Origin of the sequence: Nitrosospira lacus, from assembly GCF_000355765.4 — a bacterium.
GTDB classification, from domain to species: domain Bacteria; phylum Pseudomonadota; class Gammaproteobacteria; order Burkholderiales; family Nitrosomonadaceae; genus Nitrosospira; species Nitrosospira lacus.
On record NZ_CP021106.3, the window covers coordinates 1,152,740 to 1,268,082 of the forward strand.

Annotated in this window: 94 protein-coding genes, 1 other RNA gene and 1 riboswitch (1 of these 96 cut by a window edge); of the genes, 57 read left to right on the top strand and 38 right to left on the bottom strand. The window is 53.8% G+C overall.

From position 1 onward, the window contains the following. Positions 1–176 precede the first annotated feature (176 nt). On the top strand, positions 177–1,268 hold the full coding sequence (gene ychF, locus EBAPG3_RS05125) for a redox-regulated ATPase YchF (RefSeq protein ID WP_085921921.1): 1,092 nt from the start codon (positions 177–179) through the stop codon (positions 1,266–1,268). Positions 1,269–1,470: 202 nt separating this feature from the next. On the opposite strand, the gene EBAPG3_RS05130 is transcribed toward ychF, so the two are convergent. The 5 genes from EBAPG3_RS05130 to EBAPG3_RS05150 form a co-directional block, all read right to left on the bottom strand. Beyond that, the gene (locus EBAPG3_RS05130) at positions 1,471–1,935 is read right to left on the bottom strand and encodes a hypothetical protein (protein WP_085921922.1); all 465 of its coding nucleotides are present in this window, start codon (positions 1,933–1,935) and stop codon (positions 1,471–1,473) included. A 93-nt stretch (positions 1,936–2,028) separates the two neighbouring features. Further along, positions 2,029–5,223: a type I restriction endonuclease subunit R gene (locus tag EBAPG3_RS05135; protein ID WP_085921923.1), complete on the bottom strand. Its 3,195-nt coding sequence runs from the start codon at positions 5,221–5,223 to the stop codon at positions 2,029–2,031. 3 nt (positions 5,224–5,226) lie between these two features. Beyond that, positions 5,227–6,480: a restriction endonuclease subunit S gene (locus EBAPG3_RS05140; RefSeq protein ID WP_085921924.1), complete on the bottom strand. Its 1,254-nt coding sequence runs from the start codon at positions 6,478–6,480 to the stop codon at positions 5,227–5,229. Beyond that, complete coding sequence (locus tag EBAPG3_RS05145; RefSeq protein ID WP_085921925.1) at positions 6,477–8,096, bottom strand: class I SAM-dependent DNA methyltransferase; 1,620 nt, start codon at positions 8,094–8,096, stop codon at positions 6,477–6,479. The genes EBAPG3_RS05140 and EBAPG3_RS05145 overlap by 4 nt, the downstream gene beginning before the upstream one ends. 2 nt (positions 8,097–8,098) lie before the next feature. After that, entirely contained in the window at positions 8,099–10,051 is a 1,953-nt protein-coding gene (locus EBAPG3_RS05150; protein ID WP_004176306.1) for a GmrSD restriction endonuclease domain-containing protein, read from the bottom strand. 582 nt (positions 10,052–10,633) lie between these two features. On the opposite strand from EBAPG3_RS05150, the gene EBAPG3_RS05155 reads away from it, so the two are divergent. The 6 genes from EBAPG3_RS05155 (at position 10,634) to nadA (ending at position 18,180) form a co-directional block, all read left to right on the top strand. Further along, positions 10,634–12,814: a helix-turn-helix domain-containing protein gene (locus EBAPG3_RS05155; RefSeq protein ID WP_004176312.1), complete on the top strand. Its 2,181-nt coding sequence runs from the start codon at positions 10,634–10,636 to the stop codon at positions 12,812–12,814. Between the two features lie 810 nt (positions 12,815–13,624). Next, positions 13,625–13,918, top strand: a complete 294-nt coding sequence (locus tag EBAPG3_RS05160; RefSeq protein ID WP_004176316.1) for an FmdB family zinc ribbon protein — start codon at positions 13,625–13,627, stop codon at positions 13,916–13,918. Positions 13,919–13,944: 26 nt separating this feature from the next. Beyond that, complete coding sequence (locus EBAPG3_RS05165) at positions 13,945–14,625, top strand: DUF502 domain-containing protein (RefSeq protein WP_004176318.1); 681 nt, start codon at positions 13,945–13,947, stop codon at positions 14,623–14,625. Positions 14,626–14,656: 31 nt separating this feature from the next. Next, the gene (aspS, locus tag EBAPG3_RS05170; protein WP_004176319.1) at positions 14,657–16,438 is read left to right on the top strand and encodes an aspartate--tRNA ligase; all 1,782 of its coding nucleotides are present in this window, start codon (positions 14,657–14,659) and stop codon (positions 16,436–16,438) included. 88 nt (positions 16,439–16,526) lie between these two features. Continuing rightward, positions 16,527–16,982, top strand: a complete 456-nt coding sequence (nudB, locus tag EBAPG3_RS05175) for a dihydroneopterin triphosphate diphosphatase (protein WP_004176322.1) — start codon at positions 16,527–16,529, stop codon at positions 16,980–16,982. A 100-nt stretch (positions 16,983–17,082) separates the two neighbouring features. Continuing rightward, a complete protein-coding gene (gene nadA / locus EBAPG3_RS05180; RefSeq protein WP_004176323.1) occupies positions 17,083–18,180 on the top strand; it encodes a quinolinate synthase NadA in 1,098 nt (365 codons plus the stop codon). On the opposite strand, the gene EBAPG3_RS15140 is transcribed toward nadA, so the two are convergent. Then, positions 18,181–18,318, bottom strand: coding sequence for a hypothetical protein (locus EBAPG3_RS15140; protein WP_004176324.1), 138 nt, complete (start codon positions 18,316–18,318; stop codon positions 18,181–18,183). Positions 18,319–18,449: 131 nt separating this feature from the next. Here EBAPG3_RS15140 and EBAPG3_RS05190 point away from each other — a divergent pair, with 131 nt between their 5' ends. Genes EBAPG3_RS05190 through EBAPG3_RS05220 form a run of 7 tightly spaced genes read left to right on the top strand, consistent with a single transcriptional unit; the run spans position 18,450 to position 24,143 of the window. Next, positions 18,450–19,202: an endonuclease/exonuclease/phosphatase family protein gene (locus EBAPG3_RS05190; protein ID WP_004176327.1), complete on the top strand. Its 753-nt coding sequence runs from the start codon at positions 18,450–18,452 to the stop codon at positions 19,200–19,202. After that, positions 19,199–20,257, top strand: a complete 1,059-nt coding sequence (locus EBAPG3_RS05195; RefSeq protein WP_004176328.1) for an L-threonylcarbamoyladenylate synthase — start codon at positions 19,199–19,201, stop codon at positions 20,255–20,257. The genes EBAPG3_RS05190 and EBAPG3_RS05195 overlap by 4 nt, the downstream gene beginning before the upstream one ends. Further along, entirely contained in the window at positions 20,244–21,038 is a 795-nt protein-coding gene (locus tag EBAPG3_RS05200) for an HAD family hydrolase (protein ID WP_004176330.1), read from the top strand. Before EBAPG3_RS05195 ends, EBAPG3_RS05200 begins: the two co-directional genes overlap by 14 nt. Before the next feature lie 48 nt (positions 21,039–21,086). Next, complete coding sequence (locus EBAPG3_RS05205) at positions 21,087–21,584, top strand: phosphate-starvation-inducible protein PsiE (protein WP_004176331.1); 498 nt, start codon at positions 21,087–21,089, stop codon at positions 21,582–21,584. Between the two features lie 17 nt (positions 21,585–21,601). Continuing rightward, on the top strand, positions 21,602–22,093 hold the full coding sequence (gene purE, locus EBAPG3_RS05210; protein ID WP_004176333.1) for a 5-(carboxyamino)imidazole ribonucleotide mutase: 492 nt from the start codon (positions 21,602–21,604) through the stop codon (positions 22,091–22,093). Further along, positions 22,090–23,256 carry a 5-(carboxyamino)imidazole ribonucleotide synthase gene (locus EBAPG3_RS05215; protein ID WP_040851789.1) on the top strand — a complete coding sequence of 389 codons (1,167 nt, stop codon included), beginning with the start codon at positions 22,090–22,092 and terminating at the stop codon, positions 23,254–23,256. Before purE ends, EBAPG3_RS05215 begins: the two co-directional genes overlap by 4 nt. Then, complete coding sequence (locus EBAPG3_RS05220; RefSeq protein WP_004176336.1) at positions 23,253–24,143, top strand: phosphoribosylaminoimidazolesuccinocarboxamide synthase; 891 nt, start codon at positions 23,253–23,255, stop codon at positions 24,141–24,143. The genes EBAPG3_RS05215 and EBAPG3_RS05220 overlap by 4 nt, the downstream gene beginning before the upstream one ends. A 32-nt stretch (positions 24,144–24,175) precedes the next feature. On the opposite strand, the gene EBAPG3_RS05225 is transcribed toward EBAPG3_RS05220, so the two are convergent. The 3 genes from EBAPG3_RS05225 to EBAPG3_RS15550 all read right to left on the bottom strand — a co-directional run bounded on the left by EBAPG3_RS05225 (position 24,176) and on the right by EBAPG3_RS15550 (position 26,171). Beyond that, positions 24,176–24,976, bottom strand: coding sequence for a sulfite exporter TauE/SafE family protein (locus tag EBAPG3_RS05225; RefSeq protein ID WP_040851792.1), 801 nt, complete (start codon positions 24,974–24,976; stop codon positions 24,176–24,178). 42 nt (positions 24,977–25,018) lie between these two features. Next, entirely contained in the window at positions 25,019–25,474 is a 456-nt protein-coding gene (locus tag EBAPG3_RS05230) for an EVE domain-containing protein (protein ID WP_004176340.1), read from the bottom strand. 268 nt (positions 25,475–25,742) lie between these two features. Next, on the bottom strand, positions 25,743–26,171 hold the full coding sequence (locus EBAPG3_RS15550; RefSeq protein ID WP_004176343.1) for a pyrimidine dimer DNA glycosylase/endonuclease V: 429 nt from the start codon (positions 26,169–26,171) through the stop codon (positions 25,743–25,745). Positions 26,172–26,369: 198 nt separating this feature from the next. Between EBAPG3_RS15550 and EBAPG3_RS05240 the strand changes: the two genes are divergently transcribed. Beyond that, complete coding sequence (locus EBAPG3_RS05240) at positions 26,370–27,584, top strand: CapA family protein (RefSeq protein WP_004176345.1); 1,215 nt, start codon at positions 26,370–26,372, stop codon at positions 27,582–27,584. 185 nt (positions 27,585–27,769) lie between these two features. Here EBAPG3_RS05240 and EBAPG3_RS05245 read toward each other — a convergent pair whose 3' ends face one another. The 4 genes from EBAPG3_RS05245 to EBAPG3_RS05260 form a co-directional block, all read right to left on the bottom strand. After that, positions 27,770–29,257, bottom strand: coding sequence for an amidohydrolase family protein (locus tag EBAPG3_RS05245; RefSeq protein ID WP_004176346.1), 1,488 nt, complete (start codon positions 29,255–29,257; stop codon positions 27,770–27,772). Between the two features lie 157 nt (positions 29,258–29,414). Beyond that, positions 29,415–29,595, bottom strand: a non-coding RNA gene (gene ssrS, locus EBAPG3_RS05250) — 6S RNA. A gap of 107 nt (positions 29,596–29,702) precedes the next feature. Continuing rightward, positions 29,703–30,011, bottom strand: coding sequence for a cell division protein ZapA (locus EBAPG3_RS05255; RefSeq protein WP_004176347.1), 309 nt, complete (start codon positions 30,009–30,011; stop codon positions 29,703–29,705). Continuing rightward, entirely contained in the window at positions 30,008–30,292 is a 285-nt protein-coding gene (locus tag EBAPG3_RS05260; protein ID WP_004176348.1) for a hypothetical protein, read from the bottom strand. Before EBAPG3_RS05260 ends, EBAPG3_RS05255 begins: the two co-directional genes overlap by 4 nt. Before the next feature lie 135 nt (positions 30,293–30,427). Further along, positions 30,428–30,724, top strand: a riboswitch (cobalamin riboswitch). A 288-nt stretch (positions 30,725–31,012) separates the two neighbouring features. Between EBAPG3_RS05260 and EBAPG3_RS05265 the strand changes: the two genes are divergently transcribed. Both EBAPG3_RS05265 and EBAPG3_RS05270 read left to right on the top strand, forming a co-directional pair. Continuing rightward, the gene (locus EBAPG3_RS05265) at positions 31,013–32,809 is read left to right on the top strand and encodes a TonB-dependent receptor domain-containing protein (protein ID WP_004176350.1); all 1,797 of its coding nucleotides are present in this window, start codon (positions 31,013–31,015) and stop codon (positions 32,807–32,809) included. Between the two features lie 150 nt (positions 32,810–32,959). Then, positions 32,960–34,732, top strand: a complete 1,773-nt coding sequence (locus EBAPG3_RS05270) for an ABC transporter transmembrane domain-containing protein (RefSeq protein WP_004176355.1) — start codon at positions 32,960–32,962, stop codon at positions 34,730–34,732. 9 nt (positions 34,733–34,741) lie between these two features. On the opposite strand, the gene EBAPG3_RS05275 is transcribed toward EBAPG3_RS05270, so the two are convergent. Both EBAPG3_RS05275 and EBAPG3_RS05280 read right to left on the bottom strand, forming a co-directional pair. Next, a complete protein-coding gene (locus EBAPG3_RS05275; protein WP_004176356.1) occupies positions 34,742–36,697 on the bottom strand; it encodes a polysaccharide biosynthesis protein in 1,956 nt (651 codons plus the stop codon). Positions 36,698–36,701: 4 nt separating this feature from the next. Beyond that, positions 36,702–37,691: an MraY family glycosyltransferase gene (locus EBAPG3_RS05280; protein WP_004176359.1), complete on the bottom strand. Its 990-nt coding sequence runs from the start codon at positions 37,689–37,691 to the stop codon at positions 36,702–36,704. A 347-nt stretch (positions 37,692–38,038) separates the two neighbouring features. Here EBAPG3_RS05280 and EBAPG3_RS05285 point away from each other — a divergent pair, with 347 nt between their 5' ends. From EBAPG3_RS05285 to EBAPG3_RS05300, 4 genes are all read left to right on the top strand, one after another. Beyond that, complete coding sequence (locus EBAPG3_RS05285; RefSeq protein ID WP_004176361.1) at positions 38,039–39,295, top strand: dicarboxylate/amino acid:cation symporter; 1,257 nt, start codon at positions 38,039–38,041, stop codon at positions 39,293–39,295. 460 nt (positions 39,296–39,755) lie between these two features. Next, complete coding sequence (locus EBAPG3_RS05290) at positions 39,756–40,607, top strand: PA4780 family RIO1-like protein kinase (protein ID WP_085921927.1); 852 nt, start codon at positions 39,756–39,758, stop codon at positions 40,605–40,607. A 168-nt stretch (positions 40,608–40,775) separates the two neighbouring features. Then, complete coding sequence (locus EBAPG3_RS05295; protein ID WP_004177322.1) at positions 40,776–42,038, top strand: sialidase family protein; 1,263 nt, start codon at positions 40,776–40,778, stop codon at positions 42,036–42,038. Between the two features lie 364 nt (positions 42,039–42,402). Continuing rightward, a complete protein-coding gene (locus EBAPG3_RS05300; RefSeq protein WP_004177320.1) occupies positions 42,403–45,090 on the top strand; it encodes a TonB-dependent receptor in 2,688 nt (895 codons plus the stop codon). Positions 45,091–45,223: 133 nt separating this feature from the next. Here the strand turns inward: EBAPG3_RS05300 and serB are convergent, their stop codons facing one another. Further along, positions 45,224–46,054 (bottom strand): phosphoserine phosphatase SerB, encoded by an 831-nt coding sequence (serB, locus tag EBAPG3_RS05305; RefSeq protein WP_004177319.1) that lies wholly within the window; start codon positions 46,052–46,054, stop codon positions 45,224–45,226. A 404-nt stretch (positions 46,055–46,458) separates the two neighbouring features. Between serB and purT the strand changes: the two genes are divergently transcribed. Both purT and EBAPG3_RS05315 read left to right on the top strand, forming a co-directional pair. Continuing rightward, entirely contained in the window at positions 46,459–47,676 is a 1,218-nt protein-coding gene (gene purT, locus EBAPG3_RS05310) for a formate-dependent phosphoribosylglycinamide formyltransferase (protein ID WP_004177318.1), read from the top strand. Positions 47,677–47,831: 155 nt separating this feature from the next. Further along, entirely contained in the window at positions 47,832–48,686 is an 855-nt protein-coding gene (locus EBAPG3_RS05315) for an SH3 domain-containing protein (protein WP_227869274.1), read from the top strand. A gap of 78 nt (positions 48,687–48,764) precedes the next feature. On the opposite strand, the gene EBAPG3_RS05320 is transcribed toward EBAPG3_RS05315, so the two are convergent. Together EBAPG3_RS05320 and mfd are read right to left on the bottom strand one after the other, a co-directional pair. Next, the gene (locus tag EBAPG3_RS05320) at positions 48,765–50,381 is read right to left on the bottom strand and encodes a sensor domain-containing diguanylate cyclase (protein ID WP_004177315.1); all 1,617 of its coding nucleotides are present in this window, start codon (positions 50,379–50,381) and stop codon (positions 48,765–48,767) included. A gap of 227 nt (positions 50,382–50,608) precedes the next feature. Then, entirely contained in the window at positions 50,609–54,070 is a 3,462-nt protein-coding gene (gene mfd / locus EBAPG3_RS05325) for a transcription-repair coupling factor (protein WP_004177313.1), read from the bottom strand. Here mfd and EBAPG3_RS05330 point away from each other — a divergent pair. Then, positions 54,064–54,243: a hypothetical protein gene (locus EBAPG3_RS05330; protein WP_004177312.1), complete on the top strand. Its 180-nt coding sequence runs from the start codon at positions 54,064–54,066 to the stop codon at positions 54,241–54,243. The two genes, mfd and EBAPG3_RS05330, sit on opposite strands and share 7 nt — an antisense overlap. 33 nt (positions 54,244–54,276) lie before the next feature. On the opposite strand, the gene recJ is transcribed toward EBAPG3_RS05330, so the two are convergent. Both recJ and EBAPG3_RS05340 read right to left on the bottom strand, forming a co-directional pair. Then, on the bottom strand, positions 54,277–56,097 hold the full coding sequence (recJ, locus tag EBAPG3_RS05335) for a single-stranded-DNA-specific exonuclease RecJ (protein ID WP_004177310.1): 1,821 nt from the start codon (positions 56,095–56,097) through the stop codon (positions 54,277–54,279). 124 nt (positions 56,098–56,221) lie between these two features. Next, positions 56,222–57,463 carry a DUF1207 domain-containing protein gene (locus EBAPG3_RS05340; RefSeq protein ID WP_004177309.1) on the bottom strand — a complete coding sequence of 414 codons (1,242 nt, stop codon included), beginning with the start codon at positions 57,461–57,463 and terminating at the stop codon, positions 56,222–56,224. 452 nt (positions 57,464–57,915) lie between these two features. Here EBAPG3_RS05340 and EBAPG3_RS05345 point away from each other — a divergent pair, with 452 nt between their 5' ends. Then, entirely contained in the window at positions 57,916–58,248 is a 333-nt protein-coding gene (locus EBAPG3_RS05345) for a DMT family transporter (RefSeq protein WP_004177308.1), read from the top strand. 528 nt (positions 58,249–58,776) lie between these two features. On the opposite strand, the gene EBAPG3_RS15260 is transcribed toward EBAPG3_RS05345, so the two are convergent. Then, positions 58,777–59,052: a hypothetical protein gene (locus tag EBAPG3_RS15260; protein WP_162494971.1), complete on the bottom strand. Its 276-nt coding sequence runs from the start codon at positions 59,050–59,052 to the stop codon at positions 58,777–58,779. A gap of 34 nt (positions 59,053–59,086) precedes the next feature. Between EBAPG3_RS15260 and EBAPG3_RS15265 the strand changes: the two genes are divergently transcribed. Then, positions 59,087–59,569, top strand: a complete 483-nt coding sequence (locus EBAPG3_RS15265) for a PEP-CTERM sorting domain-containing protein (RefSeq protein ID WP_162494972.1) — start codon at positions 59,087–59,089, stop codon at positions 59,567–59,569. A gap of 92 nt (positions 59,570–59,661) precedes the next feature. Here the strand turns inward: EBAPG3_RS15265 and EBAPG3_RS05360 are convergent, their stop codons facing one another. Further along, a complete protein-coding gene (locus EBAPG3_RS05360) occupies positions 59,662–61,140 on the bottom strand; it encodes a transglycosylase SLT domain-containing protein (RefSeq protein ID WP_004174141.1) in 1,479 nt (492 codons plus the stop codon). 129 nt (positions 61,141–61,269) lie between these two features. After that, positions 61,270–61,689 (bottom strand): preQ(1) synthase, encoded by a 420-nt coding sequence (gene queF, locus EBAPG3_RS05365; RefSeq protein WP_004174139.1) that lies wholly within the window; start codon positions 61,687–61,689, stop codon positions 61,270–61,272. A 114-nt stretch (positions 61,690–61,803) separates the two neighbouring features. On the opposite strand from queF, the gene smc reads away from it, so the two are divergent. The 7 genes from smc (at position 61,804) to def (ending at position 71,539) form a co-directional block, all read left to right on the top strand. Further along, on the top strand, positions 61,804–65,346 hold the full coding sequence (gene smc / locus EBAPG3_RS05370; RefSeq protein WP_004174137.1) for a chromosome segregation protein SMC: 3,543 nt from the start codon (positions 61,804–61,806) through the stop codon (positions 65,344–65,346). Between the two features lie 14 nt (positions 65,347–65,360). Then, positions 65,361–66,548 (top strand): cell division protein ZipA C-terminal FtsZ-binding domain-containing protein, encoded by a 1,188-nt coding sequence (locus EBAPG3_RS05375; RefSeq protein WP_227869275.1) that lies wholly within the window; start codon positions 65,361–65,363, stop codon positions 66,546–66,548. Next, positions 66,549–68,636 (top strand): NAD-dependent DNA ligase LigA, encoded by a 2,088-nt coding sequence (ligA, locus tag EBAPG3_RS05380; protein ID WP_004174132.1) that lies wholly within the window; start codon positions 66,549–66,551, stop codon positions 68,634–68,636. A 12-nt stretch (positions 68,637–68,648) separates the two neighbouring features. Then, positions 68,649–69,533: a UTP--glucose-1-phosphate uridylyltransferase GalU gene (galU, locus tag EBAPG3_RS05385; protein ID WP_004174127.1), complete on the top strand. Its 885-nt coding sequence runs from the start codon at positions 68,649–68,651 to the stop codon at positions 69,531–69,533. Positions 69,534–69,572: 39 nt separating this feature from the next. Then, on the top strand, positions 69,573–70,124 hold the full coding sequence (locus EBAPG3_RS05390) for a hypoxanthine-guanine phosphoribosyltransferase (RefSeq protein ID WP_040851061.1): 552 nt from the start codon (positions 69,573–69,575) through the stop codon (positions 70,122–70,124). Between the two features lie 145 nt (positions 70,125–70,269). Then, positions 70,270–71,016: an S-methyl-5'-thioinosine phosphorylase gene (locus tag EBAPG3_RS05395; RefSeq protein ID WP_004174124.1), complete on the top strand. Its 747-nt coding sequence runs from the start codon at positions 70,270–70,272 to the stop codon at positions 71,014–71,016. Further along, positions 71,006–71,539: a peptide deformylase gene (def, locus tag EBAPG3_RS05400; RefSeq protein WP_004174123.1), complete on the top strand. Its 534-nt coding sequence runs from the start codon at positions 71,006–71,008 to the stop codon at positions 71,537–71,539. The genes EBAPG3_RS05395 and def overlap by 11 nt, the downstream gene beginning before the upstream one ends. Positions 71,540–71,575: 36 nt before the next feature. Here the strand turns inward: def and EBAPG3_RS05405 are convergent, their stop codons facing one another. From EBAPG3_RS05405 to EBAPG3_RS05425, 4 genes are all read right to left on the bottom strand, one after another. Beyond that, entirely contained in the window at positions 71,576–72,172 is a 597-nt protein-coding gene (locus EBAPG3_RS05405; protein ID WP_004174122.1) for a shikimate kinase, read from the bottom strand. A 710-nt stretch (positions 72,173–72,882) separates the two neighbouring features. Next, entirely contained in the window at positions 72,883–73,239 is a 357-nt protein-coding gene (locus EBAPG3_RS05415; protein ID WP_004174119.1) for a hypothetical protein, read from the bottom strand. Then, a complete protein-coding gene (locus EBAPG3_RS05420; protein WP_004174118.1) occupies positions 73,236–73,604 on the bottom strand; it encodes a phage holin family protein in 369 nt (122 codons plus the stop codon). Before EBAPG3_RS05420 ends, EBAPG3_RS05415 begins: the two co-directional genes overlap by 4 nt. A 32-nt stretch (positions 73,605–73,636) precedes the next feature. Further along, positions 73,637–74,029 carry an ElaB/YgaM/YqjD family protein gene (locus tag EBAPG3_RS05425; protein WP_004174117.1) on the bottom strand — a complete coding sequence of 131 codons (393 nt, stop codon included), beginning with the start codon at positions 74,027–74,029 and terminating at the stop codon, positions 73,637–73,639. Positions 74,030–74,429: 400 nt separating this feature from the next. Between EBAPG3_RS05425 and rpsB the strand changes: the two genes are divergently transcribed. The 13 genes from rpsB (at position 74,430) to EBAPG3_RS05490 (ending at position 86,976) form a co-directional block, all read left to right on the top strand. Continuing rightward, positions 74,430–75,167, top strand: coding sequence for a 30S ribosomal protein S2 (gene rpsB / locus EBAPG3_RS05430; protein ID WP_004174115.1), 738 nt, complete (start codon positions 74,430–74,432; stop codon positions 75,165–75,167). A gap of 115 nt (positions 75,168–75,282) precedes the next feature. Beyond that, complete coding sequence (gene tsf, locus EBAPG3_RS05435) at positions 75,283–76,191, top strand: translation elongation factor Ts (RefSeq protein ID WP_004174114.1); 909 nt, start codon at positions 75,283–75,285, stop codon at positions 76,189–76,191. Positions 76,192–76,199: 8 nt separating this feature from the next. Then, positions 76,200–76,916 (top strand): UMP kinase, encoded by a 717-nt coding sequence (gene pyrH / locus EBAPG3_RS05440; RefSeq protein WP_040851059.1) that lies wholly within the window; start codon positions 76,200–76,202, stop codon positions 76,914–76,916. Positions 76,917–76,982: 66 nt separating this feature from the next. Further along, the gene (gene frr / locus EBAPG3_RS05445; RefSeq protein ID WP_004174112.1) at positions 76,983–77,540 is read left to right on the top strand and encodes a ribosome recycling factor; all 558 of its coding nucleotides are present in this window, start codon (positions 76,983–76,985) and stop codon (positions 77,538–77,540) included. A 102-nt stretch (positions 77,541–77,642) separates the two neighbouring features. Beyond that, positions 77,643–78,449 (top strand): polyprenyl diphosphate synthase, encoded by an 807-nt coding sequence (uppS, locus tag EBAPG3_RS05450; RefSeq protein ID WP_040851052.1) that lies wholly within the window; start codon positions 77,643–77,645, stop codon positions 78,447–78,449. Between the two features lie 36 nt (positions 78,450–78,485). Further along, positions 78,486–79,307, top strand: a complete 822-nt coding sequence (locus EBAPG3_RS05455; protein WP_004174107.1) for a phosphatidate cytidylyltransferase — start codon at positions 78,486–78,488, stop codon at positions 79,305–79,307. Next, a complete protein-coding gene (ispC, locus tag EBAPG3_RS05460) occupies positions 79,304–80,491 on the top strand; it encodes a 1-deoxy-D-xylulose-5-phosphate reductoisomerase (protein ID WP_004174105.1) in 1,188 nt (395 codons plus the stop codon). The genes EBAPG3_RS05455 and ispC overlap by 4 nt, the downstream gene beginning before the upstream one ends. A gap of 288 nt (positions 80,492–80,779) precedes the next feature. Further along, a complete protein-coding gene (gene rseP, locus EBAPG3_RS05465) occupies positions 80,780–82,147 on the top strand; it encodes an RIP metalloprotease RseP (RefSeq protein WP_004174102.1) in 1,368 nt (455 codons plus the stop codon). 16 nt (positions 82,148–82,163) lie between these two features. Further along, positions 82,164–84,446 carry an outer membrane protein assembly factor BamA gene (bamA, locus tag EBAPG3_RS05470; RefSeq protein ID WP_004174101.1) on the top strand — a complete coding sequence of 761 codons (2,283 nt, stop codon included), beginning with the start codon at positions 82,164–82,166 and terminating at the stop codon, positions 84,444–84,446. A 23-nt stretch (positions 84,447–84,469) separates the two neighbouring features. After that, a complete protein-coding gene (locus EBAPG3_RS05475; protein ID WP_004174100.1) occupies positions 84,470–84,997 on the top strand; it encodes an OmpH/Skp family outer membrane protein in 528 nt (175 codons plus the stop codon). 153 nt (positions 84,998–85,150) lie between these two features. Next, positions 85,151–85,591 (top strand): 3-hydroxyacyl-ACP dehydratase FabZ, encoded by a 441-nt coding sequence (gene fabZ / locus EBAPG3_RS05480; protein WP_004174098.1) that lies wholly within the window; start codon positions 85,151–85,153, stop codon positions 85,589–85,591. Between the two features lie 117 nt (positions 85,592–85,708). Further along, positions 85,709–86,323, top strand: a complete 615-nt coding sequence (rnhB, locus tag EBAPG3_RS05485) for a ribonuclease HII (protein ID WP_004174097.1) — start codon at positions 85,709–85,711, stop codon at positions 86,321–86,323. A 173-nt stretch (positions 86,324–86,496) separates the two neighbouring features. After that, complete coding sequence (locus EBAPG3_RS05490; RefSeq protein WP_004174095.1) at positions 86,497–86,976, top strand: FKBP-type peptidyl-prolyl cis-trans isomerase; 480 nt, start codon at positions 86,497–86,499, stop codon at positions 86,974–86,976. An 11-nt stretch (positions 86,977–86,987) separates the two neighbouring features. Here the strand turns inward: EBAPG3_RS05490 and mutS are convergent, their stop codons facing one another. The 3 genes from mutS to EBAPG3_RS05505 all read right to left on the bottom strand — a co-directional run bounded on the left by mutS (position 86,988) and on the right by EBAPG3_RS05505 (position 93,294). Next, positions 86,988–89,582, bottom strand: coding sequence for a DNA mismatch repair protein MutS (gene mutS, locus EBAPG3_RS05495; RefSeq protein WP_004174093.1), 2,595 nt, complete (start codon positions 89,580–89,582; stop codon positions 86,988–86,990). A gap of 156 nt (positions 89,583–89,738) precedes the next feature. Further along, positions 89,739–92,438, bottom strand: a complete 2,700-nt coding sequence (locus EBAPG3_RS05500; protein WP_004174090.1) for an MGH1-like glycoside hydrolase domain-containing protein — start codon at positions 92,436–92,438, stop codon at positions 89,739–89,741. 40 nt (positions 92,439–92,478) lie between these two features. Further along, positions 92,479–93,294, bottom strand: a complete 816-nt coding sequence (locus EBAPG3_RS05505) for an inositol monophosphatase family protein (RefSeq protein ID WP_004174088.1) — start codon at positions 93,292–93,294, stop codon at positions 92,479–92,481. A 216-nt stretch (positions 93,295–93,510) separates the two neighbouring features. Between EBAPG3_RS05505 and EBAPG3_RS05510 the strand changes: the two genes are divergently transcribed. The 8 genes from EBAPG3_RS05510 to EBAPG3_RS05545 all read left to right on the top strand — a co-directional run bounded on the left by EBAPG3_RS05510 (position 93,511) and on the right by EBAPG3_RS05545 (position 100,117). Further along, positions 93,511–94,260 carry an RNA methyltransferase gene (locus EBAPG3_RS05510; RefSeq protein ID WP_004174084.1) on the top strand — a complete coding sequence of 250 codons (750 nt, stop codon included), beginning with the start codon at positions 93,511–93,513 and terminating at the stop codon, positions 94,258–94,260. A gap of 254 nt (positions 94,261–94,514) precedes the next feature. Further along, positions 94,515–94,985, top strand: coding sequence for a Fe-S cluster assembly transcriptional regulator IscR (gene iscR / locus EBAPG3_RS05515; RefSeq protein WP_004174082.1), 471 nt, complete (start codon positions 94,515–94,517; stop codon positions 94,983–94,985). Positions 94,986–95,056: 71 nt separating this feature from the next. Next, entirely contained in the window at positions 95,057–96,211 is a 1,155-nt protein-coding gene (locus tag EBAPG3_RS05520; RefSeq protein ID WP_004174080.1) for a cysteine desulfurase family protein, read from the top strand. A 245-nt stretch (positions 96,212–96,456) separates the two neighbouring features. Further along, complete coding sequence (locus EBAPG3_RS05525) at positions 96,457–96,699, top strand: hypothetical protein (RefSeq protein WP_040851050.1); 243 nt, start codon at positions 96,457–96,459, stop codon at positions 96,697–96,699. Positions 96,700–96,730: 31 nt separating this feature from the next. Next, complete coding sequence (locus tag EBAPG3_RS05530) at positions 96,731–97,138, top strand: DUF4870 family protein (protein WP_004174077.1); 408 nt, start codon at positions 96,731–96,733, stop codon at positions 97,136–97,138. 318 nt (positions 97,139–97,456) lie between these two features. After that, positions 97,457–97,705, top strand: a complete 249-nt coding sequence (locus EBAPG3_RS05535) for a KGG domain-containing protein (RefSeq protein WP_004174076.1) — start codon at positions 97,457–97,459, stop codon at positions 97,703–97,705. 108 nt (positions 97,706–97,813) lie between these two features. Beyond that, positions 97,814–98,233, top strand: a complete 420-nt coding sequence (locus EBAPG3_RS05540) for a cyclic nucleotide-binding domain-containing protein (protein ID WP_051048875.1) — start codon at positions 97,814–97,816, stop codon at positions 98,231–98,233. Between the two features lie 333 nt (positions 98,234–98,566). Then, positions 98,567–100,117, top strand: a complete 1,551-nt coding sequence (locus EBAPG3_RS05545) for a hypothetical protein (RefSeq protein WP_004174072.1) — start codon at positions 98,567–98,569, stop codon at positions 100,115–100,117. Between the two features lie 221 nt (positions 100,118–100,338). Here EBAPG3_RS05545 and asd read toward each other — a convergent pair whose 3' ends face one another. Then, the gene (gene asd, locus EBAPG3_RS05550) at positions 100,339–101,196 is read right to left on the bottom strand and encodes an archaetidylserine decarboxylase (protein WP_004174071.1); all 858 of its coding nucleotides are present in this window, start codon (positions 101,194–101,196) and stop codon (positions 100,339–100,341) included. Positions 101,197–101,413: 217 nt separating this feature from the next. Here asd and EBAPG3_RS05555 point away from each other — a divergent pair, with 217 nt between their 5' ends. Next, a complete protein-coding gene (locus tag EBAPG3_RS05555; protein WP_040851048.1) occupies positions 101,414–105,502 on the top strand; it encodes a CheR family methyltransferase in 4,089 nt (1,362 codons plus the stop codon). A 3-nt stretch (positions 105,503–105,505) separates the two neighbouring features. On the opposite strand, the gene EBAPG3_RS05560 is transcribed toward EBAPG3_RS05555, so the two are convergent. Continuing rightward, a complete protein-coding gene (locus tag EBAPG3_RS05560) occupies positions 105,506–107,344 on the bottom strand; it encodes an ABCB family ABC transporter ATP-binding protein/permease (RefSeq protein WP_004174068.1) in 1,839 nt (612 codons plus the stop codon). Positions 107,345–107,848: 504 nt separating this feature from the next. Between EBAPG3_RS05560 and EBAPG3_RS05565 the strand changes: the two genes are divergently transcribed. Next, entirely contained in the window at positions 107,849–108,256 is a 408-nt protein-coding gene (locus tag EBAPG3_RS05565) for a hypothetical protein (RefSeq protein WP_004174067.1), read from the top strand. 150 nt (positions 108,257–108,406) lie between these two features. Here the strand turns inward: EBAPG3_RS05565 and EBAPG3_RS05570 are convergent, their stop codons facing one another. The 5 genes from EBAPG3_RS05570 to EBAPG3_RS05590 all read right to left on the bottom strand — a co-directional run bounded on the left by EBAPG3_RS05570 (position 108,407) and on the right by EBAPG3_RS05590 (position 113,932). Continuing rightward, on the bottom strand, positions 108,407–108,709 hold the full coding sequence (locus EBAPG3_RS05570; protein ID WP_004174066.1) for a hypothetical protein: 303 nt from the start codon (positions 108,707–108,709) through the stop codon (positions 108,407–108,409). Next, a complete protein-coding gene (locus tag EBAPG3_RS05575) occupies positions 108,706–111,033 on the bottom strand; it encodes a nitric oxide reductase activation protein NorD (protein WP_004174064.1) in 2,328 nt (775 codons plus the stop codon). Before EBAPG3_RS05575 ends, EBAPG3_RS05570 begins: the two co-directional genes overlap by 4 nt. Before the next feature lie 119 nt (positions 111,034–111,152). Next, on the bottom strand, positions 111,153–111,956 hold the full coding sequence (locus tag EBAPG3_RS05580; RefSeq protein ID WP_004174063.1) for a CbbQ/NirQ/NorQ/GpvN family protein: 804 nt from the start codon (positions 111,954–111,956) through the stop codon (positions 111,153–111,155). A 132-nt stretch (positions 111,957–112,088) separates the two neighbouring features. Continuing rightward, positions 112,089–112,445 carry a ribulose bisphosphate carboxylase small subunit gene (locus EBAPG3_RS05585; protein WP_004174062.1) on the bottom strand — a complete coding sequence of 119 codons (357 nt, stop codon included), beginning with the start codon at positions 112,443–112,445 and terminating at the stop codon, positions 112,089–112,091. A 65-nt stretch (positions 112,446–112,510) separates the two neighbouring features. Then, the gene (locus EBAPG3_RS05590) at positions 112,511–113,932 is read right to left on the bottom strand and encodes a form I ribulose bisphosphate carboxylase large subunit (RefSeq protein ID WP_004174059.1); all 1,422 of its coding nucleotides are present in this window, start codon (positions 113,930–113,932) and stop codon (positions 112,511–112,513) included. 183 nt (positions 113,933–114,115) lie between these two features. Here EBAPG3_RS05590 and EBAPG3_RS05595 point away from each other — a divergent pair, with 183 nt between their 5' ends. Next, on the top strand, positions 114,116–115,039 hold the full coding sequence (locus tag EBAPG3_RS05595; RefSeq protein ID WP_004174053.1) for a LysR family transcriptional regulator: 924 nt from the start codon (positions 114,116–114,118) through the stop codon (positions 115,037–115,039). 45 nt (positions 115,040–115,084) lie between these two features. Here the strand turns inward: EBAPG3_RS05595 and EBAPG3_RS05600 are convergent, their stop codons facing one another. Beyond that, positions 115,085–115,343: the 3' end of an efflux transporter outer membrane subunit gene (locus EBAPG3_RS05600; protein ID WP_004174052.1), read on the bottom strand. 1,139 nt of this gene lie beyond the right edge of the window; only the last 259 of its 1,398 coding nucleotides appear in the window; the start codon falls outside the window, past its right edge — the gene reads right to left on this strand; it ends in the stop codon at positions 115,085–115,087.

The window sequence follows — 115,343 nt, forward strand, 5'->3', positions numbered from 1 at the left end:
CTCAGAAGGTGAGAGCCAAATAATAGGAAATATTATTTTTTATCATAACACTGGTCTATTAAATGAGCGGTCAACTACCGGATTTAGGATGAAATGAAGGAAGGTGTCCATCTCATTTTTCATCTCGTGCCATTTGTGGCCCGGATCTGCTATTTATAATCCACTAAAATAATCTTATGAGCCTGAAATGCGGTATCGTGGGTCTGCCCAATGTAGGAAAATCCACACTGTTCAATGCGCTGACCAGGGCAGGCATCTCGGCAGAAAACTACCCCTTCTGCACCATCGAGCCGAATATCGGCATCGTTGAAGTGCCCGATCAGCGCTTGGCCAGACTCAGCGCGATCGTCAACCCGCAAAAGGTGCAGTCCGCCATCGTCGAGTTCGTGGATATCGCCGGTCTTGTCGCGGGTGCATCCAAGGGCGAAGGGCTGGGTAACAAATTTCTCGCCACCATCCGTGAAACCGATGGCATCGTCAACATGGTGCGCTGCTTCGTTAATGACAATGTCGTGCATGTCAGCGGCAATGTGGACCCGGTCTCTGATATCGAGACCATACAGACCGAGCTGGCCCTGGCCGATCTTGCGACGGTGGAAAAGGCGCTGCAACGCGAAACCAAGCTGGCCAAGTCCGGCAACAAGGACGCGATCAAGCTGGTGGCGCTGCTGGAAATGACAAGGGCTCATCTCGATCAGGGCAAGCCTGCTCGAAGCCTGGGGCTGGACAAGGAGCAACAGCAATTGCTCAAGCCGCTCTGCCTGCTCACCGCGAAACCCGCCATCTATGTCGCCAACGTTGACGAAAAGGGTTTCACCGGAAATCCTCTGCTGGCACGCGTGCAGGAATACGCCGCGAAAGAGGGTGCGCCGGTGGTGGCAATTTGCGCAGCCCTGGAAGCGGAAATCGCGGAAATGCCGGATGAGGATAAACAGGTCTTTCTGGCCGACATGAATCTGGAAGAGCCGGGGCTTAATCGGCTGGTTCGCGCTGCCTACCAGCTACTCGGACTGCAAACCTACTTCACCGCCGGCGTGAAGGAAGTGCGCGCCTGGACCATATCCAAGGGGGATACCGCTCCGCAGGCAGCCGCCGTGATTCATACCGATTTCGAAAAAGGTTTCATCCGCGCGGAAGTCATCGCTTATGATGATTTCATCGCCTGCAACGGTGAACAGGGTGCGAAGGAGGCGGGCAAGATGCGGCTGGAAGGCAAGGAGTATGTGGTCAAGGATGGGGATGTGATGCATTTTCGGTTTAATGTCTAAACAGGGTTTCGGATTCCGGTGCACCTATCAACGACTCAAAGCCGAGTATGCCGCTTTCGCCAACACCTCAGGGGCGGGCATGGCCGAACGGCTTACGGCTGGATAAGTTGGGCCTTGATCCGCTTGATGACCGGGGCGGGTATGGCTGAATCTGTTTCGCAAAAATGGAGTGTCGGCACGTCACCGACAAGCCTGGCGTGGATTAAGCCGACACCATCGGCGCAAGCGTTCCGTCTTCGTACTCCATCACGATGGTCGAAATGCATAGAGGTGCTTCCGGCAACTCCAGCCTGAATTTCTGGTACTCGCCGTTTACGCTGCGGGCCTGCTCGGGGATCGACTGCGCCAGCTTTTCGATCAGCGGGCCGAATAGGCGTTCGTGGTAATGCTGCTCGTTGATCATGGATGCGTGTGCCGCCCCCTTCATCTCACCAAAATCGGTGTGCTGGATCGTAAAGTTCGCCGGCACCTTGTGCCAGGAGGCGGAGAGAAAGTCGGTTGCAGCGAGACGGCGAAGTAGTGCCAACTTCTCGGCATCTGTTCCCTGCATAACGTAGGTCTTACCAGCTAGGCGCAGAATGGTGCCGTCTTCGCCTGAATAGGCCCAGAGATTGATGACCACTTCGGGATTTTCCAGCGGCTGTGCGGCGGCGTGGCGATATTTCATTTGATACTCCTGATTGCAATTCGATTCCTCGCCGCTGATTGCGGCCGACGATTGGTAATAGTCGGTACTGGCGGCACGGTGGATTGGCGCACATCATGCATACACCCCCGCGTTTCGCTCCGGGTAGCTCTCATACACATGCTCGAACACCGCCGAGCATTTCTGACTGTAAAGTTCAGGCGTGTAGGCACGCGGCAATCCAGCGTCGAGGGTGTCTTCGATGGTTAGCTTCAACTGTGATCGCGCCGCAGCCTTCTGCCGCCAATTCAGTACCAGCAGCGCCTTTAACCGCGCCAGCAATTCGCGGGCAGCCTTCTTTACCTCAGCCCGTTCCTCCGCCGACAACTCCGGCGCCGGCCGCGTGAGGATGTCAAAAATGACCAACTCCTCCTCGCTCATGTTCTCACGCACATGCCGTTCCTGTTCTTCGTTCATGCTGTTTGACAGCCTCATCAGTTCCTCGAACAGTTCTTCGATGCTGCGGCTGCCGGCGTTGTAGCTTTCGATCAGCGTCTCGAACTTCTCGGCGAAGTCGGCGCGGGTGCGGTTCAACTGGATCATCTTTCCCAGTTGGGCACGGATCGCCGCCTTGAGCACTTCGAGGTCGGTGTTCTTGTGCCTAGATTTCTCGAAGCGTTTGGCCAATGCCTCGAAGTTGATCTTCGACAGGTTGAGCGCTGGCGGTCCTGACTGGCGGATTTCGTGGCCGGTGATCGACTCGTCGAGCAGGCTGTTGATCTGCCCCATCACCTGGGAAATATCCGGCTGGTTCGGGTTCAGCTTGGCGCGAATGGTGTCAACGAGCGCGGAGAGGCAGGCGACTTTGCCCGCAAATTCCAGCGCTGAAGAATCGGGCTTCGCGGCCCGGTAGAGCGTGCTCACCAACCGCTCATGGGCAAAGAAGTCGCGACGCAACGGGTCCGGTGAGATCAGCGCGTTCATGCCGTCCTCGATGTGCGACAGACGCTCTATGCTGCCGGTCGCCGTAGCCTCGATCTCGGCCAGCATCACGCCGTGCGCGGTGCAGAAGGCCGTGGCATCCGCCACCGACTTGCGCAGTTCCTCCACCAGTTGCTGCTTGTCCTTGACCGGGCTTTTCCCGTCCTTTCCTGTCCCGTAGATCGCCAGCGCCTTTTCCAGTGAGGCGAAGACATTGGCGTAATCGACGATCACGCCGCTGTGCTTGCCGGGGAAGACGCGGTTGGCGCGGGCGATGGTCTGCATCAGCGTATGGTTGCGCATTGGCTTGTCGAGATACACCGTCGAGCAACTCGGTGCGTCGAAGCCGGTCAGCCACATGGCGCAGACAAAGACTAGGCACAGCTTGTCATCCGTGTCCTTGAACTTCTCGTCCAGCCCCGGTTGCGATTCGTTCATGCGCTTACGGTGCGGCTCGATATCGAGACCCAAGTTCTGCATCTGCTGGATTTCGTTCTGCCCCGGCGAGACAATCACCGCCATGTCGGTACTGGTCAGCACTTCCAGGCGGGCCTTCAGCTCCGCCATACGCAGATCGCGCCGTGCCTGCTCAGGCGTCATGCTGGATCCGCCTGGAGGGGGCCGGTAATGCAATTCGCCCAGTTCCTTCTGTACCCGCTCGGTTTCCGCCGCCCAATGCACCTTCACCTTGTCATGCATGCGCAATGCCGTGGCCTTGTCGATGGAAACCATCATCGCCTTGCCCAGGAAGCCACGCCCCAGGAAGTGCCGCACGATGTCCTGCGCCACCGTTTCCAGCCGGTCATCGCGGGTAATCAGGTGGTATTGCCGCCCCAGCACCTTCTCCAGCTTGGCTTCCTGCTCGGCGTCGAGTTCGGCATCCTCGATCAGACGGTAGATGTTTTCGTTCAGGTCGGGATTGACGAGCTGCAACTCCGGCGTGCGGTTCTCGTAGAACAGCGGCACGGTGGCGCCGTCTTCGATGGACTGCTGGAAGTCGTAGATCGAGACATAGTCGCCGAACACTTCCTTGGTGCGCTCTTCGCCTGCAATCAGCGGTGTGCCGGTAAAGGCGAGGAACATCGCCTTGGGCAGCGCGGCGCGCATGTTGAGCGCCAGGGTGTCGTACTGGCTGCGGTGTGCTTCGTCGGTCAGCACGATCACGTCGGAACGGTCACAAAGCAGCTCCGGCGTCTGGAACTTGTGTACCAGGGTAAAAACGTAGCGGTGATTGCCGCGCAGCAACTCCCGCAGGTGGGCGCCGCTGGCGGCATGGCATTCGTCGCCCTCGGCCTCCGACACCGCACCGGTGGTCTTGAAGGTCTTGGCGATCTGCTCGTCCAGTTCCACGCGGTCGGTGACGACCACAAACGTCCAGTTGCCGGCAAGCTTGCGCAGTACTTTTTGCGCGAAGAAGACCATAGAAAAACTCTTGCCGCTCCCCTGCGTCTGCCAGAACACGCCGCCGCGCCCGTGACCGAGCTTGCGCGCTTCGAGCATCGAGGCGATGGCATTATTGACGCCGAGGAACTGGTGGTTCTGGCCGAGAATCTTGACCAGCCCGGCCTTGTGCTCGGAAAACAGCGAGAAGTTCTCCACAAGATCGAGCAGGTGGGTGCGGTCGCAGGTGCCGCGCAGCATCACTTCCAGTGACACGCGGCGCACTTCGTCCTCGCGCTCGATGCGCTTCCACTCCACCCAACGGCCCCAGTCGGCGGTGAGCGAGCCGACGCGGCTGTCGGTGCCGTTGCTGGCGATTAGCAGGGCATTACTCCAGAACAGCGCCGGAACCTGCTGCTTGTAATGGGTCAGGTTTTCGTCGAAGGCGGCGCGTGCCGACACGCCGGGTTTCTTGAGTTCGATCACCACCCAAGGCAGGCCATTGACGAAGCCGACCAGATCGGGCCGGCAGGTATAGAGACTGCCGACAACGCTGAACTGGCTGACCAGCAGGAAGTTGTTATTCTCGGTGTGTTCCCAATCCACCACGCGCAGGCGTTCGGTCTTCTGGCCACCGTGCTCGCGGTCGGGCACTGATATCGTAATTCCTTCCTTCAGTAGCCGATAGACCTCGCGGTTGGCGGCCTCTGGGCTCATGGCCGAACGGTCGCGGGTCAGATCATCGACGGCATTGCTGATCGCATCTAGCGGCAGCGCTGGGTTGAATTTGCAAAGAGCGGCGCGCAGCCGTTCCACCAGTATCACCTCGCCGTTGGTCTCGCGCCCCAGCGTGCCACCCGCACCAAAGGTTTCTTCCTGCGCCGACACCGTTTGCCAGCCGAGCGTGGCAAACAGGCTGATGGCGGGCTGCTCGACGAGTTGCTCTTCGCTGTAGGCGTGGGTGCTCATGGATCAAGTGGCCTCGATCTCGATCTGGCCGGAAAGCAGGCGCAGCAGCAGTAGGTCGCGGGTGTGGCGGAGGTTTTCTATTCGTTCCAGAAGTGTTTCGATATGCCGATGCATCGGTGCAACATGCTTGACGAAGTCAGCCATCAAGTTCTTCGACGCAAGAGCAAAGGCGAAATTGAGCACACCCTCTTTCGGAAGCCCCAATACCGTTGTGCCAATCGCATACCCCTTTGCGAAGCCGCGGAAGTCATCTTCGAGGAGCAAGTGATAAATGAACGACGCCGGCAAACCTTCGGGAAGTCGCACGGCAAACAGGTGGTGAGAAATAAGTATCGGACGATCATCTGCAAAACGTGGAATCAGTGCCGCGCTGGCCACAACGTTGCCGGCCTGTGTGAGATCGGTATTCGCCAAGATGATGTCGCCAGGCTTCACAGTATGCCGAGGCTTGAAGTCACCGGAATAGGGCTTCGTGGCGTCTCGACGGAATCCTCCTCCAGTGAGAATGTTCTTGAGATTGACCATAGGATTGCCATCCTTGGTCAAGCCGGCACCGTTATATGAAACCCCTTTGTCTATGCTGATTAAGTCACCTAGCTTCTTCACCTCCCACCCCTGTGGAATATCGCCGAGGGGGGAAGCGACGCGAGGGTGGTCTTCGTGGCCGGGGAAACGGAAATGGACGAACCACTCGCGGTAGAGGGCGCGGGCCATCGACTCCAGAATCTTGATGCGCCGCTGGCTGTTCTCGATGAGTTCGTCATAGGCCGAGAGGATGCCGGCGATGCGTTGCTGGATGGGAAGCGGGGGAATATCAATTTCGACCTTTGCCAGCTTTTCTCCCGGCAAATGTTTGATGGTCGCGCCTGTAAAGTACTGATCGAAACCTTTCGAGTGGCCGATATGCAGGAAACTGTAGAAGAGGAAGCGGTAGTCCAGAAACTTCTTTGGCCTGATTCTGTGTAGAGCTTTCTGGATCATCATTCCAGGAATCTGAGCTTTCCATATCGCACAACGTCCAGGCTCACCACCCTCGCACATGACAATATCGCCGAACTTAAGCCCGTAGCGATCCATTTCTTTAGGCTCAAAGCGCATGGTTCGAAGGTTGTCCAGCGCAAATTCGCCCCAACGGACGTTTACGTTTGCAAGATAGGAAAGCGGTTCCCCACGATTCTTGTTCTGGTCAAGCATCTTGCCCAGACAGAGATTTGTCACTGCTCCCAAGGGCATACGCTCCCACTTAACCGTTTTCATTCGCTCAAAATCCTCGCTACATTCGCGGCGATGGTCTGCTCCAGTTCCCGCGCCTGGGCGTTGAGCGATTCCAGTTCTTCGTTCAGTGTTTCGAGCTGCTCCTTGAAGTCTTCGTCGCTGACGTCCTCGCCTGGCGCGACGCCGACGTAGCGGCCGGGGTTGAGCGACCAGCCCTGAGCTTCGATCTCGGCGAACGTCGCCGCCTTGCATAGGCCGGGCACGTCGGCATAGGCGGGCGTGTCACCAAAGACTTCCTTGAGCTTGGCCATCGTCTCGCCAGTGCCGACTCTTGTGTCGAGCGCCTCGCCGCGATAGAGGCGCACCAGGTTGGCGATGAACCCGATCTGCGTCGGCGTCCAGTCGCGGTGGGCGCGATCGACCTGCCGGTAAATGTGGCGGACGTCGATAAACAGCACGGTATCGGCACGCGGGGTCTTGGCCTTGCCCTTGTCGAAAAACCACAGGGTGCAGGGCAGGGTAACCGTGTAGAACATGTTGGGGCCAACGGCGACCATGACATCCACCGCCCGCGCTTCGATCAGCTTCTGCCGCAGTTCCTGCTCGGAGGAACGGGCGTCGGAGGCCGAGTTGGCCATGACAAAGCCGGCGCGGCCTTGGCTGTTCAACGCCGAGTAGAAGAGCTGAATCCACAGGTAGTTGGCGTTGTCGGTGCGCGGCAGGCCGAAGGGAAAACGGCGACCGGCGCCGACCATGTCCTTGAGCCGCTCCTTGTCCACCGCATTGACGTTGAAGGGCGGATTGGCGAGCACGAAGTCGAACGATCCGGTGGCAGTGTGCGGGTCGTCGTAGTAGCTGTTGATGTTGCCGCCGTGTTTGATGTCGCCTTCCAGCCCATGCACGGCTAGGTTGAGACGGCACAGGCGGCCGGTTTCGTCGGTCTTTTCGACGCCGCAGATGGCGAGTTCGGCGGCGGGGTTCTTCTGGTGCTCGGCGACGAAGCGCGCCGACTGCACGAACATGCCGCCGGAGCCGCAGGCGGGGTCGAGGATGCGGCCGTGGAAGGGTTCAATAATTTCGGCCAACAGCTTGACAATGCTGGAGGGCGTGTAGAACTCGCCGCCACCCTGGCCCTCGGTCATGGCGAAGGCGCCGAGGAAGTATTCGTAAATGCGGCCGAAGGCGTCGTAATCGAGCGTGGCCGGAATCTCGGATACCTTCTTTAGCAGTTCCTTGAGCAGAGTACTGGTGAAGAGGTTGTAAGTCTTGGGCAGCACGCCGGCGAGTTGCGGATTGTGCTTCTCGATCTCGCGCATCGCGGCATTGACCTTGGCGCCGATGTCGGCGACCTCGGCCAGCGTCAACAGGTAGTCGAAGCGCGCCTCTGGACTGAGATAGAGGATGCCTTCGGCGTGGTAGGCGGCGGGCTCATCGACCCGGCTGCCTCGGCGGGATGAGGCGCTGGCGCCTTCGAGCTTGCTGCGCTGGATGGCAAAGCGGACTTCGGCAAAGCGCAGGAAAATCAGGCCAAGGATAGGTCCGGAGTATTCCTGCGCCTTTAGGCCAGAATTGGCTCGGAACTGGTCGGCGGCATCCCACAGGCGCTTTTCGAGCGAGGTGGAAGCGGCGTTTTTTTCGGAAGGGGCTATCCAATGCATGGTTAATCTGGCTCAATGAGTTCGAGGCCACTGTCGTGGGCCATTGATGTGGGGATGTCATCGCCTTCTTCGGCGGCTTCAGCGGTTGTCGGCGCCGCATGACCGGTGATACGCGAGACTAGTTCCATGAGCAGCTTCTGGCGCGTTTTCATGAAACCGTCGAAGTCGTTGGCGTATAGCTCCGGCACCGGAATGCAGTGGGTTTGCAGATAGCTGGCGAGCGCGGCCTTGTCAATGGGTGGCTCGATGATCTGGCCGTTGGGGCCGGCTCTGCCCTCTTCCAGTTTCTTTAGATAGCTGGAGGGCGCGACACCGCCGATGATGCGGTTGGTCCGGTAGCCGAGCGGGGTCTTGTTAACCACGGAATCGAAGAGCGAGGCCGGCAGTTTCTGGTCTTCGCACCATTTCTTCGGGAAGATGTGGTGAATGTCGACGCCTTCGTCGAAGAACACGGTCTGGTCGAAGGCTTGGCCGCTGCGGAAGTCGATGGCTCCTTGCCGCAATAGCAGTGCCTGCAAGCCTTTGTAGGCGGCAGAGAGGCGCGAGCGCATGGTTAGCAGCCGGTCGGTGCGCAGCACGCCATCGGTGACGGTGGAGGGTTCCGAGCCGCCGTCGAGCCAAGCCGGCACTTCGAGGATGTCCTTGGCGAAGCGGCTTTCAACCGCCGAACCGTACAGCTCGCCAAATACGCCGCACCAGTACCAGCGGGCAATTTTGTCGTTGTTGGTGGCGTAGTCGGCCTTGTCACCGATTTCGGCAAAAATGGCGGCGAGCGGAACGAGTTGGGTCTGGTAGGGCAGATCGACCACACGGTGAATCTGCTGCTGGCGCAGGAATTTGGCGGCGCGCTCGAAGCCGGCCCGTACCGCGTTGCAATGTTTCTTGTAGGCGGGCAGCGGTAGATCGAGCAGCGATTGGCGGGTGGCCCGGACGGCGGGCCAGTCGCTTTCCTTTTTCGATGGATCAGCGATCGCTGTGAGGCGCAGCTCCTTGGTGTGTAGCAGGGCAATGGCTTGCAGAAAGTCGGTCGAGGCCACGTTGGCAAGTACGCCTTGAGCTTGGCCGGCGGCGCGCCCGAAGTTGGCGAGACGTTTCTGGATGCCGAGCTTGAGATCGGGGCTGTCGGACCTCTCGTCGCCCAGCCAATCGTCGCGCAGCTTGTGACCTTGGGCGGCATACATGGCGGTGAGCAACTCGAAGGCATCCAGCGCCTTGCCGCCGGTGTTGACTTTCTCGAAGACGAGGCAGACGGCTTCGTGGGAGGTGTCGGCACCGAGGGCGATGACTGGCACCTGGTATTCGGCGAAGTTCTTGAGCACGTCATTCTTGAACTGCTTGAAGACGTCGCGCATCTCGGGTTTGCCCTTGGTGATCCAGTAGTCGCCGAACTCCTCCTGCCAGCTGTCCCAGTTGAACGCCTGGTTGAGCGGGTACATCAGGTTCTCGTATTCGAGCTGTGGCGAGGACAGGTTGAGAACAATGTCCTTGTCGAAATTCTCCTTGATCTTGCGGTCTTCCGGCGCGGCAAAGATTGCTGAGTCGCGGTCGGCCTCGGAATTGAGCGCCTTGCGAATGTCGATGTAGAACCACCGCTTGACCAGCCGTTTCTTGGCGGTAATGGTGGAAACGACCTGGCGGCGCATGCAGCTCTGGTACAGCGAGGTCATTCGCTGTTGACCATCGAGCAGCAGTTGTTCGGGTTTCCTCTGCGCCTCAACCGGAACGCCCTCGATCGGGCGGTAGGCGAAGACCACACCCGTGTCGATCTTCGACTTGAGCGACATAAGCGCTCCCATTGGAAAACCCCGCGAGACTGAGGCGATGAGACTCATGATTCGCTCTTCCTCCCAAACCCAGCTCCGCTGGAAATCCGGCAGCTGCAGCTTGCCGTCCTCGCAGGTCTTGAGCAGCGTCTGGAGCAACACTGGATTGGTGTCGAAGGTGGTCTTGGCCATCAGTGAGGCACTCCCTTTGTATTCTTGTTGGGCAACTTGGCTATATTGGGGCGTTCGGAGCTGCCAACAAACAAACATCCGAGGAAAGCCGCTATTGTCCGACAATCTCCAGCCAAGAACAAACGAGTTATGCAAGTTCGATGATGGGGCGCGCAAACGGCTTTTCGGAGCGAATGGGTTGATGCAACTGTCGATCCCGATAGCGAAGCGCTAACGGAGTGCAGCAACACCCTTGCGCCATGCAGTGAAGGCGCGGACGCGCTGAATAGCAGGGCGAGCGGCGAAGGGACGCAAGACATAACACCTTGTGCAGCGCGCCATTGCCGCCATACGCACATAGTTGCGCGAGAACGTGCCGAGCCTGTTCCGGCACATGCGCAATTGGACCAACTTCCTAATACGGGGAAACTGGTCAGGAAACCGTTAACCGCCGGTTATCCGATTTTAAATATGAGTAGGGAGAGTAGGTGTGTGGTATATATCATATATGCAATTTATTTATTGTATTTTATTGCATATATGACGATTATTCCATATACTCCTTGAACGGCTACATTGAGCCGAGGAGACAGGAGTGAAGAGATGGAATTGATTAAATTAGTGCCGGTCACTGTTGGGCGGGACATCGCGCGGTTTCGTGCTGAATTCGGCGCCACCCAGAGCCAGCTAGCTGCGAAATCGGGCGTCGACCAAAGCCGGATTTCACGAATCGAGAATGGGGAAGCAGGTACTGATGATGAGCTAGAACGCATTCTCGTCGCGCTAAAATCCTTGGGATCGAAGGATGCTGATGACTACAGAGCCTTCCTTGTCAAAGACTGGCAGCATGTCGAGCGACCCGATTTCTCTAATCCCCAGCGAAACATCCTTGAACTTGCCGAGGAGGGGCTTCGGCAGATTGCAGAGTTCCTTGCCGAGGAAAGGCCCTGGCCGCTCAAACGGCAGCTCGAGCGGCAGCGGGCTGGCATCGAGGCCTCGGCTGCATACCTTGGTAAGGCAAGTCACCAGATCGCGTTTATTGGGGAAGTAGGTGTCGGCAAATCCACCGCAATCAGTTTCCTTTACGGACTGCTGGACCCAGTATCATCGGCGAGCGATCTCCGTGAGCGCGTTGTCCTTGAAACTGGTGGTGGCCATACCACGCTGTGCGAAGTTAATATCCGGCGCGGCCCTGGATTTGGGATCGTGGTCCAGGCTCAGTCAGACGAGGAAATGCGAAAACTCATCGGTGATTTCTGCGCGGCCACTTGGCTGCGCTGCACGGTCAGCGATGGACAGAAGAACGACAGCGTTAATGTAAGCGAGGAGGTCCAGCGCGCTCTGCGCAATATATCGGGCCTTACGGTCAAACGTGAACGTGATATGCAAGGAAAGACTACTTCACGCGATCAGGCACTCGAACTCGCCAGCCACTGTGCCACAGAGGAAGAGTTTCGAGCGCGAGTCATCGAGTCCATGAATCTCGAGCAGCGGACGCGTCGAGAAATATGGATTGAGGATGCTGGTGGAAAGACTGCCATGCAGCAGCTACGCAAGCTGTTTCGCGATATCAACAATGGCCGTCTCTCCGATGTACCACTCCCCGCATCGATCGACCTACTTATTCCTGGGTTCGGATTGGAATTGCCCGGAATGACGATTTCGGTTGTGGATACTAAGGGGCTTGACGAGGTTGCGGTACGCGCCGACCTCGACGCCCGGCTGAAGGACTCGCGGACCCATGTGGTCCTGTGCTCAACCTTTAATCAGGCCCCAAGTACCTCTGTTCAGCTCCTGCTCAACCATCTTCGCAATGCACATGGGATTCATGTGGGCGGCGGAAAGGTGTCGGTGCTAGCCCTCCCACGCGATAATGAGGCGATGGCAGTGAAGGACGACACTGGCGAGCCTCCGATTGATGATAAGGACGGCTATGATTTGAAGCGCGATCAGATCACTCGGACGCTAGTCGGCGCTGACGGGGCGTTGAGCGAAGTTCCAATCCTTTTTTTCAACGCGAAGAAGGACGACGCAGCCCGGGTTCGGGAACAGTTACTCGAACAGATCGTCTGGTTGCGCAAATCTTACGAAGAGCGGCTGCTCGACGAATGTGCGGCAGCCGACGAGGTGGTCCGTAACCATGAAACTCAAGCCTTCTCGGCAGCGGTGCAGGAGGTCGCCGCTCGCCTTGCCCACTTTCTAGATGCCCATACATCCTTACCGCCTCGTATCCGACAACCCTCCCAGGAGCTCATCGATGCCATGAGCAAAATCCGCTATGCTTCGACGATCTGGGCGATGACCCGTCGTAATGGTGAGTATTACAATTTCAGCGTTAGCCACCAGGTCGGTGCCGGGGGCGCCAGGGACGCGCTCCTCCGCAGCAAGACCTGGTTCGACAAACTGCAGGGCGTCCTCGACACTTTGAAGCAGGATTCCGACCTCATGCTGGCACAAAAGACGATCCAGCAAGTCGAGGCCAGCGCAGACGGTTGGCGGCGGACCTTTGCTGAGTCCGCGCGCACGGCGGCGGTTGAGATTTATCGTGGGCCGCTCGAGGCGGACGAGGAACTCTGGTCCAAATGCGCCAACCAGTGGGGTGGAGGACCTGGCTTCAAAGATCGCGTCGCACGCATCATCCGCGACTGGTTTGACGCGCGGATCGAACTGAACCAGAAGCTCGAAGGCGTTATGGCGGCCCTATGGGAGGAAGCCGTTGTTCGACCAGTTGGGCGGTTATCGGATGAAAGCGCAGGTGATCTACCCAAAAATAGTGGTGAGTGAACTTTTTGCGTTTCCTACCAGATTTGTCTCGTAGCGTGAAATACGGTCCTGCCATCTCACTGCATTCGACAAACTCGAATGCCGGTGGCGCAAACCATTCACCGATTCCCCAGCTGGCCTGATCATTGTCTGTAACCAACGTAACTCAAGCGTTGTGTTCTAGGTTGTGCCTAACTCCTAATTAGACGCGTAGCGACGTAAAAATCGTGGTAAGAAGCGTGGTAACAAAAGAAATTGGAGGGTAAGTTTGCTATACACAGAGCAGATATCAGGCTCAAATGCGAAGGACACCCTCGCAGGTTTAGCGAAAGCCAGATTATGGATATTGTAGGCAGTGGAAACAGGCCGAGGTGAAGGATCTTTGCTAGGCGCAAGGCACGCGGATACCACACACCACTAGTGGAAGTCAAAAACATCGGGTTAGGAAAGCCCGCACAGACGGCCATAAGGAATTTCAAAACCGGGTACGAAATAGAGGTGCAATTAATAAGTCCTAGTAAAGAAGCGGTTCCTGGCCAACTTTTCCGGTTTAATGTCTGTGTTTTCTATGCCTCTTCCTTAGCCGGGGAATATTCAAGCCCAGAACATCCGTTATACGGGAGTGCTGCAAGCGCACTCGCGTAAACGGTAGGGCGACAATAAGCGAAGCGCATTACGCCGGATGACGCCTTTCCCTCGTATCTATATTTTGATGGGCCATCGTAGCCATATTTCCCCTTGTAATCTCAATTGCAGTCCATATATCCGGTAAAACCAAGTGGTTGAGGTATAATCCTGTTTCTTTCAAATTCCGCTTTGCTGGAGGTTGTCATGCCGATTTATGAATATCGCTGTGGGTCTTGTGGGTTTGAAAAAGAATATCTGCAAAAAGTAAATGACGCGCCGGTTGCGGCTTGTCCCGCATGCGGCAGCAATGCTTACACGAAACTTATTTCCGCTGCAGGTTTTCAGTTGAAGGGCAGTGGCTGGTACGCGACCGATTTCAAGAATGGCGCGAAGCCGAAACCCAGTCCGGATACCGCAGCCGCGGCTACAAAGAGCGAGGCTGCCGGTACAGCGACACCCGCCGCCGACTCTGCGTGCCCGGCTTGCGCCGCTGACTGACTCCCCGGCGCGGTTATCTTCCAACAATGAAACGTTACTTCATCACCGGGCTTCTTATCTGGGTACCTCTCGGCATCACCGCGTGGGCATTGAAGTTTCTGATTGGAACCATGGACCAATCACTATTGCTATTGCCGGCCAGGCTTCATCCTGAAGCCTTGGTGGGTTTTCATGTCCCCGGTGTCGGCACCGTGCTGACATTGCTGGTGGTGTTCATCACCGGCTTGTTGACGACCAATATTATCGGCCAGCGGCTGGTGTTATTCTGGGAAGGCGTGTTATGGCGCATCCCGGTGGTAAAGTCGATTTATTACGGCGTCAAGCAAGTCAGCGATACGTTATTCTCCAGTCAGGGTGAGGCTTTCCGAAAGGCGCTGCTGGTGCAATATCCGCGCAAGGGTTCATGGACTATCGCGTTCATGACCGGATACCCCGGCGGGGATGTGGTTAACCATCTTCAGGGAGAGTATGTGAGCGTGTATGTGCCCACCACGCCCAACCCCACTTCCGGATTTTTCCTGATGATGCCGAAAAGCGATGTGATAGAACTCGATATGAGCGTGGATGCGGCGCTCAAGTACATTATTTCCATGGGTGTCGTAACACCCAGTAATGGAAAAAAGAATCCCGTTCAGTCACAAGCGGCATTGCTGCACGGCAACAGCTCCGCCAGTTCCGCCAGCTCTTCACCAAGCGACAAATCCTGATTCCTATTTTTCCCTGATTTTCCGACACGCCATGCGCACCAACTACTGCGGCCTCATTGATGCTAAATATCTGAACCAGACAGTCACTCTTTACGGCTGGGTGCATCGTCGCCGCGATCACGGCGGCGTTATTTTTATTGATATGCGCGACCGCGAGGGTCTGGTGCAAGTGGTGTGTGACCCGGACAATGTGACGGCTTTCCAAAGTGCGGAAAAGATTCGTAATGAGTTCGTGCTGGAAATTATGGGCACAGTGCGGCATCGTCCCGCCGGCACGGCTAATCCCAATCTCGTCAGCGGTGAAATTGAGGTGCTGGTACAGTCTATCGAGATCCTCAACGCCTCGCTGACGCCACCGTTTCTGATGGATGACGAAAACCTGAGTGAGGCCGTGCGTCTGGAACACCGCTATCTCGATTTACGGCGTCCGCAGATGCAGGCAAACTTGCGTTTGCGCTACAAGGTGGCAATGGCGGTTCGCGTATTTCTCGATCAGCACGGCTTTATCGATATCGAAACGCCGATGCTGACAAAATCGACACCGGAGGGCGCGCGCGACTATCTGGTACCCTCGCGCGTCAATATCGGGCATTTCTTTGCATTGCCGCAGTCGCCGCAGTTATTCAAACAATTACTGATGATTGCAGGGTTCGACCGCTATTATCAGATCACCAAATGTTTTCGTGACGAAGATTTGCGCGCGGACCGCCAGCCCGAATTCACCCAGATTGATATCGAGACGTCTTTCCTGAACGAAGCTCAGATCATGGCACTGATGGAAGAGATGATTTGCGGTTTGTTCAGAAGCGTAATGAATATCGATCTTCCGACCCCTTTCCCGCGCTTGACATACGCTGAAGCCATGTCCCGGTATGGTTCCGACAAGCCCGATTTGCGCGTGCCGCTGGTTTTGACGGAGCTTACCGACGTGATGAAGGAGGTGGAATTCAAGGTTTTCCGCGAGGCGGCACAGAAACCGGGCGGGCGTGTGGCGGCGCTGCGGGTTCCGGCGGGCGGGGAATTATCGCGCAAGGAGATCGACGACTACACCAGTTTTGTGGCGATATACGGCGCGAAAGGGCTTGCCTACATTAAAGTGAATGCGCTGGAAAAAGGTCTTGAGGGCTTGCAGTCGCCGATACTCAAATTCCTGCCGGAGGCGGTGGTAAACGTCATCCTGGCGCGTACCGGGGCAAAAGATGGCGATCTCATATTCTTTGGCGCGGACAAGGCACATGTGGTGAATGAGGCGCTGGGAGCGCTGCGTGCCAGGGCCGGACATGACCGGGGGCTTGCGGAATCCGGATGGAAGCCCTTGTGGGTGATCGATTTTCCCATGTTTGAGCATGATGATGAGGAAAATCGCTGGAAAGCCTTGCACCATCCCTTTACTTCGCCCGCCGATGGTCACGAAGACCTCCTGGAAACCGATCCCGGAAGAGCCTTATCCAAGGCGTACGACATGGTACTGAACGGATCGGAGATCGGCGGCGGTTCGGTGCGTATTCATCGCCAGGACGTGCAGTCAAAAGTATTCCGTGCCTTGAATATCGGGGCCGAAGAGGCACATGAAAAATTCGGTTTTCTGCTGGAAGCGCTGCAATATGGCGCACCGCCTCACGGCGGCATCGCGTTCGGTCTGGACCGCGTAGTTACCATGATGACGGGTGAAGAATCGATCCGTGATGTGATAGCCTTTCCCAAGACTCAACGCGCCCAATGTCTGTTGACTCACGCGCCCAGTGCGGTGGGTGAAAAGCAGTTGCGGGAACTGCATATCAAGTTGCGGCACGTGGAAGCGCTAAAAGGCTAGGAGTTAAGGGTTAAAGGTTGAACTGCTGGAATCCGGACGGTAGGAACCATTTGCCGGCTTAACTTGAATCTCTGCATCCGGGGTGAAAATGTATAAAATCCCGATTTCCGTTCTGGTAGTGATCCATACGTCCGATATGCAGGTGCTTCTGCTGGAGCGAACCGATCATCCCGGATATTGGCAGTCGGTGACGGGTAGCCAGAATCCGGGTGAAACACTTGTGCAAACGGCTGTGCGGGAAGTGGCCGAAGAAACGGGACTGGATGCAACCCGCTACCCGCTAAGCGATTGCAACATTCAGAACGAATATGAAATTTATAAGGAGTGGCGCTGGCGCTACGCGCCGGAAGTGACGCGCAATACCGAGCATGTTTTCACCTTGCTATTGCCCGAACCCGTTCCCGTCTCGGTGGCTGCACGAGAGCATTTGAATTTTGTGTGGCTGCCTTGGCGAGAAGCGGCGGAAAAGGTATTTTCTCCCAGTAATGCGGAGGCGATACGGAAGCTGGCGGCGGATGGATGGACGGGAGAGGGCAGGGGATGAATAAAGGGAAAACAGGAATCCGATAGAACCGATAGCCGGTGTGCCGGTCTTATAGGGTTCGATGTATTTTCCGATGGGCAAGGAATAAACGGGAGTAGCCATGCAAGCAGAAGCCATTGCTTTTGAACGTTATGACACTTTACAGGACGATGATTGCGAGCAACGCATCATTGAGGCCAAAGCCGCGCTGGGTAAGCGGTCAGTCATACTTGCGCATCACTATCAGCGGGCGGATGTGTACAAGCATGCCGATCTCACCGGTGATTCCCTGAAGCTCTCACGTCTCGCTGCCGCGACGGAAGCGGACTATCTTGTATTTTGCGGCGTGCATTTCATGGCTGAGGTAGCCGATATTCTATCCAAGCCGGAGCAGATCGCCATCCTGCCCGACCTGGCCGCCGGCTGCTCAATGGCTGACATGGCCAGCCTTTCCAAGGTGGAGCGAGCGTGGCGCGAACTGGCGGAAGTGCTTGAGCCCGACGAGACGATCACGCCCGTGACGTATATCAATTCCGCCGCCGACCTGAAAGCCTTTTGTGGTGAGCATGGCGGTATCGTTTGTACTTCCAGCAATGCGGTCAAGATCTTGCAGTGGTCTTTTTCCCGGCGTGAGAAGGTGTTATTTTTCCCCGACCAGCATCTGGGGCGCTGGAGCGGTCACAAGATGGGAATCCCGCTGGATGAAATGCTGGTATGGGATTTTGATGAGCCGATGGGTGGGCTGACGCCGGAACAAATCAGGAAAGCCAAAATTTTATTATGGAAGGGACATTGTTCCGTCCACCAGATGTTCCAGCCGCAGCATATCCTGCGCTTCCGCAACCAGTACCCCGATGGAAAGGTGATTTCACATCCGGAATGCAGTTTCGAGGTATGCAAGAATTCCGATTTCGTCGGCTCCACCGAATATATTATTAATACCATTCGTGATGCGGAAAAAGGAACCCGTTGGCTGGTGGGTACAGAATTGAATCTGGTTGGCCGCATCGCCGAGGAATTCAAGCCGGAAGGGAAAATAGTACAGTTCATGGCGCCGACGATATGCATGTGCTCCACCATGGCCCGCATCGATCCACAGCATCTGGCCTGGACGCTGGAAAATCTTGTGGCGGGAAAGGTGGTGAATCAGATCAAGGTGCCGGTGGCCGAGGCGGTGCTTGCGAAGCTTGCACTGGAACGGATGCTGGAGGCTTCATAGTCATGAACCCAGATAATCCATTCGACGGCTCTTCCATCCTACCCGAGCCCTGTCGGCCGGGTTGCGGCCATTCTCGCCGCTTGCCCTATGGATTTCTTCCCACCGCCAAAGCTGCCAGGCAACCTGCCTTGCCATCATCTCGCATCCTGATGGATTATCCGGGATGAAAAGGCACCATTCTTCGAGGATTGAATGGAAACAGGTGTTTCCGCGCGACATTGATACCAAACCTCCGGGCAATCTTCCTGGCCAAGCCCGACGCCCATCACATGCCCGATAAGCTGCATATTGCCACCTATAATATTCATAAAGGTTTTTCGCATTTCAAGCGGCACATGACGGTGCACCAGCTGCGCGAAAATTTGCGGGCCCTCGACGCCGATATCATCTTTCTGCAGGAAGTGGTCGGACAGCATACCGGGCATGCGGCCCGCTTCGAAAATTGGCCACGCGGTCCGCAGCATGAATTTCTGGCCGATTCGGTGTGGTCAGATTTTGCCTACGGAAAAAACGCGATATACGACGAAGGGCATCATGGCAATGCGATTCTAAGCCGTTACCCGATAATGCACTGGAATAACCTGGACGTTTCCGCGCATCGTTTCGAGAGCCGCGGTTTGCTTCATTGCGAAATTGGTATTCCGGGCTGGCCGGAGAATCTGCATTGCATATGTGTTCACCTGGGCTTATTCAAACGGGGGCAATCAAAACAATTGCAGGCCCTGGAACAGCATATCGAGCAACTGGTACCGCAGAATGCGCCGCTTGTCATCGCCGGGGACTTCAATGATTGGCGTGAGATGGCCAGCCGCATTCTGGTTAAGCGGCTACACCTGACCGAGGCATTCGAGTTGACGGGAGGGAGGGTTGCGCGCACCTTTCCCGCCGTTTTGCCGTTATTCCGCCTTGATCGCATTTATGTGCGCGGCTTCCACGTACAAAACGCGCAGGTGCACCAGGGCCGCCCCTGGTCCAAAATTTCCGATCACGCAGTCCTGTCGGCACGGATGATCCGCAGATGACGCCGAACGACGATGATCAGATTGTTGCCGCCGCTGCCCTGCTCAGGGCTGGCGGGATAGTGGCTTTCCCGACGGAAACGGTTTATGGGCTTGGAGCGGAGGTTTCCAATTTTTCCGCAGTCCGGCGGGTTTTTGAAATCAAAAAAAGGCCTGTGGATCATCCGCTAATTGTTCATTTTGCAGATTCATCCCGATTGCATCACTGGGCGCGAGAGATACCGGAGCAGGCTTGGCGGCTGGCTGAATCCTTCTGGCCAGGACCCCTGACTATGATATTGCCGCGTAGCCGCCATGTGCCTGAAAATGTAACAGGGGGCCAGGACACTGTCGGACTCCGGGTGCCGGATCATCCGGTTGCGCTTGCCCTGTTGAAAGCGCTGGGACCGGAGGGAGCCCTTGCCGCCCCTTCGGCCAACAGGTTCGGGCGGTTAAGTCCTACCACGGCAGCCCATGTGCGCGAGGAATTGGGCGACGCCGTAGACATGGTTCTGGATGGCGGGGCTTGCAAGGTTGGCCTGGAAAGTACAATTGTCGGCTTTAACGATCAAGCCGCTCTCGTATTACGGCCCGGCGGCATTCCCCTGGAAGCGCTGGCGGAGGTGCTGGGTGGCAAAGTCATCGTGCCCGGGAAGAAGAATCAAGCTGTGCGCGTGCCGGGCTCCCTTGCCTCCCACTACGCGCCGTTAACGCCGCTGGAGCTCTGGCCCACGGAGTCCTTGTGGCGGCGCGCGCTCGAGTTGGAGGCGGAAGGAATGCGCATGGGAATAATGACGTGGTCAGGTCAGAATCCCAACCTTCCGGAAAGGAAAAATTTGCTCCACTTTGCCATGCCTGCGGAACCCAAAATCTACGGCAGCCGGTTGTATGCAACCTTGCGCCGATTGGATCACGATCGCTTCGACCGCTTATTGATCGAAGCGCCTCCCGATGACCACGCCTGGATGGCAATAGCGGATCGCTTGCAGCGTGCGAGCTGCGCCCCGGGTTTCAAGGTTAAAATTGATGATTGCGACGCGTCGCAAGAGGATAGGAATATTACAAATGAAGTCGTATAGAGATAACTCCGTCCGCGCGGTACTGTTTGACGTTGATGGCACGCTGGCTGATACCGAGCGGGATGGCCATCGCCTCGCTTTCAATGCCGCGTTTAAGGAACTCGGTCTTGACTGGGAATGGGATGTCGAGCTTTATGGAGAGTTGTTGGCCATCACTGGCGGCAAAGAGCGTATCCGTCATTACATGGAAAAATATGCGCCAGCTGAATTGAACAGAGCTGAACTGGATAGCTGGATCGCCGGTTTGCACAAGGCCAAAACGAGACACTATGTGGCCCTGCTTGAACGCGGGGAAACACCATTGCGCCCAGGTGTCGCCCGTTTGATACACCAGTTGCGCGAAGCTAAAATAAAAATTGCCATTGCAACCACGACTACGCCGGAAAATGTAACGTCCTTGTTAAAATCCACCTTGGGTGAAGATTCACCTAGCTGGTTTGACGTCATCGGCGCGGGTGATATCGTTGCGGGGAAAAAACCCGAGCCGGATATTTACCACTGGGTGCTGGAACAACTGGGTTTGCCGGCGGAGCAATGCATCGCGGTGGAGGATTCGGAAAACGGACTGAGGGCATCACTTGCCGCGGGCCTCGATACCGTGATTACGGTCAACGAGTACACTCGCCCGCAGGATTTCACGGGTGCAGCGGTAGTGTTGTCGGATCTGGGCGAGCCAACGCAGCCATTTATAGTATTCGAGGGGGATACCGGTGGCGGCGGATGGGTGGATACGGAACTGCTGGCAAGGCTGAAAGCTCAGCGTGAAATATTCACGGACTAAATAAACTCAGACAATTCGTCAGCTTCAAGCCGAAATTGGAATTGTCATATGGAAAAGGTAGTATTGTCATTTTCTTATCCTGACAGTCTCCGCCAAGAAAATATGCTGCATCCTCGTACCGCTACCTATTCCCGCCGAACCCTGTACTTCTTTGAAGGCGCCGGGCTGGTCGTTATCGCGCTTGCCACGATATATGCGGGTTACCAGGAAACCATGTTGATGATCAACAACGCCAGAGTCAGTCTGGCGGATTTGTTGCTGATGTTTCTTTATCTGGAAATCCTGACCATGGTGGGCTTATATTTCGAGTCAGGCAAACTGCCGGTGCGATTTCCCCTTTATATTGCAATGGTGGCCATGGCGCGCTATGTGATTGTGGACATCAAGGAAATGGATAATATCCGGTTGCTGGGCGTATCCGGCTCGATAGTGCTTGTCGCGGTGGCGGTGCTGGTTATTCGCTATGGGCATGTGCGTTATCCCTACCTCGAGGATCTGGAGGATCTGGCGGACGCCGCCCCCAAAAAGAACAATCTGCGTGACTGATTACTGAAAGGTACTAAATGAAAAAACCCCTGGTTGGCGTTATCATGGGTAGCAATAGCGACTGGGAAGTGATGAAGCATGCGGCGGGTATATTAAAGGATTTTGATGTGCCTTACGAAGCCGAGGTGGTTTCCGCCCATCGCACACCGGACCGCATGTTCGAATATGCTGAAACCGCGGTCGAGCGCGGCCTGAAATGCATTATCGCCGGTGCGGGTGGCGCGGCGCATCTTCCCGGAATGATTGCCGCCAAAACTGTTCTGCCGGTGCTCGGCGTGCCGATTACGTCCAAACAGCTTCTGGGAATGGATTCGCTTCTTTCCATCGTGCAGATGCCTAGAGGCATTCCCGTTGCTACCTTCGCCATCGGTGAGGCGGGAGCATTCAACGCAGGCCTGTTCGCGGCGGCGCTGTTAGCGGTGGAGGATATAAGTCTCGCCACGCTTCTTGCGGAGTTCCGTAAAACCCAGGCAGAAAGGGTGGCGGCCATGACGTTGCCCAAGTTATGAGTATCATGCCTGGCGCGATGCTGGGGCTCCTGGGTGGCGGCCAGCTCGGGCGCATGTTCATCATGGCCGCGCACAGCATGGGTTACCGCGTCACTGTACTGGATCCTGCCAAAGACAGCCCGTCAAGCACCATAGCTGACCGGCATTTGCGTGCCGATTACCTCGACAGCGATACCCTCTATAAGCTGGGATCCACCTGCGCGGGTGTTACCACGGAATTCGAAAACGTTCCGGCCGAATCCATCAGGACCCTGGCTGAACATGGCGTGGTAAGTCCCGCCGCAAGCAGTATAGCCGTTGCCCAGAATCGCATTCTCGAAAAGAAATTTATCGTGAACAATGGCTTTGAGGCTGTGCCGTATGCGGTAATTCAGAATTCGCACAACTCGAACGAAGCGTTGTTGCAAGCGCATCCGGAATTGTTCCCCGGGCTTCTCAAAGTGAGCCGTTTCGGTTATGACGGTAAAGGCCAGATTCGAGTCAATAGCGCGGCGGAGCTTGATGGCGCATTCAACGGCTTTAACCGTGAGCCATGCGTGCTGGAACAATTGTTGCCATTAGAGAGTGAAGTGTCAGTCATTGTGGCGCGTGGATTCGATGGCGAGGTGGCTACGTTCCCCGTGTCCGAGAATCAGCACCGCAATGGTATCCTGGATGTCAGTATTGTTCCTGCCAGAATATCACCGGAGATTATTCATCGCGCGAAAGAGATCGCGGTCGATATAGCGGAGAAGCTTGATCATCGAGGTGTGTTGTGCGTGGAGTTTTTTGTGGTCGCCGATGGCTCCCATCGCAAATTGCTGGTCAATGAAATTGCGCCGCGACCCCATAACAGCGGCCACTACACCATTGATGCCTGTATCACCTCCCAATTCGAGCAACAATTGCGAATCCTTTGCGGCATACCGCTTGGGAGTACCGCCATGCACGGTGCGGCGGTGATGGTGAATCTATTGGGCGATCTATGGCAGCGGGGGGAGCCGAAATGGGAGGAGGTGCTGCGGCATCCCTCGGTCAAGCTTCATTTATACGGTAAGCTTGCCGCCCGGCCCGGGCGGAAAATGGGCCACTATACCGTGCTGGCCGATACCACCGAAGCGGCGTTGCAGCTTGCGCTGGAAATCAAGCAGGCGCTGGCTGGCATGGATCTCCAGAAATCATGACTGATCAAACCGCACTGTTTGAAACAAGCATACAAAGCCTGTCTCTGCTGCATCGGGGCAAGGTGCGCGATATTTATGCGGTGAATAACGACAAACTGTTGATTGTTCAGACAGACAGGCTTTCCGCGTTCGACGTCATTCTGCCAACCCCGGTACCAGGCAAGGGAAGGTTGCTGACCGCATTATCCAGTTTCTGGTTTGAAAAGCTCGGTCATATTATTCCCAATCACCTCACCGGTATCGTCTCCGAATCGGTGGTAACAGAGGCGGAACGCGAGCAGGTGGCCGGTCGTGCATTTGTGGTCAAGCGGCTGAAATCGTTGCCGATAGAAGCCATCGTACGCGGGTATGTCGCGGGTTCTGGGTGGAAAGATTATCAGAGAACCGGCGCAATCTGCGGTATCGCGCTTCCATCCGGCTTGCAGGAAGCCGCAAGATTGCCCTGCGGAGCGATTTTTACCCCATCCACCAAGGCTGCGGCGGGTGAGCATGACGAAAATATTTCCTTTTCAGAAATGGAGAAACTATTGGGCCGGGATCTGGCGGTGCAAGTGCGCGATAAAGCCATCGCCCTTTACACCGAGGCGGCGGATTATGCGATAACAAAAGGCATTATTATCGCGGATACCAAGTTCGAATTCGGCCAGGATGACGCAGGCAAGCTTTATCTCATAGACGAGGCGCTTACTCCCGATTCATCCCGTTTCTGGCCAGCGGATCAGTATGCACCGGGAAAAAACCCGCCCAGCTATGACAAGCAGTTCGTGCGCGATTGGCTGGAAACCCAGGACTGGAACAAAAGATCGCCCGCTCCCCCATTGCCCCCGGATATTCTCGCCAAGACCGCGGAGAAATATCAGGAAGCCCTTCGTCGACTGAGCGGTTGAGTGTCTGAGCGCTTGTCAAGCCGTGTGCACGCTCATTCAAACAATCCGATCAGCATTTTTGTTCCCAGCAGATAAAGCAGTACCACAAAAATTTTCTTGAGCGTGGCGGTCTGCACAACGTGAGTCGTTTTCGCACCCAACGGTGCGGTCAATGTACTGGCCAGTACTATCCACCCCAATGCCGGCAAATAAACATACCCCAGGCTGTATTCCGGCAGCGGCTGGGATTGCGCCATGCCATTGGCAATGTAGCCGATGGCTCCCGCCACCGCAATGGGAAAGCCTACCGCGGCGGCGGTGCCGATGGCATGCTGCAACCTGACGTTGCAGTATGAAAGAAATGGCACCGTCAGCAACCCTCCCCCGATCGCGACAAAGCTGGAAATCGCACCGATAATACTGCCGGCTCCGAACATTCCCAGCGTGCCGGGAAGCGTGCGGCTGGGCTTGGGAGTAATTCTCAGCAGCATCTGGGTAGCCGCGTAATAAATGAATGCGACAAAAATAATGCTCAGAAGCTGGCTGGAAAGCATGCTGACCAGTGTTGACCCCGCCAGTGTGCCGACAATGATTCCCGGCGTAATATATCTCACGACTTGCCAGTTTACGGCGCCGTGAGCATGATGAGTGCGCAAGCTGGAAACGGAAGTGAATACGATCGCTGCCATGGTAGTGCCGAGGGCAAGGTGCAGGATGCGATCAGGAGGAAAATGCTGGGCGCCGAAAATGAAAGTAAGCACCGGCACCATGATTAATCCGCCGCCGATGCCCAGCAATCCGGCGAAGAAGCCGACAATCGTGCCCAACAGCAAATACGCTGGCCACCACTCCACGTCAAATTGTGCTGTACGGTTTCAGTAGCTGAAAGCAGGTCATCACAAAATTCCCATAATGAATTTCCATTCTGCAGGGTCTACCGGCGTGATGGAAAGGCGGCTGCCTTTTTGCAGGATGCGCAGGCTGGCCAGTTCGGGGTAGCTCCGTAATTCCTTGATGCCGACCAGGCGGGTTTTTTTGACAAACTGCACATCCACATTGAACCAGCGTGGAGTTTCCGGCGTTGCCTTTGGATCGAAATATTTGCTGGCAGGATCGAACTGGGTGGCGTCGGGATACGCACGCTTGCAGACCTCGGCGATCCCCACGATTCCCGGTTGTTCGCAGCTAGAATGATAGAAGAAAACCTGATCGCCGACGCGCATCTGGTCGCGCATGAAGTTGCGTGCCTGATAATTGCGTACGCCATACCACGCGACGGTCTGCTTGGGCATCGACGCAAGGTCGTCGATGCTTACATCGGAAGGCTCCGATTTCATTAGCCAGTAACGCATAAATTATTCACCTAAGGTCACATCGCCACTCATTCCAGTGTCACGCCTGAGATAGTATAACGGAACCGCCACGGCACGGCGGCGCGACTTCGAGAACGTGAGTTCGCTAGAGCGCGGTGAGGAGGGTGCGTCGTCCATCAAAGCTGGATCATGTCATTCTCGGTGGGGTCGCATTGCATTTTCAACTAACACGTCAATAACACGCTGCCACAAATGATAGCTGTCGATTTAAAAAGGAAAATTTCTCGAAGAATCACGGATTATGAAGTTATCGTCTCTCCCACTCGCTGATTTCCCCTGGGTTGATTTGAAACAATGGATGAGGTTCCGGAATGATGATGCTGCGAAACTGCTGGTGGAGAATTGGTGCGCGCTTTTGCAACTTTTCTTTCAAGTGAATCCATTCGAAGAGTAGCTGCCCTTCCGTTTCTTCAATAGGGCTTGCAACCCCCGGTTTTAAAATCTTTGTGGTATCGAAATGGTAGCCGCGACGTTCGGCTTCCTCCCCGAGGCCCGACAAGAATGCTCCTGCTGCCTGGAGCGGGTGAGGATGCGAACGGAACCGGATAAGTTGCGGATGATGCCGGTAGCCGGTAGTTAATCCCGATAACACTTTTTGAGCCAGCAGCGCCTCTCTCCATGCGGCAACGAGGCCTTTGGCGTCAAGATAGCGGGGGTGGAGGGTCCAGAGGCGCATAGCAAGGAAGCATATCCCAATCAAAGGCCAAAGCCAAATCTTCGCGGATATCGAACTTGTTCTGGTTTATCGTCTAACATAAAGATCACAGTCATGCGATTGTTGATTACTGTCATGAGAACACCCAAAAAAGCTCCAACTGGCCGACGACTGGAGCGTCGCGAATTTCTCCTTTCTACACTTGTTACAGGATTCGCCATGATGGCTCGTCCGATTGAAGCCCAGACGATTATGATCCACAGCATGACCGCCAGCACCGGTGAAGCCGGAATCGACGCGGAGGATCGCGAGCATGATGCTGCAGGCATCATGCTATTTCTATGCGGCGACGTCATGACAGGCAGGGGGATTGACCAGATCCTGCCCCATCCCGGCAACCCTCTTCTTTACGAGCGGTACATGAAAAGCGCCAATGGCTACGTGGAGCTTGCAGAAGAGGTGAACGGCCCAATTCCCAAGCCGGTGGATTTTTCCTATATCTGGGGAGACGCCCTTGCCGAATTGGAGCGAAGGAAGCCCGACCTGCGCCTCATTAATCTCGAAACCGCGGTCACCCGCAGCGATGACGTGGAGAAAAAGGCAGTCAATTACCGGATGCATCCGGACAATATTCCTTGTATTACCGCGGCAGGTATCGATTGCTGCACGCTTGCAAACAATCATGTTCTGGATTGGGGATATTCGGGCCTTGCCGAGACACTGAAAACCTTAAAAATGGCTGGCATCAAAATGGCGGGAGCAGGCTTGAATGTTCAGGAGGCGCGGGCTCCCGTGGTGTCAGCCGTGTGTGGGAAGGGAAGGGTGCTTGTATTCTCGTTCGGTTCTGAAACCAGCGGCATACCCTGGAGCTGGGCCGCTTCGCCGGAAAGACCAGGAGTCAATTTGTTGCGCGACTTTTCTTCCAAAACGGTTCGGGGCATTCACGATAGCATCGGATCCGTGAAGCTCGCTGGCGACATTGTGGTTGCTTCGATTCACTGGGGCAACAACTGGGGTTACGAGGTTCCGCATGAGCAACAGGAATTTGCTTATCAATTGATTGATGAAGCCGGTGTGGATGTCGTTTACGGTCATTCATCCCATCACGTGAAAGGGATCGAAATTTATAAGAAAAAATTGATACTTTATGGTTGCGGCGACTTCTTGAATGACTATGAAGGGATTTCGGGGCATGAGGCATACCGGGGAGATTTGTCTCTGATGTATTTTGCAAGGACGGAGTCCTCGACCGGTAATCTGATCAGCTTGCATATGACGCCCATGCGGATTAAGAAGTTCAGGCTAAATCGCGCATCTGCGAATGATGCCGCCTGGCTGAGGGATATCCTCAACAGGGAAGGCAAAAAATTTGGAACCTCGGTGGAGCTTAACGCCGATAATTCTTTGATGCTGCGATGGGTGGCATCAAATTAACGCACATTGAGAGGGTTTCGAATAAATCTGCGCAGATGTGAGGGCGGTTTTAAGGGATGTACAGATGGCTAACATCACTTCTCCGTCATTCCCGCTTGCGCGGGAATGACGGTGGTAGAGAGGGTGGACGGATAGTTGATGGAGACCGGTACTCCATGGAGAACTCTGTGCAATTCATTGATGGATCAGGGTTGTCCGGCTCCGGGTAATCTAAGAAACTCCCGCCGCGTCTTGGGTCCATAGGTGAGAAAGTGCGGCTCGGGATGCTCAAGGTAGGCAAGCCGCTCGCGCGCGATTCGGTCGCGCTGGGTATACCGTTTCACTTCCTCCGGGCTGATCGAATATACCCTCGCTGCACTGAGTCCAAAGATCTTGGCGCGTAGCTGGGGCGTAATTTCAGGATAACCGTGCCTGGCTCGTAGTTCGGGCGCAATCTGGAATGCCCGGAACGCCTGGATCTGGTCCTGTGGGGAGCCATACCATATGGAGTCGGTGCCCCAGAGGACGTTATTCTCGCCGCAGTACTTCAGGAGCTTGCCCAGCGCATGCGCCGCAGCGTCCGGGTCGCGCATCAGGTAGCGCCAGGTGCTGCCGAGCTCGGCGTAAACATTGCTATTGGGTGCGACCCCGTTCTCGATGAGCGAGCGGATCAGGGTGTCGATGCCGTCATCCCCGCCCCTGCCCTCGAAGGCACGCTCGGGGACGCTGGTGACGAAACCCGAGTGGTAGATCAGGAAAGCAACGTCGGGGAAGCGTTTGGCGACAACGCCGACGTCGCCGCATTGACTGTGTTCGTAGGATTGCTGGCCGAAGGGCAGCCCCTTGTGGATACAGATGACCTTGACTCCGAGTTTGCGTGCCTTCTCGATGAACCGGGTGCCGATATCATCCGACAGGAAGTAGCCCTTGCCGGCCGGACCGAATTGGGTATAGGTTTTCCACGCGGACACACCCCAGCGCTCTTTCAGTTCATCCATTGCGTCGAGATCGCCCATCTGGTTGGGGTTGACGCGTCCATGGAGCAGCAGGCGATGCATGCCTTCCATCCGGTCGACGATCTTGCGCACCGCGTCTGCCGTCTGAATGGTGAGCGGTTCGGCATCGGGTTTCGAGGGGACGAAGGAGAGCACCATCATGTCGGTATCGGAATCGAGGAATACGTCCTTGATGAATTCCTCGGGCCCGAGGCAGCGCAGGTAGCTGCGCGAGCCGGGTTCCGCCGCGAGCGCACAGCCTGCCTTGGGCATCTGGCTTAACGGATTGCTGCCGGCGGGGAGTTTTCGCAGCCATGTGCCGCTCGGGTCCACGAAGTGGCCTTGCACGTCAAAGATGAATTCTTCCTTGCCGCCGCCGATAGACGCTTGCGCGAGCGCCGGCTCAAGCGCAGCTTCAGGCGGCAGATCGAAAAATCCGCCTGACTTGCCAGCCGCAGCGTTTGCCGCATTGAAGGCAAGAAGCGTGGAGGCCGCGCCGCACGCGGAGATGAGGAAATCTCTTCGTGAAACAGCCAAACGCTTCGCGTTGAAAGCCGCCGCTTCGTGGGCGAGGTGATTTGCGGCATTATTCACGGGCGATAACGGCACCGGTTCGAACTCTCCGTTCGAAGTCGTGTCGAGTTTGATAGGAAGACGGGTGCCGTCGGGATCAATGTGGGAGTCGGACGAATTCATCATATAGGCAGATCTTTTTCTATATGGAACAGGGCGAAGAGATTTCTCTTCACTTTACGGCCGGATCATGCATTTCGTCGCATATGGCTGCGTGGCTGGAGCAGCGAAGCAGATGGAAGACAAAAAAAGCGGCAAGGCCGCTTCTTTTGTTTTCCGAAATAAAGTCCCCGCAGATGCCGTCAGACCATTTATCTTGAACCTTAAGGTCCAAGGTGGTCACTAGCCGGACGCATCAGGCGCTTCCAATTAGGATGCGCACAACAGCGTCACTCTGGTTCGTAACCGATTCTTAAAAAAGTTGGTTCAAAGAATATAGGTCTAAACGAACACCGCAGGGAACAACTCTTACCCGTTCTCGCCTCAGACAGAATAATCCGTTAACCGCATTTCCGCCTTGAGCGCAAACTGGAAACCCAACCCGGCTGACTTGAGAGCCTCGCAATACGGATTAAAACAGCTTGTCTTGCTCCGGCATTACGGCATCAAGCGCCACCTGCATGTGAACGATTCTACGCTTAAATTCTTCCATGTCAAAGCCCCCTCTTTTTCTTGTGGCGAGCAATTCATGGGCGATGTTGAGTGCCGCCATGATGGCGACGCGCTCGGAACCCAGCACCTTCCCGCTATCCCTGATTTCGCGCATCTTTTTATCAAGATAAGCAACCGCCTGCAGCAGGTCCTCACGTTCCTCGTCAGGGCAGGTGACGCGGAATTCGCGCCCCATGATCGTGACGTCCATGGTAGTGGCGGTTTTCATTCTTCGTTTCCAGGAAGTTGCGTCAGGAGGGCTTCCAGACGGCCGGCTGCGGCGTTTATTTTTTCCGACAGGTGCTTATTTTCGCTGGCCGCGCTCGCCAGTTGCTGGCGTAACTGGATATTTTCAGATCGCAACTGCTGGCACAATCGCACAAATTGATTAATTTTCTCTTCCAGGGAATTGAGCTCGGATTCCATCGGCCCACTATAGTTCGGGAATCCTTGTTGAGTCAACTGGTAAGGGAGCTGTTCAAATGTTATTTCCAGGTTCGCCGCGTCCATCTCACTTGCCGGCCCTGCATGATGAAAATGCTATTCGAATGATTCAGCCTGGGCTTGGCAGTTATAGCGAGCTCAGTAAAATAAAGCGGTTAACTGATGGATTCAGGTTGAGTCGAGGCGGTCTGATTCTGGTAGAATTCCTGCCACGTTCAAGGTGCTTTGGCCGCTGTGCGGCCGAGTTAAACGGGAACCAGGTAAGGGAACCTTTGAATAAGTCCTTCACGATTTACGGATGACTTATTCAGAGATCCCTTGATGCCTGGGCTGCCCCCGCAACGGTAAGCAAGTGCGGGCGTATCAATCAGGGAACGTTTGAATAAGTCCTTCATTTATTCAGGGATCCCCTGGTGCCACTGTGAATTCTCCAGTTCATGGGAAGGCGATACGTCAAATCTTGCGAGCCCGGATACCGGCCTCGAACGTATACGGTATGGGGAACTATCGCGTGGGGCGGTATCCTGATCGATTTTTTCGCTCAAGACTTCTGCGCGGCAATTCCTCGTTTATCAAAACAGTGGACGGGGCGTCTGCTTAACACCAAATTATGTTTCATTTCAGATAAGCGGCTGCTTTTTGTCATCCGTACGTTCCGGTTGGGATTATGCATCGATAAACGCGAGCGTGCCAACGGTAAAGGCGCTCCCCGGACGATGCCCCATGTCGAAATACGCGTCCTGATTTGATGTAATAGGCATATTTAATATCCGCAAGGAGTGATGAATGAAATCAGGCCGCCTGCTGGTCCTGGGGTTGATATTGAATCAGGCTGGATTGGCTCTGGCAAACGACGTTCCCAAGACGGTCCTTCCGGAACTGACCATTTATGGCGGGAACCGGATTCCCATGACCCGGGAACTGACCAATCTGCGGATTAACACAGTGAAATTGAAGGTCGAAGATAACGACTGGAAAACCGTGCTGCAAGAACAGGTACAGGTAAATGAGAGCGGTCCGGGGGGGCCGGTGTCTCTTTTCATGCGGGGTTCCAACTCGAACCAGGCGTTGTTCCTGATAGACGGCGTCAAAATGTATTCCGCCACCGCCGGAATGGCAAATTTTGCCGCAATCGCGCCGGGCTTGTTGTCGTCCGTTGATGTCATTCAAGGCGGAACGTCAGCAGCGTTCGGATCGAACGCGGTCGGGGGTGTAATCAGGGGAAACATCGACATACCGAAAGGGGTGATGTTTTCGGCTGGCGGCGGGTCGAGATTCTCCGAGAGAGCCGCCAGCAGCCTCGGGATAAGGGGAGATTCGTACTACGCGGGCGTGCGCGTGGTGCAGGATATCATCCGTCAGGGCTCGGCAACGAACAGCAGCAACACGTTCGCCTTCAATCCGGATAACGACCCCCGGAAACGAGTGGGAATCGTGGCCAAGGCGGGCGGCTGGATAACACCGGATTTTCAGGTGGAAGCCACCGCCTTGGGCTCCGAAGTCAAGACCTCATTTGACGCTTCGCCGACAACTGCCGATATGAACATACAATCGATCGCCATGGCCAACGTCAGGGGTATCTATTCGCTTCCCCGTGATTTCAGCGTGATGGCCACATATGGCGGATCCGTCGACAGATCAACGGTGCGAGGCGCTTTTCCCGCCGTATTCAATAGCCATTCCCTGCAGGCGTCGGTGCAGTTGGAAAAGAAACTCAATATTGGCCGGATCTTTACGGGAATGGATCATGAGATTCAGGGCGTAGACAGCACAACGAAATTTACTTCCACAAGCAGGAGCAATGTAGCGGCATTTGTGGGAGCGCAACTGGATACTGGCCGGCATGTGGCGGAGGGCATGTTTCGCCATGACGAGAACAGCCAGTTCGGGCACTACAACACTTATTCAATTTCCCTGTCGCGGAAATTGGGTGATTCCTGGCGGGTGGGAGCGCTGACTTCGTCGTCATTCAAGGCGCCGACGTTCAACGATCTTTATTTTCCCACCCTATTCGGATTCGGCGGTAATCCTAATCTCAAGCCTGAACGCGGCCGGATGCATGAAGCGTTTGTGTCATATGACGGGAGTAGTGGTGCAAGCTATCGATTGGGCTATTTTATGAATACCATCAAGGATGCCATAGTGATTAACAGTATATTTTCGCAAGTCGAGAATATCTCCCAGGCCCGCATCGATGGATTTGAAGTGAGTGGAACCCAGCCTATTGACAAAAACTGGACGATACGGACAAACATGACTTTCCAGGATCCGCGTAATCAGCAGCTCAATACGATTCTTCCACGCAGATCCAGGATGTTCGGCACTGTGGCGATGAGATATGCAATGGGAAATTTCACGGTGGAGGGCATAGCGAGAGGCGAGGGTGCGAGATATGACGACAATGAAAATCTCCACAAACTGCCGGCGATGATCATCGTGGGTTTCAGCGCATCCTACAAGCTTCAGCAAGGCCCCACCCTGCGAGTCCAGATCGATAATTTTCTCGATAAGAAATACCAGCCGGCAGTCGGGTTTAACGGGATTCCGCGGACGGTCTGGGCAAGCATTTCTCATACATTCTGATAGCTGTATTTGCCATTGATGGGAGGCTCCAATTGAGGTGATAGCCGCGGTACCGCCTCGCCCAAATTGCCACATCCCGAAGCCCGCACATTGCCTAGTAACGCTCACGCTGCTAAAGTCCGCTGGTTTCCGTCTCTTGTCCTTCCATTCATGCAAGATCCCTACGCCATGAACAGCCGCCGGTTGTACGCGCGCCTGATGAAATATATCGTGCCCTATTGGGAGGTGCTCGCGTTTTCGCTGATGGGTATGATTGCGATGGCGGTAACCGCGCCGATGATCGCCGCATTGACAGTGCCGATGCTGGACGGCGCTTTTGTCAACAAGGACGTGGAATCGATGCAACTGGTTCTGCTGGCAATCGTTGTGTTGTTTGCGGCGCGCGGTGTGGCAGGCTATATCAGCATCTATGCCATCAATTGGGTAAGCAGCAAGCTGGCGGTGGATCTGCGCGCGGAGATGTTCGATAAATTATTGATCCTGCCTGATTGCTATTATTCCGGCCAGCCCGGCGGCGGCCTTGTTGCCATACTCACGTCCGATATAACCCAGCTCGCTCGCGCCGCCGTCGACGTAATCACCGTGATGGTGAGGGACACGTTGACGGTTACTGGATTGCTGGTATGGATGCTTTATCTCAACTGGAAGCTTTCAGTACCGGTCTTATTGATGGTGTCTGTGCTCATGCTGATCATACAGTCCGCGGGCGAGCGGCTGCAAGGCGCGGAGCGGGAAGCGCGGCAAACAGCGGATAACATCACTCAGGTATTAAAGGAATCCATTGAAAACCACAGAGTGGTCAGACTTTACGGGGGCCAGCAATATGAAACCCATCGTATGGGAGAGGAGGCAAGCCGCGTGCGCGACTTTACCCTGAAACAGGTGGCCATTGCGGCTTTAAGCGTTCCGCTGGTGCAACTCATGACCTCCGTTGTGATAGTAGTCACATTATATCTTGCAATGCAGCAGGCCTTCGCCAATGAGACCACGGTGGGCGGTTTTGTATCCATTGTCGTGGCCATGCTGATGCTGAGTGCGCCGCTGAAGCGTATTGCCAGTTTGAAAGAGTCTTGGCAGCAGGGGTCTACTGCCGCCGAAAGCGTATTCTCACTGCTGGACCAGGGGGTTGAACCGAATACGGGGGGGGGTACGGGAACAATTGCCATCGACCGGGCGCGCGGGGAACTGCGATTCGAGCAGGTCAGTTTCTGCCGCGACCCCGTAAATTCCGGGACAAGCCCCGGGGCAGGCGAGATAGTGGATATTACGCTGACCATACAACCAGGGGAGACCGTGGCGCTGGTAGGCCTCTCCGAGCGCGACAAGGCCACCCTTGTGAATCTGGTGCCGCGTTTCATTCGCCCCACAGCAGGAAGGGTTCTGCTTGATGGTCATGATCTGGCGAGCTTCAGGTTAACCAGTCTACGTGACAATATTGCGCTGGTTTCCGAAGGCATGACACTATTCAATGATACGGTGGCAGCCAACATCGCTTATGGCGCCATGGGTCGTGAAACAGAATCCAGGATCACCGCAGCGGCGCAGGCCGCTCATGCAATGGAATTCATTCGGGAAATGCCGCAGGGATTGCAAACCATAGTAGGGGAACGAGGCATTAGACTTTCCAGCGGACAACGGCTGCGTGTCGCCATTGCCCGGGCACTGCTGAGAAATTCACCTGTTCTGATCGTGGACGAGACATTTCAGACGCCGGACTTCGAAACCAGCCATCATGTGAAGGCAGCATTGGAAGCCCTGATGCAAGGACGTACCACACTCGTCATAGCGCATCGCCTATCCACCGTGGAAAGAGCAGATCGCATTGTGGTGCTGCAAAAGGGACGCATCACCGATATTGGCAATCACCAGGAATTACTTGCAAAGGAAGGCGCTTACGCCCGGCTTGTCCGGACTTTTGTTTGAACCCCATCATCATTGGTTGCTCAGCGGCGCGATTTCCTGTTTGTATTCCGGCACCCATCTTGTCAATCCTTCCTTGACTTCCTCGTCGCTCAGTACCGGATGCTCTTTCATCCATGCCACGAGATGTGCCAGCCATTGTGCGTCTACCTGGCGAGCCTGGGCTATGCGCAGCTTGGAGTGCGGTGTAGGCAAAGTATTTTCATCGTCCGCCAATAATTCTTCGTGGAGTTTTTCCCCTGGGCGCAGTCCATTGTAGACAATCTTGATATCCCCCTCGCTCAGGCCTGATAGGCGAATCATGTCTTTTGCGAGATCGGCAATTTTGATGGGCTCGCCCATATCCAGCACAAAAATCTCTCCCCCACCTTCCTTTCCTCCCATCAGGCCGGCTTGCAGCACCAGTTGTGCGGCTTCGGGTATGGACATGAAGTAGCGCGTAACCTCGGAATGGGTAACGGTAATCGGCCCCCCTTTTGCAATCTGTTCGCGGAACTTTGGAATCACGCTGCCCGTGCTGCCGAGCACGTTGCCAAAACGCACCATGACAAAACCTGTTTTCCGCACCGTATCACCCGGATTCTTTTTCTCCGGCCGGCAAACGGTTTGCTGCAATGCTTGACAAACCATCTCCGCCAGCCGTTTGCTGGCACCCATGACATTGGTCGGATTGACGGCCTTGTCGGTCGAGATCAGTACGAACTTTTCCACTCCGTGCTTGATTGCCATCCGCGCCAGGACGTAAGTTCCCCATACATTATTCAGGACGGCTTGCCAGGCATTCTCCTGCTCCATCAGCGGGACATGCTTGTAAGCCGCCGCATGAAAAACAACAGCGGGCCGGAATTGCGAAAATACCTGGGACAGCCGGGCCTGATCCTTGATATCGCCTATCATGAATACCATCGGCATTTCCGGAAAACTGATCCTGAGTTCCTGTTCAATGTTGTAAAGCGCGAATTCATTCAATTCGAACAGGACCAGGCGACGCGGTTCAAACTTGGCAATCTGCCGGCATAGTTCCGATCCGATTGAACCGCCTGCTCCGGTAACCAGCACGGTTTTTCCCGCCAGCAAGTCCTGCAGCCTGTCATTATCCAGCACTACCGGATCCCGTCCCAGCAAATCATCCAGTTCGACATTGCGGATTTGCGATACAGTGATTTTGCCGCTTATTAAATCGTCATAAGAAGGCACGATCAGAGCCTTCACGCCAGCGGTTGAACACATTTCCAGCGCACGCCTGCGGTCGCGGTGAAGGCGGTCGGGATGACGGCGGTCGAGTTGAGGACGGAGGGCATTTCGGCGATCGATAGCGGTGGGCGTCATGGCGATAATGGCATGAGCCACACCCAGTTTTTCCGCTACGACAGGAAGTTCATTGATTCGGCCCAGTACCTTGAAACCATGCAGCATCATTCCACGTTTTGCGGGATCGTCATCCAGCAATCCCACTACTCGCCATTGCGCGCTGCGAGCGAGTTCTTTCACCAGACCGATTGCACCGTCGCCCGCGCCCAATACCAGGACGAGATTACCCTCGATTTTACTCAGTCCATAGAGTCGATGCTCCTTCCATAAGCGGTAAGCCAGGCGGCTGCCTCCCATGATAAACAGAAGCAGAATGGGGGCCAGCAGCAGCACGGTGCGCGGTGTGCCGGCAAGTATCTGTAACATGAATAACACCAGCGGCACCGTCGCTGCCGCTGTCAACACTGCAAGCAGAATACGTCGCAAGTCGGGTAAGCTTGCGTAATGCCAGAGTCCGCGATACAGGCCAAACCATAAAAATGACGCCGCATGAATCGGAATGACCCAGGGCAGGATTTCTTTTAACGATTCCAGGTACAGGGAAGGTATTTCAAAATTGAAGCGGAAAGAATAAGCGAGTCCCCATGCCATGACCGTTGCGGCAATGTCATGAACAAAAGCGATTACCGTGCGTATGTTGAGTTTGGGTAAGGACATTCTGTCAGTCGCCGGGACAGCGCTCCAGGTATCGTTCGGACACGATCATCATACTCAAGTAGATTCCGCCCCAGACTATGCCGACTCCAAGCTGGACAGCAATATCCTCATGCGCTGCCCACATTGCGCTGACCCCGGCGCTCACCATTAGAATATAACCCAGCAGTGCCGTATTGCGATGACCCAGACCGCTACGCACCATACGCTGGTAATAGTGAGCCCGATGTGCCTGCCAGAATTTTTCGCCGCTCAGACAACGTTTTGCGAGCGTAACAGAAGCATCGGCGATAAATGGAGAAAAAACCAGCACCGGCAGCCACGGTGGCCACAAACCTTTCGTCCAGCCAATCATACCCAGTGACGCGGCCAGGAATCCCAGGGGAATCGCGCCGGCATCTCCCATGAAAATACGCGCGGGATAAAAGTTGAATATCAGAAAAGCCGCCGCGGCGGCGGCAATACAAAAGTTTATCACGGCAAATGACTCATTCCCCGCTAGCAATGCAGTCAGACCGTAGCAAGTGAAACCAATCAGTGTCATGCCGCCCGCCAATCCATCCGAGCCGTCCATGAAATTATAAAGATTGATCATCCAGACGACCGAAATGGTGATTATTGTAGCGACCATCCATCCACGTGCTTCGGATAACAGTGCGACCGAGAACCAGATAGCCACCGCGCCATGCATCAATAGCCGCCCGAGCACAGGCAGGCCGAAAATGTCGTCGGCAAAAGATACCAGCACCAGGAGCGCAACACCCAGTGATACAGAAATTGGCAGGGCCGCGGGGATAGATGCCCATGAAATCGCTACGCCCAGCATCATGCCGAGCCCGCCGGTGCGGCGAACGGCCCTGGTATGGAGGGAACGGGGGTTGGGATGATCCAGTACCTTAAGGACGTTGTTTTTTATCAACCATCCAGTCAGGATAAGCGTCACCGTAAACGCTATTAACGGTGGGGTGAGAAGGGAAAAAGAGAGACCGTCAATCATACTGAAATATAACTGTCCAGGACATTATGCGGCGGTTTCCGCAAGGACAATGTTAACAGCATGTGTTTGCTCATTGGAGACTATGCATGGCAAGCAATGAGCGGGCTGTCCTTTATAAAAAGAACCGTGGATTTGTCCCGGTTAATCAGATTCTCCGCCAGGGCAGGTATCCCTCTGCTTCTTTGGATCAGGAAATCTGGTATCGTTATCCTGCGGACCTGTAAGAACCTGTAAGGTACTTAGGTACTTCAAGCATTCCGTATCAAATATTCGTAGTTGATCCCGTTGCAAACAGTATTCTTTCGAGTAGTTCGCCAAAAATTGTATTTCATAAACAGAATCAGCTGGTGAAAAAAACATCGCTTAACACGCAGATTTTATTCGGTGTGCTGGCTGGAATCTTGCTGGGTTGGGGAATTTCCGGACTTGGACAAGAATCGGCCGTCGCGCAAACCGGGCTATATATCGCCGGACTGATCGGCACATTGTTTATTGACTTGTTGAAAATGGTGCTGATTCCGCTGGTATTCACCTCCATCGCGGTTGGGGTTGCCAACTTGCGTGCGCACCGCCAGATGCATAAGGTATGGAAAGCCACACTGGGTTTCTTTATATTTTCCATGGCGCTTGCGGTGATGCTGGGATTGACCGCTGCCAATCTTTTTCGGCCTGGCGAGGGACTTCAGCTTGCAATGTTTCAGGATGCCATGCGGGGTTTTGAGGCCAGACAGATGTCTCTGCCGGAGTTCTTTGCCCATTTTCTACATTCACTATTTCAAAATCCCATCACGGCGTTAGCTCAGGGTGATGTGCTCGCGGTAGTGGTTTTCGCACTTTTGCTGGGGATTGCGTTGGTGGTGGGTGGGGAGCGCTACGCCAATATTATTGTTTTGCTGCAGGAATTTCTGGAACTGATACTGATGCTGGTGGGCTGGATTATGCGGCTGGCACCGCTGGGCATCATGGCGCTGCTGGTGCAACTGGTCGCCACCCAGGATACTGCCCTGCTTGCGACGCTGATAAAATTTATCGTGGTGGTGGTGGGTACCACGCTACTGCATGGCGTGGTGGTGCTGCCGCTGATACTTTATCTGGTAACCGGCATGGCGCCGCTCAAATTCTGGCGCGGCGCGCGCGAGGCGCTGGTAACTGCTTTTGCCACCAGTTCCAGTTCGGCCACTTTGCCTGTCACCTTGCGTTGTGTGGAACAGCATCTCCATGTCAAACGCGATATTGCGGGCTTCGTCGTACCGCTCGGCGCCACGCTTAACATGGATGGGACCGCATTATACGAGGCCGCTGCAGCACTGTTTGTCGCCAATCTGGTGGGTATTGAACTTAATCTCATGCAGCAGATGATCGTGTTTTTCACCGCCATGGTCGGCGCAATGGGTGCGCCTGGCATTCCCAGCGCCGGCATGGTAACCATGGTGCTGGTGTTGCAATCGGTTGGTCTGCCCGCGGAGGCTATCGCTATTCTACTTCCGATTGATCGCTTGCTGGATGCATTCCGCACGGCTGTTAACGTTGAAGGGGATATGGTGGGCAGTCTGGTGGTGCAAGAGTGGGTCAAAAGTACGCATCATGATAAAAGTGGCGTTTAGCGATTATGCTCACGGATAAATGGATTGCGCCGTTGTGTTTAAAACGGATAAGCAGATCAGTTAAAGACCAGCTCTCGTGTTTTTTACGTGACGGGTGTTTTTTATCAACTCCATCACATCACTATTGATATAACTCACCTCACATACGTTCTTGTACTGGCCGCAACGAAAGTCTTGTCCTGAGGAATTGCCATCCGCCAGTGAAATACCGGTCAGATCCTTCCCTACGCCTTATCGGCAAGATTCTATGGCTGAAGAGCCGTTTTCTCCGAAGCATGTAAAGCGGTGTGACATATTGCCGCGCGGCAATATGTCACATTCCCAAGCTGATTTCTCCTCTCTACAATCCAACCTGAATCTGGAGTTATTGCCAGTAACAGCGCGGGAAAATTCCGTTTAATTCAATTTGACAAGGAGATGAGCAGCTAGTGGCAAGTATTGCGCGCTCGCAAAAGCATCCATGAAAATCCCGAAAAGAATTGAACCGCTCGTCGAGGAGGGTCTCGTCGATGAAGTCATCTGCCAGCTCATGAGCGGCAAGGAAGCCATGGTCTACGTGGTCCGCTGCGGAGAAGCGATACGTTGCGCGAAGGTATACAAGGAAGCCAACGCACGCAGCTTCCGCCAGAGCGTGGATTACACCGAAGGCCGCAGAGTGAAGAACAGCCGGCGCGCCCGCGCCATGGAGAAGGGCACCCGCTATGGACGCAAGGCGCAGGAAGATGCGTGGCGCAGCGTGGAAGTGGATTCCCTGTGCCGTCTTGCCGCCGCCGGCGTGCGTGTGCCGCAGCCCTATAATTTCTTCGAGGGTGTGCTGCTGATGGAACTGGTGACGGGCGTCAATGGCGCGGCCGCCCCCCGGCTCAATGATCTGGCGCTCACGGCGGAAGAGGCGCGCGCGCATCACCTCACCCTTGTCAGGGAGGTGGTGCGCATGCTTTGCGCCGGGATCGTCCATGGCGATTTGTCCGAATACAATGTGCTTGCCGGCAGCGACGGACTGGTCATCATCGACCTGCCCCAGGCCATTGACGCGGCGGCCAACAACAACGCCCGCAGCATGCTGGTCCGCGACATGGATAACCTTGCTGCCTACTTTGGCCGCTTTGCGCCCGAATTGCCCGCCACTGACTATGGCAGGGAAATATGGTCACTCTACCAAAGCGGCAAGCTGCATCCGGATATTGCGCTGACCGGACGGATTGAACACAGCAAGAAGCCCGTTGATATAGCCGGCGTCATGCGGGTGGTTAACATTGTGCTAAAGAAAGAAGCGGCATGGCAACGGCATAAACTGGAAATGAGAGGATAGGATGTTTTATTGTCGCCTGCTCGCAGTGGCCAGCAAAGATCAATAACCGCGTCCGCGCCAACCGAACTCAAGCAGATAAACATGGCATGAATGCGACAATTTGTCGCATTCTCATGCTTCCCGAAATGGATTATCCTCACAACCCGGTACAGTTTATGGGAGGAAGTCATGCGGCGGCAACAGATCTATCATATTGCAGCCATGCTCTTGCTGAGCACTTCAGCCGCCATACACGCGAGCCACCCGGATCCGGCCTCGGAAGATCAAGCGCATGCGAAACCCCGGCCTCCCAAGACGACATTGGGCGTGGGCGTAACATTGGATGAAAGCGGCCGGTTATGGTTGGCAAAAGTGGAGAATCAACAGCTGCTGGTTGCGCGCTCGGATGATGAAGGAAAAAGTTTTTCCAATCCGGTTGTTGTTACCTCTGAGCCGGAAAATATATCGGCTGACGGAGAGAATCGTCCCAAGATTGCCGTTGCACGCGATGGTACCGTCCTTTTGACCTGGATCCAGTCACTACCGCAGAAATATTCAGGCAATGTTCGTTTCGCACGCTCGACAGATTCAGGCCGGACCTTCTCGAAACCTGTCACCCTGAATGATGACGGCCGCATTACCAGCCATCGTTTTGATTCACTGGCTATTGATGGCGCGGGCAGGGTCGTTGTGGCATGGCTTGATGCACGTGACCGGGATGCGGCAAGGGAACAAGGCGGAGAGTTTGCCGGAGTGTCGGTTTATATCGCGCAATCCAATGATAATGGTGCCAGCTTCGGTGCGAATCGAAGATTCCAAGCGCATACTTGCGAGTGCTGCCGGATTGCGCTCGCCTGGACGCAGGAGGGTCCCGTAGTCTTCTGGCGGAATATTTTTGGTGTCAACACGCGTGATTTCGCCATTGCAAATCTGGATAAAGGCGGCATGCGGCGCGCCACGGATGATGAATGGCGCATTGATGCATGTCCCCATAATGGGGGCGGCATTGCGACCGATCGCCAAGGCCAGTTGCATCTGGTCTGGTTTACCAACGGCGCGGTCCGCCAGGGACTATTCTACAAACGTCTCGGTGGCGATTGGGAGTCACAACCACTGCCCATCGGCGATCCTGCAGCTCAGGCAAATCATGCATCGGTAGCTGCGGAGGGTAAAACGGTTCTCCTCACCTGGCGCGAATTTGATGGTAGTTCTTATTCCGCACAAATGATGTATTCGAATGATAGCGGTGTGTCCTGGAGTGGGCCGCAGCGTTTGATGGAATCCGCCGGAGCGACGGATTATCCCATACCATTGATTGATGGAAACAAAGTGCTGTTAGTGTGGAATACAGCAATGGAAGGCTTGCGTGTTCTGCCGTTTGACCGCCTCACCGCCGGGAAGCCTTCGGATAAATCCTCCGCGAAACATGCTGCGGACAAAACTGGGGGATGATATAAGCCGCGTCGCAAAGGCGGTAGACGTCATAACCCGGTAGGCAGCCAATTTTGCAATAACCCCTGAGGGAACGAACAGTGATTTACCGGAGCCTGCTTTGTCAGGCTCCGGCGAAGGTAAGCGATCATTCGTGCCATCGCCGCTATCAAAGTATCTTGTCCCGCAAGGCCGCTGGTGCCTCCCTGCGGGCAGATCTGGGAGCTTGCTCGGAGGTTTCCCAGATACAGTCTGATCCGATGCCATAAATTACTCCGTTGTAGGGGAAAAACTGAAAAGTTGATAAAGTAATATTTGAAATGCGTAATAGAAACAGCGGCTATAAGCTGGTTGTTATAAGAAAACAGGCGAAGAAAAAATCAATATGAAACCTATCTTTATCGCCTTGGCGAGTGTGCTTTTCGTCTCTTCCGTCTGGGCCGAAGATTCGGAGCAACTAAAAAATACTCTGTCGCAAAATACCGTAAGGGGTTCCCGTGAAAGCAGACCGTCCGCTGAAATATTTCAGTCGACTGGCGGCATCAATGGGCTAATCGTGCAGCCGAATAAAACGACCCCGCTGGTGCAAAATTTGGGCCAGGTTGCGCAGAGTGCGGTTCCGTTTCCTGGTGCTGCCGAAAAAGAGGCGGTAAGCGAAGCACCTGACAAGGACGAAGGGAAGAATAAGGGTAAGGATAAAGCCAACGAAAAAGGCAGGGACAAGCCGGCGCCCGATAACCAGAAGGAAACGGTATTCAAGGAGATGGTGGTGACGGGCGAGGTCGAACGTGATTCGCATTACACCTCGCCTTCCACCCGCGTCACACGAACGCAGATCGAGCGTCAGAACGCGCAAACAACGGAAGAAGTGCTCAAGTACCAACCCAGTTTACAGATACGCCAGCGTTATGTCGGCGATCCAAACGGTGTGCTGGGTATCCGTGGTGCGGATATGTTCTCGACAGCACGCAATATGGTTTATGCCGATGGCCTGCCGATACATAACTTTTTGCAGGCTTCTTTCAATGGTGCTCCGCGTTGGTCAATGGTGGGTCCTAATGAAATAGACGCCGTTGATATCGTGTATGGTCCTTTCTCGGCGGAATACAGTGGCAACTCGATTGGTGGCGTGGTGAATATTAGAACGCGCATGCCACGCAAGCAGGAGTTCTATGTCGAGACCAGTCTTTTTATTCAACCGTACAAGCTTTACGGCCCAGATAAAGGAACCTTCATTGGCGACCGGCAATACGTATCCTATGGCAACCGGTTTCAAGACAAACTGTCGGTATTCCTGGCCTACAATCGCCTGGAAGCCCAGAGTCACCCGCAATCCTATTTTATTGACAACACCGGATTGGGCCAAGCCCCCGCTTTTACTGCGCCTCAGCCTCCTTCCGGGACGCCTATTCCCCCACTCACGGACGTTACTGGCGGTATTCGTACACCTGACACGCGCGGCACGCCGAGTATCATCTATGGCGATACAGGGCCGGAGAAAGTGAATACTCAACTGTTCAAAGGCAAATTGGGTTATGACATTAATTCCGAACTTCAGGCTATTTTTACAGTCGCCTACGAGGATCGCACACGCAACCAGAACCATCCACGTAATTATTTGCAGGATACTTCAGGGCAAACATTCTTTGGCGGGCCTCAGAATGCGTCTCAACCCCTGATCCTGCCTAATGCCGCTCTGGATGGTACATCTTTCGATGTGTTAAACAGAGGGTTTGGGTTCAGTTCGGATAAGCGTGAGACGTTGAACCTCGGTCTGCAGCTTCGCGGCGCACTGACCGAGAATTGGCATATCGATACAACAATCAGCAATTTTGACGTTCTCAAGGATACGCGCGCCACCGCTTTCTTCAATCCGAACGATCCCAATGGGAATCCTACAGGCCAGATTCAGGATTTCAAGAAATTCAGCTGGCTGAATTACGATCTCAAGCTGAGCACTCCTGCGGTGCTCGGTAATCAGAAATTATCGTTCCTGACGGGATATCATTTTGATCAATATAATTTAAACTTCCGACAGTACTCGTTGACGGACTACGCGACCCTTACGCGTGGCCCCTTGCAAGCCGGCAGAAACAACGATGGGCAAACCTCAACCCATGCGATGTTTGCCCAATCCGCATATCGTTTCTTACCGGGTTGGGACGTTACAGTGGGGGCACGACAGGAATGGTGGGCGGCCAGCAAGGGCATTGTCGGAAGTACCCCGGTTCCCGATCGTACCGAGTCCGCGCTTTCACCCAAGGTTTCTCTGGGTTATGAGCCAGGACCGTGGAAACTTCGTTACTCATTCGGAAGGGCGCATCGGTTCCCGGTTATTGCAGAGCTTTATCAATCACTTAGCGACCCGCGTTTTATTGTTCAAGCCAATGCTCACCTCAGGCCCGAGAATGGGGTGCACCACAACTTCATGATTGAATATGGACTGCCGAGGGGCTATGTCCGCTTGAATGTTTTCCGCGACGACATCAAGGATGCCATCCAGCAAGTGCAAACGGTCTCCGGCATAGTCACAACAAGCGCATTTCAAAATATCGATCAGACCAGCACTACCGGCGTTGAACTGATCTTGGATCAACGTAGAATCATGGGGTCGAAGTTTGACTTCATGTTCAATGGCACGTGGATGAATGCGAAAGTAGACAAAGGCCCTTTCATCAACTTTACGGCGCCGAATCATCCATTACCACCCCAAGGTCAACCGGGACCAGACAGTTTTGATCTTACTGGCAAGCAGCGCATACGTTTACCCCATTGGCGGGCAAATTTCTTTACCACCTACAATGCCACCGAGGCTTGGGATATCTCACTCTCGGGCCGTTATACCAGTGATTCGTTCAATGATCTCGATAACCGGGATCATATAAACAACGTGTTCGGGGCCCAGAGTGATTTCTTCTTCATGGATTTCAAAACCAGCTACCGATTCAAATTACAGAATGGTTTGAAAAGCAGGGTTTCATTTGGTATTACCAACCTGAATGATGATAAGGCATTTGTTTTTCATCCCTACCCGCGACGCACCTATCTTGTCGAGGCCGCATTCAGCTATTAAGGAATCTCTGAATGAATCTGTTAGCATCTCTGCCGGCAAATGGTACTCCATTCAGAGGCCATCTGCCGCTGCCTGCTACGGGGATCTGGATGTGAATTCGGTTTGCATAAGAGTCGAGACCAAGCGGCGAAGATTAGCCAAACAAATTAACCACTCCGTCGAGGCCGACATGATTGATCGCATAAGTCGCCTTTTCCTGCACGATGGGCTTGGCATGATAAGCAATACTCACGCCAGCTTCCTCCAGCATCCTAAGATCGTTGGCGCCATCACCGATGGCGATCACTTGCTCCCGCTTCAATCCCAACTCCTCGCGCACGCGTTTGAGCACGTCGGCTTTTCCCTGCGAGCCAATAATCTCACCCAGTACCTTGCCAGTAAGTTTTCCATTCACAATTTCAAGTGTATTGGCGGCCGTATAATCGAATCCCAATTTTGTTTTTATTCTATCGGTAAAAAATGTGAATCCCCCGGAAATGACCATCGTTTTGAGGCCCGCCGACTTCATGTGTTGCAGCATCTTTTCCGCGCCGGGACTTAATTGCACGCGCTCGTCGTAAACTCGTTGCAACGCATCCTGGTCCAGTCCTTGCAGCAATGCGGTGCGTTGTCTCAAGCTCTCGGCAAAGACGATTTCGCCCCGCATGGTTCTCAGGGTAATTTCGGATACTTGTGGCTTCACACCATGCATATCGGCTACTTCGTCGATGGATTCGATCGCAAGCAACGTGGAGTCCATATCCATCGCCACCAGGCCAAAATCCCCGAGAGGCGCCGTTTGCTCAACGAAAGCGAAGTCCAGTTCGGCGCCAGCACAGTATTCGGCGATGTGCTCCCGTTGGCTCGCATTTTTTAGCCGGAATGCTTCGCCGGTGATGCGCTCGATCTGGTTAGCGCCAGCAAGCTTTGCCAATTCTCTTAAATCATGGTTAGCTATGTCAGAGCCCTGGATAATGAGGTTCATAGAAGATATCAATTATTATCAAAAAAGTTTTTTGTACGATGGATGGACTCAAACCCGTTGCTCAACGGCGGGCCTGTTTTGTTATTGTCATAAGGAGATCTCACTACTTACGAGCGGTATGGGTGTAAGCGGATTACCCATGCAGCAATCCTCCCCGAAATGTGGAGGGTGGTTTTGAACACTGATGTTTTTTAACAGCCCGTATTTTGCCAGCAATCGCAGCTTACTTCCATACCAGGTTTCCAGTAAGCTGAGAATGCCACGCGCGTCAATTGTTTAACCCAACTGTTGACGATGCCCCTAAGATACCCCTGTGCCATGAGATAGCCGTGCGCCATGAGAATGGTGATAGGGATATATTTATGTTCTACCCTTCATAACGAAAATGTTCAAACAGGTGAATCATGACTAAACCGCTTATTATCGGTACCCCGCTGAGTCCCGCTGCTACAAAGGTGATGTTGTTGGGCAGTGGTGAGCTCGGCAAGGAGGTCATTATTGCATTGCAACGCCTTGGCATAGAAACCATCGCCGTTGATCGCTATGTGAATGCGCCCGGCCATCAGGTGGCGCACCGCGCGCATGTAGTCAATATGGCGGATGGCGCCGGGCTGCGTAAACTGATAGAACAGGAGCAGCCGCAATTTATCGTACCCGAAATCGAGGCGATCGACACCGGCATGCTGGTAGAAATCGAACGGATGGGCATAGCACGCGTCATTCCGACAGCACGCGCCGCGCAACTCACCATGCATCGTGAAGGAATCCGCCGTCTTGCGGTTGAAACGCTGGGCTTGCCAGCGTCATCGTATGCCTTTGCCAGCAGCCTGAAAGAATTGCGCGCGGCGATTGAAAAAGGCATCGGTTATCCTTGCATAGTGAAACCGGTGATGTCTTCTTCCGGCAAGGGTCAATCGAAAATTGATAGTACAGAAGAAGTAGAGACCGCGTGGAACTACGCCGCCAGTGGCAGCAGAGTTGATCAGGGACGGGTAATTGTCGAGAGTTTCATCGATTTCGATTACGAAATAACACAGCTTACCGTACGTGCGATGAATGCGAATGGTGACATCGAGACACATTTTTGTGAGCCTATTGGTCATATTCAGATTCACGGCGATTATGTGGAAAGCTGGCAACCGCAGACAATGTCGCTGCTTGCGCTGCAACGTGCGCGTTACATTGCCGAAAAGATCACTGATAACCTCGGAGGTCTGGGTATTTTTGGTGTAGAACTATTTGTTAAAGGCGACGATGTCTGGTTCAGCGAGGTCAGCCCGCGCCCGCATGATACCGGCATGGTAACGATGTGCAGTCAGTTTCAGAACGAATTCGAGCTTCATGCCCGTGCCATACTTGGTCTTCCAGTGAATACCGATTTGCGCGCGCCGGGTGCGAGTGCCGTGATTTACGGGCAGTTGGATCAGAAGGCTATCGCGTTTAGTGGCGTGGACGAAGCATTGCGTGTACCGCAAAGTGACTTGCGTCTATTCGGTAAGCCGGAATCGTTCATCAATCGTCGCATGGGCGTGGCGCTGGCGAATGGTGTCGATACTGTCGAGGCAAGATTCCGTGCAAAACTTGCGGCCAGCCGGGTGATGGCGGTAAAAAATACCGCTTAAAAACGCGCGGTTAAGGTAAAGTCCGGGCATATTGTACCGTTATTGTAAATAGTCCATTAGCGTACTGATGCCTATCACATAAAGCTGAGCTGCGAAATGAGAACTGCGCGATAATACATTGTGTATTTTAGGTATTGGAACCGGGAGATAAGGAAGTGAAAGGATTTTCGATACAGATGGGCAGGCTATGCTGGTTGCCACAGATTGGAGCAAGGCGGGTGCTGGGCTGGATAATTCTGCTGGTGCTGGGTTTGAACATGATTGGATGCAGTATCCTTCTGAAATCGCAGCCGGAGCCGCCGCCTGTCGCCCCCCCGGAGTCCGGCTTGAAGGAACATCAGGAAATTGAACGCATGCAAAAGCTGCTGATGGAAAAGGAGGCAGAAAAAGAAGTGCAGCAACAGGAAATCGAACGCCTGCAAAAGATAGTGGCGGAGAAAGAGGCGCAGCTCCGCGTTCAACAAGCCCGGCAGCAGGATCAGGCCAAGACTTTGCAGGAGACAAGCAGTCAGGCTGTTCATGCCCAGGTGAAGCTTCGGCGGTTGGCCACACGGCCCGCCGCCGCCTCGACAATTGCGGAGGCCGAGGTCGCCATGGAAAACTTGAAGTCATCCCAATTCACAGAGTCCGAGCAGGTGGTGCAGAGCCAGGCACAGCGTCTCTTGAACACCGCCGCCGCGTCCTATGCGGAAGATAATTATGTCGTGGCCATGGAGTATGCCGCATATGCCCGCGGATTTATCGATATGATAAAGAATAATCGTGCTATCAAGATGTCGGATTCGCGCCGTGTGATAACGCCGTTTGAGGTACCCATCCCGTTGCGTGCCGCGACCAATAGCAATCTGCGTCAGAATCCGGCGCTCAGCGCGGCGGTGCTGGGTGTTGTGAAGAAAGATTCCCCGATAATCGCAGAGGCGTATCAGGGTGACTGGCTGCGAATTCAGACAGCCGATCGGCTGTCGGGATGGGTGCTGAATACATTGGTCGAGGCGCAAGTAGGCAAGTAATATGCTTCAAGGTCGTACCAAATCTTCGAACCGAGACACTACTTTCCGCTTCAATTTCCTGAGCCCGGCAGGAGGCCGTCAGGAGACACAGAAAGCTCGATTACGGCCAGCGTGCTTTGCCTCATAGAGCGCGCTATCGGCGCGAGCGAATACTGCTGTAGGTGTCATGTCGCCGGACTGGCACTGCACGACGCCGATACTTACCGTTACGGCAATTATCGAATCATTGGCACTATAACGCATGTTTTCCACCTGAGAGCGGATGCGCTCCGCTGTTTTCAGCGCCTGGTCCGTCGAGGTTTCCACCAGAATAATAATGAATTCATCGCCGCCATAGCGTGCCGCATAGTCGATACTGCGGATCGACTGAATGAGTATTCGGGCTACCGCTGTCAGGATCTCATCGCCAGTAATGTGGCCATATGTATCGTTGAGCGTTTTAAAGTAGTCGATATCCATCATTAATAACGTAAATTCTCGATGGGTGCGTTTGAAACGCGCGAGCTCATCGCTGAGGATCGCATCAAGTTTGCTGCGGTTGTACAAACCGGTAAGGCTATCCGTTATGGAGAGCGTTTCCAGCACCTGATTCTGCTGCTGCATGGCTTGATTGGCTGCCATAATCTCGGCGTGACTGTGGCGCAGCCTATCCGCCATTTGATTGAATACCTGCGTGAGATGCCCCAGCTCGTCGTTTCGCGTCGCAGTCAGCCGCACCTCAAGATCACCGCCGGCAATCCTGTCAGCCGCGCCGATCAGCCGTTGCAGTGGCCCAACAATCGAACGTCCCAATTGAAAGGCCACCGCTGCCACCACTATGACCAACGCGCCCACAAGCGCCAGAAACATATCGCGCAGCTCTACCCAGGTGCTATACACTTCTGCGCGATCACGTTCCGCAACTATGGTGACCGGCAGATTTTCGGGCACGTCGGCGAGTCCGATAACCTCCCGATGCGTCATTCCCTGGAAGACCAGGGACTCGCCGGGCTGCGCCTGCAAGCGTCGTAGCACCGGACCATCCAGTTGCTTCAGTTTATCCGCATCAATCTGGCTGCTGACAAGAATTCTTCCCTCCTGATCCAGCAGGAGCACCTCGCCGGGTGGCGATTTCATGGGGCTTTTCAGATGAGGCTGTAACGTGCGCAGGTCCAGCACAGCGACCAATGCACCCATTAGCAGATTGTCGTATGATAAAACCGGCACCGCGATGCTGAGCGTCGCGGTGGTGTATCGTTCATCCCAATGAGGAGGTATGATCACGAGGCCTTCCGTAAGGGAGTTTGGCGGCCACTCGTTTGGAAGCGTTACGGTGGCGGCCGTTACCCCACTGCTGGCGACAACCTGCCCGTTGGCATCCACTACCGTGAGTTCCCGCAGCGTGTCAAGCTTTGCCTGGACTGAACGCAGATAGTGCGCCAGGGCCTGCGGATTTTTAGTGGCCGAGTTCGCGCGGATTTTCGTTTGTGGGCGGGCAATCGCCGATAAGCCGTCGATGACCGCACTGGACGTGGACGATACGCGTACCTCATGGGCGCGTTTATCGATCCAGAGTTCTACTTCGCGGCTGGCATCGCTTGTCAGTGTACGGAGTTCACGAGTGACATTATCGCTGATTTGCGCCTCATTCTGCCGAAACGACAGCAATCCCAGTCCCAACGAGGGAATAAGCGTGGCGATGATGGCGAAGACCATTATTTTGCTTTTTATACTTTTAAACCACACCATGTGAATAAATATTTCTAAAATATCAAAATAGACGGGGGATGCCATACTCCGCAGGATAGTTTTTCCTGAAAGCGGCGATTGAGGGCTTGAAATTCTTCACTGAAAACAATCTTATAACGACTCTCAATGAAATATGCGCCGGTATTGAACGGGGAGGCGATGCGGGTTTTATGTATATTCATTTTACTGGATTTTCATTTACTTAATTCGACGATCAAGTTCTTTATTCGCCTTACCCGGTCCGCCACCCCCGCAATCTTTGCCTTTATTTTTAAGCGATCGGGGCCTGAAAGTTCATATTCGCGGCTGCGTTGAATAAGCGCGATGATTCTGGTGACGTCCACCGGTGGATCGGGGATAAACTGTACCTGGATATACTCAACGCCTGCCTCTATCCGGCTGATCCCCAATGGCTTGGCGGCGATGCGCAGGCGGTGGCAGTCCAGTAATGCTCTGACGGGATCCGGCAAAAGGCCGAAGCGGTCTATCAATTCACCCTGCATGTCATCCAGTTGTTCATCGTTTGCGCAATTGGCCAAGCGTTTGTACAGTACCAGGCGCTCATGCACATCGCTGCAATAGTCTTCCGGCAGCAGGGCGGGAACATGCAGGTTAATCTCGGTTGCGACCCCCAGCGGATGCTGGATATCGGGTTCTTTCCCTTCTTTCAATGATCGAACGGCGGCATCCAGCATGGTGGAGTAGAGGCTGAAGCCAATTTCCTGTATTTCGCCGCTTTGGGATTCGCCCAGTACTTCCCCGGCGCCCCGGATTTCCAGGTCGTGCATCGCGAGGTAAAAGCCCGCTCCCAATTCTTCCATTGTTTGAATGGCTTCAAGACGTTTTCTGGCTTGCGTGCCCAGCGCTTCGTCGTCCGGTACCAGAAGGTAGGCATAGGCCTGGTGATGTGAGCGGCCCACCCGCCCGCGCAACTGGTGCAATTGGGCGAGGCCAAATCTGTCCGCGCGATTGATGATGATGGTATTGGCAGTGGGGATGTCAATACCGGTTTCGATGATGGTCGTGCAAAGCAGCAGATTAAAACGCTGTTGATAGAAATCCTTCATTACGTGTTCCAGCTCGCGTTCACGCATTTGTCCATGAGCGATCTGTATGCGCGCTTCCGGTAACAATCGGGCAAGCTTGTCATGCATCGGCTGAATAGTGCCTATCTCGTTATGCAGAAAATATATCTGGCCGCCCCGTTTGAGTTCGCGCAGGCACGCTTCCCGGATGACCCCCTCGGAAAAACGGTTGACAAAAGTCTTGATTGCAAGCCGCCGCTGTGGCGCGGTGGCAATCACGGAAAAATCACGCAGGCCCTCCAGCGACATCGCAAGGGTGCGGGGAATAGGTGTCGCGGTAAGGGTGAGGACATCAACTTCAGCGCGCAGATTCTTCAGCTGTTCCTTCTGACGCACGCCAAAGCGATGTTCCTCGTCAATGATGACCAGACCCAGGTTTTTGAATTTTACCCCTTTCTGGATCAGTTTATGGGTGCCGATGACAATGTCCATTTGTCCGCTGGCCAGCCCGTTCAATGCCTGGGTTTGCTCCTTGACTGAACGGAAACGCGACAGTTCCGCGATTTTTATTGGCCACTCGTCCGCAATCAAACTGAAGCGATCGGAAAAATTCTGGAAATGTTGCTCGGCCAGTAGCGTGGTAGGCACCAGTACTGCCACCTGTTTGCCATCGGCAACAGCGACGAAGGCAGCGCGCAATGCCACTTCGGTCTTGCCAAAACCCACGTCGCCACAGATCAACCGGTCCATCGGTTGCCCTGAAGTCAGATCCTCGATCACTGCATTTATCGCAGCCGCCTGGTCGGGTGTTTCCTCGAAGCCGAAGCCTTCGACAAAGGCTTCATAGTCATGCCGCCTGAAGCCAAATGCATGACCCAGGCGAGCGTTACGCTGGGCATACAGATTGAGCAGTTCTGCGGCGGTATCGCGCACCTGCTGCATCGCCTTGCGCTTGGCTTTGTCCCATTGGCCGCTGCCGAGCTTATGCAGTGGTGCCGCTTCGGGCGCCGCCCCGCTGTATCGCCCGATAAGATGCAGTTGCGAAACCGGTACATAAAGCCGGTCTCCCCCCTCATATTCAAGCGATAAAAACTCTGTTGCGCCTTCTCCCACATCCATGCTTATCAGTCCAAGATAACGGCCGATACCATGTTGTTCATGTACCACTGGATCCCCGGACTTGATTTCGGAGAGATCACGCAGCATTGCATCACCCACCGCTGTGGTTTTGCGCGAATCACGTTCACGGCGGCCATGCAGATGCCTTGCGTAGAGTTCACTCTCGGTGATGAAGGCCATGCCTTCAGCGGAAAGTATAAATCCGTTATGCAGCGGCGCAACGCTGAGCATAAAAGGCTGGGTGCTCGTCAGAAATTGTGCATAGCTATCGCAAATATCGGGAGATAACCCATATTGCTTCAGATGATCGAGGATTAGCTCCCGTCTGCCAAGGCTTTCCGCCAGCAGCAATGTTCGCCCTGCGGGGAATTTGAAGCTGGCGGCGAATTCCGGAATAAATCCAGCAAGTCTTTCCGCGGGATTATCAGCGCGGCGGTCGATTTGCAGGGGCGGCAGCGAACGGGTCAAATTCTGGATATTGGGATTCGAGCCTTGAGTCTCGGATGGGATTTCAATACGAGGATAAGGTTTTAGCGCGCCGAAAAAAGCCTCCGTCGTGACAAACAGTTCTCCCGGTGGCAGGAGCGGCCGGTCATGGTCGCCGCGTAGCAGCTGATAACGGGATTGGGTGTCGTGCCAAAAATTCTCGACTGCGGGGTAGATATCATGGTGAAGACATAGCGGTGTCATGTGTGGCAAGTAGTCGAACAGTGTCGCAGTATGGGCGAAAAAGAGCGGCAGGTAATACTCGATACCCGCAGGCGCGGCACCTTTGCTTACATCCTTGTAAATGCGGCTTCTTGATGGATCGCCTTCAAATTTTTCGCGGAAATTGCTTCGAAAACAAGCGCGGCCCTCTTCGTCGAAAGGGAACTCACGCGCAGGCAATAATCGAATTTCGCTGACGGGATAGACGCTTCTCTGAGTATCCACGTCGAATGTGCGGATAGTTTCAATTTCGTTGTCCAGTAAATCAATGCGGTAAGGCAGCGGACTGCCCATCGGAAACAGATCGATCAGGCCACCACGCAAGCTATATTCCCCCGGTGAAAGCACTTGGGTGACATGCGTGTAGCCCGCCAGAGTCATCTGGCTGCGCAGCGCGCTTAAATTGAGCGTTTCTCCCCTCTTGAGAAAAAAGGTATGTGCGGCGAGATATTCTCGCGGCGGCATACGATATAGCGCAGTGGTGACGGGGACGATCAATATATCGCAAGCGCCGCTCATGAGCTGATAAAGCGTGGAGAGCCGTTCGGAAATCAGGTCATGGTGGGGTGAGAAAGTATCGTACGGCAGTGTTTCCCAATCCGGCAGCAGATGGATTCTTAGTTCGGGTGAAAAAAAAGGTATTTCTTCCAGCAATCTCTGTGCGGCCAGTGCGCTCGCCGTAATAATCGCTACCGGTTTTGCCTGCCGTGCCAGTTGGGCGAGAGCGAGCGCATCGCAAGAACCGTGAAAATGGGGATAGCGAATTGTTGATCTGGGCGCGGGAATCGTCAGCTTGAATGGCATCTGCGGATACTATTATCTATTGTCAACGGGCAGCGAATGATAAACGCCATCGCTCTACATTGAAAAGAAGTTTATACGTCAGTTATCAGCCTGGTTTCTTCATCACGATACACGGTGGCTGGCTGACCGTTGCAGGAAAAGGTGATCAACAGCTGATCAAGATCGAGGGGTGAATGTAAAATGGGCGCGCATCAAGGTTCTTGGCTTCAGGAAGCCAATGATAAGGCTTCAACTTTTGGATCGGATTCAGGGTGAAACCAATGATCCAGAATGAATTGCAGGGCGGAGACGCCGTTGAACTCATTCATTTCCAGCCTGTAAACAGCATCTATCGTTTCCGGAAGCGGGGAAGTATGGAAGAATAACATGGCGTCATAGAGAAGACCTGATTTGTTCAATCCCGGCTCTGCGGGTTGCGTTTCCTGTTTCCTCAGTTTTAGCTTCAGATGCTTCTCCCCCACTATGCGCTGCGTTTCCACCCGGAAGCGGGCAGTAAACGCGGGCTGGGTGAAGCCCTGTCCCCATACCTGTTCCGTAAGATGCCGCGCCAGCTCCGGACTCAATTCGGATTCACCCAGGCTGCCATCGGTTTCGATACTAAGCGTGAGATCAGCAGGGGTAAGCAACGCCTGTGCGATTTGCTCGAAAGCATCGCGAAATTTTTCAAAATCGCTGGCACGTACCGTCAGTCCCGCCGCCGCCGCGTGACCCCCAAACTTGAGCAGCAAGCCAGGATAACGCTTGGAGACCAGATCCAGTGAATCCCTCAGATGGAATCCCGTAATGGATCTTCCCGAACCTTTTATTTCACCATTGCTGCCAGGTGCAAATGCAATAACGGGGCGGTGAAATTTATCCTTCATGCGCGAAGCGAGTATACCGATCACGCCCTGGTGCCAACCGGGATCGAACAGGCTCAAGCTATGAGTTTTCGGAGTCTTGCCAGGAGCGATTTGCGCCGTATCAGGCGCATCCTGCGCGGAAAGCGCGGTCTCCAGCATGACCAGCGCGCTGTCCTGCATATTCGCTTCGATTTCCCGGCGTTGACGGTTAAGCGCGTCCAGTTGCAAAGCAATTTGCGAGGCGCGAGATTCGTCATCGGTGATGAGGCACTCAATACCCAGCGCCATATCGTCGAGCCGTCCCGCGGCATTCAATCTCGGCCCCAGCATGAAACCCAATTCGTAGGCGGAGGCCCGCCGGAAATCACGCCGCGCGACTTGCAGCAGGGCGTTGATACCCGCGCAGCCAAGTCCATTGCGGATGCGTTGCAGGCCTTGCCGCACCAGAATACGATTGTTCTCATCAAGTTTCACCACATCGGCCACGGTACCCAATGCGACAATATCAAGCAGGCTGGCCAGATTAGGTTCTTTTTGTGGAGGCGCAAATATTCCTCTGGCACGCAACGCCGCTCGCAGCGCCAGCATCAGATAAAATATCACTCCTACCCCGGCAAGGTGCTTACTGGGAAAATCGCAACCGCACTGATTGGGATTTACAATAACGGCGGCATCCGGCAGTTCATCCCCGGGCAGATGATGGTCGGTCACAAACACTTGCATGCCGAGGCGATTGGCTTCCGCTACACCTTCCACGCTGGCGATGCCATTATCTACCGTTATGAGGATGTCCGGGCGGGTCGCGGTGGCGGCGGCAAGCCGTACGATTTCCGGCGTGAGACCATAACCATATTCGAAACGATTGGGAACAAGATAATCCACCGTTGCGCCAAATTTCCTCAGCGCACGTATGCCAACAGCACAAGCAGTGGCGCCGTCCGAGTCATAATCGGCAACGATCAACAGGCGCTTCCGGGCAAGGATTGCGTCGGCCAGGCGTGCCGCCATGATGGAAACATTCTTGAGGCGCTCAAATGGAATCAGTCGCGACAGTGCTACGTCGAGTTGATCAGGCTCTTCGATGCCACGTGCGGCGTAGATGCGAGCCAATACCGGATGTAAGCCGTATCGGAGGAGCGCATCGAAGGCATGCGGCGGATAATTGCGAATGATGATGTTGGGCATGCGCTAGATGTTGAAACCTTTTTCCAGCATCTAGTATAACGCCTGCCGCTTTATACGTGCCTCTTGCCAGTAACCTGCGACGAGAAAGATTTCCTCGTCCTTCATTCATCCATATATATTGGACTTAAAAATGGTAGTGCGCTCCGATACCCAGATATTCGACCCTTTCCCTATAAAACTGGCCGGTTGGAGAATTGCCGTGAAAATATTCCACCAGGAACTGAAGCTTGCGCCCGAATGCCTGGAAATTATCGAACTGGAATCCGGCTCGGGCGGATACGTCGATGTTCCAATTGTTTTGTTCCCAGTTTTTCATATCGATCGCCAGAATCGGCCGCATTGCCGCAAAATCAATACGCCAAGGACTTCTGAATTCTATTCCATAGTGGATTACCCAAGGCTTGATTGTCGATGGCTGTTTATGAAAAATACCACCCCCTCCACCGTAAACCCGCACTCCATATGGAAGCTCGTACGAAAGCTTTAGATCAGCCCCCTCATAGCTAAGATTTATGCGCTCCAATCTGGTTCGCAGCAGGAACTCATCGCCAAGATGTGAGCTTTGATGGAAGATACGTCCAAAAGCAGAGAATTGACGCGCGCGAGCGCTCGCATAAACCGATGCAATAAAATCTGTATTGATGAGATCGGATGAGCGTGCATCCAGGTTAAAATCACTGAAGACGCCGGCCTGAAGACCTGTCTCCCATTGCACGGTGGACTTTCCCAGATTGGCCCGATAAAACGGTATCGTTTCACCGAAACTGACAGCCCCATTGTTATTTCCATCAATATTATTCCCGATATAGTTGCGATAGGCGGCTGAGAAGTGAGCCCACCGCGGATCAGCCAGTAATGGTTTAAACAAATGACCCGTGGGTAGAAAGCCTGTCGCAAAAACTGTTTCCGGTGAACCTTCGGGAGTGCTCCGGATACCAGGCGTTGAAGAATCGGCTATAACCTCCTGATTGGTGCTCGCCAGTCCTTTATCTGCTGCCTGCGTGATTTGGGGATTTGCGGTCATAACCTGCTTGTCGGTGCCTTCCAGCGCTGTCACACCGGTAACCCCAGGGATTTCCGATAATATCTGCAAAATTTGTACCCGGTCTTCAGGCGTTAAATCACCTACGGGTACAGTAATAACGCCATTTCGTACAACAAGGGAAGAGAAATCGAGTTTGAAATCCCGTTTGAGAATCCCTGCAGCATACCCCGCAATATAGGAATCATCAGGTATTGCGGCGCTGGCAATGGACGGATGAAATAGAACGATTGCAATGATGGGTAAAAACCATGAAGCATCCGCCATCTTTTTACCATAGGGCCTGAATAACCCGGAGAGTGCGAGCATTTTTTTTCTTGGCATTTTTCACCCCTTGACTTAAGTGATCTGGAAACGGTTTTTTTGGTTCAAGCGAACCGGTAACTAAAAAATGCTAATGAAAAGATGGGATTTGGTCGGTACGCTGCCACACATGGTTGTATTACCAATAATTAAAATTGCCGGCGCCAGGTTTCCTATTCGTGCCGGCCGATAATCCGATTTCGCAGCAGTCTATGATTTGTTTTGTTATGAATCGCGGGATGTTTCTACTCCGCTCAGCAGGAAGTGCGCAGCTTATGAAAAAGCATTCAGGTGAACAGCGGTCATCGTGTCGCCGAGGAAAGTGGCAGACTTCTTGCGAATTTTTGCTAAATCCAAGAAACTTGGTGACATGAATTCAATGTGACCTTTGTCCCCCGCTATTGCAAGTCTCTGTTTTGTTGGGGAGGTGATATCGGTTTTTTGGTCGGGGCCCGTCTGTCAGGAGCTCAGCAATGAAGCAGTGGCTTTTTCTCTCCGTCGCAATCGTCAGTGAGGTGGTGGCGACCTCCGCCTTGAAGGCGAGCAATGGTTTCACACGGTTATGGCCCTCGCTTTTGGTGGTGGCGGGTTACGGTATTGCCTTTTTCTTCCTGTCGTTGACCTTGCGCACTATTCCGGTGGGAGTCGCGTACGCCGTCTGGTCCGGTGCCGGCATCGTACTTATCACGCTCGTTGGCTGGCTGGTTTTTGGACAATCGCTCGATACCCCCGCTATCATTGGGCTGACGCTTATCATTGCCGGTGTAGTTGTTTTGCAGGCATTTTCCAAGTCGGCTATACATTAGCGACCTGACTCAAAGGAATTGGCGGACAAACCGTCTGGTCCCATATTTGCTGTTTTCCCGGCCATCAACTACCACTGACCTTCAAAGTCCTCAAAGTTTTCCTAACCCCTATCGCGTATTCGCCTGGATTCAAGTCCGGCGGGCTGCAAGGTGTACCAACGTCCAATTGTGTCCGCAGCTAAAGTTGCTACGATGCAAGCATGCTCAACGCTGGGTTTTAGCGTAAAAGCCTCTAGCATGCATCGGGATATTCATATCATGAACACCGCAAAATTCTTATTGTACTTAGCGGCCTCGCCGGTTGTTTTATTTTCGGCAAACGCCTACGCTGTGCCCATGTTGCGAGCCGATGTGGCGGGCGTCGCAGCTGAACATACTTTTTTCCCGAATTACAATGATGGCAGCATGGGTCGCACGGAGCCAGGTAACGTATTATTTCCTGTGAGTCCTTCCGTATGGAATGAGAATATCGACAGAAATAATCTGTTAGGTAATTTTATCGGACTCGATTTGCTTTATGGCCTCTACTCAGCCTTTGCAACGCCGTTGCTGAGCTCGCCCGCCGCCGGTTATACAACCTTCGATCTTCCCTTGGGCGAGATTGCCGCAAACGATGAAGATATTGGAGGGAGCGAGGATGAAAATACAATTGTTGGCTTTCTTGTCACCCTGAGCCTCGACCCGACGGACTGGAGACCCGTTGTAGAAATGCCGGGAGGCGCTGGCCAGCAGGCCCAATCGCATCACGCTGACAATCCCTCCCCGGTATTGCAACGGCAGAGAAACGAGTGCCTGCCACGGCATTATGGACGGTCGAAAAGGTTTGGTTTCCGGGAAGATGACCTTTGCGCCGGAGGGGGTGGTCTGGCTGGTGTGGGTGGCAGAAGGGGCGGCGGAGGGGCTGGCGGTGGTGGACTTGGGGGTGGGGTGCCTGGCGGCGGGGGCGGATCTGGAGGGGGAGGGTGGCCTGGGGGGTGGGGTGCCTGGCGGCGGGGGCGGATCTGGAGGGGGAGGGCCCGGAGCCGGCGGTGGACCCGGCGGTGGTGGACCGGGAGGGGGTGGCGGACCCGGCAATATTGAGCCCGGAGGAGGTAGCGGGCCTGGCGGTGGTGGACCTGGAGGAGAGGGTGATCCTGGCGGCGGTGATCCGGGTGTTGTCATTCCCGTCGAAGTGGGCGTAATTCCGGAGCCGGCGACGCTAATGCTTCTCTGCCTCGGCCTCGCGAGCATGTGCGCCGTGCGCAGCCGCAGGATAATTCACGTGCGCGAAAATCATTCTTCCGGGATTCGTGGCGGAATTGTCCGAGGAATTTCAAAATGAATCATTGCAGACAGCCACCCACAGTTCGTCTTTCTCGATCCAGCTATTATCTTACTTCGATTCTTCAAGCCCGGCGCGCAGTTAGCAGCACGTCACATACTTTTCTTTGCGGGGAGGGCACGTTTTTCTGATGAAGTGAATGGCATCGGGGTATGCTTGAGTAAGAGTTTCTGGCCGATGAGGAGTCGGTTGGTGCCATTATTCCATCCTTTTATTTGCGCCACGGTGACTCCGTAACGCTGGGCGATACCGAATAGCGCATCACCTTTTTTCACGGTATAGACGAGATCACGTTCGAATATTCTTGATGCAGCGGGTTTGTTGTTCATGATGGAAATATCCGCACCATCAGCGCGACCGTTAAACGGTACCAACAACGTCTGGCCCGGTATTATCCCGGCGTGTCCGTAAATATCGTTGATTTCTTTTAGCCGTTGCACGCTGATGCCGTACCGTGCCGAAATTTTTTCGGCGGTTTCTCCTTTTTTTGCCTGGTAAGCCTGCCACGATACCAGAGGCTTGTCATGATTCTTCAGATTCTGGGTAAAAGTGTCCACTTTATCCACCGGGAGCAACAGAATGCGGGATCCATTCACATTTATGACAGGCCGATTGTGGGCCGGATTAAGCGCGTTAAACTCATCCACGGAAATGTCCGCAAGCTTTGCCGCCAGTTTTACATCCATATGGCGAGTTGCGGCGACTTCCTCAAAGTAAGGCTGGTTGGGAACGGACTCGAGCTCAATACCAAAGATTGCGGGATTGGAGATGATATTTTTAATGGCGATCAATCGGGGAACATAGCTCTGGGTTTCGGGTGGCAGGCTGATATTTCGAAAATCCGTCGGCAACCCATTGTCGCGGTTTTTCATGAGTGAGCGCCCCACAGCCCCCTCACCCCAGTTGTATGAAGCCAGCGCGAGCTCCCAGTCGCCAAACATGCCGTAGAGGTTCTGTAAATAATCCAGTGCGGCGCGGGTCGCCGCGACAATGTCCCGTCTGTCATCATGCCACCAATTTTGTTTTAAGCCGTAGTTCTTGCCGGTGGATGGAATAAACTGCCAAATGCCGGAGGCATGGCTACGAGAATAAGCCTTGGGGTTGAAAGCGCTTTCGATAATGGGCAGCAACGCAATTTCGGCAGGCATGCGGCGGCGCTCTACTTCTTCAACAATATGAAATAGGTAGCGTTTGCTGCGTTCGATAATGCGCTTCACGTATTCCGGGTGGTTGACGTAGAAATCCTCCCCATTGCGCACCTCATCGCTATCCATTTCAGCCAGGGCGAAGCCGTTGCGTATACGTTCCCATAGATCGGCCGGAGCCGCGGATATCGCGGCGGCAGAATCATCCGCTTTGTTTGCGTTGTCGGAGGGTGCGTCGGTTTTGCTTTCCGCGACGGAAACATTCTCGGATTGTTCGCGTGCTTCCGCCGGCATCGATTGAGAGATTGGCCGTTCAGCGGGTTCCGTCGCATATGCCGTGAAATTTGCGGTTGACAGCGCCAGGCTGGTCAGCAGGAGTACTACAGATTGCTTTATTCGCGGGCTTCGGGCGAGTGATGTGGCCATCCCGTAAGACTTGTAACCTTGAATGTGGCGTAGGGTGATTTTCAAAATAGGGTACGGTAATGCGGTTTGCCGATGACATTAATATGTATGAATAAAACGCGGAATCTCCATTGCTGCTCCATGGCAAATTTATCCGCGTGTTGTAGACTGACCCTCAAACTTACCCAGGTCTACTGCCGGTAAAGGTTTCCATCCCGATTTGCGGTGTTCCGCGACGATGGTGGTGAAAATTCCGCCGCGCACAAAAAATTTGGCGGCAAGACGCAGGTATCTTGGCTTCAGCACAGCGGTCAGATCATCGACAATACGGTTCGTAACTGCTTCATGGAACGCGCCTTCGTTACGATAAGACCAGATATAAAGCTTAAGACTCTTGAGCTCGATGCACTTTTTGTCCGGAATGTAGTCGAGGATCAGAGTGGCGAAATCCGGTTGTCCAGTCTTCGGACAGAGGCAGGTAAACTCCGGAACTTCCATGTGGATATGGTAATCTCGCGCCGGTGTGGGGTTGGGGAAGATTTCCAGTTCTTTTGTGGGACGACTGGGCATTCTCTTATCTCGGTCAAATCGGTTAGAATGGTCTGCTCCCCGGTAGATCTTTCGGGAATAACGTTAAGATTGTACCTTGGGGCTGCACAATTATAACTGTTTGCGAACGATAAATTGCGTCTCTCTCATATCAAGCTCGCCGGTTTTAAATCCTTTGTTGATCCCACAGAAATTCCCGTTCCCGGGGATCTGGTCGGGGTTGTGGGCCCAAATGGATGCGGAAAATCCAATGTAATCGATGCAGTGCGCTGGGTTCTGGGCGAATCGCGGGCATCCGCATTACGCGGCGAATCCATGCAAGACGTTATTTTCAACGGTTCCGCCAGTCGTAAACCGGTCGGACGCGCAAGCGTGGAGCTGATGTTTGACAATAGTCTCGGCAAGGCGGCGGGGCAGTGGTCGAGCTATGCGGAGATTTGTATCAAGCGTGTGTTACAGCGGGATGGCGAGTCAACTTACCATATCAATAACATTCATGTACGCCGCCGTGACATTGCCGATATTTTTCTCGGTACCGGCTTAGGCGGGCGTGGCTACGCCATAATCGAGCAGGGCATGATCTCTCGCATTATTGAGGCAAAGCCCGAGGAGTTGCGTGTATTTCTTGAAGAGGCGGCAGGGATATCAAAATACCGCGAGCGTCGCCGCGAAACGGAATCGCGTCTGGCAGATACGCGCGAAAACCTTTTGCGGATGAGCGATATTTGCCAGGAACTGCAAAAGCAGTTGCTGCATCTGGAGGAGCAGGCAAGGGTTGCCTGCCAGTTCAAAGATATGACGGCCCGGCTGCACCTGGCGCAGAATCTATTGTGGCGGGCTCGCAAGCAGGAAGCCGCCATGCAGCGTACCGCCGCTGAAAAAGAGTCCCAGTCTCTGCAAACGGCCCTCGAATTCGAAACCGCGAACCTGCGCGACGCGGAAAAGCGCCTGGAAGACAAGCGTGCTCAGCATTATGCCATCGGTGACAACCTGCATGAGGCGCAGGGCGAGCTTTACGCTGCCAACGCAGAAGTTGCTCATATCGAACAGCAGATACGGCATTTGCGCGAGAATCATCAGCGAATGGAACAACAGATCGGTATGGTCAGGAGCCAGCTTGAGCATCATGAAAAGCAAGCGGAGGATGCGGGTGACAGCTTAAATCATTGGCATGGAGAGCTTGAACGCGCACGCCTGGCTCGCGAGGCCGGCAAGCAAAAAGCCGAGATGGAGAATGAGAAATTGCCGCGGGCGGATTCCGTTTTTCGCTTGTGCCGGGAAAAACTGGCAGAAACTCAGCGTAACCTGCTTCTGGTGGAACAGGCCGGGCAATTGGAAGGAAGCCATCGTGCTCATGCCGAAAAGACCTTCGAGCAGCTTGAAATGCGCCGCACGAAACTAATGGTGGAGCGAGGCGCCCTGCCCCAGCCAAATGCCGAAGAGTTATCTCATTTACACGGGGAGACGGAAAGTACCGCAACCGGCCTGAAACAGAAACAGGAAGTGCTCGCACAAACCGAAAACCTGTTGCTGGCCGCGAACGAGGTCCAGCGTGAATTGGCGCGGAAAGTACAGGCGTTGGAGCAACAGATTACTCAGGCGGAAGCCCGCTTCAACGCCTTGCAGCGCCTACAGCATCGGCTCGAGGGCAGCCAGGGATTAAATGCATGGCTTGTCAAGCATCAACTGGATTCGGTGCCGCGTTTATGGCAGGGCATCCAGATCGAGAAAGGGTGGGAAGACGCGCTCGAAGCGGTGCTGCGCGAGCGCCTTAACAGTGCATGGCTAGAACGATTGGAGGCGGCGCATGACTGGGTCGATGATTCGCCTCCCGGGAAGTGGGCGTTATTTGAGTGCCCGAGATTGCCGGTACGGAGCGAGCAGGCAATCGACATGGTGGAGGACAGGGAAGGCTGGATACCGCTACACCGATATCTGACTTGCGACAATGCGGGAATAAAACCTGTATTGGATGAATGGTTAAGCGGGATATTTGTGATAGAAGGGGTGCGGGACGGCCTTTCGCAACGAACGAAACTGTCTCCCGGTGAAACGCTGGTCACTCGCGAGGGTCATATTTTTACGCATCACAGCCTTACTTATTATGCGCCCGATTCCCAATTACATGGGGTGTTGGTGCGGCAGCGGGAGATGGCTCAGATTAAAATCGAAACAGACGCGCTGAGGGCCATCCTCTCCGACGAGGGATACGCCCTGGAGGCCGCGCAAGAAGATTGCCGGGAACTGGAATCATCTGTTTCGCGCCTACGTTATGATGCTGGGCAACTTCAGCAAGAGCATCATAATGCGCAAATACAGGCATTGAAGCTTACTGAGCTAGTCGAGCGTGCCAACCAGCGCCGGAGTCAAATCGATAGCGAACTGGCGGAAATCGATCACCAGGCGGTCGTGGAAACCGCCCGGGTGCGGGTTGCCGAAACAAAGCTGGCGGAATATCGAATCCAGATTGAAGTTCTGCGGGAGCAGGTGAAAAGCGAACAGCTGGCGGCGGAAGCGGCGGAGCAGCTTCTAAACGCCCAGCGCCAGCTCGCGCAGAATGCGGTGAAGGAAGTACAGGAAACCATCTTTCATGAAAAAACCTGCCAGAATAAAATTCACGAGGTAGAGAATTCTGTCCAACGCATCAACGAGAATACCGTTGAGCTCAGGGACAATCTGGAAAAATTGCAGAATGATCAAAGCGGTTTTGACGAAACCCCGCTGAATAATCGCCTCCAGGAATGGTTGTCATTGAGAGAACAGCGGGAGCGGAAACTGGCAGCGGTACGTAATATCCTGGAAGGCGCGTCCAATGATTTGCGCGGAATAGAGCAAGAGCGCCTGACTGCCGAACAAAAGTTGCATCCGTTGCGGGAATCCATTAACAATGCTCGCCTCAAGGAGCAGGAAGCCAGGATTACCGAGAATCAGTTTAGCGCGCAATTAAAAGAGGTTGGGGCAAACGAAGAGGAATTGATGCAAATGCTTGGGAAAATGCGGCCTTCCTCCTTGCAGGCTGATATTAACGGCCTCAACATCGAGCTCGCCGCCCTGGGTGCGGTCAATCTTGGCGCGTTGGAGGAGTTGCAATCTGCCCAGGCACGTAAAACCTATCTTGATTCCCAATCCCAGGATTTGAAAGAAGCGGTGGAGACTCTGGAAAATGCAATTCGACGGATAGATCGTGAAACCCGCGAACGTCTGCTGGAAACGGTTGATAAAGTCAACGGGCATCTGAACGAATTGTTTCCCACCATGTTCGGTGGTGGACAAGCAAAGCTGATATTGAAGGGTGAGGAGATTCTTGATTCGGGGGTACAGATCTTTGCGCAACCACCGGGTAAGAAGAACAGCTCCATTCATTTGCTGTCTGGCGGTGAAAAAGCCCTGTCAGCGCTGGCGCTGGTGTTCTCATTGTTCCAGTTGAATCCGGCTCCATTCTGTCTGCTAGATGAGGTGGATGCGCCGCTCGATGACAGCAATACCGAACGTTTCTGTAATCTTGTAAAGAAAATGTCGCGTCATACCCAGTTTGTATTTATCAGCCATAATAAGATCACGATGGAGATGGCGCAACAACTGATAGGTGTCACCATGCAGGAGCAGGGTGTCTCGCGCGTGGTTGCGGTAGAGATCGAAGAAGCCGTCAGACTGAGCGATGCAGCCATGGCGACCTGACCGGCATGGCGGACATGAGCGAATTGCAGATCAGCCTGATCGCCATTGGTTTCGTGGTGGTACTTGGTGTGGTTCTCTTTAACTGGATGCAGCAGCGCCGCTACCGGCGGGGCGCGGAAGAGGCATTTGCGCGCAAACACGAGGATGTGCTGTTAAAAGCGGATACTTCTGTCGCAGAAGATGAACGCGTCGAACCGCAACTCGGTAAGGAGTTATTGCGGGAATTGCAGGGAGAGCCGGAGGCGGAACCTCAGTTGATGGAAATTCCCCAGCCGGATCTGAGCATTATCTCCGCAGGGCCCGATGACTCGGTTACATCAGCCGGTTCGATCACATTAGCCGGTTCGGCCGCATCGCATGAAATACCTGTCGGTCATGTCGATGTCATGGACACGGTTGATTATATCGCTAATATCCGTGCCCAGACATCTATCGCAGATGCGGAGTTGGCAGAGGTATTGCAGCGGAAATTCGATTTCAGCAAACCGGTGCGATGGCTGGGGCAAAGGAATGCAGATACGGCTTGGGAAGAAATTACGATAGAGAAAATCGGCAAGGGTGGCTTTATTGGCTTGAAGGGTTGCCTGCAACTTGCAGATCGTGCCGGTCCCGTGAGCGAAGTAAGTTTGTCCGAGTTCCATGACATGGTGCAAAACTTCGCGACGCGCGTGAATGCGGTCGCGGACTGTCCCAATGTCCGCCAGGCATACGCGCTGGCGCTATCGCTGGATCAATTCTGCGCGGAGGTGGATGTCATGATAGGCATCAATATTATCAGCCGGGATAATAGTGTATTTACGGGTGCCAAGATCCAGGTTTTAGCGGAAGCATCGGGTTTCAAATTGGGAACGAATGGTATATTCAGTTACCGCGATGAAAATAATTCCTTATTGTTTTCCCTCAACAATCATGAATCATCTCCATTTCTTCCCGATAGCGTGCGAACGATCACTACTCATGGCATTACTTTTCTGCTTGATGTGCCTCGCGTCGCCAACGGCGAAAAAATCTTTGACGAGATGACGCATCTTGCCGAGATTTTTTCCGATGCCTTGGGGGGTATGATGGTTGATGATAATCATACGCCCCTGAGTGATAGCGGTATCGGCAAAATCAAACAGCAGTTGAGCGCCATTCAAGCCCTCATGCAGGCTCGCAAGATTCCGGCTGGCAGCGAGATTGCGCTGAGGCTGTTTGCGTGAATGAATATCCCGGATCGCCTCCGGCGCCAGGCCCGGAACCTGCGCAATGCCATCGAGCTGCACAACTACAATTATTTCGCGCTGGATGCACCCACCATTCCGGATGCGGAATACGATAAGCTGTTTCGTGAATTACAGGAACTTGAGCAACGCTATCCCCAGCTCATTACGCCGGATTCTCCCACCCGTCGCATGGGGGCCGCGCCGCTCAAGGAGTTTCCGAAAATTGTTCATCGCACCCCCATGCTCTCGCTCGGTAACGCATTCGAGGCGGCGGAGGTGGAGGCATTCGACCGCCGTGTGCGTCAGACTCTGCGGGTGGAAAGTGTGGAATACGCGGTGGAACCAAAATTTGATGGGCTTGCCGTTAGCCTTTGGTACGAGAATGGGATATTTACGACCGGCGCGACCCGTGGCGATGGATACATCGGCGAAGATGTTACTTTGAATTTGCGTACCGTCAAGTCTATTCCGCTGCATCTGCATGGCGGCTTGAGCAGCGATTCCCCGCCTGCCCTGCTCGAGGTGCGAGGCGAAGTGCTGATGCTGAAAGCGGATTTCGAGAAACTTAACCGGCAACAGCGTGAAAGAAATGAACGAGAATTCATCAATCCTCGCAATGCTGCGGCCGGTTCGCTGCGGCAACTCGATCCCGGTATTACCGTTACTCGCAGGCTTACTTTCTTTGCGTACGGCATTGGCGCGGGTACGGATGGAGATGTGCCGCGTGATAAACAAAGCCGCGTAATGGACTATCTTGAGTCGCTGCGTTTCCCGGTGGCGCGTGAGCGTAGCGTGGTGAATGGTGTGGCGGCATTGCTGGAATATCACCAGGAGATAGGAGGAAGGCGTGAATGCCTGCCTTACGACATAGATGGCACAGTATATAAAGTAAATGATCTGGCGCAGCAGGAACAGCTCGGATTTGTTTCCCGGGCTCCCCGATTCGCCGTGGCGCACAAATTTCCGGCACAGGAAGCAGTAACCGAAGTGCTGGGAATCAATGTGCAAGTGGGCAGAACCGGCACGTTGACCCCGGTCGCGCGATTGAAGCCGGTATTTGTGGGGGGTGTCACCGTAACTAACGCGACACTGCACAATGAGGATGAAATCAGGCGAAAGGATGTGATGATCGGCGATAGCGTGATTGTGCGGCGGGCGGGTGACGTGATTCCCGAAGTGGTGGCGGTGCAGAAGGAGAAACGATCGGCCCATGTCAAGTCCTTTATCATGCCCGATCACTGTCCTGTTTGCGGTGCGAAAGCAGTGCGCTTGCCTGGGGAAGCAGTGACGCGCTGTACCGGTGGTCTGTTTTGTCCGGCACAACGAAAGCAGGCGATTCTGCATTTTGCATCGCGCCGGGCCATGAATATCGATGGCCTGGGAGACAAGCTCGTAGAGCAACTGGTGGATAATGCCATTATCAGAACCCCCGCGGATCTATATAGACTGGGCATTACCGCGCTTGCGGCCCTGGAGCGTATGGCGGAAAAATCGGCGGGCAACATAATAAACGCTATCGAGAAAAGCAAGCACACCACGCTGGCCAGGTTCATTTATTCACTGGGTATCCGCAACGTTGGTGAGACTACCGCCAAAGACCTTGCCCGGTATTTTGGAAATCTCGATCGATTGATGGCGGCGGATAGGGAAGTCTTGCAGCAAGTCCCGGATATCGGCCCGGTGGTGGCCGAGAGCATTGCCGATTTTTTTGCCGAGCGGCACAATCTCGAAGTCATCGAGCAATTGCGTGCCGGGGGCGTACAGTGGGAAGAAGGCTCGGGCACGCAGCAGGCGGAGGCCGGCTCCGGTGTCAGCCTTGGCAAGCTCGGAGGCAAAACTTTCGTATTGACCGGAACCCTGCCTCATCTTTCCCGGGAAGATGCCAAGAAAAAGATCGAGGCTCTGGGGGGGAAGGTCTCGGGGAGCGTTTCGAAAAAAACCAACTATATAGTGGCCGGTGCCGATCCTGGCAGCAAATATGATAAGGCGGTCGAGCTGCGGATAATCATTCTCGATGAGGCGGGGCTGTTACAATTAATGGAGGATTCACAGACTGATGGACGTTCAATTTCCGAAAATCCTTAATCAAGTAAGCTTATGCCAAAAATAACCAAGGCCGTTTTCCCTGTAGCGGGTATGGGTACCCGTTTTCTGCCAGCCACCAAGGCCAGTCCCAAGGAAATGATGCCTATCGTGGATAAACCGCTGATTCAGTACGCGGTGGAGGAGGCCATTGCGGCGGGTATTACAGAAATGATTTTCATTACGGGACGTAACAAGCGCGCAATCGAAGATCACTTCGATAAGGCTTACGAAATGGAAACGGAACTGGAAGCACGGGGCAGGCACGAGACGCTGAGGGTACTCCGGAGCATTCTCCCGAAGAATATTTCCTGTATCTATATCCGGCAGTCGGAAGCCCTGGGTTTGGGTCATGCGGTATTATGCGCGCGTCCCGCGGTGGGTAACGAGCCATTCGCGGTGCTACTGGCGGACGACTTGCTGGCCGGTGATGAACCAATCATGCAGCAGATGGCCGGCGTATATGAACAAAATGGCTGTTCGATACTGGCTGTACAAAATGTCGAACCGGCCGACACGGTGAATTACGGTATTGTGAAATGCGGGCCGGGAATGAATCGACTTCATCCTATTACAGGTATTGTGGAAAAACCTCAGCCTGAGAAAGCACCCTCGACCCTGGGCGTGGTGGGTCGTTATATTCTTACGCCAAAAATTTTTAGTCATCTGGAACGAATTGAACCGGGCGCGGGTGGAGAAATTCAGTTGACTGACGGCATAGCATCGCTGTTACAGGAAGAACGGGCGCTGGCTTACGAATTCTCCGGAATCCGTTACGATTGCGGAACCAAGATAGGCTATCTCAAGGCGACTATTGCGCTGGGGCTTGCGCATCCTGAAGTAGGCAGGGAGTTTGCGGAATATCTGGATACGTACGGCCACCGGAACCCTTCTGCCTGATTGCAGGTTTCCTGTGATTTTGCCTGGTATTGTATATTGATATTATCTTCTACAGAAGCAACGAGAATACTCGGCGTGGCGGAGCAGATATATTCCGCTGCCGACGTATCACGGACTGTCAGGCGCATGGCGGCGGATATTAGTTTGGAGCTGTCGGGCAAGTATCCATTGGTATTAAGTGTAATGGGCGGGGCGGTGGTATTTACCGGACAACTGCTGCCGCTCCTGGAATTTCCGCTTACCTTCGATTATCTGCACGTCAGTCGCTATGATAATGAAATCCAGGGTGGCAAGATCAACTGGAAGGTGCCCCCCCATGAAAACGTGCGGGACAGGGTGGTCCTGGTTCTGGATGACGTTCTCGACGAAGGGATTACTCTTGCGGCGATCCGCGACTGGATCATGAGCCATGATGCTGCAGCATTTTACAGTGCAGTTTTTGCGGAAAAGGATCTCGACAGGCCCAAACCGATCAGGGCAGATTTTGTGGGTGTTGTATTGCCAAATCGCTACGCGTTTGGCTTTGGAATGGATATACATGGTGCATGGCGAAATTTGCCGGCGATTTATGCGTTGAAAGATGGAACCTGAATCCGGCGGCCGGTCGCTAAATAGATCAATATTATGATTAATAACAATATTTCGTATTATTCCGGGTTTGCCTCCGCAGGTCCGGTTTTTTGCGGTTTCCTGGTAACCGTATTTTCAGAATTTCTCATTATTGGCTCCTGAAAGTATGCTTGCAATCATCGGTGGCACCGGTATGGCCCAACTCGCCTGTCTTGAAATATCACATCGACAGATTATGAGAACTCCCTATGGTGAACCATCCGGTCCGCTGACTTTTGGTAAAATCAATAATCACGAGGTGGTATTTCTCGCGCGCCATGGCTATGGCCACACCATTCCTCCCCATGCGGTGAATTACCGCGCCAATCTGTGGGCGTTGCGGTCGTTGAGCCTTTCGCGAGTGATATCCGTGGCATCGGTGGGCGGGATTCGCGCTGATTTTACGCCGGGCATGGCCGCCATTCCTGATCAGATAATTGATTACACCCATAGCCGCAAGTATACTTATTACGATGGCACAGACAGGCCAATTACCCATATTGATTTTACCGAACCTTATTGCCCGATTACGCGGGAACGCCTGCTGGAAGCCGCAAAACGGGCAAACGAAAAAGTTATCGACGGCGGTGTCTATGGCGCCACCCAGGGGCCACGTCTGGAAACCGCGGCGGAAATCAACAGGTTGGAGCGGGACGGTGTCGACATGGTGGGTATGACCGGCATGCCGGAAGCCGCATTGGCAAAAGAATTAGGCCTCTGCTACGCGACTATCGCAGTCGTGGCAAACTATGCCGCAGGTCGTGCAACGAGTGCTCATGCCATCCGTCTGGAAGATGCTCATGCTGTTCTGGAAAAAGCAATGGTGGGTGTCAGAAATATTCTCGAATGGGTGGTAGAACTCGATGTCGATTAAACCAGTATTGAGAATGGGTGATCCTCGCCTGCTGGAAGTGGCCCGCAAAGTGAAGAAATTCGGCACCCCTGAACTCAACGACCTGATTCAGGATATGCACGATACGATGGAAGCGCTGAATGGTGCGGGGCTGGCCGCGCCGCAGATTGGAATCAGTCTTCAAGTCGTAATCTTCGGCGTGAGGCGCAATCCACGCTATCCCGATGCGGAAGAGGTGCCCTATACTGTGCTGATAAATCCCGAAGTGGCGCCCCTCACGCAAGAAATGGAACAGGATTGGGAAGGTTGCCTGAGTGTTCCTGGTATGCGTGGCATGGTGCCACGCTTTGCCAGAGTTCGCTATCAGGGCATGGATCAGTACGGCGGATCCATCAAGCGCGATGTCGACGGATTTCATGCCCGTGTCGTGCAACATGAATGCGACCACCTGGAGGGCATTCTCTATCCCATGCGAATCAGAGATTTTCGTACGTTCGGCTTTACCGACGTTTTGTTTCCGGATCAAGCGCCGATGGACGAGTAGGGAAAGACGCCTTCGGGAAATAGTCAGCCGCTCCGGCTAACCTGTTTTTTTATCCATTACCAAATCAGAACAGGCCAGTTGTTGTGCCAACAATTGGGCCAGATGACGGGCGCTTCGTTTTCCGCTCTCGACAATGATATGGGCTGTCTCCCGGTAAAGCGGGTCACGCTGAGCATAAAGTTCAGCCAGCTTCCTGCGAGGATCCGACGTTTGAAGCAATGGCCGGTTCTTGTCCTGCCGGGTGCGGCGCCACAAGTCATCCACCGTTGCCCTCAAATAGATTACCGTGCCGCCGCGCTTCAACATTTCACGATTTTTAACATTTAGCACTGCGCCACCACCTGTGGCAAGCACGATATTCTCGCTTTTCAGCAGTTGCGTTAACATCTCCGTTTCGCGCTTGCGAAAACCCGTTTCTCCTTCAATTTCAAAAATTACCGGGATGCTGACCCCGGTGCGTTTCTGGATCTCACGATCCGAATCATAAAAGGTTTTGTCCAGAAAGTGAGCCAACAATTTTCCGATGGTGGTTTTCCCCGCGCCCATCATACCCACCAGGAAGATGTTGCCGCTTGCTTCATTTGCGTCATCCGTGGTTTTTTCTGACGCCAGGGTTGCATAAGTGGAATTCATGCGCGCAATTGTAGCGGAAATATTCTGGATCGCGCACAGACAAAAACGTGTTTGAACTCGAGAACTCATGCTTTTTTTGTAAACAGGGCTGATATGAGAATGAGAGGTAAATCGTACAACGAGCCGATTATGATTTGACACGGAGAAAAATCAAGACCAGATGCCGGTTTATGGAACCGGTAACACGGCGGAGAAGAGGGGAAAGATTCCTTTGTTAGGCCGGCTGAATGAGTAGTACCGTACTGAATTCATCCTTGTTCAGTCTGCCATCCCGGTCGACGTCCAGACTTTTGAAAATCCAGGCCGGCATTTTTGTTCTTCGGCTTCTTTCGGGCTTATGTAGCCGTCCTTATCCGCATCGTATAATTCCCCATGAAGGGTTCATTTCTTTTTCGTTTGGTCCCGCAGGCATTTCCGCAAGAACCAGAGAAGAAATGCCGACAATTAATAACGCCGATAATGGTACCGTTTTATTTTGTAACGCCGGGAAGCGATCCACTGTATCTCCTGATTACCACCGGTGATGAGGATATGGATAAGGATGGCTCAATTCATTAAAAAATAAATTATTACTAAAACAAACGCAGGTACGCCTAAAATCCAGGCGAGAAAATATTTACCCATGGTAGTTCTCCCGAAAAGAGGCCTGAGACAATATTCCTGGACATTATATTTCAATAGCATGTTTAAATTGCATCCCACCGCTCGCATCATTCCCGCGAGCGTGGGTTATGCGAGCGCAACAGATGCACCATTGAGGGCAGAACCTGCCGTATCATCAATGTTCTGGCCTGGCTGCCCAGTAATCCTGCCGTAACGCCGGCGCCGCCTTTTGCCACCCTGCGCAACGATCCATGCGGCATTATCGCCAGCACGGCCATCAGTCCCACGGCAGCGGCATAGGGGTGGCGCGTTAAAAATTTGAACGTATGGCTGCGTGGGTATGCATGCAAGGTACCGGCGGAGATACTCTTGTCCGCGTGGCTGAACTTGGATCGATAGATGTCCCGGCTGGCATGCATCCGGTCCAGCAGCGCTTTTTTCTCATCTTCGAGGGAAACGCTCATACTACATCCTTCATCAGCTTCGCATCCTGCCGTAATTCATCCCGCAGGGCATCAAAAGTGGAAGCAGGGCGTGTCTTATCCTGACTCCCGATATAAGCCACGAAAGCGATCAAGGCATAACAAGCCGCTACTCCCCATGCAGCGGCCGTCCGATAAGGTGTATCCCAACAGGTAACGATGATGGCCAGACCGAAAAAAATCAGGCCTAGGACAGCGAAAAGCACTACTATCACAAAACTGATTATCCGTTTTTTTAAACTATGCCCTTGAATTTCCAAGGATATTCTTAACAATTCAAGATAATCGTCGACGCGCTCCAGCGCAATGGCGGCAAGGTGCCTGGCTTTTTTTATGGTCTCAAACATGACTTGACTAATGTGCCGGCGCCAGAATTCATTTAACGACGGGTAATCAACAGGCCAAGCAGAAAACCAGCGAGTGCCGCATAGCCGACCGATTGCATGGGATGCTCTTTTACGTAGTCCCTGGAACACTCAACGCCCTGGTCGAACTGTTCGCGGGCGTCATTCGCCATTTCGGTGGCTGCTGCCCTGGTGGAAGCAATTTTTTCCAGCAACTTTTCCTTGGCCTCTTCCACTTCGGTTTCGGATAAATTTGAGAGACGGGAGATGAGATCACTCAAATCGGCACGGAGATTGGCTAATTCCTCGCTGGCGATGGCGCTCGCCCGCTTGCCCGCCGAGCGGGCGGCGCTTCCCGCCCTGTATGCCGCTCGCTGGGCCCCAGTTTGTGCTTCGTCTGTTGTAGTCTCGGAAGTATTGGTTGCCATGATTAACTCCTTATTGTTAATGGAAAGTAAGTAAACATCAGTTTCCAGCAATTGGCAATCTGGGTATGTACGTTGACGCACATAATCAAGTGATTTGCAGATATTGGATTATCTGCCTATATTTTCGTTACTATACACTCGCAATCGTTGGAATCAATAAATCGGGTCAATTGGCACAAAAACACATGTTTCGAGAATGCGTGCTCTGATTTCCTCAGGTTCAAATTAAGCGGACCCCCGGCAACAATGCTATAATGCCGCGCTAATCTGGTTTTGCAAGGCTGATTCCATTCCCGGAACCAGTTAAATACCAGATTAAATTCACATATCCGCCTATTCCAAGGGTGCTCTTTTGTAGAGCGACTATGGCGGGTAGAGGCTCAACCCAAAGGAGAAATTCATGTCAGTAACCATGCGGCAAATGCTGGAAGCGGGGGTTCATTTTGGACATCAGACCCGTTTCTGGAATCCCAGAATGGCCCAGTATATTTTTGGCCATCGTAACAAGATACATATCATCAATCTGGAAAAAACCCTGGCGATGTATCAGGACGCGATGAAATACGTGCGTCAACTATCAGCCAACAAGGGAACCATTCTTTTCGTTGGCACCAAGCGTCAGGCGCGGGATATCGTACGAGAAGAAGCGCTCCGTTGCGGAGCCCCCTATGTCGATCAGCGCTGGCTCGGTGGAATGTTGACCAATTTCAAGACAATAAAGCAATCTGTCAAGCGCCTGCACGATATGGAAACAATGGTGGATGATGGCACCCTTGATAAGCTTTCCAAAAAAGAGGCGCTGGATATTCAGCGCGAACTGGAAAAATTCAATCGCAGCCTGGGCGGTATCAAGGATATGAAAGGAATTCCTGATGCAATGTTCGTGATTGACGTGGGCTATCAGAAAGGCGCAATAACCGAGGCCAAAAAACTCGGTATCCCGATAGTGGGTGTTGTTGATACCAACCATAGCCCTGAGGGGTTGGATTACGTAATTCCCGGCAACGACGATTCCAGCCAGGCTATACGCTTGTATGCACGGGGGGTAGCTGATGCGATTCTGGAGGGTCGTAACCAGATTGTTCAGGAAATCATAGCAAGCAATGCGGAGATGGATGAGACAACAACTGCAGAGTAGCAATCAGTCGAGGCTACGAATTGCGGACCGCTTACCGGCAGCGCTGATTTTATAATGACTGCCGGTAACACGAAAAGGTCGCGGTCTTAATTAATTCTGGATTTGGAGTGAGAGTATGGCGGATATTACCGCACAAATGGTAAAGGAACTACGCGACATGACTGGCCTGGGCATGATGGAATGCAAAAAGGCGCTGACTGAAACCGGGGGTGACGTGAAGGCAGCGGAAGATCTGCTGCGGATCAAGAGCGGTGCCAAGGCAAGCAAAGCCGCCGGGCGCATTGCGGCGGAAGGAATGGTGGCTGCATATATTGCGCCTGACGGCAAGAGCGGTGCGTTGGTGGAAATCAATTGCGAGACCGACTTTGTTGCCAGAAACGAAGATTTCATCAATTTCGCCCGCAGCCTGGCGCAACTGGTGGCTGGGATCAGTTTTGCGGATACAGCGGCGCTGGCAGCCGCCGCATTGCCGGGTGGCGAAAATGTGGATGAGTTCCGCAAGGCGCTGGTAATGAAGCTGGGTGAGAACATCAACGTACGCCGTTTTGTGCGGTATGTGGCGGATGGCCGTCTGGCTTCATATCTGCATGGCACGAAAATCGGAGTAATGATCGATTACACGGGCGGTGACGAAACATTGGGCAAGGACTTGGCCATGCATATTGCGGCCAGCAAACCTATTTGCGTTTCGCATGAGCAGGTTTCGCCTGAACTGCTGGCACGTGAACGGCAGATCTATACTGCGCAAGCAGCAGAAAGCGGCAAGCCCGCTGATATCGTCGTAAAAATGGTGGATGGACGTATCGCCAAATATCTTGCTGAAGTGACGTTGCTCGGTCAGCCCTTTGTCAAGGACGCGGATCAGACCGTGGAAAAGCTACTTGCGGCGAAATCAGCCACCGTTAATGGCTTTACCCTGTTTGTCGTGGGAGAAGGCATTGAAAAGAAATCCGGCGATTTCGCCGCCGAGGTGATGGCGCAGGTAAGTCAGATGAAAGAAGATCAGGCCTCACAGACAAACTAAAGATGTTCATGACGAGTACCGTCTATAAGCGTATTCTGCTGAAGCTCTCCGGTGAGGCCCTGATGGGTGAGGACAGCTATGGCATCAATCGCATCGTCATTGAGCGAATTGTCGCCGAAATTGCGGATGTGAATCAGCTGGGTGTCCAGATCGCAGTGGTTATCGGCGGTGGCAACATTTTCCGCGGGATGACATCCGCGGGGGACGGGATGGATCGCGCCAACGCGGATTATATGGGCATGCTGGCTACGGTCATGAATGGGCTGGCATTGCAGGATGCCATGCGCCGTGCCGGCCTGGTAAGCCGGGTGCAATCGGCATTGCGTATTGATCAAGTAGTGGAACCCTATATTCGCGGTAAGGCAATACGTTATCTGGAAGAAGGGAAAGTGGTAATTTTTGTGGCCGGTACCGGCAATCCCTTCTTCACCACTGATACCGCCGCGGCGTTACGTGGGATGGAAATGAATGTGGATATCGTGCTCAAAGCCACCAAGGTGGATGGCGTGTATACCAGCGATCCAAAAACAGACCCTGGCGCCATCCGCTACCATAACCTGTCGTTCGATGAAGCAATCTCTCAGAACCTGAAGGTGATGGATGCGACGGCACTGACTCTTTGCCGGGATCAAAAATTACCGCTCAATGTATTCAGCATCTTCAAGGCGGGAGCATTGAAACGGGTAGTGATGGGCAATGAGGAGGGAACGCTGGTGCGGGTTTGAATTTTATTCAAGGTTTTTATATTATAAAAGAAAGTATTTCTGTTCTCACCGTAATTGACAAATATCATGATTGCCGATATCAAGAAATCCACTGAGCAAAAAATGCTAAAAAGTCTTGAAGCATTGAAACTGGATCTGGGCAAAGTACGAACTGGCCGGGCTCATGCCGGCTTGCTCGATCACATCACGGTCGATTACTATGGCGCGCCCACGCTTCTTAGTCAGGTTGCCGGTGTCAATTTGGCGGATGCCCGTACTATCACTGTCTCCCCTTGGGAAAAGAAGATGTTGAGCGTGATTGAAAAAGCAATTCGGAATTCCGATCTGGGGTTAAACCCTGTAACCGTCGGTGAAATAATCCGTGTGCCCATGCCGCCACTTACCGAGGAGCGCCGCCGCGATCTCACCAAGATAGTGAAGCATGAGGCTGAAGCCGCAAGAGTAGCCATGCGCAATATCCGGCGTGATGCAAATGCCCACTTGAAGGATTTGCTCAAGGAAAAGAAGATCGCCGAGGATGACGAGCGCCGGGGGCAGGATGAGATTCAGAAACTTACGGATCGTCACATCGCAGAGATAGACAAGCTGCTACAGATCAAGGAAGCGGAGTTAATGGCAATCTGAGTACACGAAGTATTGCCACAACGCGGGGTAGGCAGGCGATCCGCGAAACCGAGTATTTGAAATTCGGGATTTTGAGATATCCCTAACTCATTGTGTTTCCCCATGCCCCTTACCACAAGTTCAACACGAGAAATACCTGAAACCGGCATGATTCCCCGGCATATTGCCATCATCATGGATGGTAACGGTCGTTGGGCGAAAAAGCGTTTTATGCCTCGCGTGGCGGGACATAAACGTGGAGTTGAGACGGTGCGGACCGCGATCAAGGCTTGTGTCGATCGCGGGGTGGAATATCTCACCTTGTTTGCCTTCAGCAGTGAGAACTGGCGCCGTCCGGCGGACGAAGTTACCTTCCTCATGCAACTTTTTATCACTGTGCTGGAACAAGAGGTTGTCAAACTGCATGAGAACGGTATCCGTTTTAAAGTAATCGGCGATCTGTCGAAATTCGAGCCTAAAATAGTCGAGTTTATTCGTAATGGGGAGACACTGACCGCGAATAACACACGTTTCACGCTCACCATCGCGGCCAACTATGGGGGGCGCTGGGACATCATGCAAGCTGTGCACAGGATGCTGGAGCAGCATCCTGAACTGGCGGCTTGTTTCGAAGAAAAAGATTTAATGCAATATTTTTCGTTGAACTATGCTCCGGAACCCGATCTGTTTATTCGCACTGGCGGTGAAAAACGCATTAGTAATTTCCTGCTCTGGCAACTCGCCTACACGGAGCTATATTTCACCGATACCCTGTGGCCGGATTTTGATACACGCGCACTGAATCTGGCCATTCAATCCTATCAACAACGCGAGCGCCGTTTTGGACGCACCAGCGAGCAGCTTCAGATAGCGCCCTCCGCCAATGAGCTAAGAGAAATTGCCACCGAAAGAATGGCTAAGTTTCAATAATTTGGTGGCCGGCGCTGTTTTTGTTTAACCCACTCCATGCTCAAGACCCGGATTTTTACCGCCGTCATCATGCTGTTCCTGTTTCTGGCGGCGCTGTTTTACCTGTCCGCTATTTTCTGGATGATATTGCTGCTTGCCCTGACAGTAGCCGGCACATGGGAATGGAGCAGGCTGGCAAAATACTCCCTCACTTATTCCATCACTTATCTGCTTCTTACCACGATAGTAGGTGGAGAGTTATTGTTTATATTGAGTGAAGCAGTTCTGGCCGACCCCTATACCCCGTTATTTCTCTGGTTTTACGTTGCCTCAGCGGTATTCTGGGCATTGGGCGCGACCTGTTTACTGAAATCCAATCGCCCCATCAGGAATCCAATTCTATTAGCATTGACGGGCTGGATATTGTTATTGCCTACTTGCCTTGCCCTGTTCCAGTTGCGTGCTATCGACCCGCTGCTTCTGCTGGGTTTCATGGCTACGGTATGGATTTCGGACACGGCGGCTTATTTTACGGGCCGTGCATGGGGAAAGCATAAGCTCGCGCCCCGCATCAGCCCTGGCAAGACCTGGGAAGGGGTGGCGGGGGCGTTGGTGGCGATCGCCTTTTATGCCGTGGCGTGGAGTTATATCGCCGGAGTAAAGGCTCATGGCGTATTTCTGGTTCCATTGCTGCTGGTGCTTGTTCTCATGGGCATTATTGGCGACTTGTTCGAATCACTGATGAAACGTCACGCTGGGGTTAAGGATAGTGGCACTATTTTACCCGGTCACGGTGGTATACTTGATCGCATTGATGCGCTTACGTCAACTCTGCCGATAGCTGCCTTGGCACTCTTATTTTTGCAATCCGAACTATGATAGCCATTCGTCATCTCACTATTCTCGGCTCTACCGGTACCATAGGCGTGAATACGCTGGATGTGGTCGCACGTCATCCCGGCCGGTTTCATGTTGTTGCGCTTACCGCTAATAACAATGCGAAAAAAATGCTGGAACAATGCCGTCACTTCCGGCCGCGTTATGCAGTGATGCTGGATGCGGCCAGCGCTGAAGGGCTGCGGTTGGAAATTCGTGCGGCCGGCCTTCCCACGGAGGTATTGTCCGGTGTCGAATCGCTGGAGAAGGTGGCATCACTGCCCGAAGTGGATACAGTGATGGCGGCGATCGTCGGTGCCGCTGGCATACGCCCCACATTTGCCGCCGCTGGCGCGGGAAAGCATGTTCTGCTTGCCAACAAGGAAACCATGGTGATGGCCGGGCGGATTTTCATGGATGTGGTTAAACAGAATCACGCCACGCTGCTGCCGATAGATAGCGAGCACAATGCCATCTTCCAGTCACTGCCGCAGAATTTCTCCGGAGATCTGGGCGCTGCCGGCGTGCGCCGTATTCTGCTGACTGCTTCTGGCGGGCCATTCAGGCAATTATCGCTCAGTTCACTGGGCGATGTAACGCCGGGGCAGGCTTGCGCTCATCCCAATTGGGTAATGGGACAGAAGATCTCGGTTGACTCCGCCACCATGATGAACAAGGGTCTTGAAGTCATTGAAGCGCACTGGCTGTTTGACGCGGCGCCTGAGCAGATTCAAGTGGTCATTCATCCGCAAAGCATCATTCACTCCATGGTTGAATATGTGGATGGTTCGGTCCTGGCACAACTTGGCAATCCCGACATGCGCACCCCGATTGCCCATGCGTTGGGTTTTCCTGAAAGAATCGAAACTGGCGTGACGCCTTTGGACATGTTCAAAGTAGCGCGGCTTGATTTCGAGGCCCCCGATTTTAAACGCTTTCCATGTTTAAGCCTCGCCTATCAAGCGTTGGCTGCCGGCGGCAGTACACCGGCAGTCCTTAACGCCGCCAACGAAGTGGCGGTCGAATCCTTTCTCAGGTGCCGGATGCCATTTACCGCGATTCCAGCCATGATTGAACATGTTATGGAGGCGGTCAGCCGCAAGGATATCGCCACTCTTGATGATGTGCTGACAGCGGATAGCGCAGCGCGCGAAGCCGCGCATGAATGGCTGGCTTGTCTAGTATAGAGTGTTTGGCTTATTGGCTTCCGAATGGATCAGGCAGCCGTTTTACGCGCCGGCTGAATGCCGGGGAAGCGGCCCGAGGAGAGAAATGAGGCGTTGCTGCACCTCCGGTAAATGGGCAGCTTCACCACTAACGAATCTACGCGTTCTTTTTCGCTTTCCACTTGCTACCCCTCTGACTTTTCTTTCCCGATTTCGCAGTTTCGCTCTCTTCTTTCATGGGACGACAATGCAGATCACCTCTTTACCTAAATTTCTTTTGCCTCGTGATTACTGGAGTTGTGCGCGGGTATGACATTCTTTTCCACACTCATTGCTTTTGTTGTCGCCCTGGGATTGCTGATCGTGTTTCACGAATTTGGCCATTACCTGGTGGCACGCTGGTGCGGGGTGAAAGTACTGCGTTTTTCCATCGGTTTTGGCCAGCCATTAATAAAGAAGCGCTGGGGAAATGATCAAACCGAATGGGTCGTGGCGGTCTTTCCACTTGGCGGTTACGTCAAGATGCTCGATGAGCGTGAAGGTGAGGTCGCGCCCGCGGATTTGACGCGGTCATTCAACCGCAAGCCTGTGGCACACCGGTTTGCAATCGTCGCAGCAGGACCGATAGCGAATTTTTTGCTGGCGATCATGCTGTACTGGCTGCTGTTCATGCTGGGTGTCAGCGGCATGAAACCCGTGGTAGGGCCGGTCGCTCCCGCGACGCCCGCGGCATTTGCGGCTTTCGAGATGGGGGAAACGATAGTAAATATCGGAGACGAACCTGTCGCTACCTGGCAGGATGCGCGCTGGGTACTGTTGTCGCATGCGGTCGAAAGATCACCGTCCGTGACCGTCGATGTGCTGGCCCAGAGCGGAGAGATCATTTCCCGGCGGCTGGATTTGAGCAGTATGCAGCCCAGCGATCTGGACGGGGATTTCTTGCGAAAGATCGGTTTGAGCAGTTATCAACCGGCAATCAAGCCGATTATTGCGAAAGTCACTTCGGACAGCGCAGGCAATCGCGCTGGTTTAATGCCCGGTGATGAGATTGTTGCCGTGAATGGCACGAAGACCGTACTCTGGGAAGAAGTGGTGCAAAGGATACGAGCCAGCCCGGGAGTCCCATTGGCATTGGAAATTCAACGTGGCAATACAATTACCGATATAGAGATTATTCCCGATACCGTCACTGAAAACGGGGAGAAAATCGGCAGAATTGGCATTGGACCGCAAATCGATCAGGATGAATTCGAAAAATTGCTGATAAAGGTCAGCTATCCAGCCGGAGCGGCCCTGGTCAAGGCTATGAATAAAACTTGGGAAATGTCGGTGTTTACGCTGCAGATGCTTTGGAAAATGGTGGCGGGAGAAGTATCGTGGAAGAATGTGAGCGGACCTATCACCATCGCGGACTATGCGGGAAAGTCGGCGCAAATGGGACTTGCGGCTTATCTTGGCTTTCTCGCGCTCATCAGTATCAGTCTGGGGGTATTGAATTTGTTACCTATTCCCATACTGGATGGAGGCCATTTAATGTATTATGTCGTCGAAATCGTCAAGGGCAGTCCGCTTTCTGTCAGAGCTACGGAGATTGGTCAGCAGGTCGGGATGGCGCTGTTATTTACCCTGATGGCTTTTGCCATATATAACGATGTCACCCGGCTCATCTCCAGTTAAAGCATGAATGTCAAGTATGAAAGTCAAATATCTCGTCGCGCTTGTTTCTGCATGTTGCGCTTCGGTTTCTTGGGCCCTTGAACCATTCGTAGTCAAGGACATACGGGTGGAAGGCATACAGCGCACCGAAGCGGGCACGGTGTTCAGTTATTTACCGGTCAAGGTTGGAGATACACTGGACGATGAAAAGGCCGCAACCGCCATCAAGACACTCTATGCTACCGGTTTCTTCAAAGATGTTCGACTGGAGTCGGACAATGGTGTTCTGCTAGTAGTGGTGGAAGAACGCCCGGCTATTGCTCAGATTACTATTGTCGGCGCCAAGGAGTTCGAGAAGGATAAGCTGAAAGAAGGCCTGAAACAGGCAGGTCTGGCGGAATCACGTATCTTTGACCGCTCGATGCTGGAGAAGGCCGAGCAGGAATTAAAGCAACAATACCTCAGCCGCGGGAAATATGGGGTCAAGATCACTACCACGACAACTCCGCTTGACCGCAACCGTGTAGGCATCAATTTTCAGGTGGATGAAGGGAAAACCGCCAAGATTCGCAAGATCAACATCGTCGGCAATAAAAATTTCAAGGAAAAGGAACTGCTGAATGCGATCGTCCTGCGAACGCCCGGCTTGCTGACCTGGTTCACCAAGGAAGATCAATATTCGAAACAGAAGCTGGGTGCCGATCTGGAGTCCCTGCGCTCTTTTTATCTTAATCGCGGCTATCTGGAATTCAACATCGAATCGACCCAGGTATCCATTACCGCGGACATGCAGGATATTTATATTACGATAAATATCGTCGAGGGTAACAAATACACCGTGTCCGAGATCAAGCTTGCCGGGGAAATGCTGCTGCCGGAAGCTGAATTGCGCAAGCTCATAAAATTGGCGCCAGGTGACGTGTTTGCACGGGAGAAACTGACTGAATCCATCAAGCTCATTACCGACCGGCTTGGTGACGATGGTTACGCGTTTGCAAATGTCAATGCTTCACCGCAACTGGAACAAGAAAAGCATGAGGTGGCATTTACATTCTTTATTGATCCGGGACGCCGGGTTTACGTGAGGCGTATTAATATAACCGGTAACAACCGTACACGGGATGAGGTGATTCGCCGGGAAATGCGTCAATTCGAAGGAGGCTGGTATTCGACCTCCAAGATCAACCAATCCAAGCTGCGCGTAGACAGGTTGAACTATTTTAATGCTGTCAACATAGAAACGCCGGCCGTCCCCAATGCTACCGACCAAATCGATGTAAACGTCGAGGTCAAGGAAAAGGCAACGGGTGCCGTCATGTTTGGAGCGGGCTATTCCAACATGGAGGGCTTGATACTCAGCGGTTCCGTTGCTCAGGACAACATATTCGGGACCGGAAAATTCGTCAACCTCATGGTCAATACCGGCAGCGTCAACAAGACCTACTCGCTCTCCTACACGGATCCCTATTTTACGCGCCACGGAATAACCGGCGGGTTTGATATTTACAAGCGTGTGCTCAATACACGCTCGCTATCCTCGGTAAGCACTTTTAATACCGATACCACAGGAGCTGGCTTGCGTTTTGGCATTCCGCTGAATGAAAATGACAGCATCATGACCGGTCTTGGTATTGAAAATACAAAACTCGACCTGGGTCCCAACAGTCCGCAACGTAACATCGATTTTGTGCAAAAATTCGGAAGCAGCACCATTAACATACCGTTAACTTTGAGCTGGCGGCGCGATGGCCGCGACAGCGCCATCTGGACCACCTCGGGTACCACACAGCGGGTGTTTGCAGAAACGGGTTTACCGGGCGGCGATCTTACGTATTACAAATTGGATTATCAACTCAGGTGGTATTATCCTCTCACAAACATCTTCACGCTCATGCTGAACGGAGAGCTTGGATACGGTGATGGCTACAATGGGAAAGATCTGCCCTTCTTCAAGAATTTCTTTGCCGGGGGCAATACCTCGGTGCGTGGCTACAACATCAGCTCGTTGGGTCCTCGTGACGCCAGTAATAGAACGCTGGGGGGCAATAAACGTGTGGTGGGCAGTATCGAAATACTGTTTCCCATGCCCGGCATGCGAAACGACAGATCCGTACGTCTGAGCGCTTTTCTGGATGGTGGTACCGTATTTGGTCCCGGTGGGACGAGACCGGAATTGGAAGGTATGCGTTATTCTACAGGAATCGCCGTTACGTGGATTTCTCCGATGGGGCCGCTTAAAGTCAGTGTCGCCCAACCGATAAATAATAATCCCGGGGATAACTTGCAGCGCTTCCAGTTTCAATTTGGACAGCAGTTCTAATTAAACGTAAGCGGGAGATGAAATTGAAACATAAGGATCAATGGCGGCGAACCTTGACGGCGGCATGCATGATCATCGCTTCCGCCAGCGGATTCCTCGACGTCCATGCGGATGATGTCAAGATTGGCGTGGTTGATACCGAGAGAATACTGGCTGAATCGGCGCCGGCGGTCAGGGCATTGAAGAAGATAGAAAAGGAATTCCTGCCGCGCGATCAGGAAATCAAGAAGATGGCATCGCAGGCGAAGGTACTCCAGGAGCTTCTGGAAAAAGAAGGCAAGACCCTGCCGGAGGCGGATCGGCGTAACAAAGAACGCGATCTCGCTACGCTCAATCGAGAATATCAGCGGGCTCAACGGCAGATGCGCGAGGACCTGAGTCTGCGCCAGAATGACGAAGTCGCCACGCTGCAGCTGAGTGCCACCAAAGCAATTCAGATTATCGCAGAATCAGAAAAGTATGACCTGATATTGCCTTTGCGTGATCTGGTTTATCGCAGTCAGCGCATGGATATTACCGAGAAGGTTATCAAAGCGCTGGCAGACAAATAGCAGTCAATTGTTTCCCGGCCGATGCTATCACAACAGGTGTCAGCCATTGTGTTAATCCATATGGAAAAAGATATTGAAGGTTGTGGCGCTGTATGTTGCGCCGCACCGTGACAACCGCACGCCCCATCCCATCCAACTACCGGATTTAGGATTATGAATATCCATGAAATTCTGCAATATCTGCCTCATCGCTATCCTTTTCTTCTGGTGGATCGCGTTCTCTCCTGTGAACCGGGGAAAAACATAGCTGCTCTCAAGAATGTCACGATCAACGAGCCCTTCTTTAACGGTCACTTTCCCCACCACCCGGTTATGCCGGGCGTGCTGATTATCGAAGCGCTGGCCCAGGCTGCGGCGATCCTGACGCTCAAGACCATGGATGTGAAAGCCGATGAAAATTCGATATATTATTTTGTCGGCATAGATAGAGCCCGGTTCAAGCAGCCGGTCCAGGCGGGTGACCAGCTGATACTCAAGGCAACCATCGAGCGGCAGCGAATCGGCATCTGGAAATATTCTACCCAAGCGGAAGTCGATGGCCGTATTGTTACCGAGGCCGAGTTGATGTGTACCGTGCGAAGCAAGCCGTCGTAGCGGTTATGCTGGAGTGAGTGTCATTGTTCACCATGTGCGCGCCATCGCACAGCGGTTAGAGGCTCGCGGTTTCCTTTGTTGTATTGGCGGTTGCAGATTGGGGATTGAAAATTGAGGATGATGGAACGGCCGGCGGAAGGCCTCAACTGGGTATGCGGCGTGGATGAATCCGGCAGAGGACCGCTAGCGGGGCCGGTGTTCGCCGCCTGTGTGGTGCTTGATCCGGATCATAGAATAGAGGGTTTGGCAGATTCAAAAACGCTCAGTGAAAGTCAACGCAACAGGTTGACCATTGCCATTAAAACATACGCGGTGGCTTGGGCTATCGGTTCCGCGTCCGTAAAAGAAATCGACCGGTTAAATATTCTGCAGGCAAGCCTGCTTGCCATGAAGCGCGCAGTGGAGCGCCTGTCATTTGTTCCTGGTAGAGTGTTGGTGGACGGGAATCATAGTCCCCGCCTGAGATGTCCCGTTACCGCCATTGTCAGGGGTGATAGTCTGATCCCGGAAATTTCCGCCGCGTCGATACTTGCCAAGACGGCGCGCGATGCCGAGATGGTGGCATTGCACCAGCGCTTTCCACACTATGGCCTCGATCGCCATAAAGGATATTCCACGCCGGAGCATATTGCGGCCTTGCGGGTGCATGGGGCATCGGCGATACATCGCCATAGTTTTGCCCCGGTCAGGGAGTTGATAATAAAGGGTAAAGCTCCAAGGATAAAAATTTAATCTCCTGCCTGAGAAGGAACCTTATTTCGTTTCATATTACTAATATAATATTCACAACTGCCAACATGCGTGAAGGATATAGCAACAGGTGAGTCAGCAGGTAACTTTAAGCACGGGTGCAAGAATCGATTGTACGCGTACCGATTGCAGTAACTTAATTAGACCCGAATAATATGCGCATCGAAAAAGACACAGTGGTATCCCTCACCTACGAGCTTCTTGATTCGACCGGTGAGGTCATGGAAAAAACCGATTCACCAATCAGCTACTTGCACGGTGGTTATGACGGAATTTTTCCAATGGTGGAAGAGGAGTTGCATAGCAAGGAGGCGGGTTACAGTTGCTCGGTATTTATGGAGCCAGAGAATACCTTTGGTGACTACGATAGTCAGTTGGTGCGAGTGGAGCCACGCGACGCGTTTCCCGACAATGTCGTGGTGGGAATGCAGTTTGAAGGTGGCGAAGAAGGCTCCGATGACGTCCTGATCTTTACCGTAACCGATATCGCCGATGATAAAGTCGTCGTAGACGGCAACCATCCATTGGCCGGCAAGGCTCTGCGTTTCGACTGCACGGTTGTCGCGGTGCGCCCCGCGACTGCGGAAGAGTTGTCTCATGGCCACGTTCACGGAGCACATGGTCACGAACATTAAGTTCCAGCCCCCTAAGACTGTTCTTTCTCCACCATCCTTTTCAGCGCGTAGAGATTTTCCAGCGCTTGTCGTGGGCTTAACTCGTCTGGTTGAATTGCGCTTAATAATGTAAGGGCGGGGTGTGCTGCCGGAGTTGCCTTGGCAGCGGCGGTTATTCCCGAGAATAAATCGCCTTGCAATTGCTTGTCCACTGTTTCCTGCTCAAATTTTACCAGATACTTTCTGGCTGTTTTGATGACTGGTTCCGGCACGCCGGCCAGTGCCGCCACCTGCAGTCCGTAGCTTTGACTGGCGGGCCCCTCAGTAACGGCATGCAGAAACACGATGTGATGTTTGTGCTCCACCGCATCCAGATGCACATTGACGGCTTGTGCAAATTCCTCCGCAAGCCGCGTCAGTTCAAAATAATGCGTCGCGAACAAGGTATAGCTGCGGTTCTTTTCCAATAGATACCGGGCAATCGCCAAAGCCAGCGCCAAGCCATCAAAAGTCGAAGTACCTCTCCCGATTTCATCCATCAGTACCAGGCTTTGCGCACTCGCATTGTGCAGGATATTGGCGGCCTCCGTCATTTCCATCATGAAGGTCGAGCGGCCACCCGCAAGGTCGTCGGATGCGCCGATACGGGTAAAAATCTGATCCAGCGGACCCATGCGAGCGCTTCTTGCGGGAACGAAACTACCGCAATGGGCGAGCAATGCGATCAGCGCGACCTGTCGCATATAAGTGGATTTGCCGCCCATATTGGGCCCGGTGATGACGAACATTTGTCGCCTGACGGGGCCGCAAGCCCCGAGCCGGACATCATTGGCGATGAAGTTCTCTACCTGGTTTTCCACCACCGGGTGGCGGCCCGCTTCAATTTCGATAACAGCATCGGGGGTAAAAACCGGCGCAATGTAATCGAGTGCGAGTGCGCGCTCGGCGAAGGCAGCCAGCACGTCCAGCTCGGCAACGCTGCGGGCAACCTGTTGTAAGTGAGCGATGTAGGGTCCAAGCATATCCAGCAATGCATGGTATAAATACTTTTCCCGTTCTAGCGCGCGATCCTCCGCGGACAGCGCCTTGTCCTCGAAGGCTTTGAGTTCCGGCGTGATATAGCGCTCGGCGTTTTTCAGCGTCTGCCTTCTGCGATAGTCCTCGGGGATCTTCTCGCTATGAGCGTGGGTGATTTCAATATAAAAGCCATGCACCCGGTTATATTCCACTTTGAGATTCGAGATGCCGGTGCGTGTTTTTTCCCGTGTTTCGAGTTGCAGCAAAAACTCGCCACAATTATTTTGTATGGCGCGCAGTTCATCCAGCTCCGTATCATAGCCATCGGCAATCACGCCGCCTCCACGCAGTACAACTCCGGGTTCTTCGCGCAGCGATTTTTCCAGAAGACTGACAAGTGCCGCATCCGGTACCATCATTTTCGTCAGCCTGGCAATATGTTCGCTGGTGGAGTCCGCAATTCCGGCAATGGCAGTGATGGCTTGGGGTAATCGTTTCAGGCTATCACGCAATCCTGACAGATCCCGCGGGCGCGCGGATGCCAGCGCGATACGCCCGGTGATACGCTCGATGTCGGCCACACGCCGGAGACATTCGCGTACCTGAAGGTGCGGCCCCAGTCCTGCCGTCCCGAGTAAAAAAGATACGCCATCAAGCCTGCTCTGAATGACCATGCGATCACGCAACGGATGATGCAGCCATTGCCGCAGCAAGCGGCTACCCATGTTGGTCGAGCATGTGTCGAGCAGTGACAGCAATGTGGGCGACGTTTCGCCAAGCATGGTTTCGGAAATTTCCAGATTACGGCGGGTGGCGGCATCCATGCGCACGTAGGTGCTGTCCCGCTCCACCCGGAGCGTTTTTATATGGGCGATACCCGTGCCCTGCGTGAGGCGGGCGTATTCCAGCAGCGCACCTGCGGCACCCAAAGATGCATACAACCCGTCGCAGCCGAAACCGGAAAGATCGCGGGTTTCAAATTGACGGGCGAGAATGCGGACAGCGGCATCCACATCGAACTGCCAAAGGGGCAGGCGCTTCAGGGACAGCTTCTTAAGGCTGCTTGCACCCGTGCCATTGAGGCAGGCAAGCATATCCAGCGACTCCGGCAAGAGGATTTCCGCAGGCTTCAGGCGTTCAAGCTCGCTTGCCAGATTATCAGGTGAAGTCTCCATCACGCAAAATTGCCCCGCGGCAAGATTGAGCCACGCCAATCCCAACATTGATTCATGCATGCACAAGGCAAGCAGCAAACAGTCGCGTTTTTCTTCCAGCAATGCGGCATCGGTCAGCGTCCCCGGAGTGATAATCCGCGTGACCTGGCGTTCCACGGGACCCTTGGCGGTGCCGGGGTCGCCGGTCTGCTCGCAGATTGCCACCGATTCGCCAAGCCTGACCAATTTCGCCAGATATTGTTCGGCGGCATGATAGGGCACGCCCGCCATCTTGATGGGCTCGCCCGCCGACGTTCCGCGCCGGGTCAGCGTAATGTCGAGCAGTTTCGCGGCCTTCTCCGCATCATCGAAGAACAGTTCGTAGAAATCTCCCATGCGGTAAAACATCAGCATGTCGGGATGCTGTGCCTTGATGCGCAGGTATTGCTGCATCATGGGAGTGTGGTTTTTATCCAACGGATTTCTCTTCTGCCTGGATGATGGTTCGGGGTCTGTCGATGGCTTTTTGCACTATTCCCGGCAAAATTCTTCCTCGCGACTCAGTGTAACAATGCCGGCCGGTAGCCAAATCCATGTGCGTAACCGAAGACACTATGGTTCCGGAGGAGTAATAGTCGTCTGCTGCCTCCAGAATTCCGGGATATCCTGATGATAGCGACGCATCACCAGATTTGCAGCCAGTCCACTCCAGCTTTGATGGGCGGCTCCCAGGCCCTGGCCTGTTTCACCGTGAAAATATTCGTGGAATAGCAGCAAGTCGCGCCAGTGCGGGTCGGTCTGATGCGGGCTGTCCATGGGAAAAGCCGGAATCAGGTCGGATTCGTCGCGACGGAAAATGTCAACAAGCCGCTCCGCCAGCATCGTGGCGGCATATTTAAGGGTAATTTCGTAGCCGTTCAGGCAGGGTGCCGGAAAGGTAAAGGCATCACCCAGGAAGCGATGCAGTTTTTCGATAGCCTGAATCAGCAAATAATTGGTCGGCATCCATACCGGCCCGCGCCAGTTGGAGTTGCCACCGAACATGGGTGAGTCGGATTCACCCGGCACATACCGGATGAAGGTATCGCCAATACCAGGGATATGCTCCGGATTCTGGTGCGTGGCATGGCGCTTGGAGACGCTGCGAATGCCGTGCGGGGACAAGAATTCCTTTTCGTCAAAAATACGCGGCAGCATTTTTACCAGCATTGATGCGGTTACCAGCGACAACAGATGTTCCCCCCGTTCGTTGGTATGCACCGGGCAGGCGCAGATGGTACTTCCATCAAACATTCCCCCTTTGTGCTCCCACAGCAGCGCCTTGAAGCGCGTCCGGTGTTCGAGCAAGCGTGCATCCACCACTTCGCAGGCAAATAGCGGAATGATGCCCACCCAGGAAAAGACGTCGATACGATTTACCGCGCCATCCGGGCTGATCATGAGATCCTTGAAGAAGCCATCCGCTTCATCCCAAAGGGATACACAAGCGCCGGTATGGCCGGCGATAGCATAGCCAATTGCCAGGAACTGGCTATAGCACTGGATGGCAATATTTTCGTAAGTCGGGTCTTCAACCGCAATTTCCAGCGCGATCACAGTAAGTTGCAGGGAAAACATCGCCATCCAGCCGGTGGCATCGGCCTGCTTCAGGGTATAGCCGGAGGGGAGTGGTTTGGACCGATCATATACCGAGATATTGTCCAGCCCCAGAAAGCCTCCTTCGAACACATTCGTGCCGTTGGCATCCTTGCGGTTGATCCACCAGGTATGATTCAGCAACAGCTTGTGCAGGACACGTTTGAGAAAAGAGGTATCGCCCTTGCCGCGTTGCACCCGTTCCGCGCGGAAGACCTTTAGCGCAGCCATGGCGTGCACCGGGGGATTCACGTCACCGAACGACCACTCGTAAGCAGGGATTTGCCCATTGGGGTGCAGATAGGATTCAAGCAGCAACAGCTCAACCTGTTCCTTGGCGAAATCCACATCCATGAGTGCCAGGACGGCGCAATGGAAAGCCAGATCCCAGGCGGCAAACCAGGGATACTCCCATGCGTCCGGCATCGATATCACATGGCTTGCCTTGAGATGACGCCAACTGTGATTGCGTCCATGTTTTCTTGATGGGGGTGGCGATAGCCCATCACCCTTCAGCCAGGTGGATACGTCATAATGAAAAAATTGCTTGTTCCATATCGCGCCAGCCAATGCCTGGCGGAGGATACGGTGATCCTGGGTGCTGGCTTCGGGCAGCAGCCTTTCAAAAAATGCGTCAGCTTCCGAGCGGCGCAGGGCAAGAATATCCCCGTGATGAATGAAGGGGTGGGGGCGGCGTATGCGCGATAATACCAGGTCGATCGTGCCGGCCTCACCCGGCGCAATCCTCAGTTTGTGCACGGCGGCGAACTTGGTTCCCTGCTGCTCCGGATTTACAGCGCCGTGTTCACCATCCACCAGATAGCGGTGGAACGCGTCTTTGACATAGGAACCGCCGTTGGCCGCTCTCCACAAGCGCGCGCGGTTGGTTTCATTTTCGGTATAAAGGACGTCGGCCTGCTGTCGCCCGTAGAGATGATAGGTTCCCAGCATCGAGTGCTCCGCCTCGACCGCCCAGGCCCCGTCAGCGGGAGCGGGCATGGCGCGTAGTGCCGGTTTCGGGACGCCGTTCTTCGACCATGCCCAGTCGTTGCGAAACCATAGTTGCGGCAACAGCCATAATACAGCTTCGTCTTTCCCCCGATTGCTGGCGAGGATACGAATATGCAACTCCTCGGGTGACGCCTTGGCATAGCAGACTTCTACGTCCCAGTAGCGCCCGTCGGCGAAAGCGCCGCTATCGATCAGGCCAAATGGCGGGTCTTTACGCGAACGGTGCGCATTTTCCTCAACCAATCGCGTATAGGGAAATGCGGACTGCGGATATTTATAGAGGTAGTGGAGCCAGGAATGCGAAGGGGTAGCGTCCACATAGAAGTAGCATTCCTTCACATCCTCGCCGCGATTGCCCTGCTTGCCGGTGAGTCCGAAAGCACGTTCTTTCAGGATGGAATCCCTGCCGTTCCATAGCGCCAGGCCGAAACAGAGCCGCTGCGCCTCGTCCGAAATACCCCCTAGGCCATCCTCGTTCCAGCGATAGGCACGCGAACGGGATTGATCGTGATTGAAGTATTCCCAGGCGTCGCCATCCGGACTGTAGTCTTCGCGAACAGTCCCCCAGGCACGTTCGGATAGGTAGGGTCCCCACAAACGCCAGTCTTCACAGCCAGTTCGCTGTTTTTCGAGCCGCTGCTGTTCCGCGTCGGGTTGATTAGACAATGACGTTATTCCTCTTTTCCTGTTGCGCTCGGCCTTGGGATCATTGATCGTTGTCTGTGCCTGCCCTCAATTCCTTCGTCAGATGGGGTGCGATCACCTGCAGCAGTTGTGCGAAAATCTTTGGATTGCCGGCAAGAAGGTTGCCGCTGCGCATATACGTGGCGTTGCCCTCCAGGTCGCCCAGCAGTCCGCCCGCTTCCGTGATAAGGAGGCAGCCGGCGGCGATGTCCCATGGAGACAGTCCCAGTTCCCAGAAACCGTCGTAGCGTCCGGCAGCCAGGTAGGCAAGGTCCAGTGCGGCGGAACCGGGACGGCGGATACCGGCAACCCGGGGCATGACGTCCTTGAACATGGCAATGTAGGCGTCCACATGCGAAAACTCCCGAAACGGGAAGCCGGTGCCGATCAGGCAGTCACCCAGATGGGTACGCTTGCTTACGCGCAAGCGATGATCGTTGAGATAAGCGCCTTGTCCGCGGCTGGCAGTGAATAATTCGTTGCCGGAAGGATTGTATACGACCGCCTGGACAGGTATGTTCTTATGCATCAGCGCGATGGAAACCGAGTAGTGCGGAAAGCCGTGAAGAAAATTGGTGGTGCCATCCAGCGGATCGATCACCCACTGGTATTCCGACTCGCCTTGGGCGCCGCTTTCTTCTGCTAGAATCGAATGATTGGGATAGGCATCCAGCAGTATCTTGATAATGGCATCTTCCGCCGCGCCATCCACTTCGCTGACGAAATCATTGTGTGCTTTGCGCGAAACATGCAGCAAATCGAGGTTTTGCGCAGCCCGATTGATAATACCGCCTGCGCGGCGTGCGGCTTTTACCGCAATGGTGAGCATAGGATGCATTTTTTGGATTCAGAATTGAGCAGAGTGCAATTTTAACCCAGATAGTCCATTAGGACGCGAGATGATGGTGAGACAGGTTACGAGACGGTTTTTTCGGTTGGAGGAAATCCATAGCCTGACCCATGGACGCCGCACATGCGTCGAAAATGGCCGCAAACCGACCGCCGGCACTCGGGCAGGCTTGGAGAGCCGCCTGATGGATTATCCGGGCGCAACATGAAGTCCTTTCACCCGCTTGATAAAGTCCGCGTGGTGCTAAGCCATCCCAGCCATCCCGGCAACATCGGCGCAACGGCGCGGGCGATGAAAACGATGGGATTGAATTCGCTCTACCTGGTGAATCCCCGGGTTTTTCCGGACAAGGACGCGGAAGCCCGCGCTGCGGGCGCATGGGACATATTGAACAGTGCCAGGGTGTGTGTGGACCTTGACGAGGCCCTGAGCGGCACGGTTCTGGCGGCGGCAGTGACCGCTCGTCCACGCGATCTCTCGCATGAGGTTTTTGATGCACGCCGGGGAGCGCGCGAATTGCTTGGTCATGCGCGCCAGTATCCCGTCGCGCTGGTTTTTGGCACGGAAATGTCCGGTCTTACCACCCTGGAAGTAAGCAAATGCCAGATTGTTGTGCATATTCCCGCCAATCCGGACTACTCCTCACTCAACCTCGCCAGTGCCGTTCAGGTGATGGCGTATGAATTGCGCATGGGGCTGCCCGAATTAGAGCTTCTTCCGCCCGTGGCAGGCATCGCCGCGGATTTCAACGATATTGAGTTGCTTTACCGTCATCTGGAACGGGTCTCGGTCAGCAGCGGTTTTCTCGATCCCCTGGAGCCGAAACGACTCATGCAACGGATGCGGCGGTTGTTTGCACGTGCGCGCTTGGAAAAAGAAGAAGTCAATATACTGCGTGGAATTCTGAGCGCTGTGGAAAAGCGGATCCAGTCGCAAATAACCTCCTACAAGTAATTCCCCGGAATTGCCATCAAATACACAGAAAGCTTTTTCAGCAGTCTGGCTGTATTCCTCCAAAGCCCTAGCCGGAAAATATCATGGATAAGGCTGAATTCCATCGTCCGAACAAAATAGTTGACTAGGATAAAGGGACTTTATATACTTGACAAACATTGTCGGGTATTACGGCGAAAGACAATAATTCAGGAGATTTGCACAAGATATTATTCCGTGTTTGGTTCTGTATCAATTCTCATGAGGAGCAGAAAATGCGATTGACGACGAAGGGACGCTTTGCGGTAACAGCAATGATTGATCTCGCCTTGCACAGCGGCCATGGGCCTGTTACGTTGGCGGGCATCAGCGAACGCCAGAAGATTTCGCTGTCTTACCTGGAACAATTATTCGGAAAGTTGAGGCGTAATAAACTGGTGGGCAGCGTGCGGGGTCCCGGTGGCGGTTATCGCCTGGCGAAACCGATGAGCGAAGTGTCTGTGGTAGACATTATTCTTGCGGTGGATGAGCCGATTGATGCAACCCAATGCGGGGGCAAGGAAAACTGCCACAACGACCAGCGCTGCATGACTCATGATCTGTGGGCCAGTCTTAATGTCAGGATACGGGATTACTTGGCGCTGGTTACGCTGGAACAATTGGTGGCAAGTCCCAAAGTGAAAGATATCGCCGTATTGCAAGATATGAGAGCGTGCAAGCAATCCGAAGAAACAGTCCTGGCTTGATTTTCAATTAACGGGCTCTTCAGATCCTGGACGCAATATGGAATGACGCTCCATGAGAATGAGGAAGAGCTATGGATGCCTATTTTGATCATAACGCCACCACTGCTGTAGACGACGCCGTGCTGGATGCAATGCTGCCGTATTTTCAGACAAAATTCGGCAATCCTTCCAGCCGCCATGTCCGTGGCATCGAAGCCCGCAGGGCCGTAAATCAGGCGCGCGAGCAAGTAGCGGATTCGGTCGGCGTGCAGCCTGCCCAAGTGGTTTTTACCAGTGGCGGCTCGGAGGCCAATAATCTGTTCATTCAGGGTGCGGCAGGCTACCTGAAACCTGCTCAAATCATTGTCAGCGCGGTTGAGCACCCATGCGTGATGCGGGCGGCTCAGGAGGTGGCGCGGGGCGCAAACGGGAAATGGAATTTGCGCCGGTTGGCTGTGGATAACCTGGGACGGGTGGATGTGGCGGATTTTGACAATGCCACGGTGAAACAGCAGCCCGGCCTGGTATCCGTGATGCTGGCGAACAATGAAACCGGCGTAATTCAGGACGTGGCGGCGATTTCGGAGAAAGCCAGGGCATACGGCGCGTGGGTGCATACCGATGCAGTGCAGGCGTTTGGCAAGATCCCGGTGGATTTCGCGTTACTCAACGTACATGCCATGACCCTGTCCGCCCACAAGATTTATGGCCCCAAAGGCGCGGCGGCATTGATCATAGACAAGCGATTGTTGCTCAAGCCGCTTATTTACGGGGGTGGCCATGAAAATGGATTGCGCTCAGGCACGGAGAATGTTCCCGCCATCGTGGGATTTGGTGTGGCCTGTGGGCTGGTTAAATCACGCATAGCGGAGAGCGCCACCCGCATTGCGGCCATGCGTGCGCGGTTGGAGCAGGGGCTGGCCGAGATGGGTGCGGTTATTTTTGGCTTGGGTGCACCACGCGTGCCCAATACCTGCTATTTTGCATTGCCGGGCATTGAAGGCGATACGCTGGTTGTTCGTCTCGACAAGGCGGGTTTTGCGGTAGCAAGTGGCGCTGCCTGCTCCAGCGTGAATCCGGGCCAGAGCCATGTACTCGAGGCGATGGGTGTGGAATCGATGCTGGCGCGTTGTGCGGTACGAGTAAGTCTGGGCAGCGGCAACACGCTGGCCCAAGTGGAAAACTTCCTTAAAGCATTAAGGGGCGTGGTAGGGGAATTGAAACGGATGAGTATGGTTACCCTCTAGCGGCTCGGATTGGCGTCAGAACGGGACTCCATCACCCCTATTTCCTCTCCATGGCTTCATGGCTACGCTGATAATCATCACGCACTCGAAGCATTCGCCTGCTGTTGCACTCCGAATTTAATTCAATCGCTTCATGTCGGCTAACGTGCCGTGTTTTAAAGTAGCCTCTGGCGAATGGCCCGAATAGCGGGTATTCTGTTCGCGAGCACATCGCAGTCTTTTCAAAAAGTGGAACTGTGTCTGAAGTGACTGTTACAGTCCGGGAAGAGTGGATTTTTCGAATTTTTTATATCAAAACATCTCCTAAAGGGGTAATCAAGTTGGCACAACCCAATTTTCAGTATGAGAAACGTCAAAGGGATTTAGTCAAGAAAAAGAAACAAGAAGAAAAAAGGCAGCGTAAACTGGATAAAGGTAAAGTGCAGCCTGGAGAGACTCCGGATCAGGTTCTGAATGGGCCGAATACGGAAGATGCCGGAAAGGCTTAGGAAATTTTTGTGCAGCTTCGAGGCATAAGCCATGGTCAACAGTCATCCCCGCATCACATCTGTTGTTCCTGAGGGCGGCCTTGTCCGGCTTGCTCATATTATCTATTTGCTTCACGGTTTCAGCGTCCTCATGGGTATTCTCGGGCCAGCGCTTATCATTACGACTTTTCTCACCGGCTGGCCTTCCATCATTGCGGTGATTATCAACTATGCAAAGCGTGATGAGGTGCGCGGGACTTATCTCGATTCGCATTTTGGTTGGCAAATACGCACATTCTGGTATACGTTGCTTTGGCTGGTGATCGCGGCATTGCTGTTCATCACGGTGATTGGTATCGTGCTCGCTTACATCGTGGCGGTGGGCGCGGGTGTCTGGGTGCTTTATCGCATAGTCCGCGGCTGGATTGCGCTCAATGACGGCAAACCCATGCCCGCCTGAACAAGAATCAGCCTCCCGTTTCCGTTATCTGGCCAAAAATCCGCTTCTTCATGGAACGCTTGCCCTGCCGCTGGGGGCAAGATCTCCCTCATCTCTTCGGAACGGGAATGCACCTTCCGAGGAGGGTGCATTCCCTCCAACGCCTTTCACCGATCCTTATGTGTGTCGCCGTACAGTCCAGAGGCATTCTGCTTATTAATATGCCTCATCTCGCGCTTTTTTATCGCGGAGACGGACCTCTGAAGGCATCTATACGCAGTAAGGCGTATTAAAAGTGCAGACGAGGAAACGGAAACGCAGGTTCGCACGGAGACAGGCATGAATACAGATAAGGGTAAAAGCAGTGGGGGGAAGTATAGCAAGCGCGGCTTTGCTTCCATGGATAAAGACAAACAACGGGAAATCGCCAGCAAGGGCGGAAAAGCCGCGCACGAGAAAGGGAGCGCACATCGGTTCACTTCCGAAGAAGCCAGCCTGGCTGGCCAAAAAGGTGGCGCCGCGCATGGGAAGAAAACGGCCACGGCCGAGGTCCGTCAGTCCAGGCCGCAAAAAATAGCCAAGGCGTGAAAGAAACGATTCCACCGCTCGATTATCCTATCGACGCGGTTGTGTGAGGAGTTCCTCGACATGAAAATCAGGGCCTGAAACACCGACTCCGGAATTGAGAAAATCATCATGTCCTCATCCCGAGGTCCCAGGCAGAACAGGATACTTGCAGCATTGGCTCCTGTGGATTACACGCGGCTGTTACCATTTCTTGAATTGGTACCGCTGCAGGCAGGTCACATCATCCACGAGCCCGGGTTTCCCATCAGATATCTATATTTTCCGACGACCTGTATTGTTGCCCGCCGGTATGAGTTGGGAAATGGTACGTTCACGCAGATAGGAACCATCGGCAATGAGGGTTTGACCGGCATCTCCGTTCTCCTGGGGGCGGAAACCAGCCGGGTACGTAAAGTAGTCCAAAGTGCGGGCAATGCTTACCGCATCAACGCAAGCCTCCTCAAAAGGGAATTTGACCTGGGTGGAGATTGCCAGAATCTCCTATTACGTTTTGCGCAGGCACTGATTGTGGCGGATCAAGGTTTCTAACCGGCATCCTGCCATTGATCAACGGGCTGCCACTTTCTCCGGATTCGCCTGGATGGCGCTGTCAAGTGGCGGCCTTTCTTCACATGACGCACGCAGCCGGTATGGCACGGGGACGATCCGGTTCGTGGCTCGCTCAGAATCCAATGATCCGCCGCTGTAGTGTGCGTTTTCGTACAGACCCGTTCCGGTAAAGCCGGAATAATAAATATTGCTGCGGGACCAGAGTCCTTGATCTTCTGGGCTATCCAACTGAATTAAAAAGATAAAGAAATATTCTTTCGGACTTGCGTGTGATTGTATGTATTCAGGCGCAATTAGATATCGGAGATCATCATGAAAAGAGTAAATATCCTGATCCTGGGTTTGGGGCTCGCTGGCTTAGGTGTGGGAATGAATAGCGCCACGGGTCAAAACAATAGTGAAACGCGTCAGGGAAGCGGAAGCACGCAGGCGCGTGATGCCGTCATCAATGCTCAAACGGTTCGTGAAACACCCATTACACGACCCGAACAAAAAAAGAGCGAGCATGACCGCTCCAACATCTTTACTGCCTCGAACGCGGCACCTTCTTCCCCCGCTTTTGACAATCAGCCCGATAAGGGAAAGATTTTAGGATTCGATTTTTATCGTGATCCCCTGAATGCCAAAAAACCGACGCAGACGTTCGAAGAAAGCATGAAAGCCGATGTGGCCGATCGCGCCAGGGTGATGAAAACACAGCAAGAATTGCTTCTCCGGCGTTACGACCTGACTCCCCGGCTTGATCGGGAAGCGAAAATGTCGCGCGGCAAGCCGCTCGCGGTGGGTCCCACCGCGCGCTTGGTTGCAGGAATGAGCTGGCAGAAACTCGCCAGCATGTCTCCATCGGAAATACGCAGCCAGAACGCATTCCCCTATCCTGCCTTGCCTCATCCCAAGCAAACGCCAGGCGGGCAGGTTTTTCCCCAGGTTCAGGTCAATATGTTTCCGCGGCTGGAGCGGTTCGACATCGAATTCGATTTACCCGAAGCGTTCCTGCCGGAATTTCCGCCAGCGATTTTTCTTCAGAATCGGCCCGAGCTGGGCGATGTTTCGCGGGGAGAAGTGGTTTCGATCAATAATTACTATCGCTTGTTCAAGGATCTTCTCACGCCCGTACAGCTTGATGGCCTGCGGATGCTGCTCACCCCGTTTCCACAGGAGGAGTTTAATCCGACTGATGACCGCAAAAGCGCGCAACCCAGCCTAGGGGTGACCTGTTTTGATTGCCATGTGAATGGTCACACGACCGGACAATTTCATCTCAGTCCCGATATCCGACCGCAGGAGCGGCGCTTTCGCCTGGATACGGTTAGTTTGCGGGGCCTGTTTAATCAGCAGATTCATGGCTCAAAACGGAGCCTGCGGTCGGTGGAGGATTTCACCGAATTTGAGTTTCGCACCGCTTACTTCAATGGCGATGCAATCCACTCGATGAAAAAAGGCCTCACGATTTTTGATCGAATTCACGTTAGCCATATGGCGCAGCTACAGAACATGCTGGATTTTCCGCCTGCGCCCAAGCTGGATAGCCAAGGACGCCTCGACCCTTCAAAAGCAAACGAGAAGGAGCTTCGTGGCGAGAAACTCTTTTATGGGAAAGGCCAATGCGCCAGCTGTCATAAGCCGCCCGCTTTCCTTGACCATCAGATGCACGACCTGAAACTCGAACGTTTTGTCAATGAGCCGGGTGACGGGCCGATGAAGACCTTTACCTTGCGTGGCATCAAGGACAGTCCTCCCTATCTGCATGATGGCCGTTTGCTAACACTCGAAGATACGGTTGAGTTCTTCAATCTGGTATTACAGCTCAAGCTTACGGACGAGGAAAAATCGGATCTCGTGGCCTACATGCGGCAGTTATGAGGATAATTTTATGTAGAATGACATTAGAATAAATAAATAAGGGGGGTCGGCAAAGAGCCAGCGATACATCAGAGGTATATCATTCAGCGGGCGCATTCTACCGAAAGAGATGAGTGGTCAACTGCCAGTTTACTTTCTATAGATGAGTAGAGCGTCGCCCGACTCATTCCACTCACTTCCAGCCTTCCGGTTGATGTGTCGAATGTGTCCTTGATGGGTTGCTACCGAAGCTCATCAGCTTTCGTTCCCATCATTTCACCGAAGCGGATAGTTCGGCCGGGCGTCCATAACGGATTAAACACTATTCTGTTTCTGGGAAATAACATTACTACGGTTGAGCCGAGGAGAAACCGGCCCATTTCCCTGCCTTTTTCGAAAACCAGAGCCTGCGAATCGTATCGCCAGTCGCGAACCTGGCCGGCCCGCCGGGAATTCACGATACCATGCCACACCGTGGATATACTGCCCACTATCGTCGCACCCACCAATACCACTACAAATGGTCCGCGCTCCGATTCGAAGACGCAAACCACGCGTTCGTTGCGTGCAAACAGGCCGGGAATACCCCGGACCGTACCCGGATTTACCGAGAATAGAGTGCCGGGGATATAGATCATGCGAGTCAACCGGCCACTGCATGGCATATGTACCCGGTGATAATCCTTCGGACTCAAATACAGGGTTGCGAAGTTGCCATCATAAAATTTTTCAGCCAGCGCACTATCGCCACCCATGAGCGCGGTAGCCGAATAATTGCGCCCTTTAGCCTGTATTATCTGATTGCTGCGGATGACTCCCAACTGGCTTATGGCGCCATCGACTGGACAAATGTAGCTTGCCTCGGCTATGGGGCGCTTTTCTGGAAGTAGCGCCCGGGTAAAAAAATCATTGAAGGTCAGGTAACTGTGGATATCGGAATTAACCGCCTCACTCATATCCACGTCGTAGTGCTGTATGAATCGCCGAATGGCGAAAGTGGTAAGCGCGCCGGCATTGGCCTTGGCAAACTTGCCCGCCAATTCGGTGAGTGCCTGCTTCGGCAGCAGATATTGAGGAAATACTGAGAAAGCTGTGAGCACCTGAAGTACCTGGAGGGCAAAAATAGTGGGAGATTATAAAGGTTTGGGTTAATTAAGTCTCGGCATGATCGTTTAGGAGGGTGCTTATCGCTTACGGAATACTGGAATATGAATCCAACCAGTGAGGAAGCGAGTACCGGTAACTGCCAAGCCCTGATGCCCTGTATTTATCTCAACACGTGCTAAACTAAGATCATACCGTTATCGCTCCATTTTTATGACACGAGCTGATAAAAAAAAATCCGGGGCTGATTCGGTAGCCTCGAATAATTCCTCATTTACAGAAAGAAATCTTCCAGACGCCCAGTTCGTTGATCGCGCGACGGGGCAGAAGTCTCCACTGTTTCCGATCGTGGGAATCGGCGCGTCAGCAGGAGGGGTGGAGGCGCTGCAGAGATTATTCAAGGTGCTTCCATCCGCTCATGGCATCACTTACATCGTAGTGGTGCATCTCGCACCGGATTATCCCAGTCATCTGCCCGATATTCTGGCAAACAATACTTCACAGCGGGTTGTACAGGTTCGCGGCGATATGCCTGTCGAGCGTAATACGGTTTACGTGATCCCGCCTAATCACTACCTGATACTGGACGGCGGATATTTGCGCCTTCAGCAGGTACCTCAGCCGCGGCCGTCGCCACAAGCTATCGACCGGCTCTTCATATCGCTGGCGGAAGAACTCCAGGAAGGCGCTATAGGTATCATTCTTACCGGCGCTGATCATGACGGCACGGTGGGGCTTAAAGCCATCAAGGCTGCAGGCGGGATGGTCATGGCGCAGTTACCCGCGACGGCACAGCATCCGGATATGCCGGAGAGCGCGGTGGAGACCGGCCTGGTTGACTACGTGTTACCTATTGAAGAGATGGGCGGGGCACTCAAGCAATACATCGATCCACCCACCCTATGGCAGCCTGAGCCTTCCACGCCATCGGCGGAAGACCTTCAGATTCTAAGGGATATCATTGCTTTCCTGTCCACATGCGGAGGCGGGGATTTTCGGGGATATAAAGAAGGAATGCTCATGCGCCGCACCAAGCGCCGCATGGCATTGCAGGGGCTGGTCAATCTGGCATCCTATGCGGCTTACCTGCGGGAGCACCCTCCCGAGGTCAAAGCGTTGGGGAAAGATTTTTTAATCAAAGTTACTGAATTCTTTCGCGAACCCCCGGCATGGCAAGCCCTCGAGCAGCAGGTATTGCCGAGGATTATCCAGGGTCTTGCTCCCGGCGAGCCGCTACGTGTATGGATAGCCGGATGTTCCACGGGAGAAGAGGCCTACAGCATGGGTATCGCCTTATTTGAATTGATGAGCAAGGGAGGCGTAAACCTGAAATTGAATATTATCGGCTCCGATCTCGACCAGACATCCCTGGACATTGCCCGGGCCGGCAGTTATCCGGCAAGCATCAGCACTGTATTAAAGCCAGAGTTGCTGACCCGCTACTTCATCAAGAACAATGACGGTCAGTTCGTTATTCGCAAGGCACTTCGGGAATCGGTTTTGTTTTCGCAGCATAATCTCCTGGCCGATCCGCCGTTTTCCCATATGGATCTGGTCAGTTGCCGCAATCTTTTGATCTACATGAAGCCGGACGTGCAAGACAAGCTGCTGCGGATGTTTCATTTTGCGCTGAACCCGGAAGGTTATCTATTTCTGGGAAAATCCGAAACAATCGGCGAGCATCACGAACTCTTTATGCCGATCGACAAACAACACCGTATTTATCGCGCTCTACCCACCAAGCGGAAGATGCTTGTCAAACTTCCGTTGGTGCCTGATACCTCGGCGACACAACTGGGTTCTCATCTGATAGCAGGACAGGTTCCGCGCCCGACTCACGCCGAGCTGGTGCGAGAACTCCTGCTCAGGCAACGTTCCGCCACCGCAGTATTGATCGACCGGGATTCGCAGGTATTGTATTTCTATGGCCCCACGCGCGAATTCCTATGGCAACCGGAAGGGTCCGCGACCCGGGATCTGATGGCCATGGTGTCGGACGAGATGCGCATTGTCCTTCGCGCGGTGATCCATTCGGTTCGCAACGAGGGAAAGACGGGCGAGATTATATTGCCTGCTCCACAGGGAGAGAATCGCCAGTTGCGCATCAGGGCCGTCAAGGCCGGGGAGGAGAGCGGTGGCCTCGTGCTCATTACATTCGAGCATGAATCCCTTGGCATAGAACCGAACCAGGCGGCCGCTGATGCCGAGTCGTGGGCGAAACGGCAGCTCGAGGATGACTTGCGCATGACACGGCTGGACCTCGAGGCGTCGATCCAGGCACTCGAGGCAAGCAACGTGGATCTTCGCATTGCCAATGAAGAGGCGATGTCCATGAATGAGGAGCTCCAGTCGGCCAATGAAGAACTGGAAACGTCGAAGGAGGAGCTCCAGTCGGTAAATGAAGAATTGAATACCGTGAATGGCGATCTGGAACGCACCGTTAATAATCTGCGCACGGTTAACGACGATCTGACCAATCTACTGGCAAGCAGCGATTTGCCTACTTTGTTCCTCGACCGCGAGTTTCGCATAAAGCGCTTCACTCCTGCGTCCCGCCGGCTTTTCAGTCTCATTCCCTCGGATATAGGGCGTCCGATCAGTGATTTCACATCCCGGCTCGAGCCACAGGATCTTATAACGGTCGCCGGTAATGTTCAGCGTTCAGGCTCGATTGCAGAAGATGAGGTTCACACGGCCGAGGGGAATTTCTATCTGCGCCGTGTATTGCCCTATCGCGTTGAGGAAGACCGGGTTGAGGGGGTCGTGGTTACCTTTGTGCCCATTGATGCGCTGAAGCATGCGGAACAAGAGATCAGGGAAAGCGAGAAACGCTTTCGCATGCTTGCCGATACCGCGCCGGTATTTATCTGGATCAGCGGCCTTGGTAGCAAGCTCGAATTTGTAAACCGTCGTTTTGCCGACGAGACCGGGAAGTCAAGCGAGGATTTATTGGGTGCGGGGTGGCATGATCTTGTTCCTGCCGGCGATTTAACGGGTTATCTGGCGGAATGTGCAGGTGCGGAAGCCAACCGCAGAGGTTACGACTACGAGTTGAGATTGCGCAAGGTGGATGGCAGGTATAACTGGATGCGTTTTGTCGGTGAACCACGGTTCGAGGGAAAGCAGGTGACCGGCTTTGTCGGTTCCAGCGTCGATATCCAATACCACAAGGATGCCGAGGAGGAGCTGCGCAGCGCCGACCGGCGCAAGGATGAGTTTCTTGCCATACTCGGACATGAGCTTCGCAATCCACTTTCCCCCATACGCAACGCCGCCCAGGCATTGGGATTCATTGACTCCGACGATAAACGCCTTTCATGGGCCCGGGAGACCATCACCCGGCAGGTGGATCACATGACTCGCCTGGTAGACGATCTGCTTGATATCGCCCGGCTCACACGGGGCACGCTTACGCTACGGAAGGAAACGGTAGATATGGCGGTTATCGTGCATCACGTCGTGGAATCAACCAAGGCGCTGGTGGACGCCCGGAAGCACCATCTGACTATAGCGATCAGGGATGAGCCGCTTTTTGTCAGCGGCGATCCCGTCCGCCTGACCCAGATCGTCGAGAATCTTCTCACCAATGCGATTAAATTCACTGAAGAAGGCGGCAAGATTTCGCTGGATGTCCATCGTGAAGGGCAAGAGCTGGTCATGTCGGTCAGGGATAACGGAATCGGCATACCCCAGCGCATGCTGTCGAAGATTTTTGAGCTTTTCATGCAGGAGCAACGCGCAATCAGAAAATCGAGCAGCGGCCTCGGTATTGGTCTTTCGCTGGTATTTCAGCTCGTGTCCCTGCACGGCGGCTCAATCAAGGCACTGAGCAAGGGGCCTAATCAGGGCAGCGAGTTTGTGCTTCGGCTTCCCGTGGTGGATATCGTGCCCGCACCGGCTCCAGTTGCAAGCACGGCGCCCGCGGCGGGTACGGAACGCGTCCTGATAGTGGACGACAATATGGACAATGCGGATACGATGGCCATGCTGATGGCGACCTATGGATATGAGGTGCGCGCAGTCTATGATTTCGAGTCGGCTCTGCGGGAAGCAACGTCGTTCCTGCCGCATGTCGCCCTGCTTGACTTAAGCAAGCCCGAGCCTGATGGACTGGAACTGGCGAAGCGATTTCAACAAATGACCGAGACCCAGAAAACCGCATTGATCGCGTTTAGTGGCTATGGGCAGCCTGATGATCTCGAACGAACCAGGAATGCGGGGTTCGTGCATCATCTGGTGAAACCGGTCGATCCGGTTGCAATCCATAAGCTGATAAAGTCGGTGACGTTGAATGCTCGTTGAATATCAACCAGGTGTTGGCAGGACATCCGGTTTCTGCGTCATATGTTTATCCCCTGCAGACGCGTTCTGTTCTTCCTGTTGCTGGAGTTCCCACATATACGCATAGGTGCCGTTTGCCGCGAGTAGCTCCCGATGGGTGCCACGCTCGATAATACTGCCGTTGCTCATCACCAGAATCTGATCGGCGTCCGCGATCGTGGATAGCCGATGGGCGATGGTTAGCGTGGTACGGTTGACCGCGATACGCTTCAATTCAGCTTGTATGGCCTTTTCCGAGTTTGAATCCAGTGCCGAGGTGGCTTCGTCAAAGATCAATATCGCAGGTTTTTTCAGGATCGCGCGAGCAATCGCAACCCGTTGTTTTTCTCCGCCAGATAGCTTTAATCCACGTTCACCCACCCTGGTTTCGTACTTATCCGGCAGATTTTCGATGAAATCATGAATGTGTGCCGATCGGGCAGCTTCGAATACCTCCTCGCGGCTTGCGTCAGGTCGTCCGTAGGCGATATTGTAATAAATGCTGTCATTAAACAGGACGGTGTCCTGCGGGACAATGCCCACGGCTTTACGCAGGCTCTGCTGTGTCACGTGGCTGATATCCTGGTCGTTTATCAGAATCCGGCCGGTGGTGATATCGTAAAAACGGAAAAGCAGCCTGGACAGTGTTGATTTGCCCGAGCCGCTGTGTCCGACCACGGCTATGTTACGGCCTGCCGGGATATCGAAACTGACATCAAACAGAATCTGACGGTTGGGCTCATAGCTGAAGTTTACCCGCTCGAAGCTAACTGCCGCGTTTCCCGGAATGAGGCTGGTTGCGCCGGGTTTGTCTTTGATCTCCTCATGCTCCGCCAGTAAATTGAACATTTTCTCCATGTCTGCCAGCGAATGCTTGATTTCACGGTAGACGAACCCGAGAAAATGCAACGGCATATACAGTTGCAGCATGAAAGCATTGATCAGCACCAGGTCGCCCAGGGTCATGCTGCCTTTGATCACGCCGTCAGCCGCCAGCCACAATAGCAAGGTTACGCCCACCGCGATGATCGCGCTTTGCGCGGAGTTGAGGGCGGCAAGCGAAGTCTGATTGCGAATCGCCGCGGCCTCCCATTTCTGCATGTGTTCGTCGTAGCGCCGCGCTTCCCAGGACTCATTGCTGAAATATTTGACCGTTTCGTAGTTCAGCAAGCTGTCAATCGCTTGCGTATTGGCTTTCGAGTCCATGTCGTTCATGGTCCGGCGGAATATCATGCGCCATTCTGTAACGATCAGCGTGAGCGCAATGTAGGCGACAAGCGTCGCAAAGATGATCACCGAGAACCAGACGTCATATCTGGAAAGGAGAATGGCCGCCACCAGACCGATTTCGAGCAATGTCGGCAGGATGTTGAACAGCATGAAATTAAGCAGAAAGGAAATACCGCGCGTCCCGCGCTCGATGTCGCGTGATACGCCGCCGGTCTGCCGTTCCAGATGAAAGCGCAAGGACAGTGCGTGCAGGTGGCCAAACACCTTGATCGCTACCCGCCGGATCGCGCGCTGGGTTACCTTGGCGAATATCGCATCGCGCAACTCGCCGAACAATGTGCTGCACAGGCGCAGGGCACCGTAGCCGACCAGCAGTAGAACCGGCAGGCCCCGCAGAGCTTGCGGCTGGTCGAGTGCATCGACAATCTCCTTCAGAACCAGTGGCACGGCGACATTGGCTAGCTTGGCAATCACCAGGAATGCCAATGCCGCCACCACCCGGCCTTTAAATTCCCACAGATAGGGCAACAGGGAGCGAATGGTTTGCCAGTCGTTACGATGAGTCGATGGCTTTTCCAGGCGAGTGGGACGCATTACTCAGCCAGTTCTGCCGGATTCAACCTGAATCCGGCAGTTGGACGGGGTGGGGTGCGTGGGTTTTTCGGTGCACGGCAGGGCGCACCACACCTTGTAACGAATCCACTACAAAGATAAAGGTCAAGTAGCATAGAAAGTCTTTGTGAATCATACCGCTAAACTGGAAAATGGGGGGTCAATGGCTGGACCAGGATTCAAGGGTAATCTGCTGCAAGAGCTCCTGTGGCGCCATATTTCGCCGCTTCTTGGCTGACAGGTCAACTACTGGTCTTCAAGATCCTCAAAATCTGTCATCCCCGGTCTTTTTGATTCTTCAAATCGGGAGGTGCCAGAAAGAATTCAAATGACTCATGGAACACAGTATATCGTGATTTCGCGTCAGCGCCTGCCATGTGAGATTCAGAGGTAGCTTGCATTTATATCCGAGTACATAAAGAATAGACAAAGTCGTCAATCAAAATACGTTTTCACGTTTCCCAACCTCCAGGAGAGATACCAAAAATGGAAATCACCTGCTATCGCGATAATGAAGTAGGACATGATTCCCGCTATCTGCCCGCAGCCACTTACAATCTTGCGATTACGCTGCTTGCCCGTTGTCCCAGCGGCCATTTATTCGTTCCTATTCGTTCTATGCAGTACCTGGCCATTCTGGATGCTGAGGAATTCGTTTTTCTGGATGGTGAGCGCAGATGCTGGATTGACATCGCGTGGCGCAACTTTCGATCCCGGGCGCGAACTTCCCTTGATCAGCCGGTGGAGTATGATGCGGTTTATTATCGTTCTGACCCGGCGGGCATCATGTCACGCTTGCAGACGGAATTTCCCCGTGCATTGCAAGTCTTGGCCGGAAAGGCGAAGTTCGATGGCACGGCGCGGGTGATCAAGTTTCCTGCATCCAGCGTTTAATCGCCGTTTCCGGGGTCAGGGGCGCACTCGAGGTTTCCTGATTGGATCAGAAAAGTAATGCAGCAGGTGATGTGGCAGAAAACAGGATATACACTATGGTTTTCCGTCACAACTTACCCCATGGACGCATATTTGCCCGTTTCCCAGCAGCTAATCGTCGTCTTTTAGCTCCGCATCCCAGCCTTTACTCTTCGCATTGTTGACCGCCTGTGCGTAGATGTGCGCATGCCGTTGCCGCAGATCATCGGGCAACCGGCTGGGCAGGTGGGCGTAGGGCTCCCATGCGGAATAGACTTTCTCGTAAAGATTCTGTATTTGCGCCGCATCCCAGCCGGCACATTTTTCCGAGTCTGGCAGAATGCCGAACACCCAGGCATCGAATATCATGCGCCCGATATGAGTCAATCCCCCATTCTGGTCCTGGTCAACGCCCACATAATGTTGTTTCATCATCGCGTCAGTCCCGCATAAAGTACCGGCAGCTTCTCCGGCAATCGTTCCACATGATCGACGACCATATAGTTTTTCGCCCCAAAAATGCGTGACACGTATTGATCGGCGCGAGGATCCAGGCTCATGCAATAAGTGACGATACCCGAGCGGCCCGCCTCTTCCACGGCTTTCCTGGTGTCATAACGCAGATATTGCGGATCGCGTACATCCACATCCGCCGGCTCACCATCCGTGATCACCAGCAACAGTTTCCTGGATGATTTTTGCAGTTTGAGATAATGGCCTGCGTGACGGATCGCCGCGCCCATGCGGGTGGAAAGCTGTCCGGTCATACCCGCCAGCTTTGCCTTGGGCACTTCATTATAGGCCTGTTCGAAATCCTTATAGCGGTAATACTCGACATTATGCCGTCCATCCGAACAAAAGCCATGAATGGCAAAAGGGTCGCCGATTTTGGCAATCGCGTCCGATAGGAGCACTGTGGCCTGGCGCGTAAGTTCGAGCACGGTATAATCCTGCCCCGCCACCTTTTCATTGGTGGACTCTGACAGGTCCAGCAATACCAGTACCGAGATGTCGCGAACTTTTCTGACTGAGCGCATCATGATGCGCGGATCGGGATGCAGCCCCATGCGCATGTCCAGCATCGAACCAATGGCGGCATTGATATCAATCTCATCGCCATCTTCCAGTTTACGGATGCGGCGCACTCCCTGTGGCTGCATGGCGTCGAGTAAAAACTTCATGCGTGAAATTTCGCGCTTGTATCGTGCCGCAATGTCGTCAATGAATCTTATGTCGCCCGATTTGGCGCGCTTTTCCTGTACCGTTGCCCAGGCGGGGCGCTCAAGCTGAATCTGATAGTCCCATTCAGAATAATGATAAGGCTGGGAAACCGGTTCCCTGCCTTCCGACTCGTTGTAAGAAATGCCACTGTCTTCATAAGGGAAGAATTCCGTGCCCATCACCCATATTTCCTGGGCATCATCCCCCGCGGTTTCCACTTCCACTTCATTGGCGAATTCCATGACGCTAACATATTTTCGGACTTGCCTCGGTTCCTCGTAGCCGGCTGCGAGTGATTTCTCGAAATCGAATTCCTCGAATTCCCAGAAATAGCGGTTGTCATCGAGATAAGGTGCGGTCAACTGGTCAGTGCGTGGATTGAAGGCGATCCCCTTTTCCTTGATCTCGTGGGCAAGCTGCACACCAATTTCCCACGACGTCTGGCTGGTATCGAGTCTGCCCTGCGCCTGGGCAAAGAGCATGCGGCCTTCGGTTATCCAGGCATCATTGTCCTGATAGCGAGGATCAAGCAATGCGCGAGCCAAGCGGTTCAGGTAATCGCCGACACTTGTATTCATTTCTGGTGTAGCCTGGTGCAACACTGACCAGATTTGGCGCAGGCCAGGAAAGCGCCGAATCGAAAGCGCCTCAACACGCGCGTCTTCGATCACCGAAATGATCGCCATCTGCAAGGGATTCAGTGCTTCCGCCGAAATCGGTTTTTTTGTTTCCACCAAATGCGCAGCTGCGTGGGCAGCCGCGGCGCGATAAACCTCGCTGGCGGCAACGTCACCAAACGCATCGTAAGCGTCCGGCAGGTGTATCAAATAATTCTCGATGAAGGGTTTGTAGCCTTCGCGTGTTTCGAAGTCGCCGGAAGTGGGTTTCATGAAAAAATCTCGTGCCCATAGGGCACGCAAATACATGTTGATGCGACGCTGCACATCGACAAACAGGGTGCCCTTGCGCTCTTTCTGCATGACGGCCTGTGATTCCTTGGAATCGAGGCTGAAATATCTGATCTGCTCTTCGTAATTGGTGCGGTGCGCGTGAGCACCCCACAATGCCCAGCGGCGCAGGCCGCCCAAAGTCAGTTGTCGGAACAGTACGTCCAGGTTGTCGAGCATGGGACGCACACCGCGCGGTGCCTGGGCGATCAGGGTGTTGAGGAATTGAAGATAGCTCTGGAATAGATGGGCATCGCCCAAACGCTTGGCCGCTGTCGGCGCGGTGGCAAGCATGAGCTCAATCACCGCACCGGAGGTTTTGGAGGCCAGCATCAGGGCTGAGGTTGCCAGATCCGATACCACGTCCTCGCCTATCTCTTTTGCTACCTGCGGAGTTTCATCGATCCAGGCATCCACCACTCCCCGCCCACGCCCCAAACCTTGCAGCGCGGCCGTGCCTTTCAGATAATTATCCAGTCCGCGCGGGGAGAAAATCTTGACCGCATCGGGCCAGGCGCCATGCAACAAGGCGGTGGACTCGGGTTCCAGGTTCTCCAGCAGTTCTTTGTAGTCGTCGAGATGAATGCTCATACACGTCTCATTTCCCTATTTGCTATCCGTTTTCTGGGTGAGGGTGTTAAAGGGCCGCTGAAGAAGCGCCTCCTGGTAAAAATTTGGGAGTCCATTCAGATGTTCCTTACAGCCTGCTCTCAAAAGAAGGTTGCGACGGCTGCATCCAGCGCATCGCGCATGTCAGGGTCGTCGGTGATCGGACGCACCAAGGCGACCCGGCAGGCAGCGTGCGCGTTTACCCCTTTGACAATAAGGCTGCCTGCATAAATCAGCATGCGAGTGGAAATGCCTTCATCCAGACCGTGCCCCTTGAGGTTGCGTGCACGTTCAGCGATCGAGACCAGTTTTTCCGCAATGTCTTTCGTCACACCGGTTTCATGCGCGACGATTTCGGTTTCGATCGCATGCTCGGGATAATTGAAATCCAGGCCACCGAAACGCTGCTTGGTGGATTGTTTCAAATCCTTCATTAAACTCTGGTAGCCGGGGTTGTAGGAAATCACGATCTGAAAGTCGGGATGGGCGTGTACGAGTTCACCCTTCTTTTCAAGCGGCAATACGCGACGATTATCGGTCAGCGGATGAATCACCACAGTGGTGTCCTGACGCGCTTCCACGACTTCGTCAAGATAACAGATGGCTCCATAGCGGGCAGCAATGGCCAGCGGTCCATCCTGCCAGCGTGTGCCGTGCGCATCGAGCAGGAACCGGCCCACCAGATCGGAAGCAGTCATGTCCTCATTACATGCTACGGTAATCAACGGCTTCCCGAGTTTCCATGCCATGTATTCGACGAAACGGGTCTTGCCGCAACCGGTAGGACCTTTAAGCATCATAGGCATGCGCACGGAATAGGCGGCCTCAAATAGCTCGACTTCGTCGGCGACAGGGCGGTAGTAGGGTTCTTTGGTAATATGGTACTGTTCGATGATATTGGGCATGTTTATCAGATTCTCCGGCAATGCGCACAAATGAACACGTCGCGCAAACGGGGCAGCGAGTGTTTAACTTTTTAGACGAACAAAAGCCCCCGCACCCTTCGGCGACGGGGGCCGTAGATTTCCCGCCGCCGCTTAAACCGTCTTGCCGCGGTAGATTACCATAGCGGTACCCTGGGACTGGGCAAAGTTGTCATAGCCCACCAGGCGCACATGATTGTTGGGATTGGCTTTGTGACAAGCATCAGCCTCCGCCAGAATGTGGTCGACATCGGTCTCGCCGAACATCGGCAGCTTCCACATGTACCAGTAATTATCCATCAGATACTCGGGCTCGGTGTGCTCAATGGCAGGATTCCACCCCTTTTTCACGATGTACTCGACTTGCTTGCGAATACTTGCATCATCCATCGCAGGCAGATACGAGAAGGTTTCAAATTTGCGGCTGGAAGGATCGTTCAGACGGCTTTTATAATCTATCATCTCAGACATTATTAACTCCTGTGTTATTCAGTTTGAATCACGGCGCATGTTTAGTGCGCACGTGAATGTATGCCTTACTTATGAGCGACGTCCAGTTTGTCCACGGTATCGAATTCGAATTTGATTTCTTTCCATGTTTCCATGGCGATCTTCAGTTCCGGACTGGAAGCCGCAGCTTTGGTCAGAATAGCTTTGGCTTCCTTCTCGATCTGTACACCCTGGTTACGGGCTTCGACACAGGCCTCCAGCGCGACGCGGTTGGCAGCCGCGCCGGCGGCGTTGCCCCATGGGTGACCCAGGGTTCCACCGCCAAACTGCAGGCAGGCATCATCGCCAAAGATAGCGACCAGTGCCGGCATGTGCCAAACATGGATACCGCCGGAAGCAACCGGGAACACGCCAGGCATGGAACCCCAGTCCTGATCAAACATGATGCCACGAGCGCGATCTTCCTTGATGAAGCTGTCGCGCATCAGGTCGATCCAGCCCAGAGTGGCGGCACGGTCACCTTCCAGCTTGCCAACTACGGTACCGGAATGGAGATGGTCGCCACCGGATAGACGCAGAATCTTGGCAAGTACGCGGAAATGAATACCGTGGTGCGGGTTACGATCGATTACGGCGTGCATGGCGCGGTGGATGTGCAGCAGGATGCCGTTGTTTCGGCACCAGTTGGCCAAGCCGGTGTTGGCGCAGAAGCCGCCAGTGATATAGTCGTGCATGATGATGGGTGCGCCGATTTCCTTTGCATACTCGGCACGCTTGTACATTTCTTCCGGGGTGGGTGCGGTTACGTTCAGGTAGTGACCCTTGCGTTCGCCGGTTTCACGTTCGGCTTTATGGATGGCTTCCATGACAAAGTCGAAACGCTGACGCCAGCGCATGAAAGGCTGGCTGTTAACATTTTCGTCATCCTTCGTCAGATCCAGGCCGCCGCGCAGACATTCATATACAGCCCGGCCGTAGTTCTTGGCGGACAAGCCCAGCTTGGGTTTGATGGTGCAGCCCAGCAAAGCGCGGCCATATTTGTTGAGCATGTCCCGTTCAACCTGGATGCCGTGGGGGGGGCCACCGCAGGTTTTCACATAAGCGATGGGGAAGCGGACATCTTCCAGGCGGAGGCCACGGATGGCCTTGAAGCCGAACACGTTGCCGACCAGGGAAGTGAACACATTGACCACAGAGCCTTCTTCGAACAGGTCGATTGGGTAGGCAATGAAAGCATAGAAACAGGTATCATCACCGGGCACGTCTTCAATGCGATAAGCACGGCCCTTGTAGTAATCCAGATCGGTCAGAAGATCCGTCCAGACCGTGGTCCAGGTGCCCGTGGAGGATTCTGCGGCGACCGCTGCAGCGGCCTCTTCACGGTCAACTCCTGGCTGGGGGGTAATCTTGAAACATGCCAGAATGTCGGTATCCAGCGGCGTGTAATCCGGCATCCAGTAGGTTTGCCGGTACTCTTTCACGCCGGCGTTATATGTTTTCCCTGCCATAGTATTTTCTCCAGTTAAATTCCACTCATTTCCATGGGAACGAGGGGAGCGTTACAGACATTACCATTTGCATAAGTGCTTGAAATCCTGATGTTCACTATATCGATAGTTGACCATAAGAACAAATTAATAATTTTAATGATTATGATAAGATAAAGCTTATTGTTTGCAATATATTCCCTCATGCTACATCTCACGCTCAGGCAACTAAAAGTTTTCGAATCGGTCGCCCGCAATCTGAGTTTTTCGCGTGCCGCGGAAGATCTCTTCCTCACACAGCCGGCGGTTTCCATGCAAATCAAGCAATTAGAAGACAACATCGGCCTGCCCCTGTTTGAACAGCTAGGCAAGAAAATTTATCTGACTGATGCCGGGCGCGAACTTTATCATTATAGCCGGGCAATTTCGCAGCAACTGGCCGATATGGAACTTGCGCTGGACGAATTGAAGGGTCTCGAACGGGGTAAGCTCCATATCTCGGTGGTGAGCACTGCCAAATATTTTGCCCCGCACCTTCTGGCCCGGTTTTGCCAGCGCTACAGCGGCATTACCGTAAACCTTAATGTTTCCAATCGGGAAACGGTGCTGAAGCAATTGTCCGACAATGTGATCGATCTCGCCATTATGGGCCAGCCTCCGGATGGCCTGGATATCGCCACTGACTCATTCATGGAAAACCCGCTCGTGATCATTGCTCCACCGGATCACCCATTATGCAAGGTTCGCCACATTCCGGTAAAAAGACTGGAGCAGGAAACGTTCCTGGTGCGCGAGCCTGGCTCCGGTACGCGTGGAGCAATGGAGCGCTTCTTTATGGCACATCATATTTCCATTAACCGGGGCATGGAAACCGATACCAGCGAGGCGATCAAACAGGCGGTGCAGGCGGGAATGGGACTTGGGATCGTGTCATTGCACACCGCTGAGCTGGAGCTGGAGACCAAGCGGCTGAAGATTCTGGATGTACAGGACTTTCCTATCATGCGTCACTGGCATGTGGTGCACCGTAAAAATAAGCGCCTTTCAAGCGTGGCACAGGCATTCAGAAAATTCTTGCTGAAGGAAGCGCCCGGGTTGATGCCGGGCATAACAGGGGTAGCAAAATAGATTGCCGTAAAATGGAGAAAAAAAGATAAAAATGGCGCGTGATTCTTACGTTGGCGACCAACCTCCACCCAAAGCTTTGTAGAGCTGAATGATGGACACCAGATGCAGACGGTGTGTTGCCGTAAGCGCGAATTCGGCATTGAACAGATTACGCTTGGCAAGGAGCACATCCACATAGCTCGTAATGCCTCCCTTATAGCGAAGGTCGGACACATGCAAAGCGGAGCGCAGCGCTTCGACCTGCTCCTGCTGAGTCTTGCGCTGGTCATTGGCGGTGCGAATAGCCACCAGGGCGTCTTCCACT

Excerpts from the sequence above, each read along its gene's own strand:
- EBAPG3_RS05195 (WP_004176328.1), top strand. The coding sequence starts at position 19,199 with ATGACGCCGAACGACGATGATCAGATTGTTGCCGCCGCTGCCCTGCTC.
- EBAPG3_RS05240 (WP_004176345.1), top strand. The coding sequence starts at position 26,370 with ATGATGGCTCGTCCGATTGAAGCCCAGACGATTATGATCCACAGCATG.
- EBAPG3_RS15260 (WP_162494971.1), bottom strand. The coding sequence starts at position 59,052 with ATGCCGTGGCAGGCACTCGTTTCTCTGCCGTTGCAATACCGGGGAGGG.
- EBAPG3_RS05375 (WP_227869275.1), top strand. The coding sequence starts at position 65,361 with ATGAGCGAATTGCAGATCAGCCTGATCGCCATTGGTTTCGTGGTGGTA.
- EBAPG3_RS05220 (WP_004176336.1), top strand. The coding sequence starts at position 23,253 with ATGACTGATCAAACCGCACTGTTTGAAACAAGCATACAAAGCCTGTCT.
- EBAPG3_RS05190 (WP_004176327.1), top strand. The coding sequence starts at position 18,450 with ATGCCCGATAAGCTGCATATTGCCACCTATAATATTCATAAAGGTTTT.
- EBAPG3_RS05490 (WP_004174095.1), top strand. The coding sequence starts at position 86,497 with ATGCGCATCGAAAAAGACACAGTGGTATCCCTCACCTACGAGCTTCTT.
- EBAPG3_RS05570 (WP_004174066.1), bottom strand. The coding sequence starts at position 108,709 with ATGATGAAACAACATTATGTGGGCGTTGACCAGGACCAGAATGGGGGA.
- EBAPG3_RS05270 (WP_004176355.1), top strand. The coding sequence starts at position 32,960 with ATGCAAGATCCCTACGCCATGAACAGCCGCCGGTTGTACGCGCGCCTG.
- EBAPG3_RS05420 (WP_004174118.1), bottom strand. The coding sequence starts at position 73,604 with ATGTTTGAGACCATAAAAAAAGCCAGGCACCTTGCCGCCATTGCGCTG.
- EBAPG3_RS05580 (WP_004174063.1), bottom strand. The coding sequence starts at position 111,956 with ATGCCCAATATCATCGAACAGTACCATATTACCAAAGAACCCTACTAC.
- EBAPG3_RS05260 (WP_004176348.1), bottom strand. The coding sequence starts at position 30,292 with ATGGACGCGGCGAACCTGGAAATAACATTTGAACAGCTCCCTTACCAG.
- EBAPG3_RS05200 (WP_004176330.1), top strand. The coding sequence starts at position 20,244 with ATGAAGTCGTATAGAGATAACTCCGTCCGCGCGGTACTGTTTGACGTT.
- EBAPG3_RS05275 (WP_004176356.1), bottom strand. The coding sequence starts at position 36,697 with ATGTCCTTACCCAAACTCAACATACGCACGGTAATCGCTTTTGTTCAT.
- serB (WP_004177319.1), bottom strand. The coding sequence starts at position 46,054 with ATGAACCTCATTATCCAGGGCTCTGACATAGCTAACCATGATTTAAGA.
- EBAPG3_RS05130 (WP_085921922.1), bottom strand. The coding sequence starts at position 1,935 with ATGAAATATCGCCACGCCGCCGCACAGCCGCTGGAAAATCCCGAAGTG.
- EBAPG3_RS05415 (WP_004174119.1), bottom strand. The coding sequence starts at position 73,239 with ATGAGCGTTTCCCTCGAAGATGAGAAAAAAGCGCTGCTGGACCGGATG.
- ispC (WP_004174105.1), top strand. The coding sequence starts at position 79,304 with ATGATAGCCATTCGTCATCTCACTATTCTCGGCTCTACCGGTACCATA.
- EBAPG3_RS05405 (WP_004174122.1), bottom strand. The coding sequence starts at position 72,172 with ATGAATTCCACTTATGCAACCCTGGCGTCAGAAAAAACCACGGATGAC.
- nudB (WP_004176322.1), top strand. The coding sequence starts at position 16,527 with ATGTATAAAATCCCGATTTCCGTTCTGGTAGTGATCCATACGTCCGAT.
- EBAPG3_RS05530 (WP_004174077.1), top strand. The coding sequence starts at position 96,731 with ATGGTCAACAGTCATCCCCGCATCACATCTGTTGTTCCTGAGGGCGGC.
- EBAPG3_RS05160 (WP_004176316.1), top strand. The coding sequence starts at position 13,625 with ATGCCGATTTATGAATATCGCTGTGGGTCTTGTGGGTTTGAAAAAGAA.
- rseP (WP_004174102.1), top strand. The coding sequence starts at position 80,780 with ATGACATTCTTTTCCACACTCATTGCTTTTGTTGTCGCCCTGGGATTG.
- def (WP_004174123.1), top strand. The coding sequence starts at position 71,006 with ATGTCGATTAAACCAGTATTGAGAATGGGTGATCCTCGCCTGCTGGAA.
- EBAPG3_RS05545 (WP_004174072.1), top strand. The coding sequence starts at position 98,567 with ATGAAAAGAGTAAATATCCTGATCCTGGGTTTGGGGCTCGCTGGCTTA.
- EBAPG3_RS05575 (WP_004174064.1), bottom strand. The coding sequence starts at position 111,033 with ATGAGCATTCATCTCGACGACTACAAAGAACTGCTGGAGAACCTGGAA.
- purT (WP_004177318.1), top strand. The coding sequence starts at position 46,459 with ATGACTAAACCGCTTATTATCGGTACCCCGCTGAGTCCCGCTGCTACA.
- EBAPG3_RS05295 (WP_004177322.1), top strand. The coding sequence starts at position 40,776 with ATGCGGCGGCAACAGATCTATCATATTGCAGCCATGCTCTTGCTGAGC.
- rnhB (WP_004174097.1), top strand. The coding sequence starts at position 85,709 with ATGATGGAACGGCCGGCGGAAGGCCTCAACTGGGTATGCGGCGTGGAT.
- EBAPG3_RS05455 (WP_004174107.1), top strand. The coding sequence starts at position 78,486 with ATGCTCAAGACCCGGATTTTTACCGCCGTCATCATGCTGTTCCTGTTT.
- EBAPG3_RS05520 (WP_004174080.1), top strand. The coding sequence starts at position 95,057 with ATGGATGCCTATTTTGATCATAACGCCACCACTGCTGTAGACGACGCC.
- EBAPG3_RS05265 (WP_004176350.1), top strand. The coding sequence starts at position 31,013 with ATGAAATCAGGCCGCCTGCTGGTCCTGGGGTTGATATTGAATCAGGCT.
- iscR (WP_004174082.1), top strand. The coding sequence starts at position 94,515 with ATGCGATTGACGACGAAGGGACGCTTTGCGGTAACAGCAATGATTGAT.
- EBAPG3_RS05135 (WP_085921923.1), bottom strand. The coding sequence starts at position 5,223 with ATGAGCACCCACGCCTACAGCGAAGAGCAACTCGTCGAGCAGCCCGCC.
- EBAPG3_RS05555 (WP_040851048.1), top strand. The coding sequence starts at position 101,414 with ATGACACGAGCTGATAAAAAAAAATCCGGGGCTGATTCGGTAGCCTCG.
- tsf (WP_004174114.1), top strand. The coding sequence starts at position 75,283 with ATGGCGGATATTACCGCACAAATGGTAAAGGAACTACGCGACATGACT.
- uppS (WP_040851052.1), top strand. The coding sequence starts at position 77,643 with ATGCCCCTTACCACAAGTTCAACACGAGAAATACCTGAAACCGGCATG.
- EBAPG3_RS05510 (WP_004174084.1), top strand. The coding sequence starts at position 93,511 with ATGAAGTCCTTTCACCCGCTTGATAAAGTCCGCGTGGTGCTAAGCCAT.
- EBAPG3_RS05245 (WP_004176346.1), bottom strand. The coding sequence starts at position 29,257 with ATGATGAATTCGTCCGACTCCCACATTGATCCCGACGGCACCCGTCTT.
- EBAPG3_RS05215 (WP_040851789.1), top strand. The coding sequence starts at position 22,090 with ATGAGTATCATGCCTGGCGCGATGCTGGGGCTCCTGGGTGGCGGCCAG.
- EBAPG3_RS05590 (WP_004174059.1), bottom strand. The coding sequence starts at position 113,932 with ATGGCAGGGAAAACATATAACGCCGGCGTGAAAGAGTACCGGCAAACC.
- fabZ (WP_004174098.1), top strand. The coding sequence starts at position 85,151 with ATGAATATCCATGAAATTCTGCAATATCTGCCTCATCGCTATCCTTTT.
- EBAPG3_RS05330 (WP_004177312.1), top strand. The coding sequence starts at position 54,064 with ATGGCATCTGCGGATACTATTATCTATTGTCAACGGGCAGCGAATGAT.
- EBAPG3_RS05290 (WP_085921927.1), top strand. The coding sequence starts at position 39,756 with ATGAAAATCCCGAAAAGAATTGAACCGCTCGTCGAGGAGGGTCTCGTC.
- frr (WP_004174112.1), top strand. The coding sequence starts at position 76,983 with ATGATTGCCGATATCAAGAAATCCACTGAGCAAAAAATGCTAAAAAGT.
- rpsB (WP_004174115.1), top strand. The coding sequence starts at position 74,430 with ATGTCAGTAACCATGCGGCAAATGCTGGAAGCGGGGGTTCATTTTGGA.
- nadA (WP_004176323.1), top strand. The coding sequence starts at position 17,083 with ATGCAAGCAGAAGCCATTGCTTTTGAACGTTATGACACTTTACAGGAC.
- EBAPG3_RS05255 (WP_004176347.1), bottom strand. The coding sequence starts at position 30,011 with ATGAAAACCGCCACTACCATGGACGTCACGATCATGGGGCGCGAATTC.
- EBAPG3_RS15140 (WP_004176324.1), bottom strand. The coding sequence starts at position 18,318 with ATGATGGCAAGGCAGGTTGCCTGGCAGCTTTGGCGGTGGGAAGAAATC.
- EBAPG3_RS15550 (WP_004176343.1), bottom strand. The coding sequence starts at position 26,171 with ATGCGCCTCTGGACCCTCCACCCCCGCTATCTTGACGCCAAAGGCCTC.
- EBAPG3_RS05360 (WP_004174141.1), bottom strand. The coding sequence starts at position 61,140 with ATGGCCACATCACTCGCCCGAAGCCCGCGAATAAAGCAATCTGTAGTA.
- EBAPG3_RS05565 (WP_004174067.1), top strand. The coding sequence starts at position 107,849 with ATGGAAATCACCTGCTATCGCGATAATGAAGTAGGACATGATTCCCGC.
- EBAPG3_RS05140 (WP_085921924.1), bottom strand. The coding sequence starts at position 6,480 with ATGAAAACGGTTAAGTGGGAGCGTATGCCCTTGGGAGCAGTGACAAAT.
- mfd (WP_004177313.1), bottom strand. The coding sequence starts at position 54,070 with ATGCCATTCAAGCTGACGATTCCCGCGCCCAGATCAACAATTCGCTAT.
- queF (WP_004174139.1), bottom strand. The coding sequence starts at position 61,689 with ATGCCCAGTCGTCCCACAAAAGAACTGGAAATCTTCCCCAACCCCACA.
- EBAPG3_RS05535 (WP_004174076.1), top strand. The coding sequence starts at position 97,457 with ATGAATACAGATAAGGGTAAAAGCAGTGGGGGGAAGTATAGCAAGCGC.
- EBAPG3_RS05150 (WP_004176306.1), bottom strand. The coding sequence starts at position 10,051 with ATGGCCAAGACCACCTTCGACACCAATCCAGTGTTGCTCCAGACGCTG.
- EBAPG3_RS05540 (WP_051048875.1), top strand. The coding sequence starts at position 97,814 with ATGTCCTCATCCCGAGGTCCCAGGCAGAACAGGATACTTGCAGCATTG.
- pyrH (WP_040851059.1), top strand. The coding sequence starts at position 76,200 with ATGACGAGTACCGTCTATAAGCGTATTCTGCTGAAGCTCTCCGGTGAG.
- EBAPG3_RS05230 (WP_004176340.1), bottom strand. The coding sequence starts at position 25,474 with ATGCGTTACTGGCTAATGAAATCGGAGCCTTCCGATGTAAGCATCGAC.
- EBAPG3_RS05205 (WP_004176331.1), top strand. The coding sequence starts at position 21,087 with ATGGAAAAGGTAGTATTGTCATTTTCTTATCCTGACAGTCTCCGCCAA.
- EBAPG3_RS05320 (WP_004177315.1), bottom strand. The coding sequence starts at position 50,381 with ATGGTCTTCGCCATCATCGCCACGCTTATTCCCTCGTTGGGACTGGGA.
- EBAPG3_RS05395 (WP_004174124.1), top strand. The coding sequence starts at position 70,270 with ATGCTTGCAATCATCGGTGGCACCGGTATGGCCCAACTCGCCTGTCTT.
- EBAPG3_RS05340 (WP_004177309.1), bottom strand. The coding sequence starts at position 57,463 with ATGCCAAGAAAAAAAATGCTCGCACTCTCCGGGTTATTCAGGCCCTAT.
- EBAPG3_RS15265 (WP_162494972.1), top strand. The coding sequence starts at position 59,087 with ATGACCTTTGCGCCGGAGGGGGTGGTCTGGCTGGTGTGGGTGGCAGAA.
- galU (WP_004174127.1), top strand. The coding sequence starts at position 68,649 with ATGCCAAAAATAACCAAGGCCGTTTTCCCTGTAGCGGGTATGGGTACC.
- bamA (WP_004174101.1), top strand. The coding sequence starts at position 82,164 with ATGAAAGTCAAATATCTCGTCGCGCTTGTTTCTGCATGTTGCGCTTCG.
- EBAPG3_RS05425 (WP_004174117.1), bottom strand. The coding sequence starts at position 74,029 with ATGGCAACCAATACTTCCGAGACTACAACAGACGAAGCACAAACTGGG.
- ychF (WP_085921921.1), top strand. The coding sequence starts at position 177 with ATGAGCCTGAAATGCGGTATCGTGGGTCTGCCCAATGTAGGAAAATCC.
- EBAPG3_RS05155 (WP_004176312.1), top strand. The coding sequence starts at position 10,634 with ATGGAATTGATTAAATTAGTGCCGGTCACTGTTGGGCGGGACATCGCG.
- mutS (WP_004174093.1), bottom strand. The coding sequence starts at position 89,582 with ATGATGCAGCAATACCTGCGCATCAAGGCACAGCATCCCGACATGCTG.
- purE (WP_004176333.1), top strand. The coding sequence starts at position 21,602 with ATGAAAAAACCCCTGGTTGGCGTTATCATGGGTAGCAATAGCGACTGG.
- EBAPG3_RS05145 (WP_085921925.1), bottom strand. The coding sequence starts at position 8,096 with ATGCATTGGATAGCCCCTTCCGAAAAAAACGCCGCTTCCACCTCGCTC.
- recJ (WP_004177310.1), bottom strand. The coding sequence starts at position 56,097 with ATGCCCAACATCATCATTCGCAATTATCCGCCGCATGCCTTCGATGCG.
- EBAPG3_RS05300 (WP_004177320.1), top strand. The coding sequence starts at position 42,403 with ATGAAACCTATCTTTATCGCCTTGGCGAGTGTGCTTTTCGTCTCTTCC.
- aspS (WP_004176319.1), top strand. The coding sequence starts at position 14,657 with ATGCGCACCAACTACTGCGGCCTCATTGATGCTAAATATCTGAACCAG.
- ligA (WP_004174132.1), top strand. The coding sequence starts at position 66,549 with ATGAATATCCCGGATCGCCTCCGGCGCCAGGCCCGGAACCTGCGCAAT.
- EBAPG3_RS05585 (WP_004174062.1), bottom strand. The coding sequence starts at position 112,445 with ATGTCTGAGATGATAGATTATAAAAGCCGTCTGAACGATCCTTCCAGC.
- EBAPG3_RS05505 (WP_004174088.1), bottom strand. The coding sequence starts at position 93,294 with ATGCATCCTATGCTCACCATTGCGGTAAAAGCCGCACGCCGCGCAGGC.
- EBAPG3_RS05165 (WP_004176318.1), top strand. The coding sequence starts at position 13,945 with ATGAAACGTTACTTCATCACCGGGCTTCTTATCTGGGTACCTCTCGGC.
- EBAPG3_RS05560 (WP_004174068.1), bottom strand. The coding sequence starts at position 107,344 with ATGCGTCCCACTCGCCTGGAAAAGCCATCGACTCATCGTAACGACTGG.
- EBAPG3_RS05595 (WP_004174053.1), top strand. The coding sequence starts at position 114,116 with ATGCTACATCTCACGCTCAGGCAACTAAAAGTTTTCGAATCGGTCGCC.
- EBAPG3_RS05280 (WP_004176359.1), bottom strand. The coding sequence starts at position 37,691 with ATGATTGACGGTCTCTCTTTTTCCCTTCTCACCCCACCGTTAATAGCG.
- EBAPG3_RS05345 (WP_004177308.1), top strand. The coding sequence starts at position 57,916 with ATGAAGCAGTGGCTTTTTCTCTCCGTCGCAATCGTCAGTGAGGTGGTG.